This window comes from Xanthomonas sp. AM6 (assembly GCF_025665335.1).
In the GTDB taxonomy this organism is placed as follows: Bacteria; Pseudomonadota; Gammaproteobacteria; order Xanthomonadales; family Xanthomonadaceae; genus Xanthomonas_A.
Window position 1 is genome coordinate 2,741,861 of record NZ_CP106869.1, and the last position, 112,183, is coordinate 2,854,043.

The 112,183-nt window shown below is 69.7% G+C and carries 104 protein-coding genes, 4 tRNA genes and 1 pseudogene (1 of these 109 only partly in view); 54 read left to right on the plus strand and 55 right to left on the minus strand.

Features of this window, described 5'->3' with window-relative positions; all coding sequences use genetic code 11:
* Positions 1-343 precede the first annotated feature (343 nt).
* Together OCJ37_RS11455 and OCJ37_RS11460 are read right to left on the minus strand one after the other, a co-directional pair.
* Positions 344-3,190, minus strand: coding sequence for a TonB-dependent receptor (locus OCJ37_RS11455; RefSeq protein ID WP_263113661.1), 2,847 nt, complete (start codon positions 3,188-3,190; stop codon positions 344-346).
* Between the two features lie 477 nt (positions 3,191-3,667).
* Positions 3,668-4,627, minus strand: a complete 960-nt coding sequence (locus OCJ37_RS11460; RefSeq protein WP_263109541.1) for a LysR substrate-binding domain-containing protein — start codon at positions 4,625-4,627, stop codon at positions 3,668-3,670.
* A 331-nt stretch (positions 4,628-4,958) separates the two neighbouring features.
* Here OCJ37_RS11460 and OCJ37_RS11465 point away from each other — a divergent pair, with 331 nt between their 5' ends.
* The 5 genes from OCJ37_RS11465 to fdxA all read left to right on the plus strand — a co-directional run bounded on the left by OCJ37_RS11465 (position 4,959) and on the right by fdxA (position 9,018).
* On the plus strand, positions 4,959-5,579 hold the full coding sequence (locus OCJ37_RS11465) for a 2-dehydro-3-deoxy-6-phosphogalactonate aldolase (RefSeq protein ID WP_263109543.1): 621 nt from the start codon (positions 4,959-4,961) through the stop codon (positions 5,577-5,579).
* Complete coding sequence (gene dgoD / locus OCJ37_RS11470; RefSeq protein WP_263109544.1) at positions 5,576-6,727, plus strand: galactonate dehydratase; 1,152 nt, start codon at positions 5,576-5,578, stop codon at positions 6,725-6,727. Before OCJ37_RS11465 ends, dgoD begins: the two co-directional genes overlap by 4 nt.
* A gap of 17 nt (positions 6,728-6,744) precedes the next feature.
* Positions 6,745-7,668, plus strand: coding sequence for an SMP-30/gluconolactonase/LRE family protein (locus OCJ37_RS11475; protein ID WP_263109546.1), 924 nt, complete (start codon positions 6,745-6,747; stop codon positions 7,666-7,668).
* The gene (locus OCJ37_RS11480) at positions 7,665-8,555 is read left to right on the plus strand and encodes a 2-dehydro-3-deoxygalactonokinase (RefSeq protein WP_263109547.1); all 891 of its coding nucleotides are present in this window, start codon (positions 7,665-7,667) and stop codon (positions 8,553-8,555) included. The genes OCJ37_RS11475 and OCJ37_RS11480 overlap by 4 nt, the downstream gene beginning before the upstream one ends.
* A 139-nt stretch (positions 8,556-8,694) precedes the next feature.
* Complete coding sequence (gene fdxA / locus OCJ37_RS11485; RefSeq protein ID WP_263109548.1) at positions 8,695-9,018, plus strand: ferredoxin FdxA; 324 nt, start codon at positions 8,695-8,697, stop codon at positions 9,016-9,018.
* Positions 9,019-9,462: 444 nt separating this feature from the next.
* On the opposite strand, the gene OCJ37_RS11490 is transcribed toward fdxA, so the two are convergent.
* Both OCJ37_RS11490 and dapA read right to left on the minus strand, forming a co-directional pair.
* The gene (locus OCJ37_RS11490; protein WP_263109549.1) at positions 9,463-9,996 is read right to left on the minus strand and encodes a hypothetical protein; all 534 of its coding nucleotides are present in this window, start codon (positions 9,994-9,996) and stop codon (positions 9,463-9,465) included.
* Positions 9,997-10,013: 17 nt separating this feature from the next.
* Positions 10,014-10,922 (minus strand): 4-hydroxy-tetrahydrodipicolinate synthase, encoded by a 909-nt coding sequence (gene dapA, locus OCJ37_RS11495; protein ID WP_263109550.1) that lies wholly within the window; start codon positions 10,920-10,922, stop codon positions 10,014-10,016.
* Positions 10,923-11,068: 146 nt separating this feature from the next.
* Here dapA and OCJ37_RS11500 point away from each other — a divergent pair, with 146 nt between their 5' ends.
* From OCJ37_RS11500 to OCJ37_RS11545, 10 genes are all read left to right on the plus strand, one after another.
* On the plus strand, positions 11,069-11,644 hold the full coding sequence (locus OCJ37_RS11500) for a glycine cleavage system transcriptional repressor (protein ID WP_003475101.1): 576 nt from the start codon (positions 11,069-11,071) through the stop codon (positions 11,642-11,644).
* 61 nt (positions 11,645-11,705) lie between these two features.
* Positions 11,706-12,185 (plus strand): peroxiredoxin, encoded by a 480-nt coding sequence (locus OCJ37_RS11505; RefSeq protein ID WP_263109552.1) that lies wholly within the window; start codon positions 11,706-11,708, stop codon positions 12,183-12,185.
* A gap of 84 nt (positions 12,186-12,269) precedes the next feature.
* A complete protein-coding gene (locus tag OCJ37_RS11510; RefSeq protein WP_263109553.1) occupies positions 12,270-13,670 on the plus strand; it encodes a PhoH family protein in 1,401 nt (466 codons plus the stop codon).
* Positions 13,667-14,161, plus strand: a complete 495-nt coding sequence (locus OCJ37_RS11515; RefSeq protein ID WP_263109554.1) for a hypothetical protein — start codon at positions 13,667-13,669, stop codon at positions 14,159-14,161. Before OCJ37_RS11510 ends, OCJ37_RS11515 begins: the two co-directional genes overlap by 4 nt.
* 69 nt (positions 14,162-14,230) lie before the next feature.
* The gene (locus OCJ37_RS11520; RefSeq protein ID WP_263109555.1) at positions 14,231-14,899 is read left to right on the plus strand and encodes a YoaK family protein; all 669 of its coding nucleotides are present in this window, start codon (positions 14,231-14,233) and stop codon (positions 14,897-14,899) included.
* A 43-nt stretch (positions 14,900-14,942) separates the two neighbouring features.
* Positions 14,943-15,752, plus strand: a complete 810-nt coding sequence (thiD, locus tag OCJ37_RS11525) for a bifunctional hydroxymethylpyrimidine kinase/phosphomethylpyrimidine kinase (protein WP_263109556.1) — start codon at positions 14,943-14,945, stop codon at positions 15,750-15,752.
* Positions 15,749-16,600 carry an alpha/beta hydrolase family protein gene (locus tag OCJ37_RS11530; protein ID WP_263109558.1) on the plus strand — a complete coding sequence of 284 codons (852 nt, stop codon included), beginning with the start codon at positions 15,749-15,751 and terminating at the stop codon, positions 16,598-16,600. The genes thiD and OCJ37_RS11530 overlap by 4 nt, the downstream gene beginning before the upstream one ends.
* 63 nt (positions 16,601-16,663) lie before the next feature.
* Positions 16,664-16,740, plus strand: a tRNA-Arg gene (locus OCJ37_RS11535).
* Between the two features lie 160 nt (positions 16,741-16,900).
* Positions 16,901-16,977: transfer RNA gene (locus tag OCJ37_RS11540), tRNA-Arg, on the plus strand.
* Between the two features lie 442 nt (positions 16,978-17,419).
* Positions 17,420-19,942: a glycosyl hydrolase 115 family protein gene (locus OCJ37_RS11545; protein WP_263113662.1), complete on the plus strand. Its 2,523-nt coding sequence runs from the start codon at positions 17,420-17,422 to the stop codon at positions 19,940-19,942.
* A gap of 227 nt (positions 19,943-20,169) precedes the next feature.
* Here OCJ37_RS11545 and OCJ37_RS11550 read toward each other — a convergent pair whose 3' ends face one another.
* Both OCJ37_RS11550 and OCJ37_RS11555 read right to left on the minus strand, forming a co-directional pair.
* The gene (locus OCJ37_RS11550) at positions 20,170-21,162 is read right to left on the minus strand and encodes a DedA family protein/thiosulfate sulfurtransferase GlpE (RefSeq protein WP_263113663.1); all 993 of its coding nucleotides are present in this window, start codon (positions 21,160-21,162) and stop codon (positions 20,170-20,172) included.
* A 114-nt stretch (positions 21,163-21,276) separates the two neighbouring features.
* Complete coding sequence (locus OCJ37_RS11555) at positions 21,277-22,203, minus strand: LysR substrate-binding domain-containing protein (RefSeq protein ID WP_263109560.1); 927 nt, start codon at positions 22,201-22,203, stop codon at positions 21,277-21,279.
* Between the two features lie 161 nt (positions 22,204-22,364).
* On the opposite strand from OCJ37_RS11555, the gene OCJ37_RS11560 reads away from it, so the two are divergent.
* The 4 genes from OCJ37_RS11560 (at position 22,365) to arr (ending at position 27,572) form a co-directional block, all read left to right on the plus strand.
* Positions 22,365-23,066: a pirin family protein gene (locus tag OCJ37_RS11560; protein WP_263109561.1), complete on the plus strand. Its 702-nt coding sequence runs from the start codon at positions 22,365-22,367 to the stop codon at positions 23,064-23,066.
* 253 nt (positions 23,067-23,319) lie between these two features.
* Positions 23,320-25,908 carry a TonB-dependent receptor gene (locus tag OCJ37_RS11565; RefSeq protein WP_263109562.1) on the plus strand — a complete coding sequence of 863 codons (2,589 nt, stop codon included), beginning with the start codon at positions 23,320-23,322 and terminating at the stop codon, positions 25,906-25,908.
* A gap of 54 nt (positions 25,909-25,962) precedes the next feature.
* Positions 25,963-26,985, plus strand: a complete 1,023-nt coding sequence (locus OCJ37_RS11570; protein ID WP_263109563.1) for a nuclease — start codon at positions 25,963-25,965, stop codon at positions 26,983-26,985.
* Between the two features lie 191 nt (positions 26,986-27,176).
* Positions 27,177-27,572, plus strand: coding sequence for an NAD(+)--rifampin ADP-ribosyltransferase (gene arr, locus OCJ37_RS11575; RefSeq protein WP_263109564.1), 396 nt, complete (start codon positions 27,177-27,179; stop codon positions 27,570-27,572).
* Between the two features lie 394 nt (positions 27,573-27,966).
* On the opposite strand, the gene OCJ37_RS11580 is transcribed toward arr, so the two are convergent.
* On the minus strand, positions 27,967-28,422 hold the full coding sequence (locus OCJ37_RS11580; RefSeq protein WP_263109565.1) for a MarR family winged helix-turn-helix transcriptional regulator: 456 nt from the start codon (positions 28,420-28,422) through the stop codon (positions 27,967-27,969).
* 55 nt (positions 28,423-28,477) lie between these two features.
* On the opposite strand from OCJ37_RS11580, the gene OCJ37_RS11585 reads away from it, so the two are divergent.
* Positions 28,478-29,014: a PaaI family thioesterase gene (locus OCJ37_RS11585; RefSeq protein ID WP_263109566.1), complete on the plus strand. Its 537-nt coding sequence runs from the start codon at positions 28,478-28,480 to the stop codon at positions 29,012-29,014.
* A gap of 631 nt (positions 29,015-29,645) precedes the next feature.
* On the opposite strand, the gene OCJ37_RS11590 is transcribed toward OCJ37_RS11585, so the two are convergent.
* Complete coding sequence (locus OCJ37_RS11590; protein WP_263109567.1) at positions 29,646-31,433, minus strand: YbhB/YbcL family Raf kinase inhibitor-like protein; 1,788 nt, start codon at positions 31,431-31,433, stop codon at positions 29,646-29,648.
* Positions 31,434-31,602: 169 nt separating this feature from the next.
* Here OCJ37_RS11590 and traD point away from each other — a divergent pair, with 169 nt between their 5' ends.
* Positions 31,603-31,962, plus strand: coding sequence for a conjugal transfer protein TraD (gene traD / locus OCJ37_RS11595; RefSeq protein ID WP_263109568.1), 360 nt, complete (start codon positions 31,603-31,605; stop codon positions 31,960-31,962).
* Here traD and OCJ37_RS11600 read toward each other — a convergent pair.
* Positions 31,952-32,860: a pirin family protein gene (locus OCJ37_RS11600; protein WP_263109569.1), complete on the minus strand. Its 909-nt coding sequence runs from the start codon at positions 32,858-32,860 to the stop codon at positions 31,952-31,954. The two genes, traD and OCJ37_RS11600, sit on opposite strands and share 11 nt — an antisense overlap.
* 47 nt (positions 32,861-32,907) lie before the next feature.
* Positions 32,908-33,471, minus strand: coding sequence for an FMN-dependent NADH-azoreductase (locus OCJ37_RS11605; protein WP_263109571.1), 564 nt, complete (start codon positions 33,469-33,471; stop codon positions 32,908-32,910).
* 96 nt (positions 33,472-33,567) lie between these two features.
* Between OCJ37_RS11605 and OCJ37_RS11610 the strand changes: the two genes are divergently transcribed.
* Positions 33,568-33,954, plus strand: coding sequence for a winged helix-turn-helix transcriptional regulator (locus tag OCJ37_RS11610; RefSeq protein WP_263109573.1), 387 nt, complete (start codon positions 33,568-33,570; stop codon positions 33,952-33,954).
* 51 nt (positions 33,955-34,005) lie between these two features.
* On the opposite strand, the pseudogene OCJ37_RS21005 reads toward OCJ37_RS11610, so the two are convergent.
* A pseudogene (locus OCJ37_RS21005) lies at positions 34,006-34,387 on the minus strand (JAB domain-containing protein); the annotation flags it as partial.
* A gap of 463 nt (positions 34,388-34,850) precedes the next feature.
* Here OCJ37_RS21005 and OCJ37_RS11620 point away from each other — a divergent pair.
* Positions 34,851-35,021: a CsbD family protein gene (locus OCJ37_RS11620; protein ID WP_081047859.1), complete on the plus strand. Its 171-nt coding sequence runs from the start codon at positions 34,851-34,853 to the stop codon at positions 35,019-35,021.
* Between the two features lie 333 nt (positions 35,022-35,354).
* Positions 35,355-35,768: a hypothetical protein gene (locus OCJ37_RS11625; protein ID WP_263109577.1), complete on the plus strand. Its 414-nt coding sequence runs from the start codon at positions 35,355-35,357 to the stop codon at positions 35,766-35,768.
* A gap of 113 nt (positions 35,769-35,881) precedes the next feature.
* Here the strand turns inward: OCJ37_RS11625 and OCJ37_RS11630 are convergent, their stop codons facing one another.
* Positions 35,882-37,126: an MFS transporter gene (locus OCJ37_RS11630; RefSeq protein ID WP_263109578.1), complete on the minus strand. Its 1,245-nt coding sequence runs from the start codon at positions 37,124-37,126 to the stop codon at positions 35,882-35,884.
* A 158-nt stretch (positions 37,127-37,284) separates the two neighbouring features.
* On the opposite strand from OCJ37_RS11630, the gene OCJ37_RS11635 reads away from it, so the two are divergent.
* Positions 37,285-38,196, plus strand: coding sequence for an AraC family transcriptional regulator (locus OCJ37_RS11635; RefSeq protein WP_263113665.1), 912 nt, complete (start codon positions 37,285-37,287; stop codon positions 38,194-38,196).
* A 208-nt stretch (positions 38,197-38,404) separates the two neighbouring features.
* On the opposite strand, the gene OCJ37_RS11640 is transcribed toward OCJ37_RS11635, so the two are convergent.
* From OCJ37_RS11640 to rlmE, 15 genes are all read right to left on the minus strand, one after another.
* A complete protein-coding gene (locus OCJ37_RS11640; RefSeq protein ID WP_263109579.1) occupies positions 38,405-38,680 on the minus strand; it encodes a DUF6538 domain-containing protein in 276 nt (91 codons plus the stop codon).
* A gap of 69 nt (positions 38,681-38,749) precedes the next feature.
* Positions 38,750-38,842 (minus strand) — tRNA-Ser (locus OCJ37_RS11645).
* Positions 38,843-38,923: 81 nt separating this feature from the next.
* Positions 38,924-39,136 (minus strand): carbon storage regulator CsrA, encoded by a 213-nt coding sequence (gene csrA / locus OCJ37_RS11650; protein ID WP_263109581.1) that lies wholly within the window; start codon positions 39,134-39,136, stop codon positions 38,924-38,926.
* Positions 39,137-39,269: 133 nt separating this feature from the next.
* Positions 39,270-41,918, minus strand: a complete 2,649-nt coding sequence (alaS, locus tag OCJ37_RS11655; RefSeq protein WP_263109582.1) for an alanine--tRNA ligase — start codon at positions 41,916-41,918, stop codon at positions 39,270-39,272.
* A gap of 106 nt (positions 41,919-42,024) precedes the next feature.
* Positions 42,025-42,519: a recombination regulator RecX gene (gene recX, locus OCJ37_RS11660; protein WP_263109583.1), complete on the minus strand. Its 495-nt coding sequence runs from the start codon at positions 42,517-42,519 to the stop codon at positions 42,025-42,027.
* 115 nt (positions 42,520-42,634) lie between these two features.
* The gene (gene recA / locus OCJ37_RS11665; protein WP_263109584.1) at positions 42,635-43,684 is read right to left on the minus strand and encodes a recombinase RecA; all 1,050 of its coding nucleotides are present in this window, start codon (positions 43,682-43,684) and stop codon (positions 42,635-42,637) included.
* A 197-nt stretch (positions 43,685-43,881) separates the two neighbouring features.
* Positions 43,882-44,517, minus strand: a complete 636-nt coding sequence (lexA, locus tag OCJ37_RS11670) for a transcriptional repressor LexA (protein WP_263109585.1) — start codon at positions 44,515-44,517, stop codon at positions 43,882-43,884.
* 278 nt (positions 44,518-44,795) lie between these two features.
* Positions 44,796-46,472: an ABC1 kinase family protein gene (locus tag OCJ37_RS11675; RefSeq protein ID WP_263109586.1), complete on the minus strand. Its 1,677-nt coding sequence runs from the start codon at positions 46,470-46,472 to the stop codon at positions 44,796-44,798.
* A 40-nt stretch (positions 46,473-46,512) separates the two neighbouring features.
* Entirely contained in the window at positions 46,513-47,007 is a 495-nt protein-coding gene (locus OCJ37_RS11680) for a CinA family protein (RefSeq protein ID WP_263109588.1), read from the minus strand.
* A 338-nt stretch (positions 47,008-47,345) separates the two neighbouring features.
* Entirely contained in the window at positions 47,346-48,671 is a 1,326-nt protein-coding gene (gene hflX / locus OCJ37_RS11685) for a ribosome rescue GTPase HflX (RefSeq protein ID WP_263109590.1), read from the minus strand.
* Positions 48,672-48,697: 26 nt separating this feature from the next.
* The gene (gene hfq, locus OCJ37_RS11690) at positions 48,698-48,973 is read right to left on the minus strand and encodes an RNA chaperone Hfq (RefSeq protein WP_263109591.1); all 276 of its coding nucleotides are present in this window, start codon (positions 48,971-48,973) and stop codon (positions 48,698-48,700) included.
* A gap of 119 nt (positions 48,974-49,092) precedes the next feature.
* Positions 49,093-50,043, minus strand: coding sequence for a tRNA (adenosine(37)-N6)-dimethylallyltransferase MiaA (miaA, locus tag OCJ37_RS11695; RefSeq protein WP_263109592.1), 951 nt, complete (start codon positions 50,041-50,043; stop codon positions 49,093-49,095).
* Positions 50,043-50,942 carry a dihydropteroate synthase gene (gene folP, locus OCJ37_RS11700; RefSeq protein ID WP_263109593.1) on the minus strand — a complete coding sequence of 300 codons (900 nt, stop codon included), beginning with the start codon at positions 50,940-50,942 and terminating at the stop codon, positions 50,043-50,045. Before folP ends, miaA begins: the two co-directional genes overlap by 1 nt.
* Before the next feature lie 625 nt (positions 50,943-51,567).
* Complete coding sequence (gene ftsH / locus OCJ37_RS11705; protein WP_263109594.1) at positions 51,568-53,502, minus strand: ATP-dependent zinc metalloprotease FtsH; 1,935 nt, start codon at positions 53,500-53,502, stop codon at positions 51,568-51,570.
* A 59-nt stretch (positions 53,503-53,561) separates the two neighbouring features.
* On the minus strand, positions 53,562-54,194 hold the full coding sequence (rlmE, locus tag OCJ37_RS11710; protein ID WP_263113666.1) for a 23S rRNA (uridine(2552)-2'-O)-methyltransferase RlmE: 633 nt from the start codon (positions 54,192-54,194) through the stop codon (positions 53,562-53,564).
* 66 nt (positions 54,195-54,260) lie between these two features.
* On the opposite strand from rlmE, the gene yhbY reads away from it, so the two are divergent.
* Positions 54,261-54,566, plus strand: coding sequence for a ribosome assembly RNA-binding protein YhbY (gene yhbY / locus OCJ37_RS11715; RefSeq protein ID WP_263109596.1), 306 nt, complete (start codon positions 54,261-54,263; stop codon positions 54,564-54,566).
* Between the two features lie 18 nt (positions 54,567-54,584).
* Positions 54,585-54,959, plus strand: coding sequence for an Mth938-like domain-containing protein (locus OCJ37_RS11720; RefSeq protein WP_263109597.1), 375 nt, complete (start codon positions 54,585-54,587; stop codon positions 54,957-54,959).
* Positions 54,960-55,444: 485 nt separating this feature from the next.
* On the opposite strand, the gene OCJ37_RS11725 is transcribed toward OCJ37_RS11720, so the two are convergent.
* From OCJ37_RS11725 to surE, 4 genes are read right to left on the minus strand one after another with little or no spacing between them, the layout of a single operon-like run.
* On the minus strand, positions 55,445-56,260 hold the full coding sequence (locus tag OCJ37_RS11725) for a peptidoglycan DD-metalloendopeptidase family protein (RefSeq protein WP_263109598.1): 816 nt from the start codon (positions 56,258-56,260) through the stop codon (positions 55,445-55,447).
* Positions 56,239-56,853 carry a YqaA family protein gene (locus OCJ37_RS11730; protein WP_263109600.1) on the minus strand — a complete coding sequence of 205 codons (615 nt, stop codon included), beginning with the start codon at positions 56,851-56,853 and terminating at the stop codon, positions 56,239-56,241. Before OCJ37_RS11730 ends, OCJ37_RS11725 begins: the two co-directional genes overlap by 22 nt.
* Positions 56,854-56,887: 34 nt before the next feature.
* Positions 56,888-57,565: a protein-L-isoaspartate(D-aspartate) O-methyltransferase gene (locus tag OCJ37_RS11735; protein ID WP_263109601.1), complete on the minus strand. Its 678-nt coding sequence runs from the start codon at positions 57,563-57,565 to the stop codon at positions 56,888-56,890.
* Positions 57,562-58,341: a 5'/3'-nucleotidase SurE gene (gene surE, locus OCJ37_RS11740; protein WP_263109603.1), complete on the minus strand. Its 780-nt coding sequence runs from the start codon at positions 58,339-58,341 to the stop codon at positions 57,562-57,564. The genes OCJ37_RS11735 and surE overlap by 4 nt, the downstream gene beginning before the upstream one ends.
* A gap of 96 nt (positions 58,342-58,437) precedes the next feature.
* Here surE and OCJ37_RS11745 point away from each other — a divergent pair, with 96 nt between their 5' ends.
* A complete protein-coding gene (locus tag OCJ37_RS11745) occupies positions 58,438-58,971 on the plus strand; it encodes a Smr/MutS family protein (protein WP_263109604.1) in 534 nt (177 codons plus the stop codon).
* A gap of 16 nt (positions 58,972-58,987) precedes the next feature.
* On the opposite strand, the gene truD is transcribed toward OCJ37_RS11745, so the two are convergent.
* The 9 genes from truD to OCJ37_RS11790 form a co-directional block, all read right to left on the minus strand.
* Positions 58,988-60,052 carry a tRNA pseudouridine(13) synthase TruD gene (truD, locus tag OCJ37_RS11750; protein ID WP_263109606.1) on the minus strand — a complete coding sequence of 355 codons (1,065 nt, stop codon included), beginning with the start codon at positions 60,050-60,052 and terminating at the stop codon, positions 58,988-58,990.
* Positions 60,049-60,540, minus strand: coding sequence for a 2-C-methyl-D-erythritol 2,4-cyclodiphosphate synthase (ispF, locus tag OCJ37_RS11755; RefSeq protein WP_263109608.1), 492 nt, complete (start codon positions 60,538-60,540; stop codon positions 60,049-60,051). The genes truD and ispF overlap by 4 nt, the downstream gene beginning before the upstream one ends.
* 81 nt (positions 60,541-60,621) lie before the next feature.
* Positions 60,622-61,326, minus strand: a complete 705-nt coding sequence (gene ispD / locus OCJ37_RS11760; RefSeq protein WP_263113667.1) for a 2-C-methyl-D-erythritol 4-phosphate cytidylyltransferase — start codon at positions 61,324-61,326, stop codon at positions 60,622-60,624.
* Complete coding sequence (gene ftsB / locus OCJ37_RS11765; RefSeq protein WP_263109609.1) at positions 61,323-61,682, minus strand: cell division protein FtsB; 360 nt, start codon at positions 61,680-61,682, stop codon at positions 61,323-61,325. Before ftsB ends, ispD begins: the two co-directional genes overlap by 4 nt.
* Before the next feature lie 3 nt (positions 61,683-61,685).
* On the minus strand, positions 61,686-62,978 hold the full coding sequence (gene eno / locus OCJ37_RS11770) for a phosphopyruvate hydratase (RefSeq protein WP_263109610.1): 1,293 nt from the start codon (positions 62,976-62,978) through the stop codon (positions 61,686-61,688).
* A 125-nt stretch (positions 62,979-63,103) separates the two neighbouring features.
* Positions 63,104-63,346, minus strand: coding sequence for a hypothetical protein (locus OCJ37_RS11775; protein ID WP_317633233.1), 243 nt, complete (start codon positions 63,344-63,346; stop codon positions 63,104-63,106).
* Positions 63,347-63,462: 116 nt separating this feature from the next.
* A complete protein-coding gene (gene kdsA / locus OCJ37_RS11780; RefSeq protein WP_263109614.1) occupies positions 63,463-64,293 on the minus strand; it encodes a 3-deoxy-8-phosphooctulonate synthase in 831 nt (276 codons plus the stop codon).
* A 243-nt stretch (positions 64,294-64,536) separates the two neighbouring features.
* Positions 64,537-66,201 carry a CTP synthase gene (locus OCJ37_RS11785; RefSeq protein ID WP_263109616.1) on the minus strand — a complete coding sequence of 555 codons (1,665 nt, stop codon included), beginning with the start codon at positions 66,199-66,201 and terminating at the stop codon, positions 64,537-64,539.
* A 137-nt stretch (positions 66,202-66,338) separates the two neighbouring features.
* Entirely contained in the window at positions 66,339-66,593 is a 255-nt protein-coding gene (locus OCJ37_RS11790; protein WP_206228451.1) for a hypothetical protein, read from the minus strand.
* A gap of 166 nt (positions 66,594-66,759) precedes the next feature.
* On the opposite strand from OCJ37_RS11790, the gene parE reads away from it, so the two are divergent.
* From parE to OCJ37_RS11820, 6 genes are all read left to right on the plus strand, one after another.
* Complete coding sequence (gene parE / locus OCJ37_RS11795) at positions 66,760-68,649, plus strand: DNA topoisomerase IV subunit B (RefSeq protein ID WP_263109619.1); 1,890 nt, start codon at positions 66,760-66,762, stop codon at positions 68,647-68,649.
* A gap of 753 nt (positions 68,650-69,402) precedes the next feature.
* Positions 69,403-70,341 (plus strand): hypothetical protein, encoded by a 939-nt coding sequence (locus OCJ37_RS11800; RefSeq protein WP_263109620.1) that lies wholly within the window; start codon positions 69,403-69,405, stop codon positions 70,339-70,341.
* A gap of 49 nt (positions 70,342-70,390) precedes the next feature.
* Positions 70,391-71,968: a hypothetical protein gene (locus tag OCJ37_RS11805; protein WP_263109621.1), complete on the plus strand. Its 1,578-nt coding sequence runs from the start codon at positions 70,391-70,393 to the stop codon at positions 71,966-71,968.
* Positions 71,969-72,053: 85 nt separating this feature from the next.
* The gene (locus OCJ37_RS11810) at positions 72,054-73,445 is read left to right on the plus strand and encodes a hypothetical protein (protein WP_263109623.1); all 1,392 of its coding nucleotides are present in this window, start codon (positions 72,054-72,056) and stop codon (positions 73,443-73,445) included.
* A complete protein-coding gene (locus OCJ37_RS11815; protein WP_263109624.1) occupies positions 73,442-73,594 on the plus strand; it encodes a hypothetical protein in 153 nt (50 codons plus the stop codon). Before OCJ37_RS11810 ends, OCJ37_RS11815 begins: the two co-directional genes overlap by 4 nt.
* Positions 73,595-73,985: 391 nt before the next feature.
* Positions 73,986-75,470: a S10 family peptidase gene (locus OCJ37_RS11820; RefSeq protein ID WP_263113668.1), complete on the plus strand. Its 1,485-nt coding sequence runs from the start codon at positions 73,986-73,988 to the stop codon at positions 75,468-75,470.
* 317 nt (positions 75,471-75,787) lie between these two features.
* Here OCJ37_RS11820 and OCJ37_RS11825 read toward each other — a convergent pair whose 3' ends face one another.
* Both OCJ37_RS11825 and OCJ37_RS11830 read right to left on the minus strand, forming a co-directional pair.
* Positions 75,788-76,909 (minus strand): inorganic phosphate transporter, encoded by a 1,122-nt coding sequence (locus OCJ37_RS11825; protein ID WP_263109626.1) that lies wholly within the window; start codon positions 76,907-76,909, stop codon positions 75,788-75,790.
* 76 nt (positions 76,910-76,985) lie between these two features.
* Positions 76,986-77,612 (minus strand): DUF47 domain-containing protein, encoded by a 627-nt coding sequence (locus OCJ37_RS11830; RefSeq protein WP_263109628.1) that lies wholly within the window; start codon positions 77,610-77,612, stop codon positions 76,986-76,988.
* A gap of 248 nt (positions 77,613-77,860) precedes the next feature.
* Here OCJ37_RS11830 and OCJ37_RS11835 point away from each other — a divergent pair, with 248 nt between their 5' ends.
* Both OCJ37_RS11835 and OCJ37_RS11840 read left to right on the plus strand, forming a co-directional pair.
* Positions 77,861-79,204, plus strand: a complete 1,344-nt coding sequence (locus OCJ37_RS11835; RefSeq protein ID WP_263109630.1) for a hemolysin family protein — start codon at positions 77,861-77,863, stop codon at positions 79,202-79,204.
* Positions 79,188-79,838, plus strand: a complete 651-nt coding sequence (locus OCJ37_RS11840) for an exopolysaccharide biosynthesis protein (RefSeq protein WP_263109632.1) — start codon at positions 79,188-79,190, stop codon at positions 79,836-79,838. The genes OCJ37_RS11835 and OCJ37_RS11840 overlap by 17 nt, the downstream gene beginning before the upstream one ends.
* A 288-nt stretch (positions 79,839-80,126) precedes the next feature.
* On the opposite strand, the gene OCJ37_RS11845 is transcribed toward OCJ37_RS11840, so the two are convergent.
* A complete protein-coding gene (locus tag OCJ37_RS11845) occupies positions 80,127-80,291 on the minus strand; it encodes a hypothetical protein (protein ID WP_263109633.1) in 165 nt (54 codons plus the stop codon).
* A 232-nt stretch (positions 80,292-80,523) separates the two neighbouring features.
* A complete protein-coding gene (locus OCJ37_RS11850; RefSeq protein ID WP_263109634.1) occupies positions 80,524-81,510 on the minus strand; it encodes an LLM class flavin-dependent oxidoreductase in 987 nt (328 codons plus the stop codon).
* 302 nt (positions 81,511-81,812) lie between these two features.
* Between OCJ37_RS11850 and OCJ37_RS11855 the strand changes: the two genes are divergently transcribed.
* Positions 81,813-82,616 (plus strand): SDR family oxidoreductase, encoded by an 804-nt coding sequence (locus OCJ37_RS11855; RefSeq protein ID WP_263109635.1) that lies wholly within the window; start codon positions 81,813-81,815, stop codon positions 82,614-82,616.
* Positions 82,617-82,776: 160 nt separating this feature from the next.
* Here the strand turns inward: OCJ37_RS11855 and OCJ37_RS11860 are convergent, their stop codons facing one another.
* Together OCJ37_RS11860 and OCJ37_RS11865 are read right to left on the minus strand one after the other, a co-directional pair.
* A complete protein-coding gene (locus OCJ37_RS11860) occupies positions 82,777-83,544 on the minus strand; it encodes a sulfurtransferase (protein WP_263109636.1) in 768 nt (255 codons plus the stop codon).
* Between the two features lie 295 nt (positions 83,545-83,839).
* Complete coding sequence (locus OCJ37_RS11865) at positions 83,840-84,205, minus strand: DUF6164 family protein (protein ID WP_263109637.1); 366 nt, start codon at positions 84,203-84,205, stop codon at positions 83,840-83,842.
* Positions 84,206-84,270: 65 nt separating this feature from the next.
* Here OCJ37_RS11865 and OCJ37_RS11870 point away from each other — a divergent pair, with 65 nt between their 5' ends.
* On the plus strand, positions 84,271-84,714 hold the full coding sequence (locus OCJ37_RS11870) for an FKBP-type peptidyl-prolyl cis-trans isomerase (RefSeq protein WP_263109638.1): 444 nt from the start codon (positions 84,271-84,273) through the stop codon (positions 84,712-84,714).
* Positions 84,715-84,727: 13 nt separating this feature from the next.
* Positions 84,728-85,987 (plus strand): TIGR03862 family flavoprotein, encoded by a 1,260-nt coding sequence (locus OCJ37_RS11875; protein ID WP_263109640.1) that lies wholly within the window; start codon positions 84,728-84,730, stop codon positions 85,985-85,987.
* Positions 85,988-86,192: 205 nt separating this feature from the next.
* On the opposite strand, the gene OCJ37_RS11880 is transcribed toward OCJ37_RS11875, so the two are convergent.
* The 3 genes from OCJ37_RS11880 to OCJ37_RS11890 all read right to left on the minus strand — a co-directional run bounded on the left by OCJ37_RS11880 (position 86,193) and on the right by OCJ37_RS11890 (position 89,738).
* Entirely contained in the window at positions 86,193-86,702 is a 510-nt protein-coding gene (locus tag OCJ37_RS11880) for a GNAT family N-acetyltransferase (RefSeq protein WP_263109641.1), read from the minus strand.
* Positions 86,699-88,321 (minus strand): FMN-binding glutamate synthase family protein, encoded by a 1,623-nt coding sequence (locus OCJ37_RS11885; RefSeq protein WP_263109642.1) that lies wholly within the window; start codon positions 88,319-88,321, stop codon positions 86,699-86,701. The genes OCJ37_RS11880 and OCJ37_RS11885 overlap by 4 nt, the downstream gene beginning before the upstream one ends.
* Before the next feature lie 124 nt (positions 88,322-88,445).
* The gene (locus OCJ37_RS11890; protein ID WP_263109643.1) at positions 88,446-89,738 is read right to left on the minus strand and encodes a nucleotide sugar dehydrogenase; all 1,293 of its coding nucleotides are present in this window, start codon (positions 89,736-89,738) and stop codon (positions 88,446-88,448) included.
* A 315-nt stretch (positions 89,739-90,053) separates the two neighbouring features.
* Between OCJ37_RS11890 and OCJ37_RS11895 the strand changes: the two genes are divergently transcribed.
* Both OCJ37_RS11895 and OCJ37_RS11900 read left to right on the plus strand, forming a co-directional pair.
* Positions 90,054-90,377 carry a transposase gene (locus OCJ37_RS11895; protein WP_263109644.1) on the plus strand — a complete coding sequence of 108 codons (324 nt, stop codon included), beginning with the start codon at positions 90,054-90,056 and terminating at the stop codon, positions 90,375-90,377.
* Between the two features lie 14 nt (positions 90,378-90,391).
* Positions 90,392-90,568 carry a hypothetical protein gene (locus OCJ37_RS11900; RefSeq protein ID WP_263109645.1) on the plus strand — a complete coding sequence of 59 codons (177 nt, stop codon included), beginning with the start codon at positions 90,392-90,394 and terminating at the stop codon, positions 90,566-90,568.
* Between the two features lie 236 nt (positions 90,569-90,804).
* Here the strand turns inward: OCJ37_RS11900 and OCJ37_RS11905 are convergent, their stop codons facing one another.
* Entirely contained in the window at positions 90,805-91,785 is a 981-nt protein-coding gene (locus OCJ37_RS11905; RefSeq protein ID WP_263109647.1) for a LacI family DNA-binding transcriptional regulator, read from the minus strand.
* A 156-nt stretch (positions 91,786-91,941) separates the two neighbouring features.
* Here OCJ37_RS11905 and ptsP point away from each other — a divergent pair, with 156 nt between their 5' ends.
* The 10 genes from ptsP to OCJ37_RS11955 all read left to right on the plus strand — a co-directional run bounded on the left by ptsP (position 91,942) and on the right by OCJ37_RS11955 (position 104,818).
* The gene (ptsP, locus tag OCJ37_RS11910) at positions 91,942-94,461 is read left to right on the plus strand and encodes a phosphoenolpyruvate--protein phosphotransferase (protein WP_263109649.1); all 2,520 of its coding nucleotides are present in this window, start codon (positions 91,942-91,944) and stop codon (positions 94,459-94,461) included.
* Positions 94,458-95,411 (plus strand): 1-phosphofructokinase, encoded by a 954-nt coding sequence (pfkB, locus tag OCJ37_RS11915; protein ID WP_263109651.1) that lies wholly within the window; start codon positions 94,458-94,460, stop codon positions 95,409-95,411. Before ptsP ends, pfkB begins: the two co-directional genes overlap by 4 nt.
* Positions 95,412-95,493: 82 nt before the next feature.
* Positions 95,494-97,218 carry a PTS fructose transporter subunit IIC gene (locus tag OCJ37_RS11920; protein ID WP_263109653.1) on the plus strand — a complete coding sequence of 575 codons (1,725 nt, stop codon included), beginning with the start codon at positions 95,494-95,496 and terminating at the stop codon, positions 97,216-97,218.
* 91 nt (positions 97,219-97,309) lie between these two features.
* On the plus strand, positions 97,310-98,575 hold the full coding sequence (locus OCJ37_RS11925; protein WP_263109655.1) for a carbohydrate porin: 1,266 nt from the start codon (positions 97,310-97,312) through the stop codon (positions 98,573-98,575).
* Between the two features lie 784 nt (positions 98,576-99,359).
* The gene (locus OCJ37_RS11930) at positions 99,360-100,067 is read left to right on the plus strand and encodes a response regulator (protein ID WP_263109656.1); all 708 of its coding nucleotides are present in this window, start codon (positions 99,360-99,362) and stop codon (positions 100,065-100,067) included.
* Positions 100,064-101,467 (plus strand): sensor histidine kinase, encoded by a 1,404-nt coding sequence (locus OCJ37_RS11935; protein WP_263109657.1) that lies wholly within the window; start codon positions 100,064-100,066, stop codon positions 101,465-101,467. Before OCJ37_RS11930 ends, OCJ37_RS11935 begins: the two co-directional genes overlap by 4 nt.
* Before the next feature lie 571 nt (positions 101,468-102,038).
* A complete protein-coding gene (locus OCJ37_RS11940; protein WP_263109658.1) occupies positions 102,039-102,866 on the plus strand; it encodes an alpha/beta hydrolase in 828 nt (275 codons plus the stop codon).
* Positions 102,866-103,228 carry an EamA family transporter gene (locus OCJ37_RS11945; protein WP_263109659.1) on the plus strand — a complete coding sequence of 121 codons (363 nt, stop codon included), beginning with the start codon at positions 102,866-102,868 and terminating at the stop codon, positions 103,226-103,228. The genes OCJ37_RS11940 and OCJ37_RS11945 overlap by 1 nt, the downstream gene beginning before the upstream one ends.
* Positions 103,225-103,623 (plus strand): DMT family transporter, encoded by a 399-nt coding sequence (locus tag OCJ37_RS11950; protein WP_263109660.1) that lies wholly within the window; start codon positions 103,225-103,227, stop codon positions 103,621-103,623. The genes OCJ37_RS11945 and OCJ37_RS11950 overlap by 4 nt, the downstream gene beginning before the upstream one ends.
* Entirely contained in the window at positions 103,613-104,818 is a 1,206-nt protein-coding gene (locus OCJ37_RS11955) for a DegT/DnrJ/EryC1/StrS family aminotransferase (protein ID WP_263109661.1), read from the plus strand. The genes OCJ37_RS11950 and OCJ37_RS11955 overlap by 11 nt, the downstream gene beginning before the upstream one ends.
* 313 nt (positions 104,819-105,131) lie before the next feature.
* On the opposite strand, the gene OCJ37_RS11960 is transcribed toward OCJ37_RS11955, so the two are convergent.
* Together OCJ37_RS11960 and OCJ37_RS11965 are read right to left on the minus strand one after the other, a co-directional pair.
* On the minus strand, positions 105,132-106,013 hold the full coding sequence (locus OCJ37_RS11960; RefSeq protein ID WP_263109662.1) for an arginase family protein: 882 nt from the start codon (positions 106,011-106,013) through the stop codon (positions 105,132-105,134).
* A 1-nt stretch (position 106,014) separates the two neighbouring features.
* Positions 106,015-107,103, minus strand: coding sequence for a peptidogalycan biosysnthesis protein (locus OCJ37_RS11965; protein WP_263109663.1), 1,089 nt, complete (start codon positions 107,101-107,103; stop codon positions 106,015-106,017).
* Positions 107,104-107,216: 113 nt separating this feature from the next.
* Here OCJ37_RS11965 and OCJ37_RS11970 point away from each other — a divergent pair, with 113 nt between their 5' ends.
* Both OCJ37_RS11970 and OCJ37_RS11975 read left to right on the plus strand, forming a co-directional pair.
* Positions 107,217-107,492: an acyl carrier protein gene (locus OCJ37_RS11970; RefSeq protein WP_263109664.1), complete on the plus strand. Its 276-nt coding sequence runs from the start codon at positions 107,217-107,219 to the stop codon at positions 107,490-107,492.
* A 6-nt stretch (positions 107,493-107,498) separates the two neighbouring features.
* The gene (locus tag OCJ37_RS11975) at positions 107,499-108,734 is read left to right on the plus strand and encodes a beta-ketoacyl-[acyl-carrier-protein] synthase family protein (RefSeq protein ID WP_263109665.1); all 1,236 of its coding nucleotides are present in this window, start codon (positions 107,499-107,501) and stop codon (positions 108,732-108,734) included.
* A 61-nt stretch (positions 108,735-108,795) separates the two neighbouring features.
* Here OCJ37_RS11975 and OCJ37_RS11980 read toward each other — a convergent pair whose 3' ends face one another.
* Positions 108,796-110,310, minus strand: a complete 1,515-nt coding sequence (locus OCJ37_RS11980; RefSeq protein WP_263109666.1) for an aspartate aminotransferase family protein — start codon at positions 110,308-110,310, stop codon at positions 108,796-108,798.
* Between the two features lie 10 nt (positions 110,311-110,320).
* Positions 110,321-111,007, minus strand: a complete 687-nt coding sequence (locus OCJ37_RS11985) for an MtnX-like HAD-IB family phosphatase (protein WP_317633234.1) — start codon at positions 111,005-111,007, stop codon at positions 110,321-110,323.
* Positions 111,008-111,158: 151 nt separating this feature from the next.
* Between OCJ37_RS11985 and OCJ37_RS11990 the strand changes: the two genes are divergently transcribed.
* Positions 111,159-111,245: transfer RNA gene (locus OCJ37_RS11990), tRNA-Leu, on the plus strand.
* A gap of 166 nt (positions 111,246-111,411) precedes the next feature.
* On the opposite strand, the gene hemN is transcribed toward OCJ37_RS11990, so the two are convergent.
* Positions 111,412-112,183 carry the 3' portion of an oxygen-independent coproporphyrinogen III oxidase gene (gene hemN, locus OCJ37_RS11995; RefSeq protein WP_263109668.1) on the minus strand. It continues 635 nt past the right edge of the window, so 772 of the gene's 1,407 nt are visible here — the last part of the coding sequence; its start codon lies beyond the right edge, outside the window — the gene reads right to left on this strand; the stop codon is at positions 111,412-111,414.

A 112,183-nucleotide genomic window follows, 5' to 3' on the forward strand; every position in this document is an offset into this window, starting at 1 on the left:
GCGATCGCGCCAAGGCGACGTCGCCGTATCTGATTGTGCGGACGCACCTGCTGACGGGCGCTGGCCGCAAGTCCGGCGCGACGGGGTGCCGCAGCGCGCATGCGATCGAGAAGATCGCGACTCGGGCCTGAGAATAGGTGGCCGCAGACATGCCATCCAATGAAATATTCACAGTTAGCTATACGTTTTCCATATACGAAACGCCGGTCCGTCTATGAAGCACCGCATCCACTGCCGCGCAGGCGCCTCCGCCGCCTGCGGCCCGGCACCGCACCCGATGCCATAAAAAAAGCCCGCATGTCTGGCGCATGCGGGCCGAGGAGAACGTCTTGGCGGGCGCCGCTTACCAGTTGGCGCGCAGCACCAGCGAATAGCGGCGGTCGTTGACGAACCAGCTGCGCGTGTACAGGTGGTTGTCGACCTCGCCGCCGGTATACGAGGTCGGCCCCATCAGCACTTTGGTCACCGTGTTGGTCAGGTTGTTGGCCTGGATACCGAGCTGCAGGTGCGGGGTGAAGCGATAGAACGCCGAGGCGTCGAGCTGGCCGTAGTCGTCCGACCAGGTCGGCAGCTTGGTCGCCACGTCGCTGGCGGTCAGCAGGTAGCGCGAACGCCAGTTGTAGGCCAGGCGCACCGACAGCGGCCCCTTCTCGTAGATGCCGGCGAAGTTGTAGCTGCGCCGCGACAGGCCCTCCAGCGGCAGGCTCACCCCTGTGACCGTGGTCTGGGTATATGGATCGGTCGCCGAATTCACCCCGCCGCTGCTGTCCACGAAGGTGAAGTTGGCATTGACGCCGAAGCCGCTCAGCCAGCCTGGCCACGAGTCGAAGAACTGCGTGTAGCCGTATTCGAAACCGCGGATGCGGCCCTTGGCCATGTTGTACGGCCGCGTCACCAGCCAGTCCTGGCCGCCGTAGGTCTCGGTGACGGTCTGGTTGGAGAAATAGTCCTTGACGCTCTTGTAGAACAGGGTCAGGTACATCATGTCGCTGGTATCGAAATACCATTCCAGCGCGGTGTCGTACTGGTTGGCCTTCATCGGCTTGAGGTTGGGATTGCCCGCGGTGCCGGTCCACCTGGACACGCTGCCGTCGTCCTCGGTGGTCGCCGCCAGCAGCAGGTACGGTTGCAGCTGGGTGTAGTCCGGCCGCGCCATCGCCTTGGACGCGGCGATACGCCACTGCAGCGCATCGGAGAACTTGAAGCGCATGTTGAAGCTCGGCAGCACGTTGGTGTAGCTGCCCTGCGCATTGTTGGGGAAGAACTGCCCGGTGTACTGCTCCCTGAGCGCTTCGGATCCCGCACTCCCCGACAGGTCGGGGAACTGGCCATAGCCGGCGGCTTCGGTCTTGGTCTGCACGATGCGCACGCCGATGTTGCCGTCCACCGGCACGCCCAGCGCCTCCTCGTTGCCGAAGTACAGCACCGCGTAGGCGGCCTGGGTGCGTTCGAACTGGCGGTTGGTGTCCTGCAGCTGGTATTGGTCCGGCGCCCAGCCCGAGCCGCGCAACGCCACGACCTGCTGGATCAGCTTCGAGGTGCCGGCATAGTCCTTGACCGCGGCGTTGCTGGGAAAGTACAGGCTGTTGGGCACGTCGATCTTGCCGCGGAATAGGTTGGAAAACGACGCCAGCTGCGAGGACCCGGTCATGTAGCTGGCCAGGTCGGCCAGCCCGGTGCCGGTACCGGGAATCGTCGCCCAGTTGTCGCTGATCACGCCCCAGTTGTAGCCGGAGTTCTTGTTGGTCTGGGTACGGTCGGTGGCGCGGATGCCGGCGCGGAAGGTTCGCAGCCACGGATTGTCGTCGTAGGTGTACTCCAGGTCGAAGCGCGTGGCCAGCTCGCGGCCGCGGTTCTTCGCCAGGTGGTCCATCGCCGCGCTCCAGAAATAATTGGAGGGGTTGGAGGTATAGCTGGTGTCGGCGATCGACACCGACGGGTACTTGCCGCTCAGGTCGAAGCTCAGGCCCGGCAGGTAGATCGAGCTGAACAGGGTGAAATCCAGCGCGTCGCTTTGCGACCGCACCAGTTGCATGTCGCCGCGCACGGTGAGGTTGCCGGTGAGCTTGTGGCTGAAGCCGCCGGACAGGTCCGAGGTGGTGGTGCTCTGCTGCGCGTAGCGGTTGTCGGTGTAGAAGCGCACGCCATCGTTGCCGGTGATGTTGCCGCGCCAGGACGTGGACACCGGCGAGCCGCTGACGAAACGGCCGTCGGCATCGTAGGTGAAGGTGGTGCCCGGGGCGGGACCGACCGCGTTGGTGTCGTCGTTGAAGAACGCCGCGCGCTCCTGCCAGTTCATGTCGTAGGTGGAGCGCATGTACTGCACGTAGATCTCGGTATCGTCGCTGGGCCGCCACTGGAACGCCCCGGCCACGCCCTTGCGCTTGCGCTCGAAGTCCAGCTGCCGCCAGTTGACGCCGCCGGGCACGTAGACCTGGTCGAAATCGGTGCCGGCCAGCAGCGCCGGATCGGTGCGGCGCACGAACGGCTCCACCTGAATGCCGTCGCTGCGGGTGGCCAGTTCCGAATAGGCCAGGTCCAGCATCAGGCCCATCTCGCCGGCGCCGGTGTCCCAGCGATCGCTGAACAGGAACGAGCCGGACGGCTTGTAGGTCTTGCTGAAGTCGCCGTAGTTCTCGTCGGCGGTGAAGCCGATCGCCCGGCCCGGCTGGTCGAACGGCATGCGCGTGCGCAGGTTGACCGTGCCGCCGAGGCCGCCTTCGATGATCTCGGCCGAGGGATTCTTGTACACGTCCACGCCGGCCATCAGTTCGGCCGGCACGTCCTCGAAGCTGAGTCCGCGGCCGCTGGCGGCGCTGAAGCTGTCGCGGCCGTTGAGTTCGCCGCGCACCTGGGTCATGCCGCGGATCATCACCCCGCTGCCTTCGGCGGAGAAATGGTCCGGGTCGTTGCGCGCCATGAAATGGTCGATGGTCACGCCGCTGACCCGTTGCAGGGTCTCGGTGACGCTGCGGTCGGGCAGCGCGCCGATGTCTTCGGCGCTGACCGAATCGACGATCTGCTCGGCATCGTGCTTGATCGACTGCGACTTGATCAGGCTGGCGCGCACGCCCTTGACCTCGACCGCATCGAGTTGGGTCACCGGATCGGCGCCCTTCTTCCTGGTGGCATCGTCGGCGTCCTGCGCCAGCGCTTGCGCGCTCAGCAGCACGCAGATGCTCAGCGCCATGGCCGAGCGACGCAACACGCGGGTACTGCGAACCGCTGCGGTCGGCGAGGCCGGACCACGGTAATGACGCGATGACATGACGCTTCCCTCCCAGGAGACATGCATACACGGATGACGGCCGCGCAAGCGCGACGTCCTGCTGGTTGTGACGGCGGCGCGGCCATGGCCCGCTGCCGTATCGCTCACGCCGGCGCGCCCCGGTGGATTGGGTGGCGCGACCCGATCCGGTCACGATCGGCCGAGCCTAGGAGTGGCTTCCATGTCAAACAAATGAAATATTTACGCCAAGCTATGCTTTTTCCGACTAGCCGAGAGCACGGATTTGATAGCGCAACGGCCGGCCACATTACGCCGCGGTTGCTGTGTCTGATCCCCGATGCCGGCCATCGTGCCTGCCAATGGACGGCGTTCCTGGCAGCAAGCGGTCCAACGATCGCTGCCTTCGGCCGCGGCGGACGACCCGTCGCGCAACGCCGCTCAACCCGCCGCACGCTCCGGATACAGCCGCTTGGCCGCATTGCGCAGCGCGAGCAGGATGCGTTCGGCGCCGGGCGGCAGCATGTAGTCGCGGCGGCGGATGATGCCGAACGACTCCATCCGCACCCCCAGCGCGATCGGCAGCACGGTCAGCAGCTTGGCCTGCACGTACGGCGCCACCGCGTCGGCCGGCAGCGCCGCCAGGCAGTCGCTGCCGCGCAGCAGGCTGGTCATCACCGGCAGCGACGAGGTCTCGATGACGTTCTGCGGGGTCGGCACGCCGTGTTCCAGGAACATCGCGTCCAGCCGCGCGCGCAGCACGCTGTCCACCGGCGGCAGCACCCAGCCGTAGCGCGCCAGGTCGGCATGGCGCAGGTCGGCGCGCGCCGACAGCGGGTGCCCGGCGCGCGCCACCGCCGAATGCGGCTCGTCGGCCAGCGGCTCGAACTCCAGCTCGTCGCCGCCGTGCGGGCCGAGGATGCGCCCGATCACGATGTCGAGCTGGCCGTCCAGCAGCTTGGCCACCAGCGGCCGGCTGTAGTCCATCTCCACCCGCACCAGGATGCCGGGGAACTCGCGCTTGACCTCGGCGATCGCCTGCGGCACCAGGTTGGTGCCCGGGTTGACCACGGTGCCGATCGAGACCTGACCCATCCGCCCCTCGCGCAGCGCCGCGATCTCCTCCTGCGCGCGGCCGATCTCCGACATCGCCGAGCGCGCGCGGCGGATCAGCACCTGCCCGTACCAGGTCGGCTCCACCCCGCGCGCGTGCCGCTCGAACAGCTTGACCCCGAGCAGGTCCTCCATTTCCGCCAGCAGCTTGGACGCCGCCGGCTGGGTCATGCTCGCCGCCTCGGCGGCGCGCAGCACCGAGCGGTGCTCGTGCAGCTGCAGCAGCAGCAACAGATGCCGGGTCTTCAGGCGTGCGGCGTTGAACCAGGGATTGGCGGAAGCGGTCATAGCGGGGCGGGATCCTGAGGGGGAAGATGCGTATTCACCACCGGAATAGCATATGTCTAAAATTTCATTTGCCGAGCATATCTCACACGCGCAGGCTATCGACCAGTCGCGACTCCGGCCGCGACGCCGTCCCACCGCTACACCCGCCTCGTGAAGGCGCCGGCGCGCCGCGCCAGCGTAGATGAGCAGGACGATCGACCAGCGCAACGGCCGATGGCGCCCGCCAGTTCGTCGCCACCGGGACGGCCGCTCCGCTGCGCGCCATTGCGGCCGCGCGATGGCGACGTCGCGGTGGACGCCTTCCGCTCCACGCCCGCAGCCAGGTAAGCCGATGCCCGCCGTTTCCCCGTTCCAGCTCCCCCTGATCGCGATCCTGCGCGGCATCACCCCCGACGCGGCGCTGGAGCATGTCGGCGCGCTGGCCGCGGCCGGCTACGACGCGATCGAGATCCCGCTCAACTCGCCGCGCTGGCAGGACAGCATCGGCGCGGCCGCGCAGGCGTTCGGCCAGCGCTGCTGGATCGGCGGCGGCACGGTGCTGAACATCGCCGACGTGGACACCCTCGCCGACCTCGGCGCGCGCTTCATCGTCACCCCGAACACGCGCCCGCCGGTGATCCGCCACGCGGTCGCGCGCGGCATGCAGGTGGTGGCCGGCTTCGCCACCGCCACCGAGGCCTTCGACGCGCTCGATGCCGGCGCGCAGATGCTCAAACTGTTCCCCGCCGCCACCTACGGCCCCGGCCACCTGCGCGCGCTGCGCGCGGTGCTGCCGGCGGCGGTGCCGCTGTTCGTGGTCGGCGGCGTCAGCGCCGACACCCTGCGCGACTACCTGGCCGCCGGCGCGATCGGCGCCGGCATCGGCGGCGAACTGTACCGGCCCGGCCAGGCGCTCGCGCAGACCCAGGCGCAGGCCGCCGCCTTCCGCCAAGCCTACTTGGACCACGCATGAAGATCGTTCGCCTCACCACCTACCATGCCGCGCCGCGCTGGCTGTTCCTGAAGATCGAAACCGACGAGGGCATCACCGGCTGGGGCGAGCCGGTCATCGAAGGCCGCGCGCGCAGCGTCGACGCCGCGGTGCACGAACTGGGTGGCTACCTGATCGGCAAGGACCCGGCGCGGATCAACGACATCTGGCAACTGCTGTACCGCAGCGGCTTCTACCGCGGCGGGCCGATCCTGATGAGCGCCATCGCCGGCATCGACCAGGCGCTGTGGGACATCAAGGGCAAGGCGCTGGGCGTGCCGGTGTACGAACTGCTCGGCGGGCTGGTGCGCGATCGCATGAAGACCTACCGCTGGGTCGGCGGCGACCGCCCGTCGGCCACCATCGCGCAGATCCAGGGCTACCGCGAGCTGGGCTTCGACACCTTCAAGTTCAACGGCACCGAGGAGATGAAGCTGATCGACGGGCCGCGCGCGGTCGACGCGGCGGTGGCCAAGGTCGCGCAGATCCGCGAGGCGTTCGGCACCAGCATCGACTTCGGCATCGATTTCCACGGCCGCGTCTCCGCGCCGATGGCGCGCGTGCTGCTGCGCGAACTGGAACCGTTCAAGCCGCTGTTCGTCGAGGAACCGGTGCTGCCGGAACTGGCCGAATACTATCCGCGCCTGGCCGCCGCCACGCCGATCCCGCTGGCCGCCGGCGAACGCATGTTCTCGCGCTTCGACTTCAAGCCGGTGCTGCAGGCCGGCGGCCTGTCGCTGCTGCAGCCGGACCTGTCGCATGCCGGCGGCATCACCGAATGCCTGAAGATCGCCAGCATGGCCGACGCCTACGACGTCGGCCTGGCCCCGCACTGCCCGCTCGGCCCGGTCGCGCTGGCCGCCTGCCTGCAGGTCGATTTCGTCTCGCACAATGCGGTGCTGCAGGAACAGAGCATCGGCATCCACTACAACGAAGGCGCCGACCTGCTCGACTACGTGATCAACAAGGAAGACTTCGCCTGCGACAATGGCGGCAGTATCGCCGCGCTGCCCAAGCCGGGCCTGGGCGTGGAAATCGACGAGGAGCGCCTGCGCCATGCCAACCAGAACCCGCCCGACTGGCACAACCCGGTCTGGCGCCACGCCGACGGCAGCATCGCCGAATGGTGAGCCATGAAGAGGAGCCGATGAGCGCTGCGCAAGCGCCCGCGCACACCGCCACGCTGGCGGTGGACAGCCGCTGCACCCACGGCGAAGGCGTGGTCTGGTGCGAGCGCCGGCAGGTGCTGTTCTGGGTCGACATCGACGGGCGCCAGCTGTGGCGGCACGATCCGGCCAGCGGCGCCACCCGCCACTGGACCCTGCCCGACCGCCCCGGCTGCCTGGGCCTGTACGACGACGGCCGCCTGCTGCTGGCGCTGGCCAAGGGCGTGTACGCCGCCGATCCCGACGCCGGCCCCGCCGACGCGGACGAACTGCCGCTGCACAAGCTCGCCGACCTGGAGCCGGAGCGCGACGACACCCGCAGCAACGACGGCCGCGCCGACCGCCACGGCAACTTCGTGTTCGGCACCATGAGCGAACGCGCCGACCAGGCCCCGGTGGGCAGCTTCTACCAATGGTCCACGCGCCACGGCCTGCGCCGCCTGCCGCTGCCCGGCGTGGCCATCCCCAACGCGATCTGCTTCAGCGCCGACGGCCGCACCATGTACTACTGCGACTCGGTGCGCCCACAGATCCTGTGCTGCGATTACGACGCGGCCAACGCGCAGACCGGCAACAGCCGCGTGTTCGCCGAGCTCGATCACCCCGATGCCGAACCCGACGGCGCCATCATCGATGCCGAAGGCCACCTGTGGAACGCGCAATGGCGCGCCTGGCGCGTGGTGCGCTACCGGCCCGACGGCAGCGTCGAGCGCAGCGTCGCGCTGCCGGTCAGGCATCCCACCTGCCCCGCGCTGGGCGGCGCCGACGGCCGCACGCTGTACCTGAGCACTTCGCGCATGGACCACGCCGACGACGAACTGGCGCGCACCCCGCAGGCAGGCGGCCTGTTCGTGGCCGCGGTCGGCGTCGCCGGCCTGCCCGAAGGGCGCATCGCCAGCGCATGATCGCCGTCGATTGGGGCACCAGCAGCCTGCGCGGCTACCGGCTCGCGGCCGATGGCCGCGTGCTCGAGCAACGCCGCAGCGACCAGGGCATCGGCGCCTGCCAGGGCCGCTTCGCCGCGACCCTGGCGGCGCTGGTCGAGGGCTGGCCCGGCGACGTGGTGCTGTGCGGGATGATCGGCAGCCGCAACGGCTGGCGCGAACTGCCGTACGTGCCCTGCCCGGCCGACGCCGACGCGCTCGCCGCGGCGATGCAGCCGCTGCAGGATCCGGCGCTGCCCGGGCGCACGCTGTGGTTCGTGCCGGGCGTGGCCTGCGACGCCGAGGCGGTGCCGGACGTGATGCGCGGCGAGGAGACCCAATTGATCGGCCTGCTCGACGTGCTGGCGCAGGACCCGGGCCGCCACAGCGTGTGCCTGCCCGGCACCCACAGCAAATGGGTCGCGCTGGAACACGGCCGCATCGCCACCCTGGCGACGACCATGACCGGCGAGCTGTACGCGCTGCTGCGCCGGCACAGCCTGCTGGCGCGCCTGATGGACGCCGACGACGCGCAGTTCGATGCTGCCGGCTTCGATGCCGGACTGCAGCGCAGCGCCGCACCCGGCGGCCTGCTGCACCACCTGTTCGGCGTGCGCAGCCTGGGCCTGTTCGAGCGGCTGAGCGCGGCCGCCGCGCCGTCCTACCTGTCCGGCCTGTTGATCGGCCACGAACTGCGCGCGCACCTGCCGCTGGCGCCGCACGTGCACCTGATCGGCGGCAGCGGCCTGCTGGACCGCTACGCGCATGCGCTGCGCGCCCTGGGCAGCCAGGCCCGCACCCATCCCGAAGACCTGGCCGCGCGCGGCCTGTACCGGCTGGCGCAACGCCACGGCGGCATCGGCGACTGAGCCCGGCGCGGCCGGCGCCGGGCGACACGGCCGCGCAACCGGCGCCCGGATGCACCCACCTGCGGCGGCGCCGATGCGCATTCTCCACGCGCCGGCGCCGACTGCTTTAGAATTGCGCGGTTACTCGCCGGATCGAACCATGCCTTTTGTCGTCACCGAAAACTGCATCAAGTGCAAATACACCGACTGCGTGGAAGTGTGCCCCGTGGATTGCTTCCACGCCGGCCCCAACTTCCTGGTGATCGATCCGGACGAGTGCATCGACTGCACCCTGTGCGAGCCGGAGTGCCCGGCCAACGCGATCTACCCCGAGGACGACGTGCCCGCCGGCCAGGAAGCCTTCGTCGCGCTCAACGCCGAACTGGCCAAGGCCTGGCCGGTGCTGACCACGCGCCAGGAACCGCTGCCCGACGCCGCCGACTGGGACGGCAAGCCGAACAAGCTGCCGCTGCTGCTGAAGTAGGCAGCGGGTGCGTGGCGGCGCCGCGGCGGTGGCGGAAGTAGCCCGGGCGCGCCTCGTTCCTGGGTGAAGCGGAAGGCAGGCTGGCGCTCGCGACGCACGAATCCGTACACGTCGGGCCGCCCGTACGTCGTCCGCTGGCACCTTTCGCCGGTAACGGCCCGCCACGTGGCGCTGCCGCACCGACGCTGCAACGTTTTGCTCGGAAGCCTTGCAACCCACGAACACGTTGTAGGAGCGACTTCAGTCGCGACGGGCTTCACCGATAACGCCCGTCGCGACTGAAGGCGCTCCCACAAGTGGCGACCACCGCCGAACTGCAGTCGGATCGAAGACTCCGACTCCCACAAGCCCCACACCACCCCGCCCAAACGAAAACGGGCGCCCTGCGGCGCCCGTTTTCTCTCGTCGCAACGGCCAGCGCGAACACTGGCGGGCGATATTGGTTCAATGCCCGAGCTTGGCCTTCAGCGCCGCGATCAGCTTGACCGGCGCGTCGCCGTTGGCCGGCATGCCGCGCGGGTCGACCGCCGACACGTACACCCCGGCGTCCACCGCGACCACGCGGACCAGGAAGTTGCTGCCCTCGTAGGCCACGTCGTAGGAGCCCAGCACCTGCGCGCGGCTGGCGATGGTCACGCCCTCGATGCCGCCCAGCGCGTCGCCGACCTGGCCGAACACCTGGTCGCGCGCGCCCGGCACCACGAAGCCGCTGCTCGACGCCGCCGGTGCCTGGCCCGGCGCGGCGCTGGCGGCGGGACGCTGCGCAGCGGAGGCCAGCGCCGGCACCTTCATCGCCGCCGAGGTATCCGGCGCGGTCAGGTCCGGCGGCACTTCCAGCGGACGCATCTCCGGGGCCATCGCATAGTCGCCGCGCGGCTTACCCTTGTGGAACCAGCTGCAACCGCTGGTGGCCGCGACCATGGTGGTCGCCAGCACGGCGGCCGACAGCACGCGGACGTAGGGAACGGAAGCACGCATCGATAAATCTCCTGAGGTCAGGCCGCGAGCGTTTCGCGGCTGGATAGTTCTTCCAACGCGGCTGCGTCGGCGGCGAGACGGTCGGCCGTGGCGTGGTGCGCCGCGGACAGCGGCAGCAACGGCAGCCGCAGGCCCTGGCCGATGCCGGCGCGCTGCAGCAGCGCCTTGACCGGGATCGGGTTGGATTCGATGCCGCAGAAGGCATGGAACGGCTGCAGCCGCGCGTCCCAGGCCTGCGCCGGCTCGGCCTGGCGCGCCCGCGCCAGGTCGCACAGGCGCCGGTAGGCGGCCGGCAAGGCGTTGGAGCCGACCGAGATCAGCCCGTCGTAGCCGCTCAGCATCGCCTGCGCGGCGCTGCCGTCGTCGCCGCTGAGCACGGCGAAGCGCTCGCTGCGCAGCGCCAGCAGCGCAGCGATGCGCTGCGGATCGCTGTTGGCTTCCTTGATGCCGACGATGTTCGGATGCCGCGCCAACTGCGCCACCGTTTCCGGCAGCAGGTCGCAGCCGGTGCGCCCGGGCACGTTGTACAGCACCACCGGCAGGCCGCCGTGCTCGGCCACCTCCAGGTAATGCGCGAGCAGCCCGGCCTGGGTCGGGCGCACGTAGGGCGGCGTCACCACCAGCGCGTACTGGGCGCCGTTGGCGGCGGCGCGGCGGGTCAGCGCGACGGTCTTGGCGGTGCCGGACAGGCCGGTGCCGGCCAGCAGCGGCACGCGGCCGGCCAGCGTCTGCGCCGCTTCGCGCAGGATCAGGTCGTACTCGTCGTCCAGCAGCGTGGCCGCCTCGCCGGTCGATCCCGCCACCACCACGCCCTGCACGCCGCCGTCCAGCTGCCGTTTGAGCAGCCGCTGCCAGGCGTCGAGGTCGAGGTCGCCATTGCCCTGGAAGGGCGTGGCCAGGGCGGTGATGATGCCGGAGAGGGACAAGATGCCGGATGCTCGCTGTGGGAAAGGGCCGCGTGCGGCCTGCACGGACGGGATTCGTCCCGCATGTTACTTGCGGCCCGAAAGCGCGGGCAAGTATGCTGCACACTGCACCGAGCGACCGCCCGGACGCCGTTCAGCCTTACGCAATGCCGGAAGCCCCTTTGACAGACACCACGCCCCGGCCCGCGCCGACCGAAAACCACCTCCTGATCAACGCCTACACGACGCATCCGGAGTCGCCGCTGTTGCCGGTGACGCGGCGCATTGCCGACAGCGGCTGCAATCTGGTCGATGCGCGCCTGGCCACGGTCGGCCGCGACGTGTCGGTGACCGCGCTGGCGACCGGCTCGTGGGACGCGGTGGCCAAGCTGGAAGCCATGCTGACCCGGCTCGACCGCGAGGAAGGCATGAAGCTGGTGTGGTACCGCACCGGCGCCAAGCAGGCGCAATCGAACCTGCTGCCCTACATCGTCGAGGTCATCGCCGCCGACAAACCGGGCATCCTGTTCCAGCTGGCGGACTTCTTCGACCGCCAGGGCATCACCATCGAGAACCTGCAGAGCACGCGCTACCGGGCGATGCAGACCGGCGCGGAGATGTTCTCGGCGCAGGTGACGATCGGGGTGCCGGCGAACATGCACATCGCCGCGCTGCGCGACGACTTCCTCGAATTCTGCGACCACCTGAACCTGGACGCGATCATGGACCCGATGAAGTTCTGAGCCGGGCTGGACATCGACGCACGCGAACGCAGATGATGGCGATGCACGCGGAGGACACCCGATGAAGGACGGCGACACCCTGGACCGCACCACGCTGGCATTGCCGCTGGCGCTGTCCGGCGGCGCCAGCGCCACGCTCGGCGACTACGCCGGCCGCTGGCTGGTGCTGTATTTCTACCCCAAGGACAGCACTCCGGGCTGCACCACCGAGGGCATCGACTTCAACGCGCTGCTGCCGCAGTTCGAGCAGGCCAACGCCGCCGTGCTCGGCGTCTCGCGCGATTCGCTGAAATCGCACGACAATTTCTGCGCCAAGCAGGGCTTCCGCTTCCCGCTGGTCAGCGATGCCGACGAGGCGCTGTGCCGCGCATTCGACGTGATCAAGGAAAAGAACATGTACGGCCGCCAGGTGCTCGGCATCGAACGCAGCACCTTCCTGATCTCGCCCGCGGGCCGGCTGCTGCGCAGCTGGCGCAAGGTCAAGGTTCCCGGCCACGCCCAGGCCGTGTTCGACGCACTGCAGGCCGCCGCCCAGCAGTGATCATTCGCGCTTCCCCAACGCCGCATCCCCCTGCCCTGCGCAGGCGGTGATGGTCTGTCCCTGTCCCTTTCCCAGGAATCCACGATGACCCGAGGCAAGCGCATCTACGTGCTGGATACCAACGTGCTGATGCACGATCCGACCGCGCTGTTCAAGTTCGAGGAACACGACGTGTTCCTGCCGATGCAGGTGATCGAGGAGCTGGACAACGCCAAGAAGGGCATGTCCGAGGTCAGCCGCAACGCGCGCCAGGTCAGCCGCTTCCTCAACGAGCTGATCGAAGGTGCCGGCGCCGAGCAGATCGAGTCGGGCATCCCGCTCAGCCATCCGCAGGGCATCCAGCTCAAGAGCAGCGGCAGCATCGGCCGGCTGTACTTCCAGACCCGCCCGGTCGAGCCCGGGCGCAGCTTCGGCACCGTGGCGCCGGACAACAAGATCCTGGCCGCGGTGCTGGCGCTGCGCGAGGACGGCCCGGAAACGCCGGTGATCCTGGTGTCCAAGGACATCAACCTGCGGATCAAGGCGGCGATCAGCGGCTTGGTCGCCGAGGACTACGAGAACGACCGCGCGCTGGACGATTTCAGCCTGCTGTACACCGGCGCGATCGAGCTGCCGGAGGATTTCTGGCAGAAGCACAACCAGGACCTGCGCAGCTGGAGCGACAAGGGCCGCACCTGCTACGAGATCGCCCTGGCCGAGGACGAGGACTGGTACCCGAACCAGTACCTGTACCTGCCCGGCGACGACGAGGTGGAACTGCGCGTGGTCAAGGTCAGCGGCGAGCGCAAGGCGACGCTGGCGCTGGTCGACGATTTCCGCAGCGGCCAGCACGCGGTGTGGGGCATCGCCGCGCGCAACCGCGAGCAGAACTTCGCGCTCAACGCGCTGATGGACCCGGAGATCGACTTCGTCACCCTGCTCGGCACCGCCGGCACCGGCAAGACCCTGCTGGCGCTGGCCGCGGGCCTGGCGCAGACCATGGACCAGCAGCGCTACCGCGAGATCATCATGACCCGCGCCACGGTCAGCGTCGGCGAGGACATCGGCTTCCTGCCCGGCACCGAGGAAGAGAAGATGACGCCGTGGATGGGCGCGCTGACCGACAACCTGGAAGTGCTCACCCACAACCAGGAAGGCGGCGCCTGGGGCCGCGCGGCGACCAACGACCTGCTCGCCAGCCGGATCAAGATCCGTTCGATGAACTTCATGCGCGGGCGCACCTTCCTGTCGCGCTACCTGATCCTGGACGAAGCGCAGAACCTGACCCCCAAGCAGATGAAGACGCTGATCACCCGCGCCGGCCCCGGCACCAAGATCGTGTGCCTGGGCAACGTCGAGCAGATCGACACGCCGTACCTGACCGAGACCACCTCGGGCCTGACCTACGCGGTGGACCGCTTCAAGGCCTGGCCGCACAGCGCGCACGTGACCCTGCGCCGCGGCGAGCGCTCGCGCCTGGCCGACTACGCCTCGGAGGTGCTGTGAGCGCCGCCGCCACGCGTCTGGGCGGCGCGGCGCTGGCGCTGGCGCTGCTCGGCGCGTGCGCCACCACCGCGCGCGGGCCGGCCAGCGTGCCGACCGCGATCAAGGCCGGGCAGTCGTGGATCGTCACCCGCAACAGCACCGCCGCGCAGGTGCTCGACACCTGTTCGCGCGACAGCCCGGCGCGCCACGACGGCGCGGTGAGCGGCTACTGGGTGCCGACCGTGGAGCAGATCGCGCAACTGGAAGCGCGGCTGGCGCAGCTGCAGCCGAGCATCGCCGAACCGGCCAGCTACGATCGCCAGTACGTCGGCATCCTCTACCGCGGCAAGCAGGCGATCTACGTCAACGCGTTCAAGCCGCACGACGACAGCGAACTGGACCCCAGCGTCGACGCGGTGCGCGTGTGCGGCGGCGGCAGCGGCTTCTGGGGCGCGGTGTTCGACCCGGCCAGCGGCAGCTTTTCCGAGATCGCCGCCAACGGCGCGAAATAGGCCGCCGCGCATGCGCCGGCGGCTTCCGTCCTACCCGTGGCGCGCCGCGCACGGGCGCTGCGCCGGCGCATGAACTTCGAGCTGCCGCGCTGGGCCTGGGCGTTCGCCGGCGCGCTGGCCGGCGTCGCCGGCATGGTCAACGTGGTCGGCTACCTGGGCTTCGAGCACCAGGCGGTGACCCACCTGACCGGCACCACCACCCTGCTCGGCGCGGCACTGGCCGATGGCGACGTGCGCGTGATCGGCAACCTGCTCGGCGTGGTGCTGGCCTTCCTCGGCGGCGCGGTGCTCAGCGGCATCGTGGTGCAGGACAGCCGGCTGCGCCTGGGCCGCCGCTACGGCGTGGCGCTGGCGCTGGAGGCGCTGCTGCTGCTCGCGGCGATGCAGGCGTTCAAGCAGCAACAGCTGGTCGGCGCGCTGTTCGCCGCCACCGCCTGCGGCCTGCAGAACGCGATGACCACCACCTACAGCGGCGCGGTGGTGCGCACCACCCACCTGACCGGCATGTTCACCGACCTGGGCATCGGCCTGGGCCAGGCGCTGCGCGGGCTGCCGCTGCCGCGCCGGCGCATCCGCCTGAGCCTGCTGATCATAGGCGGCTTCCTGCTCGGCGGCGTGCTCGGCGCCTGGGCCTACCGCCGGGTCGGCTTCGATGCGCTGCTGGCGCCGGCGCTGTTGACCGGCCTGGTCGGCACCCTCTATGCGCTGCAGGCCCACTACCGGCGCCGGCAACGCTGACCGCGCGGTCGCCAAGCCGCGGCCGACGCTGCACAATCGGCGCATGAGCGAACCCACCGTCGTCTCCGCCCTCAGCATCGCCGGCACCGACTCGGGCGGCGGCGCCGGCATCCAGGCCGACCTGAAGACCTTCGCCGCGCACCGCGTGCACGGCCTGTCGGCGGTCGCCGCGCTGACCGCGCAGCACACCCGCGGGGTCAGCGCGGTGCACGTGCCGCCGCTGGCGTTCCTGCGCGCGCAGATCGACGCCTGCTTCGCCGATTTCGACATCGCCGCGGTCAAGCTCGGCATGCTCGCCAATGCCGCGGTGATCCACCTGGTCGCCGATGCGCTGGAGGAATACCGCCCGCCGTTCGTGGTGCTGGACCCGGTGATGGTCGCGACCAGCGGCGCCAAGCTGCTCGAGGACGACGCGCTGGATGCGCTGCGCAGCCGCCTGCTGCCGCTGGCGACGCTGGTCACCCCGAACACGCCGGAAGCGCAGTTGCTGCTGGGCCGCCCGATCGAGAACGCCGACGACGCCGAGCACGCCACCGCCGCGCTGCTGGAGGCCGGCGCGCAGGCGGTGCTGCTCAAGGGCGGCCACCTGGCCGAGGGCCCCCGGGTGATCGACCGCTACGACGACGGCGTCAGCCGCAGCGAATTCAGCCATGCGCGGCTGGCGCTGCAGGCGCACGGCACCGGCTGCACCCTCGCCTCGGCGATCGCCGCGCAGCTGTGCCAGGGCCTGGCGCTGCCGGTCGCCTGCGAGGCGGCGATCGACTACGTCGCCCGCGCGCTGCAGGGCGGCTACCGCCCCGGCCGCGGCGAGGTGGTGGTCCTGGACCACTTCGGCGCGGCGCGCAGCGCATGAGCGCGCAACCGGTGGCGGGCGATGCGCTGCCGGCCAGCGCCGGCGACGGCCACCGCTGGAGCGTGCTGGCGCGCATTCCCGCCGCGCCGCGCCAGGCGCTGCTGTGGCTGCCCGCGCTCGGTGTGGCCGCGCGCCACTACCTGCCGCTGGCCGAGGCGCTGGCCGCGCGGGGCGTGGCCGTGTTCCTGCACGAATGGCGCGGCAACGGCAGCAGCACGCTGCGTCCCTCGCGCGAGCGCGACTGGGGCTACCGGCAGCTGCTGTGCGAGGACCTGCCGGCCAGCCACGCGGCGGCTGCGCAGCACGGCGCGCTGCCGCTGACCATCGGCGGCCACAGCCTCGGCGGGCAGCTGGCCTGCTGCTACGCCGCGCTGCATCCGCAGGCCTTCGCGCACCTGTGGCTGGTCGCCAGCGGCACGCCGTACTGGCGCCATTTCGCCGCGCCGCGCCGCTATCTGCTGCCGCTGGCGTACCGCTTCCTGGCATGGCTGGCGCAGCGCCAGGGCGTGCTGCACGGGCGCCGGCTGGGTTTCGGCGGCACCGAGGCGCGCGGCCTGATCGCGGACTGGACGCGCGTGGGCCTGAGCAGTCGCTATGCGGCCGCCGGCATGGCGCAGGACCTGGAAGCGCTGTTGGCGCACGTGACCGCACCGGTGCGCGGCGTGCTGCTGCGCGAGGACTGGATGGCGCCTGAGACCTCGCTGCGCGCCTTCGTGCGCAAGCTGGCGCCGCGCGCGTTCGAGGTGCGGTCGCTGGACGCGGCGCAACTGGGCACCACCGCCGACCATTTCGCCTGGATGAAGCGGCCGGCGGCGGTCGCGCAGGCCCTGCTCGGCCCCACGGAATGAAATTTTTCCGCGCGGGGCATTGACGGGTCCGGGCGACTCGGTAATAATTCCGCTCCTGACGACGCGCCCGTAGCTCAGTTGGATAGAGTACCTGGCTACGAACCAGGCGGTCGGGAGTTCGAATCTCTCCGGGCGCACCAGTCAGATGAAAAACGACAAACTCGGTTTGTCGTTTTTTTTTGCCTGTCCGCCGGCCATTGCCTGCATCCGCTCGATGCGCTGCGCGCAATCCAGCCGCCCTTTCTGAACGTCGGTGTAGACGGATCGGCAGAACTCGGGAATAATCCCGCGCCTGACGACGCGCCCGTAGCTCAGTTGGATAGAGTACCTGGCTACGAACCAGGCGGTCGGGAGTTCGAATCTCTCCGGGCGCACCAGTCAGACATAAAACGACAAACCCGGTTTGTCGTTTTTTTTGCGCGCGTGCCGGACGTTGCGCTTCCTTGCCAGGCCCGCACGGCGACGCAGGCCGATGTACGTCCCGCTCGAGTGTCGTTCCTTGCCGGACTCCTAAAGCCCTACCGGAATGATTGCGCTACCATCGTGCCTGTAGCGATGTGTGCGACACGGTCGACTCGGCAGGACATCGCAGCATCGCTGGTGTTCGCTGCCCACCCGGCCGACAGTGGCGGCAGCTTCATCGCCACAAGTGGGCAACCGTAACCAGCGAGGGCGCGGGTGGCAACTGTGGACGCGATCAAGAGGTTCAAGCCGGCCGGATCTTCGGCAGATCCGCAAGGCGCGATGATTGCAGGCGCGGGCCGTACCACGCGCGCGATCGTCGCCACCCTGATGCTGCTGGCATTCGGTTCGCCGGCGATGGCCTGCGTTGATCCCGTCAGCGTGTGCACGACTGGACGCCCGGGTGGTTTCGCACTGATCGAGCGCGGCGTTCCCGCCACCATCTACATCGACGCCGAAGCCGACCCCGCGGTGCGCCACGCCGCCGAGAGCCTGCGCGGCGACCTGGAGCGCGTCAGTGGACGCGAGCCGTCCAGATTGACGACGCTCTCCGAAGGCCGAGGCCCGACCGTCATCCTCGGCGTGCTGGGCAAGAGCGCAGTCATCGACGGACTCGTCGAAAGCGGCAAACTCGAGCTCGGCGATCTCGCCGGTGAGTGGGAAGGCTTTCGCCAGCTCGTGGTCGACCGGCCCACGCCGGGCATCCGCCGGGCGCTGCTGATCGTCGGTGCCGATCGGCGCGGCGCGGTCTACGGCGCCTACGACCTGTCCGAACGGATCGGCATCTCGCCCTGGGTCTGGTGGGCCGACGTGCCGGTGACGCAGAAGCCGGCGCTCTATCTCACCGCAGGCGCCCGCGGCGACCATCCGCGGGTGAGATACCGCGGTTTCTTCATCAATGACGAGGATCCGGCGTTCAGCGGCTGGGCGAAGGCCAAATTCGGCGGTCCCAATTCCAAGGCTTATGCGCACGTATTCGAGTTGATGCTGCGGCTGAAGGGAAACTACCTCTGGCCGGCCATGTGGGCGCCCAAGGCGTTCAACGACGACGACCCGGACAACAAGGTGCTCGCCGACGAGATGGGGGTGGTGATGGGCAGCTCCCATCACGAGCCGATGACCAGGGCGCAGGACGAATGGCATCGCAATACCGACAAGGGCGTCACCGGCGGCCGGTGGGACTACGCCACGAACGCCGAGAACCTGCGCGCGTTCTGGCGCGGCGGCATCGAACGGATGATGTCCAAGGGCGACGGCGTCGGCTACGAGAGCCTGATCACCGTAGGCATGCGTGGCGATGGCGACGAACCGATGGCCGAGGGCGCCGCGACCCAGTTGCTGGAGAAGGTCGTCGCGGACCAGCGCGCCATCATCGCCGATGTCACCGGAAGGCCGGCGGAGAAGACCCCTCAGGTCTGGGCGCTCTACAAGGAAGTGCTCGACTATTACGACCACGGCATGCGCGTGCCCGACGACGTGACGCTCCTGTTCTCCGACGACAACTGGGGACAGATCCGCCGGCTGCCCGTTCCCGGCAAGGATCGCCTGGATCGCGCCGGCGGGTACGGCGTCTACTACCACTTCGACTACGTCGGCGTTCCGCGCAACTACAAATGGATCAACACGAACCAGGTCGCCAAGGTCTGGCAGCAGATGGACCTGGCCTATCAGCGCGGGGCCAGGAACCTCTGGATCGTCAACGTCGGCGACATCAAGCCGATGGAATACCCGCTGTCGTTCTTCATGCGCATGGCCTGGAACCCCGAGGCGATGACACCCGAAGCGCTCGAAGCGTTCCCGCGCCGGTGGGCGACCGAAACCTTTGGCGCGGAGGTCGGCCCCGACATCGGCCAACTGCTCGGCACCTACGGAACCTATGCCTCGCGCCGCAAACCCGAATTGATCGATCAGGACACATTCGCCCTCGGCGAAGGCGCTGGACCCGTCCTGGACGGCGGTGAATTCGGCGCACTGGTCGATGACTGGCGCGCCCTGGCGAAGCAGACGGAAGCGATCAAGGCGCGCCTGCGGCCGGACCAGCGCGACGCCTACTTCCAGCTCATCGAGTATCCGACGCTCGCGCTCTCCAATCTCTACGAGATGTACTACGCCACCGCATGGAATCGCAGGCTTGCTTCCCGCAACGACGCGCGCGCCAATCACTTCGCCGACATCGTCGAAGCGACCTTCAGGCGCGACGCCGAATTGACAGCGCGTTATCACACGCTTGGCGGCGGCAAATGGGCCGGCATGATGAACCAGGTCCATATGAGCTACGTGATCTGGAACGATCCGACCCAGCAGACCATGCCCAGCATCGTCCGCGTCTCGGCGGACACCCCTGCGCACAAGCTGGCGGAGAAAGTCGTCTTCGGCCATCCCGCAAAGCCGCCGCGGCACGCCAGAATGATTCCGGCAAGCAAGTTCGACAGTGCCGCCCAGGGCGCGGGATTGGCCTGGAAGACGATCCCCGGCCTAGGCCGCGGCGAGGCCGTCATTGCCTGGCCGCAGGGGCGGCCGGCGACATCGGCGGCGGACAAGATGTGGCTCGGCTATGACATTTCGACGTCCAGCGCCGGCCCCGTCCATGTGGCCGTTCGACTGGCGCCGACCTTGGACACGCTGGATGCCGAGGGAGTGCGGCTTGGCGTTTCGCTGGACGATGGCGACGTCCAGATCCTCATTTCGCGCCTCGCTGCGACCGGTGGCGGAGCCACGACCCCGGAGCAGCAAGCCTGGTACGACGCCGTGCAGGACAATGCGCAGACGCTTGAGCACACGTTCGCCAACGTCGCGGCGGGCCCCCACACGTTGAAGATCTGGCGGATCGACGACAATCTGATCTTCGAGCACGTGACCGTCGAACGGGCAGCGCCATAGCGCACCGGAAACCGCGTGGTGCGAGGCCGCCGGTGGGCGGCCACCTCGGATCGGCACCCGTCGCCTGATGCTGGATCGACGATGCCCTCGGCGCGGGCCGGCTTCTGGCTGCGACACCTTGGAATTCGCCTTCACGACGCAACCGACCGACGCGACCGACGCCGACACGAGGCGCCGACGCGCGACCCTGGGCTGCCATTCCGTGCGGAACGCGCACATGCGCCGCCTTACGCGGCGACCTTGCCGCCGATGTCGGGCGCCTGCGCTGCCGCCGCGCCGCCGTCCAGCTCGATCACCGCATAGCCTGCCGCGCGCCACGCATCCAGGCCGCCGCGCAGTGGCACCACGTCCTCGTAGTGATGCTGGCGCAGGCGCGCGGCCAGCACCGCCGCCGAGACTTCATTCGGACAGGCGCAGTAAATGACGATCTTGCGATCGCGCGGCAGTGCCGCGACGATGGCGTCGATGCGGCGATCGTCCACTTCCATCGCACCGGGAATCGCATACGGCTCGAGCGCGCGGTAGCCCGGCGCGCGGATGTCCAGCAGCACCGGCGTGGCCTCGCCCTGCATCAGCGCGTACAACTCGTCCACGTCGATGCGCAGCGTCTCCATCGACTTGAGCAGCGCATGCCGGCGCCACGCGCGATAGCCGACGTACAGCGCCAACAGGCCCGCCAGCAGCAGCACCGCGCGCGTGCCGAGCAGGCTCAACCAGTCCAGCACGTCCTCCACCTGGTCGGCGAACGCCAGACCGAGCAGCAGGCCGCAGCCGGCCCACAGCGCCGCGCCCAGCGCGTCGTAGCGCAGGAACGCGCCCGGGCGCGCCCGCATCGCCCCGGCCATCGGCACCGACACCATCGACAGGCCGGGCACGAACTTGGCCACCGCCAGCACGCGCACGCCCCAGCGGGTGTAGAAGCGCTCGGTCCGCTTCATGCAGGTATCGCGCGACAGCGACAGGCGGCACAGCGACTGCAGCGTGCGGTTGCCGTAGCGGCGGCCGGCGCCGAACCAGACCAGGTCGCCGATCAGGCTGGCTACGATCGACACCGACAATGCGGCCAGCAGGCTGCTCCAGACCGCGCTGCCGTCGAGCAGCGCATAGGTCGCACCGACCAGGATCAGGGTCGGCAAGGCCGGCACCGGCAGGCCCAGCGACAACGCCAGCACATTGACGAAGACCAGGCCCAGGCCGTAACGCGCGATCAGTTCCTGCATGGCCATGCCCGCGCCGGGGAGAAGAAGGGATGCGCCATTATCCTCCCGGCATCGGCGCCCGGCGCGTGCGCCAGCGCATCACCGGCGGAACAGACCCGCCCATCCGGCACGCCGTCACTCCAGGCGCGATTGCAACCGCGCCAGCCACGCCTCGAACACCCCGGGCTGGCGCATGCGCGCGCGCCACCAGACCAGCGCCGCGCCTTCCTCGCCGCTGCGCCACGCCAGCTGGAACACCTCGTCCGGTTTCGGCTCCTCGACCTGCTTGCACACCAGCGCACCGCGCGCCAGCGCCGCCCGCGCGTAGGGCTCGGGCAGGAAGCCGAAGCCGAGTCCGGCCAGCTGCAAGCGGTACTTGCTCGGCATGTCCGGCACGGTCAGCGTGTCCTGGCCGAACAGCAGCCCGACCGTGCGCGGCAGCAGCCGCCGCGCCGAATCGGCGACCGCGACCGCGCGGTGTTCGGCCAGCTGGCTGCGGCCGAGCGGTTCGGCCGCCTGCGCCAGCGGATGGGTGGGCGCGACCACGAACACGAACGGCAAGCTGCCGAACGGCTCGGCGACATAGCCGCCGCCGCTGGGCCCCTCCCCGGCCGCGCCAACCAGCAGGTCCACGCGCCGGTCCAGCAGCGCCTCCCAGGTGCCGGACAGCGACTCCTGCACGATCCGCAGCCGGGTCTGGTCGGCGACCGCGTAGAACGCGGCCACGTCCTCGGCCAGGCAGTCCGGCGCGAACACCGAATCCAGGCCCAGCGCGAACTCGGTCTCCCAGCCGGAGGCGACGCGGCGCACGCGCAGCTCCAGATCGCTGGCCGCGCGCAACAGATGCCGCCCCTCGCGCAGCAGCTCGGCCCCGGCCGCGGTAAGCGCCACCTTCGGCCCCAGCCGCGCGAACAGCTGCACGCCCAGGTCCTCCTCCAGCTTGGCAACCGTGTAGGAGATCGTCGAGGGCACCTTGTACAGCGCCTTGCCGGCCGCCGAGAACGAGCCGCGGCGGTCGATGGCGTCGATGATCTGCAGCGCGTCGAGGCTGATCTTGAGCATTCGAATTTTTCGATGATAGGGACCGAATCTATCCGTTTTTCAAACCCGAGACCAGTGCGGATACTTGTCCTCACCGCAAGGCAGCCACGAAATCAACCGAATCGCGCCGCCGCCCTGCTTATCGATCCACTTGCACATTCCGCCACTACCAGGAGCTTCTCATGCTGCAGATCCGCCCCAGCGCCACCCGCGGCCGCGCCGAGCACGGCTGGCTGTCCTCGCGCCACACCTTCTCCTTCGGCCACTACCACGACCCGCGCTACATGGGCTTCGGCCCGCTGCGGGTGATCAACGAGGACCGCGTGCAGCCGGGCCAGGGCTTCGGCACCCATGCGCACAGCAACATGGAGATCCTGTCCTACGTGCTCGACGGCGCGCTGGAGCACAAGGACAGCATGGGCAACGGCTCGGTGCTGCGCTACGGCGACGTGCAGCGCATGAGCGCCGGCTCCGGGGTCACCCACAGCGAGTTCAACCACTCGGCCAGCGAACCGGTGCACTTCCTGCAGATCTGGCTGCTGCCGGAGCGCGCCGGGATCGAGCCGGGCTACGAGGAAAAGCACTTCGCGCCGGAGACCAAGCGCGGCCAGCTGCGCCTGATCGCCGCGCCGCAGGGCGAGGACGGCGCGGTGCGGATCCACCAGGATGCACGCATCTATGCGGCGATCCTGGACGGCGAGGAGCGCGTCGACTATCCGCTGGCCAGCGGGCGCGGCGCCTACGTGCAGGTCATCCGCGGCGCGCTGACGGTCAATGGCCAGGCATTGCAGGCCGGCGACGCGGCGCAGGCCGTGGACGAGGCGCAGCTGCATTTCGCCGATGCGCAGGACACGGAATTCCTGCTGTTCGACCTGCCGCGCTGAGCCGCGCAACGCACGTCTCCCGCAAGAGGCGCACAACGAAAAACCCGCCCGCGAGGCGGGTTTTTTCGTCTGCGCGGTGCGCAGCGAAGAGCTGCCGGCGTGGCGGAACCAACCCCGGCCTGCGGGCCTGTGATCGTGCGCCGCGCAGCAATGCCATCGCGAATGTTGCAGCGACGGACACAATGCAACGGCCTTGCAACGTGCCGACAACACACTGCGCTGTGTTCTCCCCTCCCCCTGGAACACACCGCACATGATGTCCAAGCGTGTCCGAATCGCGCCCGCCGATTCCCTGTTTTCGCTGCGGCAGCCGCTGGCTGCCGCCATCGGCGTCGCCCTGATGCTGGCCGCCACGCACGCCGCCGCCCAGGACGCCCCGCCGGCCACGCGACCCGCGCCTGCGGCCCAAACCGAGGGCAGCGCGCAAGACGCCACGCAACCGTCCGGCCGCAAGGGCGACGACGGCATCTTCTCGATGGACAAGCTCATCGTCACCGGCACCGGCCAGGCGCAGAGCCAGTTCGAGGCGTCCTACGCCATCACTTCGCTGAGCGCAGAGCAGATCGACAAGCTGGCCCCGCTCAGCCTGGCCAGCCTGGTCGGCACCATGCCCGGCATCTACGCCGAATCCACCGGCGGCGAAGTGCAGAACGTCTACCGCATCCGCGGCATCCCGGACGAAGGCTCGTTCACCGTGATCCAGGAAGACGGCATTTCCCCGTATCCGGACAACAACGGCTACTTCTACAAGACCGAAGGCCTGGTGCGCCCGGACCTGATGACCGAATCGGTGGAGACGGTGCGCGGCGGACCCTCGCCGGTGTTCGCGTCCAACGCCGCGGCGATCATCAACTTCGTCACCCGGCAGGGCAGCGACACGCCCGAGGGCGCGGTGCGCACCACCGTCGGCGATACCGGCCTGTACCGGCTGGACGGCTACTGGGCCGGCCCGGTCGGCAAGGACACCTACCTAGCCGCCGGCGGCTTCGTCCGCCGCAACGACGGCTACCGCGACGTGGATTTCCCGGCCGACGAAGGCGGGCAGTTCCGCATGAACCTCACGCATAAATTCGACGCCGGCAAGGTAACGTTCTCGTTCAAACATCTGGACGACAAGAACGCGTTCTACATGCCGATTCCGCTGTACGACCCGCGCAACACCTCGGTGTCGCTGGATCCGTTGATCGACCGCTTCACCGGCACCTTGAGCACGGCGGAACTGCGCCGCGCCACCATCATCGCCAGCGACGACGCCGGGCAGCCGTTCGCCGAGACCCGCGACCTGTCCGACGGCCGCCACATGAAGTTCAACAATGTCGGCGTGAATCTGGACATGGCCTTCGACAGCGGCTGGAACCTGTCCAACAAGTTCGTCGTCAACCGCCTGGACATGACCTTCGACGCGCTGTATTCCAGCAACGCGCCGCAGGATGCGCAGGCCTACGCCGCCAGCCGCTTCGCCGCGGCGGCGCGCGCCTTTCCCGGCGCCGCCTCGCTCGGCTACGTCCATACCGACGACGGCAGCGCGTTCGATCCGGCCAGCACCCGCGGCCTGGTCATCCAGGGCCAGTACCGCGCGATGAACGTGCGCGCCGACTCGTTCGCCGACGACCTGCGCATGACCCGCACCTTCGACTGGGGCAGCGACAAGCACGACGTCACCCTCGGCCTGTACGGCGCCTACTACGCGCGTTCCTACGATTCGCGCTACCAGAGCTACCTGTTCGAGACGCGGCAGAACCCGCGCCTGATCGACCTGGTCGCCTACGACGCCGCCGGCAACCGCGTCGGCGGCGTCACCAAGGACGGCGTGGTGATCTACGGCGCCGACCGCACCCAGGGCAAGGCCTACACCAGCATGCTGGCGCCGTACATCGCCGACACCTGGCAGGTGACCGACAAGCTGCGCCTGGAAGGCGGCGTGCGCTACGAGCGCTATCGCTTCCGTGCCTGGAGCATGGACCGCGCGACCGGCAACCTGGACATGGCCGACACGCTGGCCGACGCCGCCGCGCGCGTGTTCACCGGCACGCGCACGCCGACCGCGCTGGACGTCGGCGTGACCAACTGGACCGCCGGGCTCAACTACGACCTCACCGACAGCGTCGGCCTGTACGGGCGCGTGTCGCGCGCGCATCGCGCGCCGTCGGAAGGCGCCAACGCCGGCAACATCAACATCCCGATGGCCGAGCAGTACGAACTGGGCGCCAAGCTCGACTTCGACACGCTGGACGTGTTCGCCACCGCGTTCTACACCAAGTACGCGCCGTACAACATCAGCACCAGCGCGGTCGATCCGGTGACCGGCGCGGCGCAGTCCAAGGACTACCGCGGCAGCGTGACCAACCCCGGCATCGAACTGGCGGCGGTGTGGACGCCGGCGTCCTGGCTGCGCCTGGACGCCAACCTGACCTACAACGACACCCAGGTGTCGGACCTGTCGGAGGTGGTGAACAACGGCGCGGTGGCCAAGGTCGACGTCGACGGCAACCGCCCCAACCGCCAGCCCAAGCTCTACGGCAACGCCGGCCCGACGCTGTACTTCCGCACCGGCGCGCTGGACTGGGAGGCCTCGCTGCGCTACGCCTACGTCGGCAAGCGCTACGCGGACCTGGAGAACACCACCGAGCTGGCCGCCTATCACACGCTGGCGGCCAACCTGATGGCGCGCACCGGCCCGTGGGACCTGCAGCTCGCGGTCGACAACCTGACCAACGAATTCGCGCTGACCGAAGGCAACCCGCGCACCGACACCATTTCCGGCCAGGGCACCCGCGAACCGATCTATGGCCGGCCGATCTTCGAGCGCAACACGCGGCTGGTCGTCACCTACCATTTCTGACCGGTCCGCACGCGGCCGCGCCCACCGGCGCGGCCGCAGGACCAGGGAGCTTCGATGAAACCCTCTCGCCTTGCCTGGGCCGTGCTCGCCGCGGCCTGCTCGCTCTCCACCGACGCGCTGGCCTGGGGGCAGCGCGGTCACGCCGCGATCGACCGCGCCGCGCTGCAGGCGCTGCCGGCCGACGGTCCGGTGTTCCTGCAGGCCTACGCCGACGTCATCGCCGACGGCGCCACCCTTCCCGACGGCTGGCGCAGCGAATCCGAACCCTTCCTCAAGATCGAGGAAGACCCGAACCACGGCTGGTTCCGCGAGCAATTCGCCTTCATGCAGCATCCGCCGCGCTCGCGCTATGCGTTCGTGATCGCGCTGTACCAGGAGCAGCAGCGCATCGCCGCGCGCGACCCGGAACGCGCCAAGCGGATGAACGTGCGTTGGACCGGCACCTTGGCGTACGCGGCGGTGGAAGGCTACGAGCGCCTGGTCGCGACCATGCGCCAGATCCGCGCGCTGCGCGAAAAGGGCCAGGACACCCGCGAACTGGAGCGTACCTGCGCGTTCTACGTGAGCTGGTTCGGCCACTACATCGGCGACGGCGCGCAGCCGCAGCACGACAGCATCCATCACGACGGCTGGCAGGGCGACAACCCGCACGGCTACACGCGCGATCCGAAGGTGCATGGCCGCTACGAATCGGAGTTCGTGGACCGCATCGACCTCGGCGCCGGCGACCTGCTGCCGCGCATGCCCGCGTTGGCGAGGCAGCAGGGCGACGTGTTCGACCTGATCCTCGCCTACCTGGACGTCGGCACCAGCCGGGTCGAGACGCTCTATCAACTGGAAAAGGCCGGCGCGTTCACCGGCGCCGGCAACCAGGCAGGGCGCGAGATGGTCTATCTGACCGCCGGCGACGGCGCGGCGATGCTGCGCGATCTGCTCCACCGCGCCTGGCAGGAGAGCGCCCTGCCCAGCCCGAAGAGCGGCGCGCCGCGGACGACGGATCCCGCCCATCCCGACTACGACCGCCAGACCGGCAGCGCCCCGGCCGCCCGCTCGCCGACCTTGCCGCCGCCGCGCTGACGACCGCCCGCGCGACTCCGTACCAGGCGCGTCAGGGGCCATGCCGGGCCTGCCGCGCCACACAACAGAAAAGGGAGGCGCATGCGCCTCCCCACCATGAATTTATATAACACAGGGGGGCTTGCGGCAAGGCCCCGCGCATCGTGCAGCATCGCCGGCCTGTCGATACGGCAGGAACCGGAGCAACGACGATGGATGCACAGACCTACTACCACGGCACCAAGGCCGATCTGAAGCTGGACGAGCTGATCGAGCCCGGTTACGCCTCCAACTATGGCCAGAGGAAGCAGGCCAGCTTCGTTTATCTGACCGCCACATTGGATGCGGCGATCTGGGGCGCGGAACTCGCCATTGGCGCCGGACGCGGCAGGATCTACGTCGTCGAACCCACGGGCCCCATCGAAGACGATCCGAACCTCACCGACCAGCGGTTCCCTGGAAACCCCACGAAGTCATACCGCACCCGGGCGCCGCTGCGCGTGCGGGGCGAAGTGACGCAATGGCAGGGCCACTCTGCCGAACGGCTGAAGGAGATGCGGGATTATCTCGAGCACCTCAAGCGACAGGGCATCGAGGCGATCGAATAGCGGCGCGGCGCCGGCTGGGCCCATGCCGCCAGCGACGCCGACTCAACCTCATGCACGATGGCCTCGACGAAACGCCGCGCAGATGGCAGCAACGCAGTGACGCAGCGCTGTTGCACGACGTGCGGCGCCTTCGGCCGTCGGCAGCTGGCGGAGGTCCGGTCGAACGCTGTCGCACTGTCGCTGCAAGGCGTGCGAGCGCGTGCCGAACACACCTCGCGCCATCGCACACCGCCTCCTGATCCGGTGACGTGGCGCAGAACGCTTGGCCCTTGATAGCGCGCTTCCGGATCGCGCATCGCGCGCCGATCGATGGCCATGGATGGCGTACCGAGATCGCCGCATGCAGCTGAAAGTCGGTGCCTGCTGGCACCGACAGATCCTCCTGCCACGTCGCCTAGGCGCCGTCCGCGCGCTCGGCGCCATCGTCCAGGCACTGCATGCACTCGTCCAGCAACTGGTGGAGCGCGTTCACGCGCTCAATGCCCAGCCGGGCATTGAGCGCCTCCTGCGCCGCCTTCCAGCCGCGGCGCCCCTCGGTTTCCAGCGCCCGCCCCGCCTCGGTGGCTTCGATGAGACGACTGCGCGCATTTTCGCCGACTCCCACTTTCACCCAGCCCTTGGCGACCATGGGTTGCAGGTTGCGCGTCAGGGTCGAGGCGTCCATCTGCATGCGCTTGGCCAGGTCGCCCGGCCGGATGGGCCCCAACTGGACCACGTGCCGGAGCAACGCGTACTGCGTGTTCTTCAATCCGAGGCTTGCGACATGCGTATCGTAACGGCGCGCCACCATGCGGCTGAGCTGGCGCAGTCTCAGGTTGGTGCAGCCCTGGGGCTTGCTTGCGTTCTTCATGCGATTTATTGTAATTACAATAATTGTAATTACAACCATAGAAGAAGACAGCCACATGGACGCATCTCAGACCATCGCCCGTTGGGAAGCGGATGAACGCGACATTCGCGCCCGCCTGAGCGACGCCGATGCCGGATCGCACGGCGGAATCGCCGGCCGGTCGGGCATGGCGGTGCTCGAGGCGATCTTTGCCGGCGAGCTGCCGCCCGCCCCCATCGGCATCACCCTCGACTTCGTTCCGATTCACATCGAGCCGGGCATCGCGGTGTTCCAGGGGCGGCCGCTGAAGCGCCATTACAACCCCTTGGGAACGGTGCACGGCGGCTGGTATGCAACTCTTCTCGATTCGGCGGTGGGCTGCGCCGTGCATTCGACGCTCCCCGCCGGGAAGGGCTACACCACGCTGGAGCTCAAGGTGAACATGGTGCGGCCCCTGACCGACCGGGTGCCGCTGGTTCGCGCCACGGGCAAAATCGTGCACGCGGGACGCCAGGTCGCGACGGCAGAAGGCCAGATTGTCGGTCCGGACGGCAAGCTCTATGCGCACGCGACCACGACGTGCCTGATCTTCGATCATCCTGCCGCGATGTGAACGCGCTTGCGCCGAAGGCCGTCTGCGCTCGAGTCGGCGCTCCGGTGTTACGGAACATCGCCTGCACGGGCAGGCCCGCGGCCAAAGGCACCAGATCGAAGCCCATGGCCATATGCCGGGCCAACGCGGACCCGTCGCGCTACCGACAAGGGCAGTTCGCCAATCGCCTGGCTGATCCGAGCCAGTTCTGTCCATGGTGCAAGACGATCAATGAGACCCGCGCGGTCGATTGTTGTGCCATGCGTGCTGCCTGGCCATTCCTGGACTAGGTCGCAGTCGTCAAGACGACCGAAGGAAGCAACTCTTCCGCTCGCAAGCCGGCGCCAGCAGGCGGCACGACGGCATCGGTCGGAAGCAAGTCAAGTTGACGCGAGGCCTGCTGTGGGATCGCTTTAAAAATTCTCTGGATGAAAGCCATGCAGGTGCGTTGACCTTGCCAGGCGCCGGTGCCGCGCACACCCTCGAGTGAACTCACGGTTGAGAGCTCGCCAAAGCGGCAACGGAAGCAGGCCATCGCACGTGCAGCGGTCGAACGCCATGGAAAGCAACCCCAACGGCTGAAGCGCGTAGGCAGCACGCAACCGATCCGCGCGTCCACCCGGTCCCCCCGAGGACCGGGCCAACTCGTCGATCACTTCAGTGGAGCCACAGCTTGCGCGTAAGTGCCGACCGTTTCGCCCGTTGCCAGGACGTGGCCCGAAGCCGCGGCAAGCACCTCGTCTCGGGTCGCACCAGGCTTGACGTCCAGCATCGTGTCGAGTGCAAGGATCTGGAAGTGATAGTGGTGCGGAGGGTCGCCCACCGGCGGATGCGGCCCGTAGTAGCCGACCGAACCGCGGCTCGTCGCGCCCTGGAGCATGCCGTCGGGCTCGGTCAGGCGCATTTGCTCCTGCAGGCCTTCGGGCAGTTGGGTGACCTTGGCGGGAATGTTCCACGCAACCCAATGGACGAACGGCGTGATGGGTTTGGCGTCGGGATCTTCCACGATCACGACGTAGGACTTGGCGTTGGCGACCGCCTTCCAGGACAACGCCGGCGAGACGCCGTCGGCGTAGTCGCTGAAGCGCTTGTCCATCGCAGCGCCACTGGCAAATGCAGGCGCAGTCACGGCGAGGGTTCCCTTGCCGTTGGTCTCGGAGCGAGCCAGCGCAAGCGGCACGCCATTGCCCTGGTTGACCTGCTTCTCAAGCGACGCTGCCGGCGCTTCGTTGGGCTGCTTTGCTTCGGCAGACCGCGTCGAGGCGCCCTTGGCCGAGATGCGATAGATGACGCCATTGGCATCGTCCGAGACCAAGAGCGCACCGCTGGCCGTTTCCGCCAGACCCACGGGACGCGCGAAGTGCTTCGTGCCGCCCTCGGTCAGGAAGCCAGTGACGAACGGTTCGAAAGCGACGGGCTTGCCGTTCTCGAACTTCAGCCGGACCACCTCGTAGCCGGACGCCGGCTTGCGGTTCCACGACCCGCGGAAGGTGATGAACGCATCGCCCCTGTAATCGGCCGGGAAGGACGCGCCACGATAGAAGTGGAACTGCATGGCGGCGGCATGAGCCGTGTAGCCCAGGACCATCGGCTCGCTGATGGCCGCCCACTGCTGCTTCGTCATCCCGCCCGGCGGCGTGCTCTGTGGATTGATCCCGTCCTTGCCCCAGATATGAGGCCAGCCGTATTGCTTGCCCTTGACGATGTGGTTGAGTTCCTCGGGCTGGACCTCGTCGCCCAGGAAATCGATGCCCTGGTCCACGCCCCACAACTCACCAGTGCTCGGATCCCAGTCGAAGCCGATGGTGTTGCGCAGGCCGCTGGCGAAGATGGTGCGGGACTTGCCATCCGGGGACACGCGCAGCAGCGTCGCGTGCTCAGGATTGGTTTCGTTGCACGCGTTGCAGGTCGAGCCGATGCTCAGATAGAGCATGCCATCGGGACCGAACGCCATCGTCCGGTTCGGATGCTGCCCGCCATCGGGCAGGTCGCCGACCAGCAACTTGAGCGGCCCAAGGGTTCCGTCGTTCAGGATCGGGGCGACGAACAGTTCCTTGACCGTGACCAGGTAAAGCTGGCCGTCACGGATCGCCAATCCATGCGCACCGGATCGATTGGCCACGACCTTGGGTGGCGCGTCGAGCTTGCCGTCGTCGTTGGCATCCTTCAGCAGCAGGACGTCGCCCTGATCGCGCCGGGAGACGTAGATGTTGCCGCCCGGCGCCACCGCGATGATGCGGGCGTTCTTCAGCCCGGTAGCGAAAGCCTTTACTTGAAAGCCTGCCGGAACCTTCAGCCCCGCGATTTGCCTGGGCGTGGCATCCACCTTGTCGGGCTTGAACGTGTGCACCTGCGCCGGCACGTCGGTGCCGTCCCCCTGCTGCGCGTGCGCGTGACCTACCAACAACCCGAGCAGTGCTACGGACAAGATGCGGCGCATGTGGCTCTCCCGATGCGTGAATACGGCTCTCAAGGCCAGGCCTGTTGGATCGGCGGGCAAGTAGGAGCCTTTTTGCACGAGGCTGCGTGATGGGAACAGCAAGAACGAAGCTGTGCGCTTCGCCCATCCCCTACTTGTCTACTCATCCTCTACCTGTCCACTTGCGTGAATGGGAGCCGGGAACTTGCGCTGCAGCCAAGGCTGCCCACCGTTCCAGCAGCCAAGCGAGGGAATCCAGCGAGCCACAGAACGACTGGCCCAGCTGCATGCGAAGGAGTTTTTAGCCAGTCAGCGCCAAGCGGCGAGAGCGAAGGAACAACAGCGCCGCGAAGAAACCAAGCGACGCATACGAGTCGCAGAGCTTGTGTTCCTGGCTGGCGCAGAAGCGCTAGAAGACGCTGAGTTGGTCGGCACGCTGTTGAGGCATGTGGAAAGCCGCGACGATCACGACATCCGCAACCAAGCACGTTCGCGCGGCGCCTCGCGGCTGACAATGGCAGACGGAGAAGACAGCCAAGTCAGGCACTGAACTGGCGCTTCAGTGTTCGCACTTGCTCGCTGCCGGCCATCAGGCGCGAGACCGTTCCGAAGGCGCCGTTTCGGAAATCGGCGTAGGCCTGTTTGATCTCGGCGTCGGTATTCATGACGAAGGGGCCTCGCGCGACGACAGGCTCTCCAATGACGTCGCCATGAGCGAAAAGCACCAGGGCATCCTCATCGACGGTCACCTCGATGGTCTCTCCGTCATCCTCGAACCGGACCAAATCGCCTTCGCCCACACTCGCCTCAGCCAAGGTCAGAAGTCCCCTGATTACATAGAACAAGACCCGTCGCCCGGCGGGCGCTGTAAGCGCTACACGCCCGCTGGCAGCAAGGAAGACGGTCGAGACGAACACGCCCGTGAGCGAGTCCACGGGGCCGGTCCGCCCGCCGAATCTTCCTGAAATCAGATTCAGCTTGCCAGCGTCGTTCGGCAGAGGAACCGGGACGATATCGGTCGGCTGGATGTTTTCGAGGCGCGGCGGCGTCATCTTGAGCCGCGAAGGCAGGTTGACCCAAAGCTGTAGAACCTCGAGATCGCCGCCCCGCGACCAGAAGTCGTCCGGCGACTTCTCGCTATGCACCACACCGGATCCCGCCGTCATCCATTGCACACCACCGGCGTGGGTCATGACCTCACGACCGTCTGAGTCTTGATGGATGGAATCGCCGGCCAGCAGGAAGGTGACCGTTTCAAAGCCACGATGCGGATGCGGACCGAACTCGGGCATCGTGCTGCCTGGCGGGAAGGTTTGCGGCCCATGATGGGCGAGCAACAGGAACGGGTCGAGTGCATCGGTCACCGAGAAGACGTGTCTCGTGTACAAGTTGCCAAGGTCCTGACGGCTGGCGGGTCGAACGGATTGAAGTCGACGTTGATTGGTCATCTCTGTGATCCTTGCTTATCGTGAAGGCGCCGCGGTTCGACCGAGGCCTAAGTGGCCAACGCCGCGACCGCCTGATCAGCGTTCGCGATCGCGGCGGCCCGGACATCGGGTCCGATGAGCATGCCTTCGGCGATCACGAACTCCGGCGTGGCGCCGACGAAACCGAAGGCGGTCCGGAGATAGGTTTCGAGGTGTTCCGCCGCTGCTGAAGGCGAACCTGCGCTATAGAGGTCACCGCGCGCGACTGCGATGATGATCCTCTTGCTGGCCACGAGACCGACTGGGCCTGTTTCGGAATACCGGAAGGTCTTCCCGGCCACGAGGATCCGGTCGATCCAAGCCTTGAGCTGGGTCGGCAGGGTGAAGTTGTACATGGGGGCGCCGACCACGACCACGTCGGCCGCCAGGAATTGTTCGAGCACGGGCGTGCTCTGGCCGGGCGGAGGCATGTCCGCCAAGGTGAGATGGTCGAGCGGCTCGGCGACGAGGTCTCGGTACGCCACCTCAATAGCGGGATGGGCTTGGCGAAAACGGGAGACGACGTCGGCCGTCAGTTTGCGGCTGACCGACCCCTCACCGGTGATAGCGCTGTCGATACGCAGTAGTTTCAATTTGTGCCTCACTTCCAATTTGTGCCTGCGAGGACGATAATCCAGCGAAGTTTTGGCCGCAAGACGGCACATTGTCGTAACCGAAGGCACATCCAAGTGACTGACAGCTCAGAGATTCATTCGGCCGACGACTGCATGCAGGTCAGCGAGGTGCTGGCGCGCGTCGGTGACAAATGGAGCATCCTGGTGATCGCCGCGCTCGGTGAGAGACCGCACCGCTTCAATGAACTGAAGCGTGTCATCGGCGGCGTTTCTCAAAAGATGCTGACCCTGACCGTTCGGGGTCTCGAGCGCGACGGCTTCATTACCCGGACGGTGACGCCAACCATCCCGCCGCGTGTCGACTACGCCCTGACAGACCTCGGCCGGTCGATCCTCCTGCCTGCCCGCGCGCTGGGTGAATGGGCCATGCAGAACCGGGCCGCCGTCTATGCGGCGAGGCAGGCGTTCGACGCGGGGCTGGTCGGACAGAAAAAGACCTAAGCAGCCGCGGGCGATTTTCGAGTTTCTAGGTGCTGCCCATACCACCGATGACAGGTGGTCGAGACTCGAATGTCCAGCAGACCCAAGGCTTTCTTCAGGCGCTCGGTGACCTGGCGGTCGGCTTCACTGGGGCTCCGGATTCCCGCTCGGATGGTTGTGGAAGAGGATGACGGCGACCGCATTGAGTTCCAGGGCGCGCTTGGCGACCACCCGATTGTGGACTTCGCAGCTGTTGGTGGTGCCGGTGAACAAGTGCTCGGTGGCCATGTGGTGCTTGGTGTCGAGGAAGACGACGCCGAAGACTTCGTGCAGCAGGTGGGCGCAGCGGGCGACCAGGTAGCTGCCTGCCTGCTCGGGGCTGTGATGTGGCCCAGCCGCCGCAGGCGTTGCTCAGGATGTTGGCTGCTGCGAGCAAGATGCCCTCCTCGTCCATCTGGAGCTGGTATTGGGCCTTCCGGGCTTGGGTCGCTTCATCGATTCTCTCCACCGGCGCGAAAGGCACCTCGTCGGAACCGGCAGGCGAAGCGTCAGGCTCGACCGCACCCGGAGTGAGCACCGCGCAAGCGGCGCACAACGTAGGGCCGCAACAAAGCGTCAGCGTCGAGGAGGAGGCCTGTCCTTGCGGTCGGACAGCGAAGCCAAGGTCCTTTTGAGAGGCCCAGTGCTGGTGAGAGCAAGCACGCTGCGCCCGCCCTGATGGGGGACCTTGGACCATGCAGTGGGATGGGTGTGCCCTGACAGGAAGTGCTGCTGTGCGGATGCGGGCGTCGGCACTCAAACCGCCCCGTGCCTAAACGGCATTGCCAAGCCAGCCCAATCTTCACCCGAGCCATACCGGCCTGCGCGCAGCGTGACGGTGCCCACTCACGGGCACTCACTTACTGGTGGAGTTGAACATGGACAAGAATCGCACCGAAGGCGCCAAGAACCAGGTCAAGGGCACCATCAAAGAAGTCGCCGGCAAGGTCACCGGAAGCAAGACGCAGGAAGTCGAAGGCAAGCTTCAGAAGGGCGTTGGCAAGGTGCAAAGCGAAGTCGGCAAGGCGCGGGACAATGCCCGCGACTGAGGTAGGTATCGGCTCTCCCGACCAAGGTCGGGGGGCCTTAAGTGATGGGCCGGAGCGAACCACTCCGCACCATCCAGGGGCCAGAACCGTTTCCGCTTGATTCACTATGCCTCAATGTCGTCCGGCGTTCGACGCCATAGAGATTGCGCGCCTGTTCGGGATCCGACCATGCCGATAACCCGACCATCCCACACCTCTCCACCCTCGACGACAAGCAAAGCGACTGGCGCTTGCCAGAGCACCATGGTGAACTGATGCCGCATCACATTGAGGCAATCGATACATGAGCACAGCTTGCCGAGCCCATCAGTTCTATCCCCACAACACGCGAGCATGACCACCGCCGTGGAACGTATCCATCCCGTCCGAACCCTGGTGCTTGCCTCGCTTGTGGCCATCTCGCTTGCAGGATGCGCGGCAGGTGGTCCAGTCGCGAGCCGTCCCATCGAAGGTCCTGTGCGTCTGGGAGAAATTGCCGCGGTCGATGGGCCCAGGGTGCGCCCCGAACGCGTCATCGAAGACAGCCGTTGCCCGGTCGACGTTCAATGCATTCACGCGGGACGGCTGATCGTCAGGGCGACAGTGCTCGGTGGCGGCTGGTCCAAACAGATCGACCTCACGCTGGGTATTCCGGTCCCTGTTGCCGATGGCATGTTGACGCTGGTCGACGCAACACCCGTCCCCCTCGGTGGGGAGACCGCCGCGTCCGCCGCTCGCTTCACCTTCAAGTTTCAGGGCGGCCGTTAGATTTCATGTCGGATGCGCTGAAGGATCAAGCCCAGGAGAAGCCGGCTCCTCATTGCTCGGTTGGGTCTTCGTAGGCGCCCCGGCCCCAAGAGCGATAGCCAGGGCACCATCCTCTAAAAATGCGATGCGGGGACTTGGGAGGATGTCGGCGAGTTCACCCTGACTCGGAACGCAATGAGCAGGCTAGCGAGGAGCATCACCGCCGCGGCAACAATGAGGACTGCAATGATGCCCCCCAGTCCGAACACCAGGCCGCCCAAGGCGGCCCCCGCCGCGATAGAGGACTGCACCGCGGCGACGACCATCCCGCCGGCACTCTCGGCTTGGTCGGGCACGGCACGTGCGACCCAGCTCGACCAGGCAACGGGCACGCCACCGAAGGCCAGGCCCCAGAGCGCGACAAGGAACGATAGCCCGCCAACGCCCACCGGCAACAGGACCATGCCGAGCGCGGCTACGCCTACCAAGGCAGGCATGATCACCAAAGTGACTTTCAAACTGCGCTCCATGAGCCAGCCGGCCAGTAGTGTGCCGACAAAGTTCGCCACACCGAATCCGAGCAGAATCAGCGCCAGGCCATCGGCGCTCATCTGCCCCAGGCTCTCCAGCGTTGGGCGGATATAGGTAAAGAGCGAGTATTGACCGGTGTGCGCCAGAACGCAGCCCAGCATTCCGACCGCAACGCCTGGCCGGCGCAAGAGCCCCACCACCGACTCTGGGAGTGCCGCCTTGCGCGGGGCCATTCGGGGCAGCGTGAACCACTGGAATGCAAAAGTGAGTCCACCTACCGCCGTCGCAGCCCAGAAGGCGCTGCGCCAGCCCAGCAGCCCTCCCAGGTAGCTCCCCAACGGAACGGATACCACCGTGCCGACCGCAATCCCGCTGAAGATGATCGAAAGCGCGCGAGGCACGCGCTGTGGTGGCACCAACCGCATGGCCACGGCCGCTGCCATGCTCCAGAAACCGCCCAGCGCGACGCCCAGAAGGACTCGCATCGCCAGGAGGACTCCCATGCTGGAAGACAGCGCCACCAAGGCGTTGGAGAGGATCATCAGACCCGTGAAACTCAACAGCACCAGGCGCCTGTCCATCGAACGGGTCAGCCGAGGCACAAGCAGACCAGCGAACAGGGCCACCACAGCAGTGACCGTCACTGCTTGACCGGCCAGCGCCTCCGACACACCCAGATCCGCCGCCATCGGCGTCAACAGGCTGGCAGGCAGATATTCGGCCGTGAGCAGCCCAAAGACACCCATGGCCAGCGAAAACACGGCCACCCACGCCGATGAGGACGGCTCCCCGCTGCCCCATGCCACAGAATCAGGCGCGCCTGCGGCATCAACTACGTCATTACTCATCAAAGATCCCAGTGCAATCGTGCAGCCGAGAGTCTATGGAGCCAAGTCAGGATGATCTATGATTGTCCGACCTGTATTTTTGATCGAAACCCCTGGCGGCCTCGATGAGCCACGCTCCACCCCAGCCCACCGACCTAATCAGCCAGCTGCTGACCGGCATGCGGTTACATGGCGTCCAATACCGACGCATTCAGACCGGGCCGACCTTTGGGCTTGGATTTCCCCCGAAGCCAGGGCATGCCTACTTCCACTACTTGGCGGTGGGCAATGCGATTCTTCGTGGCGCGGACGGCAGCCAACACCTTCTATCCGCCGGGGACGTCGTGCTTGTTCCCCGCGGAGAAGGACACGCGTTGTCGTCTGGCGAGGACCATCCAGTCCAGTGCTTAGAAACGATAGACGCAGCCCCACTAGGTGACGCGGTGAGCGGGATAGACACATGCCCGAGCACACATCCCGTGCCAAGCGCTGTGCTCTTCCACGGATGCATGGTGTTCGATCTGGGTGGCATGCATGGGTTGAGCAAGTTGATGCCGGCCGTGATGTTGGCCGATGGCAACGCCGCTCAGTTTCCTGGGCTGTTGCCGATGGTCGACGCGATGAAGCGCGAGGTGTGTTCAGGACGTATTGGATTTGCCGGAATACTCGCCCGGCTGGCGGATGCAGTCGCCGCCATGATCGTCCGTGACTGGGTCGAGCGCGGTTGCGAAGGAGCGTCAGGCTTGGTCATGGCCATGCGCGACCCTCGTCTATCGCTGTCGTTGCTTGCCCTGCACAGAGACCCCGGGCGCGATTGGACCGTCGAAGCGCTGGCTGCAGAATCAAACGTCTCAAGATCCGTGTTCGCCGATCGGTTCCAGAGCGTCATTGGAACCGCGCCCCTGCGTTACGTGACTGAGCTGCGAATGCAGTTGGCAAGCCAATGGTTGACCCACCAGAGCCTATCCATAGAGGCAGTGGCAGAGCGTCTCGGCTACGCGTCGCAGGCAGCTTTCAGTCGCGCCTACAAGCGCGTCATGGGGCACTCTCCTGGCGCGGCTCGGCGGAACCGCCTCTTGGCCTCGCCATAGGAGGCCTCCAGCCCTGCCTTCGAAGCATCGCCTCCCCTTCGCGGCTCATCGCCACTGCGCCGTCGCTGCCTGGCTGGCCTTGAGCTTGGGGCACGCCGCAGACCGAGGTCCGCCGCTGTTCGGTAAACACACGACCGTGGCAAGTTTTAGCACCTGAATGCCAATGACCTCCCGACACCGCGACCGGCCAGCTTCACGTCCTTGAGGATCAGCTCGAGCGACGACGTGCCCTCCAGGCTCCCCAGAGCTCATCCAGCTCTGATCCCATGCTGCCGTTCCTGATGGCTGCGAAGGCTCGAGCATAGCGCTGCTGCATCAGCAACGCGTAGCCAAGCACGGCGCGATCGCAGGTCGTGCCGGTGCTCCGCTTGACGACTTTACGGCCGAAGCGCGCCTGCAGATCCGCAGGAATGCGCAAACGAACGTAGCAGCGGCCGGTCTCGCCGCGGGTGAGGTAGTGCGCTACCCGCATGGAAGTGTCCAAGCGAGTGTCCAAGGTGGCCGAAAAGAAAAACGCCCGCAAATCGTTGATTTGCGGGCGTTTCCTTGACACTGGCGGAGTGAGAGGGATTCGAACCCTCGATAGAGCTTTTGACCCTATACTCCCTTAGCAGGGGAGCCCCTTCAGCCGCTCGGGCATCACTCCGGATTCATGCGTTGCGGATATTCCGCGACCGGGCGCGAAGGATACCGGTTTGTTGGGTCTCAGGTAAACCCTTTCGGCCCATCAATCGGCAGATTGATCGCCATGGCCGCCGCCGTGCGAGGTCGGCTCGTCACCGCGCTGGATGCGCTGATAGATCTCTTCGCGATGCACCGCCACATCCTTCGGCGCGGTGATGCCGATGCGCACTTGATTGCCCTTGACCCCAAGCACCGTCACGGTGACCGAATCGCCGATCATCAAGGTTTCGCCTACCCGGCGAGTCAGGATCAACATGTTTTAAATTCTCCAGGGAACCGGTGATTCCCACCGGTACGGCGTCCCGACGGGGCGCCCCATAACGAAAGGGAAAAGAAGATCGATGTTAAGGGAAGCCGCGCCCTGCCAGCAAGGCGGCGCAGCTTCATGTTCAGGGGAGATGTTGCTTGACCCAGGCGGGCACGCCCTCGAGCGCAAGGGCAAGGGCGGGCCCGTCCTCGCCACCACCCTGGGCGAGATCCGGGCGGCCGCCGCCCTTGCCCGAGATCTGACTGGCGATATGGCCCAACAGTTCCCCGGCCTTGACCCGTCCCATTGGGCTACCGTTCACCCCGGCCACCAGGGCCGCCTTGCCCTCGCTGGCCCCGGCCAACACGATCACGCTGTCGCCCAACTGCTGCTTCAGGCGGTCCATGGCCTCGCGCAGGGCCTTGGCATCGAAGCCTTCCAGGCGTACGGCGAGCACCTTGACTCCGCCCACGTCGACCGCCGCGGTGGCCAGATCGGCGGTGGCACCGGAGGCCAGCTTGGCCTTGAGCGCTTCCAGTTCGCGCTCCAGGCGCTTGTGCTTGTCGCCCAGCTGGCGAATCTTGTCGACCACGTCGCCGGCGCTGCCGCCGACCAGCTCGGCCGCCTCGCGCAGCTTGGCTTCCTCCGCCGCCACATGGTCCAGGGCGCCCTGCCCGGTCACCGCCTCGATGCGGCGCACGCCGGCGGACACGCCGCCCTCGCTGGTGATCTTGAACAGGCCGATGTCGCCGGTGCGCGCGACATGGGTGCCGCCGCACAGCTCGGTGGAATAGTCGCCCATGCGCAGCACGCGCACGCGTTCGCCGTACTTCTCGCCGAACAGCGCCATCGCGCCGAAGTCCAGCGCCTCCTGCATGCCCATGTGGTGCACTTCGACCGCATGGTTGGCGCGCACCTGCGCGTTGACCTTGCGCTCGATCACCGCCAGTTCCTCGGCGCTCATCGGCTGGAAGTGCGAGAAGTCGAAGCGCAACCGGTCCGGCGCGACCAGCGAGCCTTTCTGCTGCACGTGGGTGCCGAGCACCTCGCGCAGCGCGGCGTGCAGCAGATGGGTGGCGGAATGGTTGAGGATGGTGGCGCCGCGGCGCGCGCTGTCGACCTGCGCCGACAGCGTGGCGCCGATCTGCAGGCGGCCGCTGCGCAACTGCCCGACGTGGCCATGGAATTGGCCGGCGAACTTCTGCGTCTCCTCGACCTCGAACAGCACGCCGTCCGCGCTCAGCTGGCCCAGGTCGCCGACCTGACCGCCGGATTCGGCGTAGAACGGGGTGCGATCGAGCAGCACGATCGCCGCATCGCCGGCCGCGATCGACTCGACCGGGCGTCCGTCCTTCAACAGCGCGACCACCTTCAGTCCATCGGCCTGCAAGGCGTCGTAGCCGAGGAAGCCGGTGGGCGCGAGCTGCGCCACCAGATCGGCCGGCAGCGTGGTGCCGCCGCCGAACTTGCCCGCCGCGCGCGCGGTCTCGCGCTGGCGCTCCATCGCGGTCTCGAAACCGGCCATGTCCACGTCCATGCCGCGTTCGCGGGCGATGTCGGCGGTGAGGTCGACCGGGAAGCCGTACGTGTCGTACAGGCGGAACGCATCGGCACCGGGGATGCTGCCGTTGGCCCGGGCGGCGATCTCGTCGAAGATCTTCATGCCGGCGTCGAGGGTCTCGGCGAAACGCTCCTCCTCGGCCTGCAGCGCCCGCTGCACGGTGGGCAGCGCCGCCGGCAGTTCCGGATAGGCCTCGCCCATCAGCTCGGACAGGGTGGCCGCCATCTTGTGGAAGAACGGCTGGCGCACGCCGAGCATCCAGCCGTGGCGCAGGGCGCGGCGGATGATCCGGCGCAGCACATAGCCGCGGCCCTCGTTGGACGGCAGCACGCCGTCGACGATCAGGAACGAGCAGGCGCGGATATGGTCGGCGATCACGCGCAGCGACTTGTTCTCCAGGTCGGCCATGCCGGTCAGCTCGGAGGCGTGGCGGATCAGCGCCTGGAACAGGTCGATCTCGTAGTTGCTGTGCACGTGCTGCAGGATCGCGGCCAGGCGCTCCAGGCCCATGCCCGTGTCCACGCACGGCGCCGGCAACGGCACCAGGGTGCCGTCGGGCTGGCGGTCGAACTGCATGAACACCAGGTTCCAGATCTCGATGAAGCGGTCGCCGTCCTCGTCCGGCGAGCCCGGGGGGCCGCCGGCGATGTGCGCGCCATGGTCGTAGAAGATCTCGGTGCACGGGCCGCAGGGGCCGGTATCGGCCATCTGCCAGAAATTATCCGAGGCGTACGGCGCGCCCTTGTTGTCGCCGATGCGCACGATCCGTTCCGGCGGCACCCCGATCATGTCGCGCCACAGTTCGTAGGCCTGTTCGTCGGTGTGGTAGACGGTGACCAGCAGGCGCTCGGCGGGCAGCTTCCAGACCTGGGTCAACAGTTCCCAGGCCCAGGCGATCGCCTCCTTCTTGAAGTAGTCGCCGAACGACCAGTTGCCCAGCATTTCGAAGAAAGTGTGGTGGCGCGCGGTGTAGCCGACCGAATCCAGGTCGTTGTGCTTGCCACCGGCGCGCAGGCAGCGCTGCACGTCGGCCGCGCGCACGTAGCTGCGCTTCTCGGCGCCCAGGAACACGTCCTTGAACTGCACCATGCCGGAATTGGTGAACAGCAGCGTCGGATCGTTGCCCGGCACCAGCGGCGCGGACGGAACGATGGTATGGCCCTTGGAGTTGAAGAACTCGAGGAAGTCGCTGCGGATCTGGGAGGTGGAGAATTTGGCGGGTGCGTTCATGGGCTGGCTATAGACGAGCGGACGGGTTTCCGGGCGTACCCCCTCAAGATGAGGGCGTGCGGAAACCGGACAAGGCGATCCGCCAAGGTTAGCAGGCCCGGCCCGCTCAGTCCTCCGGCTCGTAGCGCGTGGCCGCGCGGATGCTGTCGCCATCGAAACCGCGCCGCGCCAGCAGGTCGGCGGCCTTGCGCCGCTGTTGCAGGTCCACCGGCCCGGCCGCGCCGAAGCGCCGCTGCACCAGATCGCGGGCGTTTTCGGTCCAGTCGCCGTCGAATGCGGCCATCGCGGTGGCGATGGCCTCGCTGTCCAGGCCATGGGTGCCCAGTTCGGCACGGATGTGCAAGGGCCCGTAGCCGGTATTGGCGCGGCTGCGCACCAGCAGTTCGGCGAAGCGGCCATCGTCCTGCCAGCCCTCGCCGGCCAGGCGCTCCACCGCGGCGGCGGCGACGTCCGGCTCCACGCCGCGTACCCGCAACTTGCGGGTCAGTTCCTTGCGCGAATGTTCGCGGCGCACCAGCAGGCCCAGGGCCTTCTGCAGCGGCGTCTGTTCCGGCTGCCGGCGGCGCCGGCGCGGTTGCTGTGCTTGTTCGTCGTCACCCATGGAGGTTCGCCATCACGATCAATGTGCCGTCCCTGGCACCCGCCCTCCTGGCTTGCTCAAGACTGCCGAGGGAGACAAGCGGCACTGACTCCACCGCTCCCCCGGCAGAACACCATCACGCCTCGACGTCAGCGTCGGCGTCTTCAGCCTCGGCCGCGCTCGGCGCGATTTCCGTCGGCTGGAACTTCTCGCGCAGCTCGCTTTCCAGCTTCGCCGCCACCTGCGGGTTGTCGCGCAGGTACTGGCGCGAGTTGTCCTTGCCCTGGCCGATGCGCTCGCTGCCGTAGCTGTACCAGGCACCGGCTTTTTCGACCAACTTGGCTTCCACGCCCATGTCGATCAGTTCGCCTTCGCGGCTGATGCCCTCGCCGTACAGGATCTCGGTGATGACCTGCTTGAACGGCGGCGCCAGCTTGTTCTTGACCACCTTGATCTTGGTCTGGTTGCCGATGATCTCGTCGCCCTTCTTGATCGCGCCGATGCGGCGGATGTCCAGGCGCACCGAGGCGTAGAACTTCAGCGCGTTGCCGCCGGTGGTCACTTCCGGGCTCTGGCCGGGCATCATCACGCCGATCTTCATGCGCAGCTGGTTGATGAACACCACCAGCGTGTTGGAGCGCTTGATGTTGCCGGTCAGCTTGCGCAGCGCCTGGCTCATCAGGCGGGCCTGCAGACCCGGCAGCTGGTCGCCCATCTCGCCTTCGATTTCGGCCTTCGGGGTCAGCGCGGCAACCGAGTCGACCACCACGATGTCGACCGAACCCGAGCGCACCAGCATGTCGGCGATCTCAAGGGCCTGCTCGCCGGTATCGGGCTGCGACAGCAGCAGCTCGTCGACGTTGACGCCGAGCTTGGCCGCGTAGATCGGGTCCAGCGCGTGCTCGGCGTCGATGAAGGCGGCGGTGCCGCCCTTCTTCTGGCATTCGGCGATGGCCTGCAGGGTCAGGGTGGTCTTGCCCGAGGATTCCGGACCGTAGATCTCGACGACGCGGCCCTTCGGCAGGCCGCCGATGCCCAGCGCGATGTCCAGCATCAGCGAGCCGGTCGGAATCACTTCCACGGCTTCGATGACGCGATCGCCCATCCGCATCACCGATCCCTTGCCGAACTGCTTCTCGATCTGGCTCAGGGCGGCGGCGAGCGCGCGCTTCTTGTTCTCGTCCATTTTGGTGTCCTTCGGAGGTGAGGGTGATTTGCGGGGTAGGTTCAATTTAGCGGCCAGGTATCGCACAGGCTGAGACAGTGCGGGGCAAAGAAAAAATAATTCGTCCGGGCAGGTCTACAGCAGCGGCGAACAGCGAGGTGGCGGGTCGGGAAACTCCGGCCTGCCGTGTAGCGGATTCCTTGCTCACGCAAGGACGTTCAGCGGTTGGGGCGCAACAGGCCGCAGTACAGGCCTTCGATGGCGAAATCCTGGTCGGGCAGGACCTCGATCGGCGCGTAGTCCGGGTTGCGCGGCAGCAGGCGGATGCGGTCCTTGCCGATCTTCAGCAGCTTGACCGTGATCTCCTCGTCGATCCGCGCCACCACGATCTGCCCGGAGCGGGCGTCGCGGGTGCGGTGCACGCCGATCAGGTCGCCGTCGAAGATGCCTTCGTCGCGCATCGAGTCGCCCTGCACCTTCAGCAGGTAATCCGGCGCGGGCGAGAAGAACACCCGGTCCAGCACCACGAAATCGTCCGAGCCGATGTCCGCGCCGATCGGCAGGCCGGCGGCGACCCGCCCCAGCACCGGCAGGCGCAGGATGTCGGCGCTGTCGACCTGCGGTGCCGGCGCCGGTGCGGCCGCGCCGGTCACCAGCCGGATGCCGCGCGCCTGGCCGGGCACGCGGCGGATCGCGCCGGCCTGCTCCAGGGCTTCCAGGTGGTATTGGGCGGCGCGCACGCCCTTGAAGCCGAAGGCGCGGGCGATCTCGGTCTGCGACGGCGGCGCGCCGTCGTGCTCGATGCGCTCGGCGATCAGGTCGAGGATCGCTTGCTGGGTTTCGGTCAGTTCCATGGTTAGTAGTAATACTACTAAAAACGGAAATGGGCAACTGTTGCGTGGCCTGTGGCGGGAACGTCGCCGCTACGGCAGCGGCCGCGAGGCGCTGACCCCGGGCCCAGCCTGGACATCAGCGCCCAGGCCAGGGGTCGCCATGCCGTGGCCGGACATCCAAGGGCACCGTGCGATTGCGGCCACCCACGGCACACAAGCGTCGGCCACGTACGGCGCAGACACGGCCCTTCGCGCACGCGCACGGCAGTTGCATTCTTCGACAGTGCCGCCCGCTCCGCTCAGCGGCCGCTGCGCCAGATCGAGATCAGGATCCACACGCCCGACAGCGCCGCGCCGATGAAGCCGCCCACGCCGATCGCCAGCAGCCAGCGGCTGGAGACGCCGCCGACGCTGTTCATCACGATCGAGGACCCGATGATCAGCGCCGCGGTGACGATGCCCATGGTCAGCCGGTTGGCGGCCCGGTTGACCTGGTCGCCGAACCCCTTCAGCGAGGTGGTCTCGACGTTGAGCTGTAGCCGCCCGCGCCGCGCCGCCTGCAGCAGCCGGCGGGTGTCGCGCGGCAGGTCGCCGAGCAGTTCCAGCGCGCCGAGCACGGTGCGGCGGCCGCGCTTGGCCATCGCGCGCGGGGCGAAGCGCTGCAGCATCACCCGCTCCAGGTACGGCGCCGCGGCGCTGGCCATGTCGAAGTCCGGATCGAGCTGGCGCCCCACCCCTTCCAGGGTCAGGAAGGTCTTGATCATCAGCGCCAGGTCGGCCGGCAGCGCCAGCGCGTGCTGGCGCAGGATCGCGGTGACGTCGCCGAGCATCGCGCCGATCCGCAGTTCCTTCAGCGGCACGCCGCGGTACTGGTCGACGAACCCGGCGATCTCCAGCTGCAGCCGCGCCTCGTCGATCTCGACGTCGCCGTCGGTCCACTCCAGCAGCACGTCGGCGACCGCTTCGGCTTCCTGGGTGACCAGTCCGTGCAGCAGCTGCACCACCTGGTAGCGGCGCTGCTCGGAGATGCGCCCGACCATGCCGAAATCGATCACCGCGATGCGTTCGCCCGGCAGGTAGAAGATGTTGCCGGGATGCGGGTCGGCGTGGAAGCAGCCGTCCTCGAGCACCATCTTCAGCACGATGTCGGCGCCGACGCGGGCGAGCCGGCGCCGGTCCAGGCCGGCGGCGTCGACCCCGGCCAGATCGCGCCCGCCGATGCCGGCGACGAAATCCTGCACGTTGAGCGCCTCGCAGGTCCATTGCCAGTGCACGCGCGGGATCACGATCTCGTCGTGGCCTTGGAAATTGGCGGCGATGCGCTCGGCGTTGCGGCATTCGCCGGCGAAGTCCAGTTCGCGCCGCAGCGACAGGGTGAACTGGTGCACCACCTCCGCCGGGTGGTAGCGCTTGAGGTCGGCCGCGCGCGCCTCGACGATCTCCGCCAGCCGCGCCAGCAACCGCAGGTCGGCCTCGATCACGTCGCGGATGCCGGGGCGGCGCACCTTCATCACCACCGGCGTGCCGTCGTGCAGCCAGGCGCGGTGGGTCTGCGCCAGCGAGGCGGCGGCCAGCGGGACCTCCTCGACCTGGGCGAAGATCGCCGACGGCGCCTCGCCCAGCGACTCGATCAGGTGCGGCAGGATCTGTTCGTAGGGCAGCGCCGGCGCCGCGTTCTGCAGCTCGCCGAGTTCGTCGATCCAGTCCGGCGGCAGCAGGTCCACGCGCGTGGCCAGCACCTGGCCGAGCTTGACGAAGGTCGGGCCGAGATCCTGCAGCGCGCGCCGCACCCGCTGCGGCGCCGACATGCGCAGCATTTCCTCGGCGTTGTGCCAGTGCAGCAGGCGTCCGGCGCGCTCCAGCACGTCGGCCATGCCGATGCGGCGGACCACGTCGCCGAAGCCGTAGCGGATCAGCACCGAGGCGATTTCCTGCAATCGCCCCAGGTCGCGAACGGTGCTCAGCGCCTCCCACATGGCGGCGCCTAGCGCCTGTCGGTCAAGTGCGCGGCACCGCTCACAGCAGCGCGCCCAGGCCGCGCAGCGCCGCGGCGACGGTCTGCCGGCGCACCGCGTCGCGGTCGCCGTCGAAGTGGAACAGTTGCGCGCTGGCGTAGCCGCCGCGCCGCTTCCAGCCCACCCACACGGTGCCGACCGGCTTGTCGGCCGAACCGCCGCCGGGGCCGGCGATGCCGGTCACCGCCACCGCGATGCTGGCGCCGGAATTGACCAGCGCGCCGGACACCATCTCGATCACCGTCTCGCGGCTGACCGCGCCGTGGTGCTCCAGCGTCTGCGGGCGCACCCCGAGCAAGGCCTGCTTGGCCTCGTAGCTGTAGGCGACCATGCCGCAGTCGAACCAGTCCGAGGAGCCGGCGATGTCGGTCATCGCCTTGGCGATCCAGCCGCCGCTGCAGCTCTCGGCGGTGACCAGGCGCTCGCGCGTGGTGCGCAACTGGTCGCTGAGCGCAGTGGCGAGCTGCAGGAGTTCCGGATCGGTGGGGACGTTCATGGCGCTGCTCGGGAAACCAATGCGCTTTGTAGCCCAATTCGCCAGCGCTGTCGCGCCTGCGCGGTGCGACAGCATGCGTGGCTTCAGCGATGGTGATGCAGGTGCGGGGCCGGATGTACCGGGCGCAGGCGCGCTGCGTGCCCCGGCCATCATCCGGCAATGAAAGCGCTTGCCGATCGAGACGGCGATACTGTGGGAGCGACTTCAGTCGCGACGGGCGTTACCGGTAACGTCCGTCCCGACTGAAGTCGCTCCTACAGAAATGCACGCAAGCGATAACGCCCGAGTTTGAAACGCGGCTCGGCATCGAACGCAACGGCATCATCCGCCCGCGTCGGTCAACGCTGTTGCCACTCTTCTTCCTCGCGCGGCGGCAGCAGCGCGCGGATCGGCGCACCGTCGGCGCTGGCGGCCAGGCGTTCGGCCTCGGTGATCGGGATGTCCACCTGCAGCAGCCAGCCGTCCTCGTCGGCCTGCTCGCTGCGGATCACCTGCAGCTGGTGCAGCTGCGAACGCAGGCGGCCGGCGCTGGACGGCAGGCGCAGGCTGCCCTGCACGTGCTGCAGGCCCAGGCGCTGGCCGAGCACGCTCTGCAGCAGGTCCAGGCCGCGCCCGTCGCGCGCCGAGATCCAGACCCGCTCGCGGCGCGCGGTGTCGGGCACGCCATCCTGCGCGTCGTGGCGCACGTCGGCGCCCTCGATGCGGTCGATCTTGTTGAACACCAGCAGCTGCGGCAGATCGCCGGCACCGACTGCGTGCAGCACCTCGTCGACCTGGGCGATGCGCTCCTCGCGCAGCGGGTCGGCGGCATCGACCACGTGCAGCAGGAAATCGGCCTCGCGCGCCTCGGACAGGGTCGAGCGGAACGCGGCGACCAGTTCGTGCGGCAGGTTGCGCACGAAGCCGACGGTGTCGGCCAGCATCGCATTGCCGCCCGGCAGCGCGATGCGGCGCACGGTCGGGTCCAGCGTTGCGAACAGTTGGTCGGCGGCGTAGGCCTCGGCGCCGGTCAGCGCATTGAACAGGGTCGACTTGCCGGCGTTGGTGTAGCCGACCACCGCGATCCGCGGCAGTTCGCTGCGCACCCGCGCGCGGCGCATCTGGGTGTGCTGCACCTCGACCTTCTCCAGCCGCTTCTGCAGCTGTTCGACCCGCTTCTGCAGCAGGCGGCGGTCGGTTTCCAGCTGGGTTTCGCCAGGGCCGCGCAGGCCGATCGAACCGCCGCGCTGGCGCTCCAGGTGGGTCCAGCCGCGGACCAACCGCGTGGCCATGTGGCGCAGCTGCGCCAGCTCCACCTGCAGCTTGCCCTCGTGGCTGCGCGCGCGCTGCGCGAAGATGTCCAGGATCAGCCCGGTGCGGTCGATGACCCGCCGCTCCAGGTACTTCTCCAGGTTGCGCTCCTGGCCGGGGCTCAGCGCGTGGTTGACCAGGATCAGGTCGGCGCCGGTGGCGTCGGCCGCGGCCTTGACCTCTTCCAGCTTGCCGCTGCCGATCAGCGTCGACGGGCTCGGCTTGTCGATGCGCGCGGTCAGCGTGGCGGCGATGCTGGCGCCGGCGGAGCGCGCCAGGTCGGCGAACTCCTCCAGCACGTCGTCCTCCAGCGGCCCTCCCGCATAGGGCTGGATCAGCAAGGCATGCTCGCCGCGGCGGGAACGGTCAAACACCCGCGGCCCCGTTCTTCAACTGCGTCCTACTCGGCTTCGTCATCGCCCGCACTGCCACCCTCGCTCTGCTGCACATAGCCGCCGCCTGGCCCGACGCGCACGTTGCGCGCGGGCACCACGGTGGAAATGGCATGTTTGTAGACCATCTGGCTCACGGTGTTGCGCAACAGCACCACGAATTGGTCGAAGGACTCGATGGTACCCTGCAGCTTGATGCCATTGACCAGGTACACCGACACCGGCACCCGTTCGCGACGCAGCGCGTTCAGGAAAGGATCCTGCAAGGATTGCCCCTTGGACATGCTTCACTCCCGTTTATAGTTTTTATGTGCCCGGGTCGGCACTGCAGCTCCCCTGCCGTGGCCCGGACCGTCGATGTTACACAACCGCGGGCGCAAGCACAGCGCGGCAGGTAGCCAAATCAGCCAAGAAAGTCCGCCACCGCGCCCTCCAGCCGCGCGCCGTCGCGGCCGGGGTCGAACCAGCGCGCGTCCAGCTCGCCGCGCAGCCAGGTCAGCTGGCGCTTGGCCAGCTGGCGGGTGGCGAAGATCGCGCGCTCGCGGAACGTCGCCGCGTCGCTGGCGCCGTCCAGATGCTCCCAGGCCTGGCGGTAGCCGACCGCGCGCACCGCCGGCAGCTCCAGCGGCTGCGCCACCTGGCGCATCGCCGGCAGCGCGCGCAGCGCACGCACCTCGTCGAGGAAACCCTGCGCCAGCATCGCGTTCAGGCGCAGTTCGATGCGCCGGTGCAGCAGCGCGCGCTCGGCCGGCGCCAGCACCAGCTTCAGCACCCGCAGCGGCAGCCGCGGCGGTCCGGGCTGCGCCTGCCACTCGCTGATCGGGCGGCCGGTGAGCTGGAACACCTCCAAGGCGCGCTGGATGCGCTGCGCATCGCCGGGCCGGATCCGGCGCGCGGCCAGCGGATCGACCTGCTGCAGCTGCGCGTGCAGCGCCGCCCAGCCTTCGTCCTGCGCGCGCGCGGCCAGCGCCGCGCGCAGTTGCGGATCGGCCGGCGGCATCGGCGCCAGCCCTTCCAGCAGCGCCTGGAAATACAGCCCGGTGCCGCCTGCCAGGATCGGCAGGCGGCCGCCGGCGACGATCGCGTCCAGCGCGGCCCGCGCGTCGACCGCGAAGTCGGCGGCCGAATAGGTCTGCCACGGGTCGCGCAGGTCCAGCAGATGGTGCGGCACCCGCGCCAGCTGCTGCGCATCGGGCTTGGCCGCGCCGATGTCCAAGCCGCGGTACACCAGCGCCGAATCGACGCTGACGATCTCGCCGCCGTAGCGTTCGGCCAGGGCGATCGCCGCGGCGGTCTTGCCGGACGCGGTCGGCCCCATCAGCGCGATCGCGCGCGGGCGCCGGTCGGCCGCCATCAATCCTCGTCCGGCCAGCGGACCGCGGCCGGCGTGGCGCCGCTGCGCGGCAGCGGCACCCCCGCCAGCGCCTGCCAGACCTTCAGCGCGTCCACCGTGGCGGCGACGTCGTGCACGCGCAGCAGCAGCGCGCCGCGTTGCGCCGCCAGCAGGTGCGCGGCGACCGAGCCGGCCACGCGCTGCTCCGGCGCGCTGCGCCCGGTCAGCTCGCCGATGCTGCGCTTGCGCGACAGCCCGGCCATGACCGGCACGCCGAGTTCGACCAGGCGCTGCAGTTGCGCCAGCAATTGCAGGTTGTCGGCGGTGCCCTTGCCGAAGCCGAAGCCCGGATCGACCAGCAGGCGGCGTTTGTCGATGCCGGCCATCTCCGCGGCGAAGATGCGTTCGGCCAGGAACCGGTGCACCTCGCCGACCACGTCGTCGTAGTGCGGCGCGCTGCCGGCGGCGTAGGCATCCTCGGGCATGTGCATCAGCACCACCGGCACGCGCAGTTCCGCGGCCGCGTCCAGCGCGCCGGGCCGGCGCAGGGCCTGGATGTCGTTGATCATGCCGGCGCCGGCGGCGACCGCCGCCCGCATCACCTCCGGCTTGAACGTGTCCACGCTCAGCGGCAGCGCGGTCTGCGCGGCAAGCCGTTCGATCACCGGGATGACCCGTCGCAGCTCTTCCTCCACCGGCACCGGCGTGGCGCCGGGGCGGGTCGATTCGCCGCCGATGTCGAGCAGGTCCGCGCCCTCCTCCGCCAGGCGCAGGCCATGCGCCACCGCCGCCTCCAGCGTCGCGTGCGCGCCGCCGTCGGAAAACGAATCGGGGGTGACGTTGACGATGCCCATCACCCGCGGACGGTCCAGCAGCAGGCGGCGTCCGCCGCAGTCCAGGCTCGGCGAGGTGTCGAACATCAGTGGATCTCCTGGTCGTTGCCGCGGCGCGCGGGCGCGTTGCGGATGCGGGTCGGTGCGACTGCCAAGACGGTACGAGGCGTCGTCGCGATGGCGGCGTTCGCCACCGACGGCGGACGGAGGGACGATGGCATGGGCGGCCGCTGATGGTGATTGGAGCGCTATTGTCGCGCAGTCGGAGCGCAAGCGACGACGGGCGCATGCGTCCGCCGCAGGCGCAGCGCCGGCCCGGACGATGCAGCCGGAACAGCAGCGCAGCGCCAGGGCGGATGGCGCGAAGCGGGCGGCAGAACGCGCGCTGCGTCGGCACGGATACGAACGGTGCGCATCAGCGCGCAGCAGCGACCTGATCCGCCCGGCATTCGCCACGACCGTCAGACCGACGCGCGCGTCGCCTGCCGGCAGCGCAGACGAACCGGGGCTGGCCAGGCTTCACCGCCAGCAGGCATTCGCATGCCCCGGCATTTGTGCCCATGCCATGTCTCCGCTCATGGAAAGCCGACGTGCGGCCGCCCCGCGGCACCAGGTACCTGACGCGATCGCCGATGCCGCCGGATGCAGCCGCGCAGGCAACAAAAAAGCCAGGGATCGCTCCCTGGCTTTTCCGACAGACCCGGCTGCGCGCTTACAACTGCTCGGCCGGCCCGGCGATCGGCGGCAGCGGCCGCGAATTGCCCTTGTCGTTGCCGCCGTCCTTGCCGGACTTGCCCCAGCCCATCGGCGGCGGCGGATCGCGGCCTTCCATGATCGCGTCGATCTGCGGCACGTCGATGGTCTCGTATTCCAGCAGCAGGTTGGCCATGACGTGCAGCTTGTCCAGGTTCTCGGTCAGGATCTGCGTGGTCTTCGCATAGGCCTTGTCGAGGATCGAACGCACCACTTCGTCGATGCGCCGCGCGGTGTCGTCGGACACGCTCTTGTGCTGGGTGACCGAACGGCCCAGGAACACCTCGTCGTCCTCCTCGCCGTAGGCGATCGGCCCCAGCTCGTCGGACAGGCCCCACTTGGTGACCATGTTGCGCGCCATCTTGGTCGCGCGCTCGATGTCGTTGGAGGCGCCGGTGGTGACCTTGTCGGTGCCGAAGATCAGCTCTTCGGCGACGCGGCCGCCGTACAGCGAGCACAGCTGCGACTCGATCGCGACGCGGTTCATCGAGTACTTGTCCCCTTCGGGCAGGTACATGGTCACGCCCAGCGCACGCCCGCGCGGGATGATCGTGACCTTGTAGACCGGATCGTGCTCCGGCACCACGCGGCCGACGATCGCATGCCCGGCCTCGTGGTAGGCGGTCAGCGTCTTCTCTTCCTCGCTCATCGCCATCGAGCGGCGCTCGGCGCCCATCAGGATCTTGTCGCGGGCGCGGTCGAAGTGGTCCATGCGGACCTCCTTGACCGTTTCGCGCGCCGCGAACAGCGCCGCCTCGTTGCACAGGTTGGCCAGGTCGGCGCCGGAGAAGCCCGGGGTGCCGCGCGCGATCACCATCGGCTCGACGTCGTCGGCCAGCGGCAGCTTGCGCATGTGCACCTTCAGGATCTGCTCGCGGCCGCGCACGTCCGGCAGGCCGACCACCACCTGGCGGTCGAAACGGCCCGGGCGCAGCAGCGCCGGGTCGAGCACGTCCGGACGGTTGGTCGCGGCGATCACGATCACGCCCTCGCCGCCCTCGAACCCGTCCATCTCCACCAGCAACTGGTTCAGGGTCTGCTCGCGCTCGTCGTGGCCGCCGCCCAGGCCGGCACCGCGGTGGCGGCCGACCGCATCGATCTCGTCGATGAAGATGATGCACGGCGCGTGCTTCTTGGCCTGCTCGAACATGTCGCGCACGCGGCTGGCGCCGACGCCGACGAACATCTCGACGAAGTCCGAACCGGAAATGCTGAAGAACGGCACCTTGGCCTCGCCGGCGATGGCCTTGGCCAGCAGCGTCTTGCCGGTGCCGGGCGGGCCGACCATCAGCACGCCGCGCGGGATCTTGCCGCCGAGCTTGGTGAACTTGGTCGGGTCGCGCAGGAAGTCGACCAGCTCGCCCACTTCCTCCTTGGCCTCGTCGCAACCGGCGACGTCGGCGAAGGTGATCTTGATCTGGTCCTCGCCCTGCAGCTTGGCGCGCGACTTGCCGAACGACATCGCGCCCTTGGCGCCGCCGCCGCCGCCCTGCATCTGGCGCATGATGAACAGCCAGAAGCCGATGATCAGGATGACCGGCAGGAAATTCAGCACCAGCGACCAGAAGCTCGGGCCATTGGCCGGCTTCTGCCGGGTCATCTCCACGTTCTTGCTGTACAGCACGTCGACCAGCTTGTCGTCGCGCGGCCCGTAGACCGTGCTCTCGCTGCTGTCGGTGCGCTTGAAGCGGATCGCGGTCACCGACAGCCCGGTGTCGTCGGTGAAGTCGACCGACTTCACCCGCCCGGCGTCCACTTCCTTCAGGAACTGGGTGTAGGTGACGGTGTCGCTGCCGGCGCCGCCGGCCAGGCGTGGCGAGAAGCTCTGGAACACCACCATCAGCACGACGGCGACGACTACCCACAGCAACAGATTCTTGGTCAAGTCGTTCATCCTCATTGGCTCCGGTGTCCCTTCAACTCTTTCTCGATGCGTGATGCGACGGGTTCAGCTTACTTGATCTGGGCGCGCTTGCCCTGCCCGAGGGCATAGACCTCCGGCGAACGCTTGCGCGATGCGGCCGGTTTGCGGATGGACACCTTTTCATAGCGGCGGCGCATCTCGCGAATGTAGTCGTCGGACCCGACGCCCTGGAACAGCTTGATCAGGAACGCCCCGCCCGGCTTGAGGTGGGTATCGGCGAACGCCATCGCCAATTCGGCCAGATGCATCATCCGCGGCTGGTCCACCGCATCCATGCCGCTTTTATTGGGGGCCATATCCGACAGCACAAGGTCTACCGGGCTGCCGCCCAGCATCGCCTCGAACTGCGATAGCACCTCCTCCTCCCTGAAGTCGCCGTGAAGGAACTCCACGCCGGCCAGCGGCGGCATCTCCAGGATGTCCAGCGCCAGCACCCGCCCGCGCTCGCCCAGCGACTTGCGCACCTGCTGCGACCAGCCGCCCGGCGCGGCGCCCAGATCGACCACCACCATGTCCGGCTTGAGCAGCTTGTCGCGCTGCAGCAACTCTTCCAGCTTGTAGGCGGCACGCGAACGCATGCCTTCGGCCTGGGCCTTCTTGACGAAGGGATCGGCGAAATGTTCGCGGAGCCAGCGTTGGCTGCTTTTGCTGCGGGTTGCCATGGGATCGCGGTCGTGGTGGACGGCCATGATACCCTGATCGCCCTTGGCAACCCCGTTCCCGCCTGCATGTCGATCAGCCTGACCCCGTCCCAGAACCGCTTCCTGCGCGGCCTGGCGCACGACCTCAAACCCCTGTTGCAGATCGGCGGCAAGGGCGTCACGCCGGCCTTTTTGGCCGAACTGGACGAGGTGCTGGAGCGCCACGAACTGGTCAAGGTGAAGGTCGGCGGCGACGACCGCGAGGCCCGCGACGCGGCCATCGCCAGCCTGGTCGCGCAATCGCACAGCGTGCTGGTGCAAAGGATCGGCCATACCGCGATCCTGTACCGCCCGGCCAAGGAAGACCGCCAGATCGTGCTGCCGCGCGGCTAATCGCGCCCCGGTGACCCCATGCAGCTGACCCAGGACCTGCCCGACTACGCCTACACCCTGCGCATGGCCGACGGCCGCCAGGCGAAGGTGAACGACCGCCTGCTCACCCGCAGCTTCATCCTCGCCCCGGACACCCTCATCGAGCAGTGGGACGCGCCGGCCGCGGCCGAACTGCAGCCGCAGCAACTGCAGCCGCTGCTGGAACTGAACCCGGCGCTGGTGATCCTGGGCACCGGCGAGCGCCAGGTGTTCCCGCCCGCCGCGGCGCTGGCGCTGTTCCTGACCCGCGGCATCGGCATCGAAGTGATGAACAACGCCGCCGCCGCGCGCACCTACAACGTGCTGGCCGCCGAAGGCCGGCGCGTGGCGGTCGGGTTCCTGCTCGAAGGCTGAGCTTGACGCCGCACGGCGCGGCGCCTGATCCACGAGTTCACCGGCCACGCTTCCTTGTAGGAGCGGCTTCAGCCGCGACCGGCCATCACAGGGAATGCGCGGTCGCGGCTGAAGCCGCTCCTACAACAGCAAAAGCCGGCAACGGCTACGCGCTTCGCCGCGGATCCGGCCGCGCAATGAACACCGGCTTGTTTCGGCGGCAGGTACGGCGCGGATCGACCGGTTTGCCGTTGTAGCGGGCGAAGCGGCGCCGCCTGCGGTCCACCGGACCGCGCGCCGCTGAGCGCCCGGCGCGCTGCGCCGGGCCGGGGATCCGCCCGAGCGATGACGTGCCGGTTACTTGCTGGGCAGGTACAGCAGCGGATCGACCGGTTTGCCGTTGTAGCGGGCGAAGCGGCGCCGCTTGCGGTCCATCGGACCGCGCGCCGCTGAGCGCCCGGCGCGCTGGGCCGGGCCGGGGATCCGCCCGAGCGATGACGCGCCGGTTACTTGCTGGGCAGGTACAGCAGCGGATCGACCGGTTTGCCGTTATAGCGGATCTCGAAGTGCAGCATGTCGCGCGCGGCGCCGCTGCGGCCCATCTCGGCGATCTGTTCGCCGGCCTTCACGTTCTGGCCCTCGTTGACCAGGCGCTTGCGGTTGTGGCCGTAGGCCGACAGCCACTGTTCGTTGTGCTTGATGATGATCAGTTCGCCGTAGCCGACCAGGCCGGCGCCGGAGTACACCACCACGCCGTCGGCGGCCGCGCGCACCGCCTGGCCGCTGCTGCCGGCGATGTCCACGCCCTGCTTGGTGGTCTCGCCGGCGACGAAGCGGCTGACCACCGCGCCCTCGGCCGGCCAGCGCCAGCTGAAGCCGCTGCTGACCGGGGTCGGCGCCGCGGCGGCCGGCGGTCGCGCCGCCGCGCCGGCGGACGGGGCCGGCGACACCGGTGCCGCGCTCGAACCAGGCCGCGTCGCCACCGCGCCGCCGCCGGGCGGATACAGCTTCAACGACTGCCCAGGGTAGATCGTGTACGGCGGCGGCAGGCGGTTCCAGGCCGCCAGGTCCTGCGGGCTGATGTTGTTGACGCGGGCGATCGCGTACAGCGTGTCGCCGCGGCGCACGCTGACGCTGACCCCGGGCTTGGGCACCGACGGGCGCGGCGCCGCGGCGGCACCGGACTTGCCGGGCGCGCCGGACGTACGCACCACGGTGGCGCTGCTGCATGCGCCCAGTCCCGCCGCCACCAGCAACCACACGCTGCAACGCAGGCCGTTACGCACCACCCGATCGACGCTCATCCGTACTTCGCTCTCCATAGGACCCACACCACCAGCAGCGCCAGGATCGCCATCGCGACCCAACCGAGCGGTTCGATCCAGCGGCGCAACGCGGCTTCCGCGCGCGGACCGCCCAGGCGGATCGCGCCGGCCACCAGATACACGCGCTTGCCGCGGCCGACCAGCATGCTCGCCAGGAACGGTAGCAGCGGGATTCCCACGATGCCTGAGGCCCAGGTAAATATCTTCAGCGGGATCGGGGTGAAACCGGCCAGCACCAGCAGCCAGAACGCGCGCCACGGCGACTGCGCGACCACCTCGCGCAGATGGGTCACCTGCGCGTCGATCTTCTGCGTCCAGCCCAGCCATTCGATCAGCGGCTGCACCGCGGCGAAGGCGAAGTGGCCGAGCATGTAGCCGACCAGCGCGCCGGCCAGCGAGCCCATCAGGCTCAGCGTGGCGAACCATAGCGCCCGCCGCGGCTGCGCCAGCGACATCGGCGCCAGCATCACTTCCGGCGGCACCGGGAACACGATCGCCTCGGCGAAGCTGAGCCCGGTCAGGAAGGTCGGTGCGCGGCGGTGGCGCGACCAGGCGATGGCGCGTTCGTACAACGGCCCGAATATCTTCATCCAGCGCAGCTCCGGTGATTCAATGCAAGGTGATTCAATCCAGCATGCCCGACAGCAGCGGGACGAAGGTCACCGGCGCCAGGATGTCCTGTTCGATCCGGCCGTCGGCGTCGCGGCGCAGGCGCACCAGCGATTGCGACGAAGGGCCGCCGACCGGCGCGACCAGGCAGCCGCCCGGCGCCAGCTGCGCGACCAGCGCATCGACCAGCGCCGGCGCCGCGGCGGTGACCACGATCGCATCGTAGGGGCCGTGCTCGGCCCAGCCGATGCGGCCGTCGTCGTGCTTGCTGCGCACGTTCATGCCGAGCTGGCGCAAGCGCTTGCGCGCCTGCCGCAGCAGGTCGCCGATGCGCTCCACGGTATAGACCTCCAGCCCCAGCGCGGCCAGGATCGCGGCCTGGTAACCGGACCCGGTGCCCACTTCCAGCACCTTCTTCGGCGCCGCCTCGAGCACGGTCTCGGTCATCCGCGCCACCACCCACGGCTGCGAAATGGTCTGGCCGTGGCCGATCGGCAGCGCGGTGTCCTCGTAGGCGCGCGAGGCCAGCGCCTCGTCGATGAACAGGTGCCGCGGCACGGTGCGCACCGCGTTGAGCACGGTCTCGTCGCCGATGCCCGATTCGCGCAGGCGCTCGACCAGGCGGTCGCGCACGCGCTGCGAGGTCATGCCGATGCCGATCGCTTCCGGTTGCAGGCGCAGCCGCGGGGTCATGCCGGGGCGTCCAGCGCGGCGGTGAGGCCGCCGACCCAGCTGGCGACCGTCTCCAACGCCTGGTAGCGGGTCAGGTCGACCTGGATCGGGGTGATCGAGATGAAGCCGGTGCGCACCGCGTGGAAATCGGTGCCGGGGCCGGCGTCCTGCTCGCGGCCGGCCGGGCCGATCCAGTACACGGTGCCGCCGCGCGGGTCCGGCTGCGGCAGGCACGGCTCGGAGCGGTGGCGGTTGCCGAGCCGGGTGACCTCGAAGCCCTTGATCTCGCCCCACGGCAGGTCCGGCACGTTGACGTTGAGGATGGTGTCCGCCGGCAGCGGATCGGCCTTCAGCCGCGCCACGATCTCCACCGCGGCGCGCGCGGCGGTCTGGAAGTGCTTGGGCTCGTGGTTGTGGCTGACCAGCGACATCGCCACCGCCGGCAGGCCGAGGAAGCGGCCTTCCATCGCCGCCGACACGGTGCCCGAATAGATCACGTCGTCGCCCAGGTTGGCCGCGTTGTTGATCCCGGAGACCACGATGTCCGGCTCCGCTTCGAGCATGCCGGTCAGCGCCAGGTGCACGCAGTCGGTCGGCGTGCCGGCGACGCTGAAGGTGTGCGGGTCCAGGCGCTTGAGCCGGATCGGCAGGTCCAGGGTCAGCGAATTGCTGGCGCCGGAACGGTCGCGATCGGGCGCGACCACGGTCACTTCGTGGCCGGCGCCGCGCAATTGCTCGGCCAGCATGCGGATGCCGGGGGCGTCGACGCCGTCGTCGTTAGAAACCAGTACGCGCATGGTGCTCCTCGGAAACCCCGGCATGATACCGGATGCATCCTTCCAGGTCGCTGACAGCGCGCTTGCGTGACGGCGTCGGCAGGTTAGGCTGTGCGCATGTCGCAGCCCGAAGACGAAGATCCCGCCGCCCTGTTTCGCGCGGCGATCGGCGCGGTCACGCCGATCAACGCGACGCCGCCGGCCAACGCCAAGCCGCGGCCGAAGCCGCGCGCGCGCATGGCCGAGCGCGACGATGCCGAGGCGCAGAGCGAGTTCCAGCGCCTGTTGCGCGACGCCTCGCCGCTGGAGGCCGGCGACGTGGCCAGCTACCGCCGCGAGACCGTGCCGGCGCGCGTGTTCCAGCGCCTGCGCCGCGGCCAGTTCTCCGCGCAGGACGAACTGGACCTGCACGGCGCCAACGCGACGCAGGCCGAGGCGCTGCTGCGCCAGTTCATCGCCGAGGCGCACGCGCACGAGTTCGGCTGCGTGCGCATCGTGCACGGCAAGGGCCTGCAGTCCGGCGGCATCCCGATGCTGAAGAACCTGGTCGACCGCCTGCTGCGCCAGCGCAACGACGTGCTGGCGTTCCATTCGGCGCCGCCCACGCAGGGCGGCACCGGGGCGATGCTGGTGCTGCTGGCGCGGCGCTGAGGCGGCGCCGCGCGCGCTATTCCTGCGCCGCCGGCTCGGCCTGCGCGCCCTGCCCCGCGTCGGCGACCTCGCCCAGTTCGTGCAGCAACGCGGTGGCGTAGCTGCCCGGCGGCAGCGCGAAACGCAGTTCCAGCGCATCGCCTTGCCCGTCCAGCCAGCGCCATTGCAGCGCTCCTGCGCGCAGGCGGGTGGCGCGCCGCTCCTGCTTCAGGCCTTCGCGCTCCAGGCCTTCGCGCAGGCGCGCCGAGGTCGCATCGTCCAGCGCCGCCAGTTCCAGCGCGCGCGCCGCCGCGGCGCTGCGCAGCTCGCCGGCGCCCCACAACGGCGCCGAGGGATGGATGTCGAAGCGCTGCAAGCGCTCGGCCAGCGCCGCGGACCACGGCTCGGGGCCGAACACGCTGCGGCTGCCGTCGAGCAGCCACACCTCGCCGTCCAGCGCGGCGTCCCAGTTGCCCGCGGCCACGCGCGCGGCCAGGACCCGGTTGAACAGTTCCGAACGCGCCGCCGACAGCAGCAGCGAGCGCTGCTCGCGCCGGACCCGGCGCCCGTCGAACATCGCCAGCGCGGCGCCGACGTTGCCGCCGTCGCGGCCGAAGCGCTGCTCGCCGAACCAGTTGGGGATGCCGCGCGCGGCGATCTGCGCCAGCCGCGCCTCGATCGCGGCGCGCTCGCCGCGCACCTCGCGCAACACCAGCACGAAGCCGTTGCCGGCCAGCGCGCCACGCGGCAGCTTGCGGTTGTGCCACTGCGCCTGGATCACCTGCAGGTCGTCGCTGTGCAAGGCTTCCAGCGCCGGCGCCACGCGCTTGGGCAGGTGCACCGAGAAGCGCTGGGTGGTGACCGCGTGCCGGTCCTTCATGCCGGCGTAGCCGATCGCCATCTCCGCCACGCCGGCCCATTGCGCCAGGCGGCGCGCGGCGAAGGCGGTGTTCATGCCGCGCTTGCGCACGGTCAGCAGCAGGTGCTCGCCTTCGCCGCTGGGCTCGAACGCGGGCAGTTCGTCGACCTGGAAGTCTTCGGCCACGCTGCGCATGCGCGCCTGCAACGGCGCGGCGCCGAACGCGCGCGGCAGGTCGCTCACAGTGCCACCAGCAGCACCGCCGCCTGCGCCGCGATGCCTTCGCCACGGCCGGTGAAGCCCAGCTTCTCGCTGGTGGTGGCCTTGACGCTGACCCGGTCGATGTCGATCTGCAGCAACGCGGCCAGGCGTTCGCGCATCGCCGGCGCGTGCGGGCCGACCTTGGGCCGCTCGCAGATCACGGTGACGTCGGCGTTGCCGAGCTGCCAGCCGCGCTCGCGCAGCAGCTGCGCGCAATGGAGCAGGAACTGCGCGCTGTCGGCGCCCTTCCAGCGCGGGTCCGACGGCGGGAAATGCTGGCCGATGTCGCCCAGCGCCAGCGCGCCGAGCAGCGCGTCGCACAGCGCATGGATCACCACGTCGCCGTCGCTGTGCGCCAGCACGCCGCGCTCGTGCGGCACGCGCACGCCGCCGAGCATCACGTGGTCGCCGTCGCCGAAGGCGTGCACGTCGTAGCCCTGGCCGATGCGGAAGGGGGGGAAGTCAGGCATGGGCATCGAAGGATCGCAAAGGAAAAAAGGAAAGGCATCCGCGCTGCGACGCCGCAGCGCCGGCAGCGCGCGGCGGCCGGTTCACGGCTGCCGCGCGCGCAGGTACAGCTCGAACTCGAAGCGCATCAGGTCGGCCGGGGTGGTGACCTTGAAGTTGTCCTCGGCGCCTTCCACCAGCAGCGGCCGCAGGCCCAGCAGCTCCATCGCCATCGCATCGTCGGTGACCTCGACGCCGGCGGCCGCGGCCTGTTCCAGGGCGCGGGTCAGCTGCAGGCGCCGGAACAGCTGCGGGGTCAGCGCGCGCCACAGCCGCTCGCGCGGCTCGGTGGCGTCGATGCCGCCGTCGTCGCCGGCGCGCTTGAGCGTGTCGCGCACCGGCGCGGCCAGGATCGCGCCGACCGGATCGCCGCGGCCGGTCTCCAGCAACCGGTCCAGGTCGGCCAGCGCCAGGTTCGGCCGCGCCGCGTCGTGCACCAGCACGAAGTCGTCGCCCTTGACCGACTCGGGCAGGGCGTCCAGCGCCGCCAGCACCGAGCCGGCGCGGCTGGCGCCGCCGATGCAGGTCAGCACCGGCTTGCCGGCCACTTCGTTCCAGCCCGGCCACTGCGCATCGTCGGCGCCGAGCGCGACCATCGCCCCGGCCACCGCCGGATGCGCCAGCAAGGCCTCCAGCGCGTGCGCGATCAATGGCCGCCCGCCCGCCTGCAGGTACTGCTTGGGCACCGCGCTGCCGAAGCGGGCGCCGCGGCCGGCGGCCGGGACCACGGCCCAGACCGTGGCCATCAGGGTTGCTCGCTCGGCGCAGCCGGCGCCTGCGCCGGCGCTACGGCGCCATCGGCGGCCGGTGCGCTTGGCACCGGCGCATCCTCGACGACACGGTAGAACTTCTCGCCCGGTTTGATCATGCCCAACTCGCTGCGCGCGCGCTCCTCGATCGCCGCCTCGCCATCCTTGAGATCCTTGACCTCGGCGGCGAGTGCGGCATTGCGTTGGCGCAGGCCTTCGTTATCGCGTTTCTGGTGCTCGACCTGGCTCTCGAGCACCAGGACCTCGCCGGAATTGCCCGGACCGAGCCAGAAACGGTACTGCAGCCACGCCAGCAGCCCCGCCAGCACCAGCAGCAGCCAGCGCCAGTTGCGCACGGCCTACCGCTTGAGCGAGACGAATGCGTCGCGCCCCGCGTAGCGCGCGCCGCTGCCCAGCGCTTCCTCGATCCGCAGCAGCTGGTTGTACTTGGCCACGCGGTCGCTGCGGCACAGCGAGCCGGTCTTGATCTGGGTGGCGGTGGTGGCCACGGCGATGTCGGCGATGGTGGTGTCCTCGGTCTCGCCGGAACGGTGCGAGACGATCGCCGCGTAGCCGGCGGCGTCGGCCATCGCGATCGCTTCCAGGGTCTCGGTCAGGGTGCCGATCTGGTTGACCTTGATCAGGATCGCGTTGGCGGTGCCGGACTCGATGCCCTGCCTGAAGATCTTCGGGTTGGTCACGAACAGGTCGTCGCCGACCAGCTGCACCTTGCTGCCGAGGCGCTCGGTCAGCAGCTTCCAGCCGGCCCAGTCGTCCTCGGCCAGGCCGTCCTCGATGCTGACGATCGGGTACTGCGCGGACCAGTCGGCGAGGAAGTCGACGAACTGCTCGCTGGTCAGGCGCTTGCCCTCGCCCACCAGGTGGTACTTGCCGTTGTCGTAGAACTCGCTGGAGGCCACGTCCAGGCCCAGCAGCACGTCTTCGCCGGCGGTGTAGCCGGCCTTGCCGATCGCCTCGAGGATGGTGTCCAGCGCTTCCACGTTGCTGCGGAAGTCCGGCGCGAAGCCGCCTTCGTCGCCGACCGCGGTGGACAGGCCATGGCCCTTCAGCACCGCCTTGAGCGCGTGGAAGATCTCGGTGCCGGCGCGCAGCGCCTCGGAGAACGAGGCGGCGCCGACCGGCAGCACCATGAATTCCTGGAAGTCGACGTTGTTGTCGGCATGCGCGCCGCCGTTGATGATGTTCATCATCGGCACCGGCAGCGCCACGTTGGCGGTGTTGCCACCAGCCAGGTACTGCCACAGCGCCTGCTTGCGCGAAGCGGCGACCGCGTGCGCGTTGGCCAGCGACACGCCGAGCAGCGCGTTGGCGCCCAGGCGGCCCTTGTTCTCGGTGCCGTCCAGGTCGATCAGGCGGCGGTCCAGGCCCTGCTGGTCGGCCCCATCGAAGCCCTGCAGCGCGGTGGCGATGGTGGTGTTGACGTTCTCCACCGCCTTGCGCACGCCCTTGCCCAGGTAACGGGTCTTGTCGCCATCGCGCAGTTCGACCGCCTCCTTGGTACCGGTGGACGCACCCGACGGCACCGCGGCGCGGCCCAGCGAGCCGTCGGCCAGCGTGACTTCCGCTTCGAGCGTGGGATTGCCGCGGGAATCGAGGATCTCGCGGGCGTGGATCTTGGCGATAGTGGTCATAGGTCCGATCGGTTACCAGTAAGGGGGAAAGTACACCGGAAACAAGCTGCCGGATTATCGCCGCACGCCGGCCCATTGCCAAATCGCACGGGGCTGAGACGCGCGCCGGGCCGGCCAGTGCGCTACTAGGCCCTCAAGCCCAGCAGCGACACGCCAAACAGAAGCGCCAACACCAGCAGCAGCGTGAGCGCGATGGCCGCTGCGACAGGTTGGCGACCCAGCCAGAACGCCGCCGGGCTGGCGATGAGGCACCCCGCCGTCAGCAGCGCGGCCACCACCAGCGTGACCAGCATCGGGATCCGCGTGGCCTGCATCGCCTGGCTGCCGTCGCCCGGCATGCCGATGCTGGCGGCGACCAGGAAGGCCATGACGGCCAGGCAGGCCCAGGCACCGATCGACAGGGCCAACGCCATCCAGCCCCAGGGCCAATGGCGCCAGTGCCGGCGCTGCCGGCGCGACGCCGCCAACGCCCATGGGTCGGAACTCATGCGAAGCGCGCGAACCCGTGCTTCTTGGTCACTGCGTCCAGTTCCATCAGCGTTTCGAGCAGCTCTTCCATGCGGTCCAGCGGCCAGGCGTTGGGACCGTCGGACAACGCCTTGGACGGATCCGGATGGGTCTCGGCGAACAGGCCGGAGATGCCCACCGCCACCGCGGCGCGCGCCAGCACCGGTACGAATTCGCGCTGGCCGCCGGAGGTGCTGCCCTGCCCGCCCGGCAGCTGCACCGAATGAGTGGCGTCGAACACCACCGGGCAGCCGGTGTCGCGCATGACGCTGAGCGAGCGCATGTCGCTGACCAGGTTGTTGTAGCCGAAGCTGGCGCCGCGCTCGCAGACCATGATCTGCTCGTTGCCGGTCGACTTGGCCTTGTCCACCACCGGCTTCATGTCCCACGGCGCGAGGAACTGGCCCTTCTTGATGTTGACCGGCTTGCCGGCGGCGCAGACGTTCCTGATGAAGTCGGTCTGGCGCACCAGGAACGCCGGCGTCTGCAGCACGTCGACCACCGCAGCGACTTCATTCATCGGCGTGTATTCGTGCACGTCGGTCAGCACCGGCACGCCGACCTGCTTCTTCACCGCTTCCAGCACCTTCAGCCCTTCTTCCAGGCCGGGGCCGCGGAAGCTGGTGCCGGAGGTGCGGTTGGCCTTGTCGAAGCTCGACTTGAAGATGAAGTTGATCCCCAGCCTGCCGGTGATCTCCTTGAGCTTGCCGGCGACATCCAACTGGAGTTGCATCGACTCGATCACGCACGGGCCGGCGATCAGGAACAACGGCTGGTCCAGGCCGACTTCGAAGCCACACAGTTTCATCGCATCACCTATTGGTTAAGCCCTTCTCCCGCCTGGGGAAGGGTTGGTGTGAGGGTACGGGCGAAGCTTAAGCCCCTCTCCCACCGGCGACCAAAGGAAGTCCCGTGGGAGAGAGGGGTTGGGGTGAGGGTTCGGGCGCAGCTTCATGCAAATCGGCTGCGCGAGGCCGCGCCCGTACCCGCATCCGCCCCTGCGGGGCACCTTCCCCCGAAAAGGGGGCCATGGTCCCGACGGGGGAAGGAACTAGGCGCGCGCCTCTTTCAACAGCTTGCCGCCGGCCTTGCGCTCGCGCGCGGCGCGCACGAAGCCGACGAACAGCGGGTGGCCGTCGCGCGGGGTGGACAGGAACTCCGGGTGCGCCTGGCAGGCCAGGAACCACGGATGGGTCTCGCGCGGCAGCTCGACCATCTCCACCAGCGTGTCGTCCATCGACTTGGCCGAGACCACCAGGCCGGCGTCCTCCAGCTGGGTGCGGTAGCGGTTGTTGAACTCGTAGCGGTGGCGGTGGCGCTCGGCCACCACGTCCTTGGCGTACAGCTCGCGCGCCAGCGTGCCCGGCTTGAGCCGCTGCTCCTGCAGGCCCAGGCGCATGGTGCCGCCGAGGTCGGACTTCTCGTCGCGCTTCTCCACGTCGCCGGTGGCGGTGCGCCACTCGGTGATCAGGCCGATCACCGGATGCGGCGATTGGCGGTCGTTCTCGGTGCTGTTGGCGCCGTCCAGGCCGGCGACGTGGCGCGCATAGTCGACCACCGCCGCCTGCATGCCGTAGCAGATGCCGAAATACGGCACGCCGTGCTCGCGCGCATAGCGCGAGGTCAGCACCTTGCCTTCGAAGCCGCGGTCGCCGAAGCCGCCGGGCACCAGGATGCCGTCGACGTCGGCCAGCGCCGACAGGTCGCTGCCTTCCAGTTCCTGCGCCTCCAGCCACTTCAGGGTGACCTTGGTGCGCTGGCGCAGGCCGCCGTGCTTGAGCGCCTCGCCGACCGACTTGTACGCGTCCTGGTGGTCCACGTACTTGCCGACCACGGCGATGGTGACCTCGTCGAGCGGATGCTTGGTGGCGTCGACCACCGCTTCCCACTCGGACAGGTTGGCCGGGCCGACCTTGTCGCGCAGCTTGAACTGGTCGATCACGATCTCGTCCAGGCCCTGGCGGTGCAGTTCCAGCGGCATGCCGTAGAGCACGTCGATGTCGGCGGCGCTGATCACCGCGCGCTCGGAGACGTTGGTGAACAGCGCGATCTTGCGCCGCTCCGAATCCGGGATCGCCTTCTCCGAGCGGCACAGCAGCACGTCCGGCTGGATGCCGATCGAGCGCAGTTCCTTGACCGAGTGCTGGGTCGGCTTGGTCTTCAGTTCGCCGGCGGCGGCGATGTACGGCACCAGGGTCAGGTGCATGAACATCGCCCGCTCCGCGCCGCGCTCGGTGCGCACCTGGCGGATCGCCTCCAGGAACGGCAGCGACTCGATGTCGCCGACGGTGCCGCCGATCTCCACCAGGGCCACGTCGAAGCCGGCGGTGGCCTCGTCGACGCAGCGGCGGATCTCGTCGGTGATGTGCGGGATCACCTGCACGGTGGCGCCAAGGTAATCGCCGCGGCGCTCCTTGCGGATCACGTTCTCGTAGATGCGGCCGGTGGTGACCGAATTCTTGCGCGACAGGCGGGTGCGCACGAAGCGCTCGTAGTGGCCCAGGTCCAGGTCGGTCTCGGCGCCGTCGTCGGTGACGTACACCTCGCCGTGCTGGAACGGGCTCATCGTGCCCGGGTCGACGTTGATGTAGGGGTCCAGCTTCATCATCGTGACCGACAGGCCACGTGCTTCGAGGATGGACGCAAGCGAAGCGGCCGCGATGCCCTTGCCAAGCGAGGACACTACGCCGCCGGTAACGAAGATCAGGGGGGTCATGGCTCTAAGGCCTCCCGGAAAGCCATAGTTTAACGGGTGAAGCCGATTTGCCCAAGCGCTTTCGGGCCGATCGACCGCACAAAAGAAAGACGCCCCGGCGGCAACCGGGGCGTCGCAAGGCGAAACAGGGTGCGCGATCAGGGCTTGCGCGCTTCCTCTTCTTCCTCTTTCTTCGGCGCAGCCGCGTCCTTGCCGGCCTTGTGCTCGGCGGCCGCGGCGGCGCGGCGCTTGGCCTTGGCGTCGGCCTCGGCCTTTTCCTTGGCGACCTGCGCCTCGTAGGCGGCGGCGCCGGAGGTGGCCGGATCGGCGCTCTGCGCCTGGGCCATCGCCACCGGGACGGCCACGGCGGCGGCGACCAGCGCGGCCAGGGTCAACAGCTTGCGAACGTTCATGGCGTACTCCTGTGTGTGGCTGCAACGACAATGGGGATGCCGTCGCGGTTTTTCCAGAGCCAGGCTAGCGCAGCGCCACGGCACCGGCCCTGAACACCGGCGACGTGCAAAAAACCGCCGCAGACCGCACACTTCCGGATCTGCTTCGCGCCACCTGTTGAGACGCATGAATACCCGCTACAACGCCGCCGACATCGAAGTTCTCTCTGGCCTGGACCCGGTCAAGCGCCGGCCGGGCATGTACACCGACACCGCACGGCCCAATCACCTGGCGCAGGAAGTGATCGACAACGCCGTGGACGAGGCGCTGGCCGGCCACGCCCGGCACATCGAGGTGACCCTGTTCAAGGACGGCAGCTGCGAGGTCTCCGACGACGGCCGCGGCATGCCGGTGGACATCCATCCGGAAGAAAAGATCTCCGGCGTCGAACTGATCCTGACCCGGCTGCACGCCGGCGGCAAGTTCAACGACCGCAACTACACCTTCAGCGGCGGCCTACACGGCGTCGGCGTCAGCGTGGTCAACGCGCTGTCGAAGAAGGTCGAGTTGTTCATCAAGCGCGACGGCAACGAATACCGGATGGAGTTCGCCGACGGCCACGCCACCTCCAAGCTGGAGATCGTCGGCAGCGTCGGCAAGAAGAACACCGGCACGCGCCTGCGCTTCTGGGCCGACCCCAAGTATTTCGACACGCCCAAGTTCGCGGTGCGCGCGTTGCGCCACCTGCTGCGCGCCAAGGCGGTGCTGTGCCCCGGGCTGACCGTGAAGCTGCACGACGAGGCCACCGGCGAGCAGGACACCTGGTACTTCGAGGACGGCCTGCGCGACTACCTCAAGGGCGAACTGGCCGATCGCGAACTGCTGCCGGCCGAGCTGTTCGTCGGTAACCTGAAGAAGGACCGCGAGATCGTCGACTGGGCGGTGGCCTGGGTGGCCGACGGCGAGCTGGTGCAGGAAAGCTACGTCAACCTGATCCCGACCGCGCAGCACGGCACCCACGTCAACGGCCTGCGCAGCGGCTTCACCGACGCGCTGCGCGAGTTCTGCGACTTCCGCAACCTGCTGCCGCGGGGGGTCAAGCTGGCCCCGGAAGACGTGTGGGACCGCGTCACCTTCGTGCTGTCGCTGAAGATGACCGACCCGCAGTTCAGCGGCCAGACCAAGGAGCGCCTGTCCTCGCGCCAGGCCGCCGGCTTCATCGAGGGCGCCGCGCACGACGCCTTCAGCCTGTGGCTGAACCAGAACGTGGAAACCGGCACGCGCATCGCGCAGATCGCCATCGACCGCGCCAGCGCGCGGCTGAAGACCGAAAAGCAGATCACCCGCAAGAAGGTCACCTCCGGCCCCGCCCTGCCCGGCAAGCTGGCCGACTGCATCAGCCAGGACCTGTCGCGCACCGAGCTGTTCCTGGTGGAAGGCGACTCCGCCGGCGGCAGCGCCAAGCAGGCGCGCGACAAGGACTTCCAGGCGATCCTGCCGCTGCGCGGCAAGATCCTCAACACCTGGGAAGTGGCCTCCGGCAGCGTGCTGGCCTCCGAGGAAGTGCACAACCTGGCGATCGCCATCGGCTGCGATCCGGGCAAGGACGACATCACCGGGCTGCGCTACGGCAAGGTGGTGATCCTGGCCGACGCCGACTCCGACGGCCTGCACATCGCCACCCTGCTGACCGCGCTGTTCCTGCGCCACTTCCCGGCGCTGGTCAAGGCCGGCCACGTGTTCGTGGCGATGCCGCCGCTGTTCCGCGTGGACGTGGGCAAGCAGGTGTTCTACGCGCTGGACGAGGAAGAGAAGCGCTCGCTGCTGGAGAAGATCGCGCGCGAGAAGCTCAAGGGCCAGCTCAGCGTGACCCGCTTCAAGGGCCTGGGCGAAATGAACCCGCAGCAGCTGCGCGAATCGACCATCCACCCGGACACGCGGCGGCTGGTGCAGCTGACCGTGGACGAAGGCGACGAGACCCGCTCGCTGATGGACATGCTGCTGGCCAAGAAGCGCGCCGGCGACCGCAAGCAGTGGCTGGAGACCAAGGGCGACCTGGCCTCGCTGGAGGTCTGATCGCCTGATCCGGAGGTGCCGGGCCGCGGACCGGCCCTGGCCCCTGCCCCGCATTCATGGCAACGGCTCGACAACGGCATCCGAACCACAAGATGCCGAACGCCGCCAGCGGCTGCACGGAACGATCGGCGCAGTCCGGTTTCCCGGCGGCGCCCGCCGGATCCATCGGCCGCCAGGCGCCTAGCGGCTAGGCGGAAGCCGGCTGCTCGCGATCGGGACCGCGCCGCTGCGTCAGGAGCTCGCCGGCGATGATCCCGAACAGGCGATCGGCGCGCGGCGCGAGCGACGGCTGGTCGCCGCCGCTGCTGCGCGTCCTCGGTGCCGACGAGTTCATCGACTAGCGGAAGACGCGGTCGAGCCGTCCTTTCGCCATGGGACGCGACACGCTTCCTGGCGGCCCCCGGTTCGAGGGGGTTAGGTCCCTTCCACGGAGAATCCGGCAGGGATGCATAGTCCTGGGCTCCGCGGCACGCGCAGCGCCCGCTCATGGTTTCGCGTGGCGGCGTATTCGCTGTGGCGTGGCTCGGTTCGCGAAGCGCGCACGCCATCGCCGCGCACCCGCCACGCACGTACGCACGCACGTACGCCATCGACTGGGCAAAACGGCCATGTCCGCGACACACGCCGGCACGTGTTCTTCGGCAAAAAAATCCCGTGCCATGCTGTCCGGTCCTTTTCGCAACCGGCGTTGTTGATGGAGTGGCCCGCATTGCGCCGGCTGCCCCAGGAACCAACCACGAAAAGGAAGCCATCATGGGCTACAGCTCCGACACCCCGGCGTTCGACGATCTCGACCAACTCGACGCCCTGCTCACCGATACCCGCGCCAACGACACCCGCAGCGTCTCCGACATCGACGAGGCGCGCAGCGTCATCGCCACCTTCCGCGACAACGACGGCACCGGTTCATGGAACGGACTGGACCGCGCCGACGTGGCCGACCGCCTGCTCGACCTGGTCGGCAACCCGCGCCTGATCCGCCAGGGCGCCCTGAACCTGTGCGGGCCGGCGGCGCTGCTGGTGATGTGGGCCAGCCGCGATCCGCTGGGCTTCGCCACTTTCGCCACCGCGCTGTACGAGGACGGCAGCGCCGACCTGGGCGACCTGTCCATCGCGCCCAAGGACACGCTGCTGGCCCAGGACTACGGCAGCCTGAGCACCGGCACCTTCGGCGCCGACTGGATGCTGCTCAGCGCGATCCGCAACACCGACCAGCCGTTCTGGCAAAGCAGCTGGGTCGGCGATCCGGAGCAGACGCTGGCCGGGCTGACCCGGCCGGAAGAACTGGCCGGCTGGCTGCGCGCCACCGGCATCTATGCGCAGGTCAGCGACGAAGGCAACTGGGCCTCGCCGGCCGGCATCCCGCACGCCACCGGCATCGAGTTCCGCGAGGGCCGCGACGTGGCGCTGCTGATCCACAGCAACCTGCTGCACGCCGCGCGCAGCAGCGGCAGCCCGATCGACAGCCAGTTCCTGCTGGACCTGTTCCCCAACCACTACATCGTCGGGCTCAACAACATCACCGTGGCGGTGATGGACGGCCCGCAGAACGACGACGGCACGCTCCGGTTCCGCAAGGACGACGTGCTGCTGTCGATCTGGTCGTGGGGCGAGAACAGCTTCGACCTGGCGATCCCGCAGCAGGACTTCATCGACAACTACTACGGCGCGGTCATCGCCGATCTTCCGTGATTCCCGAGGCGGCGGGAACGCCGTCCACCCAAACGCAAGGAGCACTTCCATGGCACTCGTAACCCCGGACGTCATGCTCAATTCGGTGATGGGCAAGGTCTACAACGTCCTCACCAACGGCGACGACACCGTTCCCAAGTCGGAAGACAATTTCTTCAGCTGGGCCACGCCCGGCATCCCGCTGCAGGCCGAGGACGTGCGCTTCATGAAGCAGGGCCTCACCGGCGTGGTGCGCAAGGCCGCGCTGGACGAGATGCGCAGCACCCAGCCCGACGGCACCACCACCAGCCCGGAACTGACGCCCACGCAACTGGAAGCGCTGAAGGGCAGCGACGCGGCGCAGCTGCTGAAGCAGGCCGAGGACTTCTCGCGCCTAGTCGATTTCGTGCCGGACCTGGCCGCCACCGTCAACAACCAGTTCTCCGCGCTGAGCGTGATGAACAACGAAGGCACGCTGTCCGACCGCTACGAGTACATCCTGCGCATGAGCCAGGTCATGCACAACGAGCTGCCGGACGAGGTCAAGAAGAAGATCGAGAAGTTCCGCGGCCTGCTGCAGACCACCACCACCAAGAAGAACCTGATCGACGACAGCGAGACCCAGGTCACCGAGCCGAGCCCGCTGGTCAAGGCCTACAACGAGAAGATGGTCGACTACATGAGCGCGGCGCTGGAGTACAACAGCCAGCGCATCGACGGCCTGGCCGCGGCCGACCAGCGCGCGGTGCAGAACTGGGCGATCAACGCCAACGTCCTGCGCAACAAGGTCAAGGCGGCGATGTCCGACTGGGTGTCCAACGGCTACAAGAACGACTACGAGCAGATCGCCGCGTTCATCGACCAGGTCATGCAGCGCGACATGGCCCTGCTCAAGCAGCAGTACCGCGACGACCTGGAGAAGGCGCGGCTGACCAGCCTGGTGTCCGGCAGCGACTTCTTCTACAGCTCGGTGGTGCCGGGCAACTTCATGGACAACGCCGGCTGGACCGAATTCGGCTTCAGCTCCGCCGACTACAACAACGCCAGCAATTCCAGCTATGCGATGCGGCGCTCCAGCACCAGCGCCGCGGGCGGCTTCCTGGGCATCTTCGGCGGCGGCGGCCGGGTCAGCAACGCCAGCGGCGAGAGCCAGTCGCACGTGCAGTTCGATTCGGAACACTTCAGCATGAAGTTCAGCATCGCGCAGATGCCGATCGTGCGGCCCTGGTTCAAGACCGCGTTCCTGATGAGCAAGAGCTGGCGCATGGACCAGAACAATCCCGAGGCCAAGGGCCAGTTCGCCTCCGACGGCGCCACCCCAGCCAAGGGCCTGCTGCCGGCCTACCCGACCTCGCTGATCCTGGTGCGCGACCTGAGCCTGTGCTTCGCCAAGTCCTCCGGCTTCAGCGACATGGCCGAATCCTGGCAGCGCTCCTCGGCCAGCGGCGGCGCCGTGTTCTCGTTCGGCCCGTTCCACCTGGGCGGTTCGCACGGGCGCAGCTCGGCCAGCGGCGAACGCTCCAGCCAGGCGCACTACGACCGCGAAAGCCAGACGATGCGCGTCGACGGCACCCAGATCATCGGCTTCAAGTGCCACGTGTTCCCCAAGTCGCCGGATCCGTTGCCCAGCATCACCGACTGGATCTGAGCGGCACCGCAGCACCACGGCAGGCGGCTCGCGCCGCCTGCCGTCCCGCGCACCGCCGTTCTCCCCTTTCGAGGAATCGCCTGCAATGGACGCAGCCGCCCAACTGGCCCTGATGGCCAAGGCCGAACACGTGTTCGGCAGCGACGACACCGAACTCAGCTTCCCCGTCACGCCATTGGCGTTCGCGCCCGCCGCGCTGGACCTGCTCGGCGACGGCGCGCTGGACCACCTGATCGAATTCTCGCTGCTGGCCAACCGCATTCCCGACGGCCCCGCCTGGAACGGCGATGGCCAGACCCTGCTGTGGGACGTCTACGCGCAGGTGCTGCGCGAGGCCGAATTCGCCCAGTCCACCCGCAGCGCACAGGAGGAGGCCGACTACCAGGCCGCGTCCGCGGTGCTGTACCGGCAGGACGAGGAAGGCCGGCGCCTGCCGAGCGATGCCGCGCTCGCCTACCGCAGCTACCGCGACCGCTACCTGCTGCTGCAGCAGGACTATCTGGCGCAGCAGGCCACCGCCAGCGCCGGCAGCGCCGAACAGGTGCAGGCCTGGCACGACCTGCAGCAGCCGGCGCTGCAACGCGGGCTCGACGACGCGCTGGCCGATTGGAACGCGCTGGGCTACCGCGACGCGGTCGAACAGGCGCAGGCGCAGGTCGGCGCGCTCGGCGCCAAATCGCCATGGCAGACGCTGAGCGAATGGAAGGGACGCTGCAATCCCGACGTGGACACGCTGACCCGCGCCAGCGACCAGCTGCGCGTGTATCCGACCAGCTACGCGCCCAGCAATGCGCTGGACCCGGGCTCCTGGCGGCGCTTCGAACTCAGCGGCGCGGAGATCGACGCGGCGCTGGCCGAGGCGCCGGCCGAACTGCGCGCCCGCCTGGGCGACGACGGCGATGCCGGCATCGCCTCGCTGCGCTTCGAGTTCAGTTCGGCCGCGCTGATCCGGCCGTGGTTCAGCGCCGACGCCTTCGCGGCGCGGTTCTGGCGCTTCGCCGACGCGTCGCTGCTGCTCAGCGACGGGCAGTCGCCCGCGCACGGCCCCTGCACCGCGTACCCGGTGGCGGTGGTGTTCGCCCGCGACATCCAGGTGCAGCGCAAGCCGGCCGCACCGGCGCCGAGCGCCGCGGCCCCGGCGCTGGGATTCGACCCCGGCCTGCTGCGGCAGCTGCGCTTGAGCCCGGCGCTGATCGCGCGGCCGCGACTGCTGCCGCCGCGCGTGCCGGCCGGCGCCATCGGCATGCGCCGCCGACCCGCCGCCGTGGCGGAACGCAGCGCGCCGGTCGCGGCAACGGCGATCGCCAGCGCAGCGCTGCGCATGCCGACGCGCGTTGGCGCCACGCCGGAACCCACGCTGCGCCCGCGCATCGCGATCGGCCGGCCGGCGCCGACGCCGCGGGCGAGCGCCCCGTGGACGCGCAGGCGACGCTGCGGCGCCTGCGCCTGGACGCCTATGTGCGCGAGCCGAGCGTGACCGAGGTCGGTGCCGCGCCGGCAGCACCAGCCGCGACAGTCGCGACAACGCAGGACGCGCCCGCGCGCGACGACAGCGTCTACATCCTGGCCTTCATCTGCCGCCCGCTGCCGCGCTGTCCGGATCCCGATCCGGCGTTGACCTGGTAAACGCAGCGACCGGCGGCGGCCGTCGCCACCGCGGCACCCGCGCAGCGATCGTCCACCCCATCGCTGCGCTGCCGCCGCAGCGCGAACGGACAGGCAACTCCAGCCCCGACTGGAGTTCTGGCGCAACCGTCGCCACGCGACCGGCCGGTGTCCTCCGGCGAGGCGCGGCATCGGGCCGTGACTGCCCGCAAGGCGATCGTCCCGGCTCGCGCGACGGCCGCCGGCCGACGGTGGTCCACCCCGAACCCGCACGCCGCTCGGCGCCGCGGCGCTGCGCGCCGACCATGCCTTTGTGCACATCCGCGTGCGCCGCGGCGCGGCCTAGCATGCCGGTTCCCTTCCGCCGAGCGCCCTCCCCGTGCCGAACCTGTCCAAGCCGCTGCTGGCCGCGCTGTTGCTGGCCGTCCTGCCGATCTCCGCCGCACTGGCCGCCGATGCCGACAGCGCCGACAAGGCGGACAAACCCGACAAGGCCGACGGCGCCGAGCAGGCCAAGCCCGCCGCGCTGCCGGCCGATGCGAAGGTGCGCCAGGTCACCCGCGTCGACGGCAAGTCGCTCAGCTATACCGCCACGGTCGGTACGCTGCCGGTCAAGGACGCGCAGGGCAAGACCGTCGCGGACGTGGTGTTCACCGCCTACACCGTGGACGGCAAGGACCGGCCGGTCACCTTCGCCTTGAACGGCGGCCCCGGCGCCGCATCGGTCTACCTCAACCTGGGCGCGATCGGGCCGAAGGTGGTCGCCTTCGGCAGCGAGGGCGACAGCGCCTCGGCGCCGGCGACGCTGCGCGACAACCCCGGCACCTGGCTGGACTTCACCGACCTGGTGTTCATCGACCCGGTCGGCACCGGCTTCAGCCGTTCGCGGGTCGGCGATGAGCAGGCCAAGAAGCAGTTCTACAACCCGCAGGCCGACGTCGAGTACCTGTCGCGCACGATCTACGACTGGCTGCTGAAGAACCAGCGCCTGCAGTCACGCAAGTACCTGGTCGGCGAGAGCTACGGCGGCTTCCGCGGTCCGCGCATCACCCATTACCTGCAGACCCAGCTGGGCGTGGCGATGAACGGCGTGGTGCTGGTCTCGCCCTACCTCAACCCGACCCTGGACGACAACGGCGACGTGTCGCCGCTGGCGTGGATGCTGACCCTGCCCTCGATCGCCGCCGCGCACCTGGAGCGCGAGCAGCAGCTGACCCCGGAGGCGATGCGCCAGGTGATCGACTACACGCGCGGCGACTACGTCACCGCGCTGCTGCGCGGGCGCTCGGATGCGGCCGGCAGCGAACGCATGGTGCAGCAGGTGGCGGCGATGACCGGGCTGGACCCGACCTACGTGCGCCGCGCCGGCGGCCGCCTGGAAACCCAGGCCTACCTGCGCGAGGTGTTCCGCGACAAGGGCCAGCTCGGCAGCCGCTACGACTCCAACGTGACCGCATTCGACCCGTTCCCGAACGCGCCCGAGCAGCGCGCCAACGATCCGCTGCTGGACAGCATCATCGCCCCGACCACCACCGCGATGGTGGATTTCGTGACCCGCGTGGTCGGCTGGAAGGTCGATGCCCGCTACCAGGCGCTGAACTACGGCGTGAACAAGCTGTGGGACTGGAACGACGAACTGCGCAAGGGCTCGGTGACCGAACTGCGCCAGGCGGTGGCGATCGATCCCAAGCTGCGGGTGCTGATCGTGCACGGCTGGAACGACCTGTCGTGCCCGTTCATGGGCTCGGTGCTGACCGTGGACCAGATGCCGGTGATGGGCAGCGACCCGACCCGCGTGCAGGTCAAGAACTACCCCGGCGGGCACATGTTCTACAACCGCGCCGACAGCCAGCGCGCGTTGCGGGCGGATGTGCTGGCGATGTATCGGGCCAACTAGCGGGGATTCGGGATTCGGGATTGGGGATTGGCAAGAGCCGGGATTCCCGGCCGGGAAGTGATCGGGCGGTTAGGCGTTTAGACCTGCAAGCTCGGCAATCGTCCACCCTAGGACCCGCTTTCACCAATCCCGAATCCCAACATCCCCAATGCCGGGATTGGGGATTGGGGATTGGGGATTGGGGATTGGCAAGAGCCGGGATTCCCGGCCCGGGAGTGATCGGGCGGTCAGGCGTTTAGACCTGCAAGCTCGGCAATCGTCCGCCCTAGGAACCCGCTTTCACCAATCCCGAATCCCCACTCCCGAATCCCGGCCCCTCACGCCCAGCCGAACAGCGCAAACAGCCGGAAGATCAAATACGCCACGCCGGCGGCGGCGGGGATGGTCAGGATCCAGGCCCAGACGATGCGCTCGATCACGCCGAAGCGCAGCGAACGCGGGTTCTTGGCGAAGCCCACGCCCATGATCGCGGTGGAGATGCTGTGGGTGGTGGAGACCGGCATGCCGAAGTGTGCGGCCAGGGTCAGGATCGTCGCCGAGCTGGTCTCCGCGGCGAAGCCGTGGATCGGGTGCAGCTTGACCATCTTGTGGCCCAGGGTCTTGATGATCTTCCAGCCGCCGGAGGCGGTGCCGGCGGCCATCACCACCGCGCAGGTCAGCACGATCCAGGTGGCGATGCCCTGGCCCTGGCTGGCGGCCGGGTGCAGGAACGCCAGCCATGCCGGCAGGTCGTCCAGCGCGCCGGTGCCCTGCGCGCCGACCAGGGTCATGGCGATGATGCCCATGGTCTTCTGCGCGTCGTTGTGGCCGTGCGCATAGCCCATGTACGCGGCCGAGGCGATCTGCGCCTTGCCGAAGAAGGCGTTGACCCAGCGCGGCCGCGCCAGCCGACCGATGCGGCCGCCGAGCCTGGACAGGCCGGCGATCAGCGCCCACAGCAGTACCATCACCGCGATGCCGAGCAGGAAGCCGGCGATCGGCGAGGTGATCATCGGCACGAACACCTTCCACAGCAGGCCCTTGTTCTTGGCCCAGTCGCCGACGTTCTGCGACCAGATCAGCGCGCCCCAGTCGTTGTGCGCGGCAGCCAGGCCGGCGCCGCACAGGCCGCCGATCAGCGCGTGCGAGGACGAGGACGGCAGGCCCTTCCACCAGGTGATCAGGTTCCACACGATGCCGCCGAGCAGCGCGCACAGGATCACCTGCGGGGTGACCGCCACCACGTCGGTGTTGAGCAGGCCCGAGGCGATGGTCATCGCCACCGCGGTGCCGGTCAGCGCGCCGACCAGGTTCATGCCGGCGGCCAGGATCACCGCCCAGCCGGGGCTGAGCACCTTGGTCGCGACCACGGTGGCGATCGAGTTGGCGGTGTCGTGGAAGCCGTTGATGAACTCGAACACCAGCGCGGCCAGGATCACGACCAGGACCAGCGTCAGCATCGTGGCGCTCCCGCGGCGAGGACGGCGGGCGTGGCGGCGCGGCGGCCGTGCGCGCAGCGGATCGACACCGTGCCCATTACGAGTTCTTCAGCACGATCTGGTAGACCACCACGCCGGCCTCGCGGCAGCGGTCGATGGCCTTCTCCAGGATCTCGAAGAATTCCTTGAGCAGGAACATCTGCAGGTTGTCCAGGCGCCCGGAGTAGATGTCGCGGTACAGCTCCAGCATCAGCCGGTCGGCCTCGTTCTCCAGCGAACGCAGCTTGTCGTTGAGCGCGCTCATCCGGTCCAGGTGCATGTTGCGCAGGTCGTGGACCATCTCCACCACCACCGCCGCGGCCTGCTCGAGCATCGCCGCGCGCGGGGCGAAGTCGATGTGCTCCAGGTGCTGCACCGCCAGCGAATAGCGGTCGGCGAACTTCTCCACCTGCTTGGGGATCTTGTACAGCGCCGAGCCCAGCGCCTCGATGTCCTCGCGCTCGATCGGGGTCATGAAGCTGTCGACCAGCGCCTGGCCGATCTTGTCGGAGGCGGCGCGCTCGCGCAGCCGCGCCAGCTTGAACGCGTCCAGCGCCGGCTGCCGGTCCGATTCGCGCATCATCGAATGCAGCGCCTTGGTGCTGTCGTAGGCGGCCTGCGCCGCTTCGTCGAGCAGGGTGTAGAACTGCTTGCCGGAACCGAAGATGGTCTGCAACGAGAACATGAAACGCAATCCCGCCGTCGCGGGAGGGACGGCACCGGGGCGGAATTATGACCGTTTGCTGACAAAACGGGGTAATCCGGCGACCGACGGCGCCTGTCAGCGCGGTGTGGACGCGGCCGCCGCCCGGGTTTGCTACCATGCCGCCGCGCCGTCGCTAGGCGCACCCTATGGACGACCACCCCAGCCCCCTCCCCCGCGCCCTCCCGGCGCCCATGTCCCCGCCTCCCTTGCCGCCAGGGAGCGCGCGCATGCTTGAACTGTTGATCGTGGCCGCCCTGGTGCTGCTGAACGGCTTCTTCGCGATGTCCGAGATGTCGCTGATGACCTCGCGCAAGAGCCGCCTGAAGCAGATGGCGCAGTCCAGCACGCGCTCGGCCAAGGCGCTGGCGCTGGCCGAGAATCCGGAAAACTTCCTGTCCACGGTGCAGATCGGCATCACCGCGATCGGCATCCTGACCGGCGTGTTCGGCGGCGAGGCCATCGGCGAGGCGATCGCCGCCAAGCTGCAGTCGCTGTTCCCGGCGTTGTCGGCCACCTTCAGCCTGGTCGGCCAGCCGCAGCCCTACTCGGCGATGATCGGCAAGACCCTGGCGATCGTGCTGATCACCTTTCTGACGCTGATCTTCGGCGAACTGGTGCCCAAGCGCCTGGCGCTGACCCGCTCGGAGGTGATCGCCGGCTTCGTCGCGGTGCCGATGGGCTGGCTGGCCTGGATCGCCGCGCCGTTCGTGTGGGTGCTGTCGCGCTCGACCCGGCTGGTGCTGCGCCTGCTCGGCCTGGGCAACGAGCAATCGGCGTCGGTGACCGAAGAGGAGATCCGCATGCTGGTGGCCGAGAGCCACGAGGCCGGCGTGATCGACAGCCACGAACGCGACATGATGAACCGGGTCATGCGCCTGGGCGACCGCACCGCCGACAGCCTGATGACCCCGCGCAACCGCATCGCCTGGCTCGACGCCAATGCCGAGGCCGAACGCAATTTCCAGACGATGCGCGAGCACGAGTTCTCGCGCTATCCGGTGTACCGCGGCAGCGACCAGGACATCGCCGGCGTGCTGGAGGTGAAATCGCTGGTCACGCGCATGGACGGCAATGCCACCCACCTGTTCCAGAACCTGCGCGAGACGCTGTTCGTCTCCGAATCCACCCATGCGATGAAACTGCTGGAGATCTTCCGCGAGGAACAGCAGTCGATGGCGCTGGTGGTGGACGAGTACGGCGAGATCCAGGGCCTGGTCACGATCAGCGACCTGATGGGCGCGGTGGTCGGGCGCCTGCAGTCGGTGGACAACGCCGACGAGGACGCGCTGGTGGTGACCCGCGCCGACGGCTCGCTGCTGATCGACGGCTCGCTGGCGATCGAGGAGCTGCGCGAACTGCTCGGCGGCGCCGAGCTGCCCAACGCCGAGGAAGGCGACTACAACACCCTGGCCGGCCTGTGCATCTACTACTTCGGCCGCATTCCGCATGCCGGCGAGTTCTTCGACTGGGCCGGCTGGCGCATCGAGATCGTCGACCTGGACGGCGCGCGCGTGGACAAGCTGTTGCTGAGCAAGCTGCAGGACGAGAACAGCGATGACATCACCGGGTGACCCGCCCGGCGCGGAGGCCGCCGACGGCTACAGCGCCGAAGGCATCCGCACCCTGCTCGACACCTTCATCCTCGGCGACCCGGACGAGCAGCTGCGGCTGCGGGTGATCCTGGCCGACCTGCAGCAAAGCGCGTTCGGCATGTTCCTGTTCGTGGCGATCCTGCCGGCGTTCCTGCCGGTGCCGGGCCTGGCCGGCGGCATCAGCGGGCCGCTGGTGACCCTGATCGGCGCGCAGATGCTGATCGGCCTGCGCAAGCCGTGGCTGCCGCGCTTCATCGGCGAACGCGGCCCGCGCCGGCGCACCATGCAGCGCTTCGTCGGCCGCATCGCGCCGTGGCTGCGGCGGCTGGACAAGCTGCTCAAGCCGCGCCTGCCGGCGCTGGTCGAATCGATGCCGGCGCGCGCCTTCAGCGGCCTGCTGCTGGTGGTGCTGGGGGTGCTGCTGTCGCTGCCGATCCCGTTCACCAACTACGCCTTCGGCGCGATACTGCTGCTGTTCTCGCTGGCCCTGCTGGAGCGCGACGGCGGCCTGATGCTGGTCTCGTGGCTGGGCGGCATCGCGGTGGCGGTCGGCCTGGGCCTGGCCTCGGACCAGGTGGTGGACCTGACCCGCGAGTGGATGCACAAGCTGTAGCCAAGGCGCGCGCAAGACGCGCCACGGACGAAGCGCGCACGCCCGCGTGTGTTCTACCCGCCGACGCGATCAGGCAGCCATGCCGCCTGGGTGTGCGAATGGGAGAGTTCATGCCGAAAGGCGGCGAACGGACGGCGCGGTCCCGTGCGCGCCCAGCACGCTCGTCCGGTGGCCGTCCGGCAACCAAGCTGCCGCGCATGGCGCTGGACAGGCAGGCAGCCTGCCGCAGCACGACCACCCGGACGCCTTACACGGCCACGCGACCTGCCCCAATGGCGCGAACAGGCCCTAGTCGGGACTCGGCACTTCGGCGAACACCTGCCTGCGCACCGGCGGCGCCGCCCGGGCGTCGTGCGGCGAGCGCTGCAGACCTTTCAGTTGCAGCGCAAGCTGATGCAAGACGGCCTCCAGGCCGCAGCCGCGCGCTGCCGGCGGCAAGTAATCGGATTCCATGTGTTGCCCCCTGTATCGATCTGGACGCGTGCGCCCGGCTCGGCGCGACGCCGCGCCGCGCCCTGCAGCAGCCGGCTGCGCGCCAGGGCACGACGCTATCCGATCTGATCCCACACGCACGCAAGCCGAAGTGAAAACCGGCGAGGCGGTCCAACTTGTCTACGCTGTGCGCCGCGCCGGCGCAGGCCACCGTCGCGAACGCGGCTCCGGGTGCGGCCGCGCCGGTCGCCGCCTACGCGGCGGCGGCCTGGGACCACGCCGCGGCGGCGATCTCGAACGAGCGCAGCCGCGCCGCGTGATCGTAGATGTTGGCGGTGAGCAGCAGTTCGTCGGGCCGGTGGCGGGCGACGAACTGCGCCATGCCGCGCGCGACCTCGGCCGGATCGCCGAGCACGGTGCAGGCCAGTGCGCGCTCCACCCCCGCCTTCTCGTGCGGCTGCCAGAACGCCTCGATGTCGTCGATCGGCGGCGGGATCAGGCCCGGGCGGCCGCGGCGCAGGTTGACGAAGCTCTGCTGCTGGGTGGTGAACAGGCGCCGCGCGGCGGCGGCGCCGACCACGTTCAGCGCCAGCACCGCGTAGGGATCGCGCAGCCGCGCCGAGGCGCGGAACTCGCGGCGGTAGACCGCCAGCGCCTCGTCCATCGCATCGGGGGCGAAGTGCGAGGCGAACGCGAACGGCAGCCCCAGCGTCGCCGCCAGGCGCGCGCTGAACAGGCTGGAGCCGAGCAGCCACACCGGCACCTCGACGCCGGCGCCGGGCACCGCGCGCACCAGCTGGCCGGGTTCGGCCGGCTCGAAATAGCGCAGCAGCTCGGCGACGTCGTGCGGGAACTGGTCGGCGCTGTCGAAATAGCGGCGCAAGGCGCGCGCCGTGGCCTGGTCGGTGCCGGGCGCGCGGCCCAGGCCCAGGTCGATGCGTCCCGGATACAGCGAGGCCAGCGTGCCGAACTGCTCGGCTACCTGCAGCGGCGCGTGGTTGGGCAGCATGATGCCGCCGGCGCCGACCCGGATCCGGCGCGTGCCGCCGGCCACGTGCCCGATCAGCACCGCGGTGGCGGCGCTGGCGATGCCGGGCATGTTGTGGTGCTCGGCCAGCCAGTAGCGGTGGTAGCCCCATTGCTCGGCGTGCTGCGCCAGGTCCAGCATGTTGGCGAAGGCGCCGGTGGCGTCGCTGCCTTCGCAGACCGGGGCGAGGTCGAGGATGGAGATCGGCATCATGGAGCGGGATTCCTGCAGGCGGTGTCCTTGAACTGGGGGCGCCGCACGGCGATTGCAGCGGGCCGGTGCCGGAACGCTGATTTGCGGTAGCGGCATGCCGGCGCCGGGGGCTTGCGGCCGTGTCCCGCCCCTCCAGGGCTGACGCCATTCCCTTCTCCCCTCGGGAAAGGTGCCCCGAAGGGGCGGATGAGGGTACGGGTGTCGCCGGCATCCGCCACGCCAACGCGCGAACGCGCGCGGCCACGCCGGCTGCACGGCCGCCTGGCTAGGCTGCGCACTCCCCGCCCTGCCCGGTGTCCGCCATGTCCCTGATCCCGCCGCCTTCCGCTCCCGCCCTGCCGTTGCGCGATCGGGTGGTGCTGGTCACCGGCGGCGCGCAGGGCATCGGCCGCGGGGTGGTGCAGGCGGTGCTCGGCGCCGGCGGCCGGGTCGCGTTCGGCGATCTGGATGCCGAGGCCGGGCGCGCCTGCCTGGCCGAACTGGACGCCGGCGAGCGCGCGCTGTTCCGGCGCCTGGACGTGGCCGCCGAAGCCAGCGTGCGCCGTTTCGTCGATGCCGCGCTGGCGCGGTTCGGCCGTATCGACGGACTGGTCAACAACGCCGGCATCGCCGACCCGCACAGCGGCCCGCTGGAGCGCCTGTCGCTGCGCGAGTGGAACTGGCGCCTGGGAACGAGCCTGGGCGGCGCGTTCCTGTGCAGCAAGCATGCGCTGCCGGCGCTGCGCGACAGCGAGGGCGGCGGCGCGATCGTCAACATCGCCTCGACCCGCGCCCACCAGTCCGAACCCGACAGCGAAGCCTACGCCGCGTCCAAGGGCGGCCTGCTGGCCTTCACCCACGCGCTGGCGATCAGCGCCGGGCCGGCGGTGCGGGTCAACTGCATCAGTCCCGGCTGGATCGCCACCGATGCCTGGCGCAAGCCGCAGGCGCGGCGCAAGCCGGCGCTGTCGCGGCAGGACCATGCGCAGCATCCGGCCGGGCGCGTCGGCACGCCGCAGGACATCGGCGCGCTGGCGGTGTACCTGCTGTCGGCCGATGCCGGGTTCGTCACCGGCCAGGAGGTCGTGGTCGATGGCGGGATGACGCGCAAGATGCAGTACGTCTGACGGCCGGGATTGGGGATTGGGGATTCGCTTGGCGCCGTGTCGCTGCGGCTGCGGACAAGGCGCGATGGTGCGGATGGCGGGCGGCGCTGGCCGCCTGTCGTTGTCCGGAGTGGAGGCCCTGGCGCGGTGGATGGGAGCTGCGGCCGCGCGGCGATCCCGGTCAGTCGATTGCGGGCACCGGTTCCGGCAGTGCGGCGTCGACCAGCGGCTGCAGCTGCGGGTCCAGCGCCACGCGTTCGTCGAACACGAAGCAGCGGCCGTCGTAGCCTTCGCCGCCGACTTCCTCGAAGTAGCCGAGGATGCCGCCGTCCAGCTGCAGCACGTTGTCCATGCCGTCGGCGCGCATCCACAGCGCGGCCTTCTCGCAGCGGATGCCGCCGGTGCAGAAGCTGACCACGGTGGCGTCGGCCAGCGCGGCGCGATGCGGCGCCAGGGCCTCGGGCAGATCGGTGAACTTGACGATCGGCAGGGTCAGCGCGCCGGCGAAGGTGCCGTGCACCACTTCCTGCGCATTGCGCGTGTCCAGCAGCACCAGGCGCCGGCCAGCGTCGTCGTGGCCCTGGCGCAGCCAGCGCTGCAGCGTCGCCGGCGCCACCGCCGGGGCGCGCTCGGCAGCCAGCGGCGAGGCCGCATCGCGGCGGAAGCTGATGATCTCCGGCTTGACCTTGGTCTTCAGCCGCGCGAACGGTTGCTGCGCGCTGAGGCTGGTCTTGACCCGCAGCGCGGCGAAACGCGGATCGGCGCGCAGCTGCGCGTAGAAACCGTCGATCGCCTGCGGCGCGCCGGCCAGGAACAGGTTGATGCCCTCGCCCGCGACCAGGATGGTGCCGCGCAATTCGCCGGCCTGCGCCCAGTCCTGCAACTGCGCGGCGAGCGCATCGGGATCGGCGATGGCGACGAAATGGTAGGCGGCGGTATTGGCGATCATCCGCGCATTTTAGCGCGCGGCGTGCCGCCGACGCCGGCGTTGCCGGTGCGCCAGGCCTCGCCGCGTTGCGCATGGACGCAGGGGGCGATGTGGGGACGCATGTCGACGAAGTCCGATCGGCGATTCGGCGCAGCACGCGCCCCAACCAGCCACCCAGGATTGCCGTGGCCTCTCCAAGGAGCCTGCCGATTTCGGGCAGCGTCGGGACCGACGGTCACGAACCACCCAGGCCCTCCCACGGAACCGCCAGTTCTCGCCGCAATGCCCAGTGGGAGCGACTCCGCGCGTGCCGCCCCTAGCCGCGCAGCAGGAAGAACGGCAGCAGCACCAGCGAGGCGACCAGCAGCATGCCCAGCAGCGTCGCCAGCACGAACAGCGGGCGCCGCCGCAGCAGCGTGGCGAAGGTCTCGGCGCTGCCGTCGCGCAGGGCGGCGGCGCGCTCGGCCCGCGCCCGTTCACCGCGCTGGGCCTGGTAGTCGGCCAGCAGTGCCTTGGCCCGCGGGTGCTCGGCGTCCTCGCGCAGCCACACGCCGCCGGCGGAAATGCCGAAGGTGCCGGGGCGGGTCTCGTAGTAATCGATGCGCGCGGCGTCGAGCAGCGCGCGCACCTCGGCGAGTTCGTCGTCGGGCACGTGACGCAGGTTGAGCAGCAGTTTGGCCATGCGCCGATGATAGCCGCTGCGGCGATGCGCTACCCTTGCACGCCCTGTTCGCCAAGGATGACCACATGCGCCGTGCCCTGCTGCTGTTGAGCCTTTCGTTGCCGGCCTGGCTGTTGAGCGGCTGCACGCCGCCGGGGCCGCCGCCCGGCGGCAGCATCGCCGCGTTCCAGATGATCGACGAGCGCGTCGGCAGCGGCGCCGAGGCGCGGCCCGGCAGTCAGGTGACCGTGCACTACACGGGCTGGCTGTACGACGAGAAGGCCAAGGACCAGCGCGGCGAGAAGTTCGACGCCTCCGCCGACCATGGCCAGCCCTTCAGCTTCGCGCTCGGCGGCGGCCAGGTGATCCGCGGCTGGGACGAAGGCGTGGCCGGGATGCGCGTGGGCGGCAAGCGCAAGCTGCTGATCCCGTCCGACTACGGCTATGGCGCCAGCGGCGCCGGCGGGGTGATCCCGCCGAACGCCTCGCTGGTGTTCGAGGTCGAACTGCTCGACGTCAAGCCGCGTTGAGCCGGCCGCGCCGATGCCCGCCAGCAAGCTCGCCGCCGCCGCGCGCGGCCGCATCGCCATCGTCGGCGGCGGCCCGGCCGGGCTGATCGCCGCCGAGACCGCGCGCGCGGCCGGCGCCGAGGTCGACCTGTACGAGGGCAAGGGCTCGGTCGGGCGCAAGTTCCTGATCGCCGGCAAGGGCGGGCTCAACCTGACCCACTCTGACCCGTTCGCGCTGTTCGTCGCGCGCTACCGCGAGCGCGCCGCGCAGGTCGGCCAGTGGCTGGCCGACTTCGACGCCGATGCGCTGCGCGCCTGGGCGCAGGCGCAGGGCGTGGAGACCTACGTGGGCAGTTCCGGCCGCGTGTTCCCGCTGGACCGCAAGGCCGCGCCGCTGCTGCGCGGCTGGGTGCGGCGGCTGAAGGAGGCCGGGGTGCGCTTCCACGTGCAGCATCGCTGGCAGGGCTGGAACGGCGACGGCGCGCTGCGCTTCGCCACCGCCGAGGGCGAGCGCGCGGTGCATGCCGATGCCTGCGTGCTGGCGCTGGGCGGCGGCAGCTGGCCGCAGTTGGGTTCCGACGGCGCCTGGCAGGACACGCTGCGCGCGCGCGGCGTGGACGTGGCGCCGCTGCAACCGGCCAACTGCGGCTTCGACATCGACTGGAGCGCGCATTTCCGCGAACGGCATGCCGGCGCGCCGCTGAAGCCGGTGGTCGCGCACTGGCAAGACGTGCATGGCCACGACCACGCCCTGCAGGGCGAGTGCGTGGTCGGCGAACACGGCATCGAAGGCAGCCTGGTCTATGCGCTGTCGGCGGACCTGCGCGAGGCGATCGCCGCGCACGGGCCGACCGTGCTGTGGCTGGACCTGGCGCCGGGCCGCGCGCTGGCGCGGCTGCAGGCCGAACTGGGCAAGCCGCGCGGCGGGCGCAGCTTCGGCGAGCACCTGCGACGCCAGGCCGGCATCGACGGGGTCAAGGCGGCACTGCTGTTCGAGGTGCTGGGCAAGGACGCCGGGCACGACCCGGCGCGCGCGGCGGCCACGCTGAAGCGGCTGCCGCTGACCCTGCAGCGCCCGCGCCCGCTGGCCGAGGCGATCAGCAGCGCCGGCGGCGTGCGCCTGGAGGCGCTGGACCCGGCGCTGATGCTGCACGCCCTGCCCGGCACCTTCTGCGCCGGCGAAATGCTCGACTGGGAGGCGCCGACCGGCGGCTATCTGTTGAGCGCCTGTTTCGCCAGCGGCCTGCGGGCCGGGCGCGGGGCGGTGGCGTGGTTGGGGCGGTCGGGCGGCTGAGCTGCGCGGGATTCGGGATTCGGGATTCGGGATTCGAAAACGCTTGCACTTTTTGGTTTCAGAGTGGGAAGCAATGCTCGCTGGCGCGGACGCTGGGCTCACTGGCGCCACACGCCATGGCGTTCTTCAGGCCGGTGCGCGGTGCGATGCGTGCCGCAGCCATCGTGGATCGTGAGCAAGCGCAATCCGCATCGCGATCGGGGCGTCACGCGCTCGATGCATCCGCCGCGGGCTTTTCCATGTAGGTGCAGGCCAGTGCAATGCCGCTGGGATGGGCGTAACTGCCCTGCCGCAGCACCACGTAGCCCTGCGCCTGGTAGAACGCCACCGCATTGAGCGCCGCCGCCAGATGGATGCGCGTTCCCGCCGGCAGCTTCGCTTCCAGCGCGCGCAGCAGGCGGCCGCCCAGGCCGGCGCCGTGGGCATCGGGGTCGACGAACAGGCCGTCGATCTCGTTGCCGGCCAGGTCGACCACGCCGAAACCGAGCAGGCGGCCGGCGCGGTCTTCGGCGATCACCGCGCCGCCGCTGGCGATCAGCTCTGGATAGGTCGCCGGCGCCGGCGAGGCCGCCCAGGCCGCGATCACCTCGGGCGGATAATGCGAGCGGCACACCTCGCGCACGCAGCGCGTGCGCAGCGCCCACATCGCGTCGATGTCCGCCGCCCTCGACGGCCGCAGCTGGATCGGCGGCGCCGGCATAGCGTCGGCGCTCATCGCGACTTGCTCTCGCGCAGACTGCGGATCCGCGCCGGCGGCTGGAACGAATCGCTGCGCGCGTCGCCCCAGTAGTCGTGGAACACGGCGTGGTCGGGCACCGTGCGCAGCAGTTCGCCCGGCTCCAGGTAGCGGTACAGCGAGGCCAGCGAACGGATCTCGACCTGCGAGACGCGGCGCAGGATGTGTTCCGGTCCCAGTTGCGAGGGGTCTTCCAGCCCGGCGGCGCTGAGCAGTTCGCGCAGCGCGCGCAGCGTGTTGGCGTGGTAGTGCTCCACGCGCACCGCCTTGTCGGTCGGGTCCAGGTGCTTCCAGCGGCGCTGGTCCTGGGTGGCGATGCCGGTCGGGCAGCGGTCGCTGTGGCAGCTCAGCGACTGGATGCAGCCCAGCGCGAACATGAAGCCGCGCCCGGCGTTGCACCAGTCCGCGCCCAGCGCCAGGGTCCGCGCGATGTCGAACGCGCTGGTGATCTTGCCGGCCGCACCGAGCTTGATCCGCTCGCGGATGTCCAGCCCGACCAGGGTGTTGTGCACCAGCAGCAGCGCTTCGTGCATCGGCACGCCGACGTGGTCGATGAACTCGGCCGGCGCCGCGCCGGTGCCGCCCTCGGCGCCGTCGACGACGATGAAATCCGGATACAGCCCGCTTTCCTGCATCGCCTTGGCGATCGCGAACCACTCCCACGGATGCCCGACCGCCAGCTTGAACCCGGTCGGCTTGCCGCCGGACAGTTCGCGCAGCCGGGCCACGAACTGCAGCAGCTGCAGCGGCGTGGAGAACGCCGAATGCCGCGACGGCGACACGCAGTCCTGGCCCATCGCCACGCCGCGGGTGGCGGCGATCTCGGCGCTGACCTTGGCCGCCGGCAGCACCCCGCCGTGGCCCGGCTTGGCGCCCTGCGACAGCTTGATCTCGATCATCCTGACCTGCGCCAGCGTGGCGTTGGCGACGAAGCGCTCCTCGCTGAAACGCCCGTCCGCATCGCGGCAGCCGAAGTAGCCCGAGCCGATCTCCCACACCAGGTCGCCGCCGCATTCGCGATGGTACGGCGAGATCGAGCCTTCGCCGGTGTCGTGGTAGAAGCCGCCGCGGCGCGCGCCTTCGTTGAGCGCGCGGATGGCGTTGGCCGACAGCGCGCCGAAACTCATCGCCGAGATGTTGAACACGCTGGCCGAGTAGGGCTGCGCGCAGTCGGCGCCGATGGTGACGCGGAAATCGTGGTGGGCGATCTCGCTGGTCGCCAGCGAGTGGTTGATCCATTCGTAGTCGGTGGCGTAGGCGCTGCGCAGGGTGCCGAACGGGACCACGTCCATCACGTTCTTGGCGCGCTGGTAGACCAGGGCGCGCTGCTGGCGCGAGAACGGCGCCTCCTCGATGTCGCTCTGCAGGAAGTACTGACGCATCTCCGGGCCCACCGATTCCAGCCCATAGCGGAAATGCGCCAGGATCGGATAGTTGCGGCGCAGCGTGCTGCGGGTCTGCAGCAGGTCCCAGGTGCCGAGCAGCGCCAGGATCGCGAACCCGGCCACGCCCCAGCCCCACAGCGGCCAGATCGCGCACAAGGCGATGGACAGCGCCAGCAGCACGCAGCTGGCGACATAGGCTAGGTAGCGGTGCATCGCGTTCCTCGCGAGATTCGGAAGGCAGCGAGTGTAGGCGGTGCAGGCCGGCAATGGCGCTGGCGCCGCCTAGCGTCCGCTTGGGCGACGTACAGCTTGGCGGTGCACGGCGCCCGGCCCTCGGTTACAGCCGGTCGTCCACCGCCTCGCGCGGCCACACCGACTTGACGTCGTAGACCACCAGGTTCGGCGTGCCCAGGGCGCGGATCTGCGCGGCGTCGAAGCGGCGGTACTCCTCGTGCGCCACCGCCAACACCACCGCGTCGTAGCGGCCGGCGTGCGGCGCCGGGGCCAGGTCCACGCCGCCGTGTTCGCGCGCCAGCTGCGGGTCGGCCCATGGGTCGCAGGCATCGACCCGCGCGCCGCTGGCGGCCAGCGCCTGCACCAGCTCCAGCGCGCGGCTGTTGCGCAGGTCCGGGCAGTTCTCCTTGAAGGTGACGCCCAGGACCAGGATCGCGGCCGCGGCCATCTCCACGCCCTTGCCCGCCAGCAGCGCCTGTACCCGCGCGGCCACGTGCGCGCCGACCCGGTTGTTGACCTGGCGCGCGGTGTGGATCAGGTCCGGGTGGTAGCCCATGCTCTCGGACTTGTGCAGCAGGTAGTACGGATCCACGCCGATGCAGTGGCCGCCGACCAGGCCGGGGCGGAACGGCAGGAAGTTCCACTTGGTGCCGGCCGCCTCCAGCACGTCCTGGGTGTCGATGCCGAGGCGGTCGAAGATCAGCGCCAGTTCGTTGACCAGGGCGATGTTGACGTCGCGCTGGATGTTCTCCACCACCTTCGCCGCCTCGGCCACCCGGATCGACGGCGCGCGCCAGGTGCCGGCGGTAATGATGCCGGCGTACAGCGCATCGACCGCATCGGCCGCCGCGGCGCTGGAACCGGAGGTGATCTTGCGGATGTCGGCCAGGCGCCGCTGGCGGTCGCCGGGATTGACCCGCTCCGGGCTGTAGCCGCAGTGGAAATCCTCGTTGAAGCGCAGGCCCGAGCCCTGTTCCAGCAGCGGCACGCACACCTCTTCGGTGGTGCCCGGATACACCGTGGATTCGTAGATCACCAGGTCGCCGCGCTTGAGCACGCCGGCGAGCAGCTCGCTGGCCTGGCGCAGCGGCTGCAGGTCGGGCTGCTCGTAGGCGTCGATCGGGGTCGGCACGGTGACGACGTAGACGTTGCGGTCGCGCAGCGCACTGGCGTCGTCGCTGTAGCGCAGGTGCACGCCGGCGCGCAGTTCCTCGGGCTCCATCTCCAGGGTCTGGTCGTGGCCGTCGCGCAGCTGCGCCACGCGCTGCGCGTCGATGTCGTAGCCGAGCGTGTCGTGGAGCGCGCCAAACGCCACCGCCAGCGGCAGGCCGACATACCCCAGGCCGATGACGGCGATGCGCAGCTGCGCGGGATCGAACGCGATATCGACGGGCATGCCGTTCCTTTCGGGGCGCGGCGGCGCATGCGCCGGCCGTGCGGGTGGTTGCGGGAATGCGGTGTCCGCAATGCGGACGCGCGGCCATGGTAAGCGCCGCGGCGGCGCGCTCCAAGCGCCGCCGCCGGGCGGCGTCTTCACGACCGATGCGGCGGCGCCGTGTCGCCGCGCGGCACTGCAGCGCCGCGCCTTGCCGCACTCGGCCACGGCGACATGACCTGATCTTGACGTGGCCAGGTCTAGGGTAGCGAAGCGCATCCGCGCAACCTAGCTCATTCCAAAGCTAAACCGCACCCAATTACAGGAGAACTCGCCGTGAGCCATGCTCCATCCCTGCTCGTGGATGTCGAAGCCGAACTGGCGCATTGGAAGATGCTGCACGGTGAAGGCAAGCTGGGACCGCAGTCCTTCAGCGAGCATGCGCGTCTGATCAAGATGGCGTGCGACGTGTTCCTGCAACTTCCGCGCGAATCCAACGAGGTGCGCATGCAGCGCCTGCGCCAGCGCTACGACGCCGAGCATCCGTGGCCGCGCATCGCCTGGAGCGATGCCGAGGCGTTCGTGCTGGCCTGCTGGGCCAGGCTGGACGGCTCGGAGCGGCGCGATACGCATTCCAATCCGCTGCATTCCCCCGCCTGACCCGGAGACACGCCATGTCCAGCGCACCGAACCGCGAGAACGCGGACAGTTCCCAGCAGCAGAGCCGCACCCCGGGCGAGATGCACAACGACGACGCGCAGTGGAAGGACCGCGACCAGCCCGACAGCGATCCCAAGCGCAACCACGCCGATCCTGAACACGACTATCCGCGGCCGGACGGCAGCGAATAACGACAGCCTCCCTCGGCCGCCACATGGCGGGCCGGTCGCTCGAGGCGCTGCACGGCGGCATGACGCCCGTGGCGGGACGCGACCACGGATCGTGCGCAACCGATGTGCGGCTGATTGCACAGCGGCAGACATGGCAACACCCATGCTGCCGGCCTTGAACAACGCCAGACGCCGGCACCTCGGCCCGGCCAGCGTACCGCTGCAGCGGCGGCGCGCCAACGCATCCGCATCCGCCCTCAGCGCAGGCTCGACCCGCGCACGATGCAGCGCCCGCTCAGCACCACCTTGCGCATCGGCAAGGCCGGCGCATTCAGCCGCTCGAGCAGCAGCGACATGGCGGTGCGCCCCATCTCCTCCACCGGCTGCTCGATCACGGTGATGCCCGGCTCGACCAGCTCGGTCCAGCTCTCGTTGTCGAAGCCGGCCAGCGCCAGGTCCTGCGGGATGCGCAGGCCGGCGCCGCGCGCGGCCTTCAGCGCGCCCATCAGCAGCAGGCTGTTGCTGGCCACCAGCGCCTCGGGGCGCTCGGGCTGCGCCAGCCAGGCCTGCGCCTCGGCGGTCGCCGCCTCCGCGCTCGGCGCCACCTCGCGGTAGCTCGGCGCCAGGCCGTGCGCCTGCATCGCCGCCAGGTAGCCGTCGCGGCGCTCGGCGGCGGTGCTGCTGGTCTTGCCGAACAGCCCGCCGATGCGCTGGAAACCGCGCTCGGCCAGGTGCTCGATCAGCGCGCCCATCGCCGCGGCGTTGTCCAGCACCACGCTGTCGTGCACCCCGGCCTTGCCGGCGCGGTCGATCAGCACCACCGGGTAGTCGAAGTTCAATTTGGGCAGCTGGCTCTGGGTGGTGCGGGTCGGCGCGAAGATCAGGCCGCTGACCCGCTCCTCCTGCATCAGCTGCAGGTACAGCGCCTCGCGCTGCGGATCCTCGTCGGTGTTGCACAGGATCACGCGCATGCCGGCGCGGTAGGCCACGTCCTCGACCGCGCGGATCGCCGCGGTGAAGAACGGGTTGCGGATGTCGGCCACGATCAGCCCGACGATCCCCGAATGCTGCGAACGCAGCCGCCGCGCCATCAGGTTGGGCCGGTAGCCGGTCTCGCGCACCGCCGCCTCGACCCGCGCCCGCACGTCCTCGCTGACCGGGCCCTGGCCCAGCGCCCGCGACACCGTCGAGGTCGAGACCCCGGCCACCCGCGCCACGTCATGGATGCTGACTGTCACTGGCAACGTTCCCGCGAAACTTCCACTTCAACTCCTTTCCAAGCGGCGAGATCCGATAGTAACACCAGCATTTCCCCAATAAATTGTGCACTGCACATTGACTCTGGAGTGGGAACGTTCCCACACTCCACCCACTTGCTGTCCCAGACCCGAAGGATGTCCCGCGTGACCCAGACGAATCCCCCCGTATTGGTCGCCAGCGAACTGGTCCGCGTCAACGTCCAGGTCCGCGACAAGGCCGACGCCATCGCCCAGGCGGCGCAACTGCTGGTTGCCGCCGGCTGCGTGCCGCCGGCCTACACGGCCAGCATGCTGCGCCGCGAGGCCCTGGCCAACACCTTCCTCGGCCATGGCGTGGCGATCCCGCACTGCACCGGCGAGGACCGGCACCTGGTCCAGCGCGACGGCATCGCGGTGCTGCAGATCCGCGACGGCGTGGAATGGAACCCCGGGCAGACCACGCACCTGGTGGTCGCCATCGCCGCGCAGTCCGACACCCACATCACCCTGCTGCGGCGCCTGACCCGGCTGATCCAGGACCAGCCGCGGCTGGACGCGCTGTTCGCCAGCGACGACCCGCAGGCGATCGTCGACGCGCTGGGCCAGGACCCGGCCGCCGCCGCGAGCGGCGCCCCGGTCGCCGACCTGGCCGAGCGCTTCGACTGGACCGTGGCCTACCCCACCGGCCTGCACGCGCGCCCGGCCACGCGCTGGGTGGAGACCGCGCGCGGCTTCGCGGCGCGGATCCAGGTGCGTGCCGGCGATCAGGTCGGCGACGCCAAGAACCTGGTGTCGCTGCTGCAGCTGGGCCTGCATGCCGGCGACACGGTGACGATCTCGGCCGAAGGCCAGGACGCCGCCGCGGCGTTGGCGCGGCTGCGCAGCGTCATCGACGGCCTCACCGCACAGGAGAAGGCCGACGCCCAGGCCGCGGCGCAACGCCGCGCCGCGCCGGTCGCCGGCTGGACCCCGCCGCAGGCGCAACCGGCGATCGTCGGCATCGGCGCCAGCCCCGGCCTGGCGATCGGCGTGGTGCACAAGCTGGCCGGCAACGACGGTCCGGTGGCCGATGCGCCGGTGCCGCTCAGCGACGGCGGCGCGCTGCTGCATGATGCGTTGCTGCGCACCCGCCAGCAGCTGCAGGCGATCGAGGACGACACCCGGCGCCGGCTCGGCGCCGGCGACGCGGCGATCTTCCGCGCCCAGGCCGAACTGCTCAACGACACCGACCTGATCACCCTGGCCTGCCAGCTGATGGTCGAAGGCCACGGCGTGGCCTGGTCCTGGCAGCAGTCGGTGGAGCGGCTGGCCAACAAGCTCTCGGCGCTGGGCAACGCGGTGCTGGCCGGGCGCGCCAGCGACCTGCGCGACGTCGGCCGCCGCGTGCTCGCCCAGATCGACCCGAGCCTGGCCAGCGGCAGCCTGGAGCACCTGCCCGATCGCCCCTGCATCCTGCTCGCCAGCGACCTGTCGCCGTCGGACACCGCGCACCTGGACACCAGCCGCGTGCTCGGCCTGGCCACCGCGCTGGGCGGGCCGACCTCGCATACCGCGATCCTGTCGCGCACCCTGGGCCTGCCGGCGCTGGTCGCCGGCGGCGCCGACCTGATGGACCTGGAGGATGGCGCCACGGTCATCGTCGACGGCAGCAGCGGCCGCCTGTACCTGGCGCCGTCGGAAGCCGACCTGGCCTCGGCGCGCGCCTACATCGAAGAACAGCGCCAGCTGCGCGAGCGCGAGGCTGAGCAGCGCAACCAGCCGGCGCAGACCCAGGACGGCCACCGCATCGAGATCGGCGCCAACGTCAACCTGCCCGAGCAGGTGCCGCTGGCGCTGGCGCAGGGCGCCGAGAGCGTGGGCCTGATGCGCACCGAGTTCCTGTTCCTGGAGCGCGGCAGCACGCCGAGCGAGGACGAGCAGTACGCCACCTACGTGGCGATGGCCAGGGCGCTGGACGGGCGCTCGCTGATCGTGCGCGCGCTGGACATCGGCGGCGACAAGCAGGTGGCGCACCTGAACCTGCCGCGCGAGGACAACCCGTTCCTGGGCGTGCGCGGCGCGCGCCTGCTGCTGCGCCGCGCCGACCTGCTGCAGCCGCAGCTGCGCGCGCTGTACCGCGCGGCCAGGGACGGCGCCAAGCTGGCGATCATGTTCCCGATGATCACCTCGGCGGCGGAGATCGTCGCGCTGCGCGCCGAGTGCGAACGCCTGCGCGCCGAGCTGGACGCGCCGGAAGTGCCGCTGGGCATCATGATCGAAGTGCCGGCCGCGGCGATCCAGGCCGACGCGCTGGCGCGGCATGCCGACTTCTTCTCGATCGGCACCAACGACCTGACCCAGTACACGCTGGCGATCGACCGGCAGAACCCGGACCTGGCCGCCGAGGCCGACAGCCTGCACCCGGCGGTGCTACGCCTGATCCGCACCACCGTGGAAGGCGCCGCGAAGCACGGGCGCTGGGTCGGCGTGTGCGGCGGCCTGGCCGGCGATGCGTTCGGCGCGGCGCTGTTGGCCGGGCTGGGCGTGCACGAGCTGTCGATGACCCCCAACGACGTGCCGGCGGTGAAGGCGCGCCTGCGCGGCAGCCGCCTGGACGCGCTGCAGGCCCTGGCGCAACGCGCGCTGGACTGCGAGAGCGCGGCCGACGTGCGCGCGCTGGACGGAGCCGGCGCATGAGCGTGCAGGCCGTCAGCGTGACCCTGAACCCGGCGATCGACCTGACCGTGGCGATCGACCGCCTGCAGCCCGGCCAGGTGCACCGCGCGCGCAGCGCGCACGCCATCGCCGGCGGCAAGGGCATCAACGTCGCCGCCTGCCTGGCCGACGCCGGCATCGCGACCGCCGCGCTCGGCGTGCTCGGCGCCGGCAACGCGCACGCGTTCGACAGTCTGTTCGCCACGCGCGGCATCGACGACCGCTGCCTGCGCGTGCCCGGCGACACCCGCACCAATCTCAAGCTGGTCGCCGCCGACAGCGGCGACACCACCGACATCAACCTGCCCGGCCTGCCGCTGGGCGCGGCCGAGCTGCACGCGGTGGGCGCGCGCCTGGCCGACCTGCTGCGCCCGGGCCTGCCGGTGGTGCTGAGCGGCAGCCTGCCGGCCGGCCTGGCCGAGGACAGCTGGCGCGTGCTGCAGGCGCAGGCCGCCGCGGCCGGCGCGCGGGTGCTGCTGGACACCAGCGGCGCGCCGTTGCGCGCAGCGCTGGCCGCGCCGCGCGCGCAGTTGCCGTTCGCGATCAAGCCCAACCGCCACGAACTGGAGGACTGGGCCGGCACGCCGCTGCGCACGACCGCCGAGGTGCTGGCGGCGGCGCGCGCGCTGCTCGCCAGCGGTATCGCATTGGTGGCGGTGTCGCTGGGCACCGACGGCGCGCTGTTCGTGCGCGGCGAGCAGGCGCTGCTGGCGCGCCCGCCGCAGCTGGCCGGCGGCAGCAGCGTCGGCGCCGGCGATGCGATGGTCGCCGGCCTGGTCGCGGCCCTGCTCGCCGACGCCGACCTGGCGACCTGCGCGCGCCAGGCCACCGCCTTCGCCGTGGCCACGCTGGGCAGCGGCGCCGCCCGCCGGCTGCCGCGCGACCAGGTCGACGGCATCGCCGCCGCGGTGCGCATCGAGCCGCTGCCATGAATCCCTCGCCGAACGTCACGCCCGCCCATCCCACGCCGCCGCCCTCGCGCGCGGCGTCCCCCTGCGTCCATCGGGAGCAAGCATGAATCCTATCTTCGTGGTGATCGCCGCCGGCGAGCGCAGCACCGAAGCCGTCCTCGCCGCCGAAGCCTTGCGCCATGCGGCCAGCGCGCGCGGCGCGGTGCTGCATGCCGAGGTGCGCACGCCGCAGGGCGTGATCGCGCCATTGGACCTGGCCGCGGCCGGCAGCGGCGCTCCGCTGCTGCTGGTCGGCGACGGCGATGCCGACGCGGCGCGCTTCGCCGGCAGCGCGCCGCTGCGCGCCAGTCTGGATGCGGTGCTTGGCGATGCCAGCGGCGTGCTCGCGCCGCTGCTGGCCGCGGCCAGCGCCGCGCCGACGGCATCCGCCGGCACCGCGCAGGCCGACGGCGCCAAGCGCATCGTCGCGGTCACCTCCTGCCCCACCGGCATCGCCCACACCTTCATGGCCGCCGAAGGCCTGCAGCAGGCGGCCAAGACCCTGGGCCACCGGATCCGGGTCGAGACGCAAGGTTCGGTCGGCGCGCAGGACACGCTCAGCGACGCCGAGATCGCCGAAGCCGACCTGGTGCTGATCGCCGCCGACCGCGAAGTGGACCTGTCGCGTTTCGGCGGCAAGCGCCTGTACAAGAGCGGCACCAAGCCGGCGATCAACGACGGCCCGGCGCTGATCCGCAAGGCGCTGGCCGAGGCCGGCGTGCACGCGGCCGGCGGCAACGGCGCCGCGCCGGCGAACGGCGAACGCGCCAAGTCCGCCGGCCCGTACAAGCACCTGATGACCGGCGTGTCGTTCATGCTGCCGTTCGTCACCGCCGGCGGCCTGCTGATCGCGCTGGCGTTCGCGCTGGGCGGGATCTACGTGTTCGACGACGCGCACAAGGGCACGCTGGGCTGGACGCTGTTCCAGATCGGCAAGAACGCCGGGTTCGTGCTCATCGTGCCGGCGCTGGCCGGCTACATCGCCTACTCGATCGCCGACCGTCCCGGCATCGCCCCCGGCATGATCGGCGGGCTGGTCGCGGCCAACCTCGGCGCCGGCTTCATCGGCGGCATCTTCGCCGGGTTCATCGCCGGCTACGGCGTGGCCGCGCTGAACCGCGCGATCAGGCTGCCGCGCACGCTGGAAGGGCTCAAGCCGATGCTGTTGCTGCCGGTGCTGGGCACCTTGCTGGTCGGCCTGGCGATGATGTACGTGGTCGGCCAGCCGGTCGCCGAACTGCTGGCTTGGCTCACCGAGTGGCTGCGCGGCATGCAGGGCAGCAGCGCGGTGCTGCTGGGCCTGCTGCTGGGCGCGATGATGGCCTTCGACATGGGCGGGCCGGTCAACAAGGCCGCCTATGCGTTCTCCACCGGGTTGCTGGCCAGCCAGGTGTACACGCCGATGGCCGCGGCGATGGTCGCCGGCATGACCCCGCCGCTGGGCATCGCGCTGGCCACCTGGGTGTTCCGCAACCGCTTCACCCGCGAAGAGCGCGACACCAGCGCCGCCACCGGCGTGCTCGGCCTGGCCTTCGTCACCGAAGGCGCGATCCCCTACGCCGCGCGCGATCCCCTGCGCACCATCCCGGCGCTGATGCTGGGCTCGGCGCTGGCCGGCGCGATCTCGATGGCCGCCGGCGCCGAACTGCAGGCACCGCATGGCGGCGTGTTCGTGCTGCCGATCCCGCACGTGGTGACCCACCTGGGCATGTACCTGCTGGCGCTGCTCGCCGGCACCGTGCTGACCGCGGTCGCGCTGCGCGTATTGAAGCGGCCGGTCGCCGCATAAGCCACGTCGGCGCGCCGCCCGCAGCGACGCCCCTCCCCCCGCCGCCTGCGGCGGCGCGCCGACCTTTTCCACGCACCGAGGAGCCTCCCCCATGTCCCTCCCCCTCACCCGGCGCCTGGCGCTCACCGCGCTGGCGCTCGCCCTCGCGCCGCGGCTCCACGCCCAGGACGCCGGCGACGCGTTCAAGCTCAAGCTGGCCTACACCGGCGAGGCCGCGGTCTCGCTGGACGGCGGCAAGGAGCAAGGCAGCGCCTACGCCGGCCAGCTGATGCTCGGCACCGACGTCGACCTGCAGCGGCTGCTGGGCTGGAACGGCGCCACGCTGAAGGTCTACGCGATCAACCGGCACGGCACCAACCTGGCCAACAGCGACATCGGCAACAGCACCTCGGTGCAGGAAATCTACGGCGGCCAGGGCACGCGCCTGGCCAACTTCACCCTGCAGCAGAAGCTGTTCGACGACCGCCTGGAACTGGAGGCCGGGCGCAGCGTGGCCAACATCCACTTCCTCGGCTCGGAGCTGTGCGGCTATTTCCAGGGCAACTCGGCCTGCGGCAATCCGACCTACGTGTTCCGCACCAGCAACTTCACCTGGTGGCCGGTATCCAGCTGGGCCGCGCACGCCAAGGCCTGGGTGACGCCGACCGTGTACGTGCACGTCGGCGCCTACGAGGTCAATCCGACCCAGGCCGAGGACGGCGAGCACGGGCTGAACTGGAGCACTCGCGACCGCACCGGGGTGATCGTGCCGTACGCGGTCGGCTACAAGACCGAGGCGGCGAGCGCGCGCCTGCCGGCCATGTACGAGGTGGGCGGCTGGCAGGACAACTCCGACTACAGCGATCCGCTCGACGACCGCAACGGCAACCCGGCGCGGCTCAGCGGCCTGGACCACGCCACGCGCAACGGCCGCTCCGGCGCGTTCTTCCGCTTCGAGCAGCAGGTCACCCGCCCCGACCCCGACAGCACGCGCGGGCTGGTGCTGTTCGGCTCCGTGCTCAAGGGCACTTCCGGGCAGCTGATCGAGGACCACTTCCTGGAGCTGGGCCTGGTCCAGCGCGGCACCTTCGCCAGCCGCCCGCAGGACAACGTCGCCTTCGTCGTCACCCAGCAGCGCTACAGCGACGATGCGCTGGAAGACCTGCGCCTGGCGCGCGCCGCGGCCGGCGGCAGCGGCACCCCGCACAGGTCGCAGACCATGATGGAGCTGAGCTACGGCATCCAGGTCACCCCGCAGCTGCGCATCGCGCCGAACCTGCACTACATCGTGCATCCGGACCAGTTCAACGAACCGTCGCGCACCCGCGATCTGCCCAATGCGTTGGTGGCGGGGATGCGGGTGGATTGGGCGCTGTAGGGCCGGGATTGGGGATTGGGGATTCGTCGGCCTGGTGGAGCGATGGCGATTGCCTGCGCGCCGCCGCGGCCTTCTGCGTAGACGGCGGCGTCCAGCGACGGCACGCCAGGTGCGCCGCTGCGACAGGCGCGGCGGCGCATGGGCGATTCTTGTCGCGATCTGCAGCGGTGGCCACAAGACGATGAGATGCACGCGCCGCCATCGCGACGGGCAACTACGGGTAGCCGCGGGTAGCCACGGGTAGCCACGGGTAGCCATGGACATCGTGGCCGGCGGCGCGATCTCGAACGGCGTCGCGTGGCGCGGCGAATCCGCCCTGGCGTCCATGCGGCACCGCACCCCAGGCCGGCAGCCGAGGATCGGCGATCCGCCCGAGCGGCGCAGCGGCAAGAACGCACACTGCAAAACGCACGAGGCCCCGGCATGCCGGGGCCTCGTGCGTTCCGTCCGTGCCACTCCATGCGCATGCTCACGCACCGGTCCATCGGCGCACGCGGGAACGAAATCGGTGGCCGGCGAATCGAGGTCCGTTCGATTCCGTGCAAGCGCGCATCCCTGGCGCGGGAGCGATGACGTTGCCGGCATGCACAGGATGCGCGCCGCAGCGGGCGCTGGCGATCGGCCGACGCCGCGCCGGCGTGTAGGACTTTCCCGACGCCGGCCCAGGCGGCGCGGCGTCCCACGCCACCGTCACCACCGCTACATAAACGGTTCCCCTCGTATCGGCCACGCCACTGCCGATTACGACGGTTTTCCAACATCCGCATTGCAAGCATCTCGGGCCATGCGCATCCTGGTCGCCGAAGACGATACGTCCATTGCCGTCGCGCTGCGCGACTCGCTGGCCGAGTGCGGGCACGTGGTGGACCACGTCAGCGACGGCGCCGCCGCCGAGCGCGCGCTCAGCGCCGAGTGCTACCACCTGCTGGTGCTGGACCTGGGCCTGCAGCGGCGCGACGGCCTGCAGGTGCTGCAGCGCGTGCGCGAGCGCCGCGACGAGGTCGCGGTGCTGGTGGTGACCGCGCGCGACGGCGTGGAGGACCGCATCCGCGCGCTCGACCAGGGCGCCGACGACTACCTGATCAAGCCGTTCGAACTGTCCGAGTTCCTGGCCCGCACCCGCGCCCTGCTGCGCCGGCGCAGCAGCGGCGGCATCCCCGAACTGACCCTGGGCCGGCTGCGGATCAACCTGGCCGGGCGCCGGGTGTGGCTGCAGGACGAGCCGCTGGAACTGACCGCGCGCGAATTCGCGCTGCTGGAAACGCTGCTGCTGCGCAGCGGCCGCGTGGTCAGCCGCGGCCAGCTCACCGATGCGCTGTGCGACTGGCAGCACGAGATCACCGACAACGGCCTGGACATCTCCATGCACCGCCTGCGCCGCAAGCTGCACGGTTCCGGCGTCGGCATCCGCACCATCCGCGGCCTGGGCTACCTGCTGGAAGAATCCCGCGCCGCGGCGCCCGCCGCCGACCACGACCCGCTCGCCCCGTGAGCGCCGCCGCGGTGCCTGCCCGTCCCAGCCTGCGCCGGCGCCTGCTGGCGTTCCTGCTGATCCCGACTCTGCTGCTGACGCTGGTGGTCTCGGCGCTGTTCTACCTGCTGATGCTCAAGTACTCCAACCACGTCCACGACATGGACCTGAAGGAGGACACGCTGGGCCTGGCCAAGGCGGTCAACGATGGCGGCGACGGCCTGCCGCTGCCGCTGCAGGCGCGGCGCCTGCTCGAGTACAGCACCGAGGGCCGGGTGTTCTTCGAGGTGCGCAGCCGCGACCACGGCCTGATCAGCCACAGCGCGCAGCCCATTCCCGCGCACGCGGCGCCGACCACGCCCGGCCGGGTGATGCTGCGCGACGAACGCATGGCCGACGGCACCCCGGTGCGCGTGGCCAGCCTGACCGTGCCGTCGGCGCGCGAGGCCAGCGACCGGCTGACGATCTCGGTGGCCGAGACCCTGGACGACCGCCACCGCCGCGCGCGCGAGATCCTGATGCTGATGCTGCCGACCGAACTGCTGCTGACCTGCTCGCTGCTGGCGCTGGTCTGGCACGGCGTGCGGGTGGGCCTGCGCCTGCTGCAGCCGGCGGTGCGCCGGCTCGACGACAGCCAGCGCGACCTCAGCCCGGTGTCCGGCCCCGACATCCCGATCGAGGTGCTGCCGCTGACCCAGGCCATCGACGGCCTGCTGGGCCGGCTCAAGCAGATGATGGCCTTGCAGGAGCGCTTCGTCGCCGATGCCGCGCACCAGCTGCGCACGCCGCTGGCCGGGCTGAGCATGCACGTGCAGCGCGCCCAGGCCAGCACCCGCGCGCAGGACACCGCGCAGGCGCTGCAGCACATCCGCCAGCTGACCGACCGCGCGATCCGCAGCTCCACCCAGCTGCTGGCGCTGACCCGCGCGCAGGCGCCGCGCGAGAGCATCCGCCCGCTGCTGCCGCTGGACCTGGCCGCGTGGCTGCCGCAGGCGCTGGCCGAGCGCATCCCCGACGCGCTGCAGGCCGGGGCCGACCTGGGCTACGACGACGATGAAGACGGCCCGGCCTGGATCGCCGCCGATGCCGGGTCGCTGCGCGAACTGCTCGACAACCTGCTCGACAACGCCTTCAGGCATGCCGCCGGCAGCATGGTCACGGTGAGCCTGCGGCGGCAGCCGCGGCACCTGCGGCTGGCGGTCGACGATGCCGGCCCCGGGGTGGACGCGGCCTTGCTGCCGCGGCTGGGCGAACGCTTCTTCCGCGCCCCGGACGCGCCCGAGGGCGGCACCGGCCTGGGCCTGGCGATCGTCGCCAGCATCGCAGCGCGCCACCGCGCCACGCTGCGCTACCAGCGCTCGGCGTTGGGCGGCCTGCGCGTGGAACTGGACCTGCCGGCCGGCGCCGCGCCGTCGGCGTAAGCCGGCGCAGTGCATTGCGCCTGGCCGGCCTTGCGCTGCTGAGCGCGGCGACGCCGGCCGGCTGCGTCGGCACGTCGCTGCCCGGCCTGGCGCAACCGTTGCCGCCACGGTGGATCGCTGCCGGCCGCGGCCATCGCACGGCCGCACGGCAGTCCCTGGTGGCAAGGCTTCCACGACCCGCGACCGGACGCGCTGGCCGCGCGGGCGCTGCGCGCGGCGCATGAGGGCGTCACCGATACCAGGTTCAATCCGCATGCATGCGTTCACCGACGCCGCGGCAGTGACACCAGCATGCAGGCCCAAGTGATCAGCGACGATGGCCGCCAGACCGCGCTGGGCACCACGGTGGTGCGCTGGCCGGCGCCGGCGTCGGCCCGGCGCAACTGCAACGACGCGAACGGCGCCTGCAGCGATCACAGCGTGGCCTGCGTGCTGGCATTCCACCACGCCTCGGCCAGCACGCGCCGGTGCGCTTCCGCAGCCCGGGCGCGGCGCCGCGCTGACGAAAGGCTGCTGAAATGCCGGCCCGCCACGCTGCGCGCGTTCCTTCGCTGCCAGCGCCCTGACGCCGATGATCCAATCCGCCGAATTCCACTTCCGGGGCAGCCGCCACGGGGTGCTGCTGATCCACGGCCTGACCGGCACCCCCAGCGAGATGCGCCTGCTCGGCAAGTGCCTGCACCGCGACGGCTTCAGCGTGCACGGCGTGCAGCTGGCCGGGCACTGCGGCGATGCCGAGGACCTGCTCGCCACCGGCTGGCGCGACTGGTCGGCCAGCGTCGCCCAGGCCGCGGCGCGGATGCGCCCGCAGGTGGACAGGCTGTTCGTGGCCGGGCTGTCGATGGGCGCGCTGCTGGCGCTGCAGCTGGCCGAGGACCGCCCGGACTGGGTCGACGGCGTCGGCGTGCTCGGCGCCACCTTCCGCTACGACGGCTGGAACATCCCGCGGCGCGCGCGGCTGGCGTTCCTGCTGCCATGGTTCAAGCGCCTGGGCATCGGCCGCCGCCGCATGTTCCTGGAGGAACCGCCGTACGGCCTGCGCGACGAGCGCATCCGCGCCCAGGTCAGCGGCGCGATGCTCGGCGGCGACAGCGCCGCCGCCGGCCTGCCCGGCAATCCGTGGCACGCGCTGGCCGAGATGCAGCTGCTGTCGCGGCGGGTGCGCCGCAACCTGGCCAAGGTGACCGCGCCGTGCCTGGTCGCGCACGCGGCCGAGGACGACATCGCGCACCTGCGCAACGCGCAGCTGGTGGTGGCTGGGGTGTCCGGCCCAACCGAACTGCTGCTGCTGCACGACAGCTACCACATGATCACCCTGGACCGCGAACGCCGCGTGCTCGGCGCGCGCCTGGCGCAGTTCTTCGCCGCGCAGGCCGCGGCGCCGCGCCTGGCCGCCTGATGGCGCTGCAGGCGCCCGTGCTCGGCATGTGGCTGGCGACGGTGGCGCTGGACACGGCCGGCCAGCTGGCCTTCAAGCGCGCCGCCAGCGACCCGCTGGCCACCGGCGCGGCGCGCTGGCGGCGCATGGCGCGGCAGCCGTGGCTATGGCTGGGCATGGCCTGCTACGCCTGCGAATTCCTGGCCTGGACCGCGTTCCTGTCGCTGGTGCCGCTGGGCCGCGGCGTGCTGCTGGGTTCGATCAACATCGTGGCGATCATGCTCGCCGGACGCTGGCTGTTCGGCGAGCGGCTGGGGCGCATGCAGGTGGCCGGGATCTGCCTGGTCGGCGCCGGCGTGGCCGTGGTCGGGCTCGGCACATGAGCCGCGCGACGCTGCAGCGCTACGCCGTCGGCTTCGCCCTGCTGCTGGGCTTCGACACCCTGGCCCAGTTCGGTTTCAAGCTCGGCGGCGCGCACGCGTTCCCGCCGCAGGCCGAGTGGGCCTGGCTGCTGCGCCTGCTCGCCAGCCCGTGGCTGTACGCCGCGCTGCTGGGCTATGTCGGCGCGTTCTTCACCTGGATGAAACTGCTCGAGCACGCACCGATCGGGCCGGCGTTCGCCGCCTCGCACCTGGAAGTGGTCAGCGTGCTGCTGCTGTCGGCGTGGTGGTTCGGCGAGCCGATCGGCGCGTTGCAGGCGTTCGGCGCGGCGCTGATCGTGGCCGGCATCGTCTGCCTGGCGCTGGGCGAGCGCGCGGCGCCGGCCGATGCGCACTGAGGTGCCACCCACCGCCGGCCTGCCGCTGCACTGGCGCGACCTGTGGCCGGTGCGCACGCCGCAGCGGCTGGCCGCGCAGCTCGGCCTGCCCGACGCGCTGCTGACCTGCTCCGGCACCGCCGCGCTGGTCCTCGCGCTGCGCACCCTGGCCGCCAGCAGCCGCCGCCGGCAGGTACTGGTGGCCGCCTACACCTGCCCGCTGGTGGCGCTGGCGGTGGCGCACTGCGGCCTGCAGCTGGTGCTGTGCGATCTGCTGCCCGATTCGATCGAACCGGACCCGGCGCAGCTGGCGCAGCGCTGCGGCAGCGATACCCTGGCGATCGTCGCCACCCACCTGGGCGGCCGCCTGACCGACCTGGCGCCGCTGCGCGCCGCCGCCGCGGCCTGCGGGGCGATGCTGATCGAGGACGCGGCGCAGGCGCTGGGCGGCGTGCATGCCGACGGCACTCCCGCAGGCCTGGGCGGCGACATCGGCCTGTGCAGCCTCGCCGTCGGCAAGGGCCCGACCCTGTACGAAGGCGGCCTGCTGCTGTCGCCGCACGCGCCGCTGCGCCGCAGCCTGGCCGCCACCGCGGCGCGCCTGGCCCAGCCCGATTGGCGCTGGGAACTGCGTCGCAGCCTGCAATTGCTCGGCTACGCCGCGCTGTACCGGCCGCGCGCCTTGCGCTGGGCCTACGGCATGCCGCTGCGCCGCGCGCTGCGCCGCGGCGACCGCGTGGCGGCGGCCGGCGACCGGTTCGACGCGGCGATCCCGCAGCACGTGGTCGGCGCCTGGCGCGAAGCGGTCGGCGTGCGCGCCGCCGCGCGCTGGCCGGCGTTCCTGGCGCAGGCGCGCGCGCAGGGCCTGCGCCGTGCCGCGCGCCTGGCCGCGATCGCCGGGCTGCGCGTCGTCGCCGACAGCCCCGGCGCGCACGGCAGCTGGCCGGCGCTGCTGGTGCTGCTGCCGGATGCCGCCGCACGCGAGCGCGCGCTGGCGCGGCTGTGGCCGCGCGGGCTCGGCGTCGGCCTGCTGTTCGTGCACGCCCTGCCCGACTACGCCTACCTGCGCGACATCGTCGAGGCCGCGCCGGTGCCCCACGCCCGCGACTTCGCCGCGCGCTGCCTGAGCATCAGCAACAGCCCGTGGCTGCACGAGGACGGGTTCGAGGCGATCGTCGCCGTGCTGCGGCAGGTGTGCGCGGAGCGGATGGGCTGAAACGGCAACTGCGCTATCGGCACCCGCTTCCCATCCGTGCATGTGCAGGCAACAGTTGTGGGAGCGACTTCAGTCGCGACGGGCTTTACCGCACAGCCTGCGCCAGCGAAGTCACCGCTTCGCATCGCCGTCTGCGGAAAGCGGCATGAGACACGCGCTGGCGGACGCCGTTCGCAGATGACAATGCCGGCCACAACGGCCTCCGGCCAATATCCAGCCAGCAGCCGAAACAGAGTTCATCGATAACGCCCGTCGCGACTGAAGTCGCTCCCACAACATCCCGCCGGCTTGCGGCGATCTGCGCTGGCGTGCGCTAGCGCGGCAGCCCGGCCTCGGCCAGCGCCTGCAGCAGGCACAGGTTCGCCGCGTGCTGCTGCGCCTGCCACGCCGGCAGCGCCTGCGGCGATGGCGGCGGTTGCGCATCCAGCGCCGCCAGCCGCCGTTTCCACCATTGCGGGTAGTGCGCCGGCGACACTTCGCCGGTGATGTCGCTGCCGAGCAGTTGCCCGTGCAGGTAGGCGATGGCGGTGAGCAGGTGCGGCATGCGCAGTTCACCCTGGTCCCAGTTGGTGCGCGCGTCCTGCGGGTCCAGCACGTCCTTGTCCAGCGACAGGTAGGTCGGCATCGGCGTGCCGCGCAGGTGCTGCAGGAAGGCGTCGATCATCTCCGTGCTCGAGGCGAAGCCGCGCACCGCCCGGCCCAGCCCCAGGCGCCGCGCCCAGCGCACGTCCACGCCGCTGCACCAGTAGCGCAGCTTGCCGCGGTACAGCGGGCGCAGATGGTTCTCCCAGGCGTGCGCGGCGCCGACATCGCCCGAGGTGATGCCGACCACCTCCACCCGCGCCACCTGCGGCAATGCGGCGACACGCCACACCCACGAGCCGCAGTGCACGGCGAACGGGAAGCGCATGTTGTCCGGATGGTTGTCGAACACCACCACCCGCAGCGGCGCGGGCGCGCGCCGCGCCAGCCGCGCGATCAGCGGCAGGCTCAGGTGATGGAAATCGCCGCTGCCCAGCAGCACGGTGCCGTACCGCGCCGGCAGCATGGCGTCGAGCGCGGTGTCGAAGCGGCGCAGCCGGCGCAGCGAACAGGCGAAGCGCAGCCCGTCGTGCCACGCCTGCAGCGGCAGACGCAAGGCGCCCGGCACGGCGCCGAGCGAGCCGTCCAGGTCCAGCAATACCGGTGCGCTCATGTCATTGCGCCATGCCGGCAGCGGCGTCGGCGCCGGCATCGGGATCGCCGGCGGCGACCTCGTCGGCCTCGAACAGCGGCCGCAGCCGCCGCAGCGCGATGCGCAGCAACCGATTGCGCAGGTACACCGCATGCCAGGTGTAGGTGAAGCTGGCGCCGAGCTCCGCCTTCACCTGCGGATCGGTCCAGCCGGCGACGTAGGCGCGCAGGCCATGCCGGCAGGCGTAGTCTAGGTTGTGCATCCAGCTCAGCGCGTACAGGTTATGCGCGCGCGCATCCGGATAGTGCAGGCCGATGTACTTGTCCAGCAGCCGCCCGTCGTGCACGTAGCACAGGTTCCAGCCGATCAGCCGGCCCTGGTGGCGATAGGCGAACACCAGGCCGCCCGAATCCGCATCGGTCAGCAGCGCGTCGAAGAACGCAGGCGTCAGCAGGTCGAAATGCACCTCGCTCTGCGCATGGACCTGCAGGTACAGCGCATAGCAGTGCGCGCGCAAGGCCGGGTCGGCGAAGGCGGCGCCGGTGGGCAGCGCCTGGATCTCCAGGTCGGCGCGCGAGCGCAGCTTGCGGCGGATGTTGCGGCGGCGGCCGCGCGACAGCCGCGCCAGGTAGTCGTCGGTGGAGGCGAAATCGATCGGCACCCAGGCAAGCGCCTGCCCGCGCAGCAGCACGTAGCCGCTGCGTTCGCACGCTTCGAGGAACACCTGCGCCCAGGCGTTGTCGGTGGCATCGAGCAGCGGCGAGCGCCGCGGGATGTCCTTGACGATCAGCAGCGGACGTTCCCGCCCCAGCTGCGCGCGCCACTGCCGCGGCAACTGCGCCGGGTCGGCCGCGCGCGGCAGCCAGGCGTATTCGCTGACGGTGCTGCCGACGAAGCTCGTGCGCGGCCGCAGCAGGCGCCGCCACAGCCGCTGCAGCGGCCAGCCGGCCACGCGCGCGCGCAGCGCCGGATCGGCGGTGGTCAGCAGGTCGAACTCGGCCTCGAACGCCGGCACGCCGTGTTCCAGCGTGCGCGCCGCGAACGCCTGCGGCGGGTGCGCGAGGAACTGCCGCTGCAGCGCCTGCGGTTCGAGTTGGCTTACGAAAGGCATCTGCAAGATTGGCCGGCTAGCGTGGAGGATGGACGCCGCAGCCGTGGGCCGCGGCACGCCTTCCACCGCCGGCATGCGCCGCACGGTGGCCTTTCATTCCGCGGAGGACCGCCATGACCCCGTCCATCGAGAGCCAGATCCACAGCATCGTCGCCAAGCACAGCGAGACCGACCCGGCCGGCCTGAGCGCCGAGACCAAACTGCGGGACCTGGGCGTGGATTCGCTCGAGGCGATCGAGATCCTGTTCGACATCGAGGAACACTTCGGCATCACCTTCCCGCAGCGCGACCCGAACCTGGACGACGGCTCGCTGGGCAAGCTGGGCGAAGCGGTGCGGCAGGCGCTGGCCGCCAAGGCCGCCGCCGCGCCGCTCGCCGCGGTGCAGTGAGCCGGCATGGATCGCCCGGCGCAGGGACGTCGCGTCGTCGTCACCGGCATGGGCGCGGTCAGCGCGCTCGGCCTGGGCGCCGAGGCGCTGTGGCGCGGCATGTGCGAGGGCCGCAGCGGCATCGCCGCGCTGGCCACGCCCGACCCGCCGTCCGCGCTGAAGATGCGAGTCGCGGCCAGCGTGCCCGGCTTCGCGCCGCAGGCGACGCAGCTGGGCGGCATCGCGCCGGGCCAGCTGGACCGCATGACCCAGATGGCACTGGTCGCCGCCCATGAGGCCGTGGCCCAGTCCGGCCTGAGCCTGGACGGTGCCGCTGGCGCACGCGGCGCGGTGGTGCTGGGCACCGGCGTCGGCGCCGAACTCAGCCGCGACGAACAATCGCGGCGGCTGTACCGCGAACAGGCCGAGCGCCTGCATCCGCTGACCATCGTGCGCAGCATGAACAACGCCGCGGTCAGCCAGATCAGCATCGCCTTCGGCCTGCGCGGCCCGGCCTTCACGGTGTCCAGCGCCTGCGCCTCGGCCAACCACGCGCTGGCGCAGGCCGCGCTGCTGATCCGCCACGGCCTGGCCGACGTGGCCATCGGCGGCGGCAGCGAAGCCTGCCTGAGCCTGCCCCTGATCCGCGCCTGGGAAGCGCTGCGCGTGGTCAGCGACGACACCTGCCGGCCGTTCTGCGCGCAGCGCAGCGGCCTGGTGCTGGGCGAAGGCGCCGGCGTGTTCGTGCTGGAAAGCGCCGCGCATGCGGCGGCGCGCGGCGCCGCGGCGCTGGCCGAACTGGCGGGTTTCGGCATGAGCGCCGACGCGAACGACATCGTCGCACCCAGCGTCGACGGCGCCGCTGCGGCGATGCGCCTGGCGCTGCAGGACGCCGGCCTGGAACCGCGGCAGATCGACTACATCAACGCCCACGGCACCGGCACCGTGGCCAACGACCGTTGCGAGACGCAGGCGATCCGCCAGGTGTTCGGCACCCACGCCGATGCGCTGACGGTGAGTTCGACCAAGGCGGTGCACGGCCATGCGCTCGGCGCCGCCGGCGCGCTGGAACTGGTCGCCGCGCTCGGCGCGCTGCGCGAACAGCGGGTGCCGCCGACCGCCAACTTTCTCGATGCCGATCCGGAGTGCGACCTGGACTACGTGCCCAACCAGGCCCGCGCGCAACCGGTGCGCGCGGTGCTCAGCAATTCCTTCGCCTTCGGCGGCCTCAACGCGGTGCTCGCGCTGCGCGCGGCGGGCTGAAGCGCCCGTCGCGGCGAAGAGCGGGAGGCAACGCGGCGCCAACGCGCTGTCCCCCGCCATCTCATGCCACCCGCTTGGCGCGGGTCAGCAACTGGTCCAGCAGCGACAGGCCCAGATCGATCTCGGCGTGGCTGATGTGCAGCGACGGCGCCAGCGTGATCACGTTCTTGTAGTAGCCGCCCACGTCCAGCACCAGGCCGATGCGCTTGCCGTCGTGGCGCAGCTCGCCTTCCAGGCCCATGTCCACCATCGTGTCGAGCAGCTTGCGGTTCGGGGTGAAGCCGTCCGCCTGGCAGATCTCCGCGCGCAGCGCCAGGCCCAGGCCGTCGACGTCACCGATTTCCGGATGGCGCTTCTGCAGGTCGCGCAGGCCGTCGAGGAAGTGCGCGCCCTTGGCCATCACCATCGACTCGTAGTCGGTCTCGGCCAGCATGCGCATCGTCTCCAGACCCACCGCGGTGCCGAGCGGATTGGAGGCGAAGGTGGAATGGGTCGAACCCGGCGGGAACACGGTCGGGTTGATCAGCTCCTCGCGCGCCCAGATCCCGGCCAGCGGGTTGAGGCCATTGGTCAGCGCCTTGCCGAACACCAGCACGTCCGGGGTCACCCCGAAATGCTCGATCGCCCACAGCTTGCCGGTGCGGAAGAAGCCCATCTGGATCTCGTCCACCACCAGCAGGATGCCGTACTTGTCCAGCACCCGCTTCAGACCGGTGAAGAAGTTCGGCGGCGGGATCACGTAGCCGCCGGTGCCCTGGATCGGCTCGACGTAGAACGCGGCGTACTCGCACTGCCCGGCCCTGGGGTCCCACACGCCGTTGTATTCGGTCTCGAACAGGCGCTCGAACCTGGCCACGCACTGTTCGCCGTACTCTTCCTTGGACATGCCCTTGGGCCCGCGGAAGTGGTACGGGAATTCGATGAACTGGGCGCGGTCGAAATGGCCGAAACGGCGCCGGTAGCGGTACGAGGAGGTGATCGCCGAGGCGCCCAGGGTGCGGCCGTGATAGCCGCCCTCGAACGCGAACACCAGGCTCTTGCCGCCGCTGGCGTTGCGCACCAGCTTCAGCGAATCCTCCACCGACTGCGCGCCGCCGACGTTGAAGTGCACCCTGCCCTTGCGCCCCCACTTGCGCTGCGCGTCCTGGGCGATGGTCCTGGCCAGCTCGATCTTGGTCGGATGCAGGTACTGGCTGGCCACCTGCGGCAGCGTGTCGATCTGCCGCTTCAGCGCGCCGTTGAGGCGCGCGTTGGCGTAGCCGAAGTTGACCGCCGAATACCACATCTGCAGGTCCAGGTACGGCACGTCCTCGGTGTCGTACAGGTAGCTGCCGTCGCAGTGCGCAAAGATCCGCGGCGGTTCGCTGTAGTGCACGGTGTCGCCGAAGGAGCAGTACTCGGCCTCGTCGGCCAGCAACTGCGCATCGCCGAGCGCGGCGTGGTAGGCGGGGCCGGCGCGCAGCAGCGCGTCCGGGTCCGGCGACGGCGCCATGTCGTCGTGCGCGGGCGCGTCGAGCGTGGCGAGATCGCCGTGGAGCGGCGCGAACGCCGTGGGGAGCGGGACATTCCGGTGCATGGGATCAGGCTCAGTGGGGAACGGGGAGAGGGAGGCGCGCGGCGGCCGCGGCGGGCGCGGCGAGCTCGTGCAGCAGGGCGATCGCGTCGTCGAAACCGGCGATCGCGCGGTGGGCGATGCCGCTGGCGCGGCAATGGCGCAGCAGGCCGTCCTTGGCGAACACCAGGTCGGCCTTGCCGGCCACGCAGAAATCGGAGCGGCCGTCGCCGACCAGCAGCGTGCGGCGCGCCGGTTCGGGCTGCGCCACCACCGCGCACTTGCAGGTGCCGCTGGCGCAGCCCGGCCGCGCGTGCGGCGAAGCCATGCGCCAGTGTCCGGCGCCGGTACGCAGCAGGCGGTTGGCGATGATCGGCAGCTGGTGCAGGCCGTGCCGCGCCAGGATCCGCGCGATCGGGTAGTCCAGGCCGTCGCTGACGATGCTCAGCGGCATGCCCAGCTCGCGCGCCAGATCGACGAAACGCACGAACGCCGGATCGATGCGGACCTCGTCGAGCACCCGGTGCAGCGCGTCCACGTCGCCGTCGAGCAGCGCCACCTGGCCGCTCATGCATTCGCGCGCGCCGATGCGCCCGGCCACCCAATCGTCCTCCAGCGCGCGCCAGCCGGGGCGGCCGAGGCGCTCGAGCAAGGTGTCGGTCACGTCCTGCAGCGACACGGTGCCGTCGAAATCGCAAAGAATCTTCCACTGGACGCGCAAGGCGGCTCTCCGGCTCATTCGCGCAGAGCCTAGGCGGGCTGTCTTTCGCACTCCTTTCGGGCGGATCCCAAGCCGCACCCGCACCGCATGCCGCGGCGGCGGCAAGCGCGGTTCCCAATTCGGACGCAATCAGGCACGCTAGCAGCACCAGGCCCGGATGGCGAAACTGGTAGACGCATCGGACTTAAAATCCGCCGGGGGCGACCCCATGCCGGTTCGATTCCGGCTCCGGGCACCATGCACGTTTCGCATGCGCCGCCGCAGAGGTGGCCTCGCCGCGCCGCCGCAGTTGCCGGTCATACAGGCGCCGCGGCGCCGCATGCGCCAAACAAAAGCCCCGGTACCGCCGCCACGACGGTACCGGGGGCGCCATTCGGCAATCGGTGAACTGGCTTGCGGGCGGTTCAGATCGCCCGCGAATAGCGTGCCGGCTGCGCCGGCTGGCGCAGATAGCGGTCGAAGCACATCGCGATCAGGCGCAGCAGCGGGCGGCCACGCGCGGTGGCCTGGATCACGCCGTCGCGGTGCTCGGCCAGGCCGTCGGCGCACAGCGGCGCCAGCGCCTGCAGTTCCTCGTGGAAATAGCGGGCGAAGTCGATGCCGTGGCGCTGCGCCAGCGCGGCGACGTCGGCGCGGCCCTGGCACATCAGCTGCTGGATCAGCTCGGCGCGCAGCGCATCGTCGGCGCTGAGCTGCAGGCCGCGCAGCACCGGGCTGTCGCCGGCGTCCACCGCCGCCTCCCAGGCCGGCAGTTCGCGCTGGTTCTGGCTGTAGCTGGCGCCGATGCGGCTGATCGCGCTGACGCCCAGGCCGAGCAGGTCGGTGTCGGCATGCGTGGTGTAGCCCATGAAGTTGCGGTGCAGCCCGCCCTGGCGCTGCGCGCGCGCCAGGTCTTCGTGCGGCAGCGCGAAATGGTCCATGCCGATGTAGTGGTAGCCGGCGGCCGACAGCGTGCGCACCGCCAGGCCGAGCAACGCGAGCTTCTGCTCGGCGTCGGGCAGGTCCGCATCGGCGATGCGCCGCTGCGCCTTGAACAGCTGCGGCATGTGCGCATAGCCGTACACCGCCAGGCGGTCCGGGCGCGCCGCGATCACCGTGTGCAGGGTGCGCTCGAAGCCGGCCAGGGTCTGCCGCGGCAGACCGTAGATCAGGTCCACGTTGACCGAACGCATGCCG

Excerpts from the sequence above, each read along its gene's own strand:
- OCJ37_RS11735 (WP_263109601.1), bottom strand. The coding sequence starts at position 57,565 with ATGACCCCGCGGCTGCGCCTGCAACCGGAAGCGATCGGCATCGGCATG.
- OCJ37_RS11965 (WP_263109663.1), bottom strand. The coding sequence starts at position 107,103 with ATGCCTTTCGTAAGCCAACTCGAACCGCAGGCGCTGCAGCGGCAGTTC.
- OCJ37_RS11620 (WP_081047859.1), top strand. The coding sequence starts at position 34,851 with ATGGACAAGAATCGCACCGAAGGCGCCAAGAACCAGGTCAAGGGCACC.
- OCJ37_RS11725 (WP_263109598.1), bottom strand. The coding sequence starts at position 56,260 with ATGGAGAGCGAAGTACGGATGAGCGTCGATCGGGTGGTGCGTAACGGC.
- OCJ37_RS11570 (WP_263109563.1), top strand. The coding sequence starts at position 25,963 with ATGAAACCCTCTCGCCTTGCCTGGGCCGTGCTCGCCGCGGCCTGCTCG.
- OCJ37_RS11635 (WP_263113665.1), top strand. The coding sequence starts at position 37,285 with ATGCGGTTACATGGCGTCCAATACCGACGCATTCAGACCGGGCCGACC.
- OCJ37_RS11940 (WP_263109658.1), top strand. The coding sequence starts at position 102,039 with ATGATCCAATCCGCCGAATTCCACTTCCGGGGCAGCCGCCACGGGGTG.
- dgoD (WP_263109544.1), top strand. The coding sequence starts at position 5,576 with ATGAAGATCGTTCGCCTCACCACCTACCATGCCGCGCCGCGCTGGCTG.
- OCJ37_RS11730 (WP_263109600.1), bottom strand. The coding sequence starts at position 56,853 with ATGAAGATATTCGGGCCGTTGTACGAACGCGCCATCGCCTGGTCGCGC.
- fdxA (WP_263109548.1), top strand. The coding sequence starts at position 8,695 with ATGCCTTTTGTCGTCACCGAAAACTGCATCAAGTGCAAATACACCGAC.
- OCJ37_RS11510 (WP_263109553.1), top strand. The coding sequence starts at position 12,270 with ATGACCCGAGGCAAGCGCATCTACGTGCTGGATACCAACGTGCTGATG.
- OCJ37_RS11625 (WP_263109577.1), top strand. The coding sequence starts at position 35,355 with ATGACCACCGCCGTGGAACGTATCCATCCCGTCCGAACCCTGGTGCTT.
- OCJ37_RS11560 (WP_263109561.1), top strand. The coding sequence starts at position 22,365 with ATGCTGCAGATCCGCCCCAGCGCCACCCGCGGCCGCGCCGAGCACGGC.
- OCJ37_RS11830 (WP_263109628.1), bottom strand. The coding sequence starts at position 77,612 with ATGTTCTCGTTGCAGACCATCTTCGGTTCCGGCAAGCAGTTCTACACC.
- OCJ37_RS11530 (WP_263109558.1), top strand. The coding sequence starts at position 15,749 with ATGAGCGCGCAACCGGTGGCGGGCGATGCGCTGCCGGCCAGCGCCGGC.
- OCJ37_RS11920 (WP_263109653.1), top strand. The coding sequence starts at position 95,494 with ATGAATCCTATCTTCGTGGTGATCGCCGCCGGCGAGCGCAGCACCGAA.
- OCJ37_RS11480 (WP_263109547.1), top strand. The coding sequence starts at position 7,665 with ATGATCGCCGTCGATTGGGGCACCAGCAGCCTGCGCGGCTACCGGCTC.
- kdsA (WP_263109614.1), bottom strand. The coding sequence starts at position 64,293 with ATGAAACTGTGTGGCTTCGAAGTCGGCCTGGACCAGCCGTTGTTCCTG.
- yhbY (WP_263109596.1), top strand. The coding sequence starts at position 54,261 with ATGTCGATCAGCCTGACCCCGTCCCAGAACCGCTTCCTGCGCGGCCTG.
- OCJ37_RS11555 (WP_263109560.1), bottom strand. The coding sequence starts at position 22,203 with ATGCTCAAGATCAGCCTCGACGCGCTGCAGATCATCGACGCCATCGAC.
- OCJ37_RS11475 (WP_263109546.1), top strand. The coding sequence starts at position 6,745 with ATGAGCGCTGCGCAAGCGCCCGCGCACACCGCCACGCTGGCGGTGGAC.
- ispF (WP_263109608.1), bottom strand. The coding sequence starts at position 60,540 with ATGCCTGACTTCCCCCCCTTCCGCATCGGCCAGGGCTACGACGTGCAC.
- OCJ37_RS11745 (WP_263109604.1), top strand. The coding sequence starts at position 58,438 with ATGTCGCAGCCCGAAGACGAAGATCCCGCCGCCCTGTTTCGCGCGGCG.
- OCJ37_RS11925 (WP_263109655.1), top strand. The coding sequence starts at position 97,310 with ATGTCCCTCCCCCTCACCCGGCGCCTGGCGCTCACCGCGCTGGCGCTC.
- OCJ37_RS11675 (WP_263109586.1), bottom strand. The coding sequence starts at position 46,472 with ATGTGGGAGGCGCTGAGCACCGTTCGCGACCTGGGGCGATTGCAGGAA.
- recA (WP_263109584.1), bottom strand. The coding sequence starts at position 43,684 with ATGGACGAGAACAAGAAGCGCGCGCTCGCCGCCGCCCTGAGCCAGATC.
- lexA (WP_263109585.1), bottom strand. The coding sequence starts at position 44,517 with ATGGAACTGACCGAAACCCAGCAAGCGATCCTCGACCTGATCGCCGAG.
- folP (WP_263109593.1), bottom strand. The coding sequence starts at position 50,942 with ATGTTCGACACCTCGCCGAGCCTGGACTGCGGCGGACGCCGCCTGCTG.
- traD (WP_263109568.1), top strand. The coding sequence starts at position 31,603 with ATGGGAGCCGGGAACTTGCGCTGCAGCCAAGGCTGCCCACCGTTCCAG.
- OCJ37_RS11810 (WP_263109623.1), top strand. The coding sequence starts at position 72,054 with ATGGACGCAGCCGCCCAACTGGCCCTGATGGCCAAGGCCGAACACGTG.
- OCJ37_RS11465 (WP_263109543.1), top strand. The coding sequence starts at position 4,959 with ATGCCCGCCGTTTCCCCGTTCCAGCTCCCCCTGATCGCGATCCTGCGC.
- OCJ37_RS11800 (WP_263109620.1), top strand. The coding sequence starts at position 69,403 with ATGGGCTACAGCTCCGACACCCCGGCGTTCGACGATCTCGACCAACTC.
- pfkB (WP_263109651.1), top strand. The coding sequence starts at position 94,458 with ATGAGCGTGCAGGCCGTCAGCGTGACCCTGAACCCGGCGATCGACCTG.
- OCJ37_RS11590 (WP_263109567.1), bottom strand. The coding sequence starts at position 31,433 with ATGCGCCGCATCTTGTCCGTAGCACTGCTCGGGTTGTTGGTAGGTCAC.
- OCJ37_RS11850 (WP_263109634.1), bottom strand. The coding sequence starts at position 81,510 with ATGATGCCGATCTCCATCCTCGACCTCGCCCCGGTCTGCGAAGGCAGC.
- OCJ37_RS11585 (WP_263109566.1), top strand. The coding sequence starts at position 28,478 with ATGGACGCATCTCAGACCATCGCCCGTTGGGAAGCGGATGAACGCGAC.
- OCJ37_RS11960 (WP_263109662.1), bottom strand. The coding sequence starts at position 106,013 with ATGAGCGCACCGGTATTGCTGGACCTGGACGGCTCGCTCGGCGCCGTG.
- OCJ37_RS11975 (WP_263109665.1), top strand. The coding sequence starts at position 107,499 with ATGGATCGCCCGGCGCAGGGACGTCGCGTCGTCGTCACCGGCATGGGC.
- csrA (WP_263109581.1), bottom strand. The coding sequence starts at position 39,136 with ATGTTGATCCTGACTCGCCGGGTAGGCGAAACCTTGATGATCGGCGAT.
- OCJ37_RS11945 (WP_263109659.1), top strand. The coding sequence starts at position 102,866 with ATGGCGCTGCAGGCGCCCGTGCTCGGCATGTGGCTGGCGACGGTGGCG.
- OCJ37_RS11775 (WP_317633233.1), bottom strand. The coding sequence starts at position 63,346 with ATGGCCTTCCTGGTCGCCGCCAGCATCGGCATGCCGGGCGACGGCAGC.
- OCJ37_RS11805 (WP_263109621.1), top strand. The coding sequence starts at position 70,391 with ATGGCACTCGTAACCCCGGACGTCATGCTCAATTCGGTGATGGGCAAG.
- OCJ37_RS11950 (WP_263109660.1), top strand. The coding sequence starts at position 103,225 with ATGAGCCGCGCGACGCTGCAGCGCTACGCCGTCGGCTTCGCCCTGCTG.
- OCJ37_RS11885 (WP_263109642.1), bottom strand. The coding sequence starts at position 88,321 with ATGCACCGCTACCTAGCCTATGTCGCCAGCTGCGTGCTGCTGGCGCTG.
- OCJ37_RS11785 (WP_263109616.1), bottom strand. The coding sequence starts at position 66,201 with ATGACCCCCCTGATCTTCGTTACCGGCGGCGTAGTGTCCTCGCTTGGC.
- OCJ37_RS11840 (WP_263109632.1), top strand. The coding sequence starts at position 79,188 with ATGACATCACCGGGTGACCCGCCCGGCGCGGAGGCCGCCGACGGCTAC.
- OCJ37_RS11900 (WP_263109645.1), top strand. The coding sequence starts at position 90,392 with ATGTCCAGCGCACCGAACCGCGAGAACGCGGACAGTTCCCAGCAGCAG.
- OCJ37_RS11825 (WP_263109626.1), bottom strand. The coding sequence starts at position 76,909 with ATGCTGACGCTGGTCCTGGTCGTGATCCTGGCCGCGCTGGTGTTCGAG.
- ptsP (WP_263109649.1), top strand. The coding sequence starts at position 91,942 with ATGTCCCGCGTGACCCAGACGAATCCCCCCGTATTGGTCGCCAGCGAA.
- hfq (WP_263109591.1), bottom strand. The coding sequence starts at position 48,973 with ATGTCCAAGGGGCAATCCTTGCAGGATCCTTTCCTGAACGCGCTGCGT.
- OCJ37_RS11890 (WP_263109643.1), bottom strand. The coding sequence starts at position 89,738 with ATGCCCGTCGATATCGCGTTCGATCCCGCGCAGCTGCGCATCGCCGTC.
- OCJ37_RS11870 (WP_263109638.1), top strand. The coding sequence starts at position 84,271 with ATGCGCCGTGCCCTGCTGCTGTTGAGCCTTTCGTTGCCGGCCTGGCTG.
- thiD (WP_263109556.1), top strand. The coding sequence starts at position 14,943 with ATGAGCGAACCCACCGTCGTCTCCGCCCTCAGCATCGCCGGCACCGAC.
- OCJ37_RS11790 (WP_206228451.1), bottom strand. The coding sequence starts at position 66,593 with ATGAACGTTCGCAAGCTGTTGACCCTGGCCGCGCTGGTCGCCGCCGCC.
- OCJ37_RS11930 (WP_263109656.1), top strand. The coding sequence starts at position 99,360 with ATGCGCATCCTGGTCGCCGAAGACGATACGTCCATTGCCGTCGCGCTG.
- OCJ37_RS11875 (WP_263109640.1), top strand. The coding sequence starts at position 84,728 with ATGCCCGCCAGCAAGCTCGCCGCCGCCGCGCGCGGCCGCATCGCCATC.
- surE (WP_263109603.1), bottom strand. The coding sequence starts at position 58,341 with ATGCGCGTACTGGTTTCTAACGACGACGGCGTCGACGCCCCCGGCATC.
- OCJ37_RS11520 (WP_263109555.1), top strand. The coding sequence starts at position 14,231 with ATGAACTTCGAGCTGCCGCGCTGGGCCTGGGCGTTCGCCGGCGCGCTG.
- OCJ37_RS11565 (WP_263109562.1), top strand. The coding sequence starts at position 23,320 with ATGATGTCCAAGCGTGTCCGAATCGCGCCCGCCGATTCCCTGTTTTCG.
- OCJ37_RS11500 (WP_003475101.1), top strand. The coding sequence starts at position 11,069 with ATGCCGGAAGCCCCTTTGACAGACACCACGCCCCGGCCCGCGCCGACC.
- OCJ37_RS11600 (WP_263109569.1), bottom strand. The coding sequence starts at position 32,860 with ATGACCAATCAACGTCGACTTCAATCCGTTCGACCCGCCAGCCGTCAG.
- OCJ37_RS11955 (WP_263109661.1), top strand. The coding sequence starts at position 103,613 with ATGCGCACTGAGGTGCCACCCACCGCCGGCCTGCCGCTGCACTGGCGC.
- OCJ37_RS11680 (WP_263109588.1), bottom strand. The coding sequence starts at position 47,007 with ATGAACGTCCCCACCGATCCGGAACTCCTGCAGCTCGCCACTGCGCTC.
- OCJ37_RS11855 (WP_263109635.1), top strand. The coding sequence starts at position 81,813 with ATGTCCCTGATCCCGCCGCCTTCCGCTCCCGCCCTGCCGTTGCGCGAT.
- OCJ37_RS11580 (WP_263109565.1), bottom strand. The coding sequence starts at position 28,422 with ATGAAGAACGCAAGCAAGCCCCAGGGCTGCACCAACCTGAGACTGCGC.
- OCJ37_RS11980 (WP_263109666.1), bottom strand. The coding sequence starts at position 110,310 with ATGCACCGGAATGTCCCGCTCCCCACGGCGTTCGCGCCGCTCCACGGC.
- ftsH (WP_263109594.1), bottom strand. The coding sequence starts at position 53,502 with ATGAACGACTTGACCAAGAATCTGTTGCTGTGGGTAGTCGTCGCCGTC.
- OCJ37_RS11460 (WP_263109541.1), bottom strand. The coding sequence starts at position 4,627 with ATGACCGCTTCCGCCAATCCCTGGTTCAACGCCGCACGCCTGAAGACC.
- recX (WP_263109583.1), bottom strand. The coding sequence starts at position 42,519 with ATGGGTGACGACGAACAAGCACAGCAACCGCGCCGGCGCCGCCGGCAG.
- alaS (WP_263109582.1), bottom strand. The coding sequence starts at position 41,918 with ATGAACGCACCCGCCAAATTCTCCACCTCCCAGATCCGCAGCGACTTC.
- OCJ37_RS11845 (WP_263109633.1), bottom strand. The coding sequence starts at position 80,291 with ATGGAATCCGATTACTTGCCGCCGGCAGCGCGCGGCTGCGGCCTGGAG.
- parE (WP_263109619.1), top strand. The coding sequence starts at position 66,760 with ATGAATACCCGCTACAACGCCGCCGACATCGAAGTTCTCTCTGGCCTG.
- OCJ37_RS11505 (WP_263109552.1), top strand. The coding sequence starts at position 11,706 with ATGAAGGACGGCGACACCCTGGACCGCACCACGCTGGCATTGCCGCTG.
- OCJ37_RS11550 (WP_263113663.1), bottom strand. The coding sequence starts at position 21,162 with ATGCAGGAACTGATCGCGCGTTACGGCCTGGGCCTGGTCTTCGTCAAT.
- arr (WP_263109564.1), top strand. The coding sequence starts at position 27,177 with ATGGATGCACAGACCTACTACCACGGCACCAAGGCCGATCTGAAGCTG.
- rlmE (WP_263113666.1), bottom strand. The coding sequence starts at position 54,194 with ATGGCAACCCGCAGCAAAAGCAGCCAACGCTGGCTCCGCGAACATTTC.
- OCJ37_RS11720 (WP_263109597.1), top strand. The coding sequence starts at position 54,585 with ATGCAGCTGACCCAGGACCTGCCCGACTACGCCTACACCCTGCGCATG.
- OCJ37_RS11860 (WP_263109636.1), bottom strand. The coding sequence starts at position 83,544 with ATGATCGCCAATACCGCCGCCTACCATTTCGTCGCCATCGCCGATCCC.
- OCJ37_RS11545 (WP_263113662.1), top strand. The coding sequence starts at position 17,420 with ATGGCCTGCGTTGATCCCGTCAGCGTGTGCACGACTGGACGCCCGGGT.
- OCJ37_RS11880 (WP_263109641.1), bottom strand. The coding sequence starts at position 86,702 with ATGAGCGCCGACGCTATGCCGGCGCCGCCGATCCAGCTGCGGCCGTCG.
- OCJ37_RS11835 (WP_263109630.1), top strand. The coding sequence starts at position 77,861 with ATGCTTGAACTGTTGATCGTGGCCGCCCTGGTGCTGCTGAACGGCTTC.
- OCJ37_RS11630 (WP_263109578.1), bottom strand. The coding sequence starts at position 37,126 with ATGAGTAATGACGTAGTTGATGCCGCAGGCGCGCCTGATTCTGTGGCA.
- OCJ37_RS11490 (WP_263109549.1), bottom strand. The coding sequence starts at position 9,996 with ATGCGTGCTTCCGTTCCCTACGTCCGCGTGCTGTCGGCCGCCGTGCTG.
- OCJ37_RS11865 (WP_263109637.1), bottom strand. The coding sequence starts at position 84,205 with ATGGCCAAACTGCTGCTCAACCTGCGTCACGTGCCCGACGACGAACTC.
- OCJ37_RS11970 (WP_263109664.1), top strand. The coding sequence starts at position 107,217 with ATGACCCCGTCCATCGAGAGCCAGATCCACAGCATCGTCGCCAAGCAC.
- eno (WP_263109610.1), bottom strand. The coding sequence starts at position 62,978 with ATGACCACTATCGCCAAGATCCACGCCCGCGAGATCCTCGATTCCCGC.
- OCJ37_RS11455 (WP_263113661.1), bottom strand. The coding sequence starts at position 3,190 with ATGGCGCTGAGCATCTGCGTGCTGCTGAGCGCGCAAGCGCTGGCGCAG.
- miaA (WP_263109592.1), bottom strand. The coding sequence starts at position 50,043 with ATGGCGGCCGACCGGCGCCCGCGCGCGATCGCGCTGATGGGGCCGACC.